This window comes from Enterobacter sp. MGH85 (assembly GCF_001037655.1).
GTDB lineage: Bacteria > Pseudomonadota > Gammaproteobacteria > Enterobacterales > Enterobacteriaceae > Enterobacter > Enterobacter intestinihominis.
Window position 1 is genome coordinate 3,364,452 of sequence record NZ_KQ089925.1, and the last position, 115,343, is coordinate 3,479,794.

97 protein-coding genes and 5 pseudogenes are annotated in these 115,343 nt (G+C 56.0%); 47 read left to right on the forward strand and 55 right to left on the reverse strand.

Annotation, left to right across the window (positions count from 1 at the left end; genetic code table 11):
• Nucleotides 1-10,436: Ig-like domain-containing protein (locus SK51_RS15810; protein ID WP_048206800.1), on the reverse strand; the 10,436-nt coding region annotated here is incomplete at its 3' end.
• A gap of 120 nt (nt 10,437-10,556) precedes the next feature.
• Nucleotides 10,557-11,870, reverse strand: coding sequence for a TolC family outer membrane protein (locus SK51_RS15815; protein ID WP_223861947.1), 1,314 nt, complete (start codon nt 11,868-11,870; stop codon nt 10,557-10,559).
• 756 nt (nt 11,871-12,626) lie between these two features.
• Between SK51_RS15815 and SK51_RS15820 the strand changes: the two genes are divergently transcribed.
• Both SK51_RS15820 and SK51_RS15825 read left to right on the forward strand, forming a co-directional pair.
• Complete coding sequence (locus SK51_RS15820; protein ID WP_022648061.1) at nt 12,627-13,370, forward strand: DeoR/GlpR family DNA-binding transcription regulator; 744 nt, start codon at nt 12,627-12,629, stop codon at nt 13,368-13,370.
• A gap of 13 nt (nt 13,371-13,383) precedes the next feature.
• On the forward strand, nt 13,384-14,451 hold the full coding sequence (locus SK51_RS15825; RefSeq protein WP_023306156.1) for an oxidoreductase: 1,068 nt from the start codon (nt 13,384-13,386) through the stop codon (nt 14,449-14,451).
• Nucleotides 14,452-14,493: 42 nt separating this feature from the next.
• Here the strand turns inward: SK51_RS15825 and cybB are convergent, their stop codons facing one another.
• The 3 genes from cybB to SK51_RS15840 form a co-directional block, all read right to left on the reverse strand.
• A complete protein-coding gene (gene cybB / locus SK51_RS15830) occupies nt 14,494-15,024 on the reverse strand; it encodes a cytochrome b561 (protein ID WP_023300059.1) in 531 nt (176 codons plus the stop codon).
• A gap of 508 nt (nt 15,025-15,532) precedes the next feature.
• On the reverse strand, nt 15,533-16,972 hold the full coding sequence (gene aldA, locus SK51_RS15835) for an aldehyde dehydrogenase (RefSeq protein ID WP_023306155.1): 1,440 nt from the start codon (nt 16,970-16,972) through the stop codon (nt 15,533-15,535).
• 199 nt (nt 16,973-17,171) lie between these two features.
• Nucleotides 17,172-17,966, reverse strand: coding sequence for a YdcF family protein (locus SK51_RS15840; RefSeq protein WP_022648057.1), 795 nt, complete (start codon nt 17,964-17,966; stop codon nt 17,172-17,174).
• Between the two features lie 391 nt (nt 17,967-18,357).
• Here SK51_RS15840 and SK51_RS15845 point away from each other — a divergent pair.
• The 5 genes and pseudogenes from SK51_RS15845 to SK51_RS15865 all read left to right on the forward strand — a co-directional run bounded on the left by SK51_RS15845 (nt 18,358) and on the right by SK51_RS15865 (nt 24,702).
• A pseudogene (locus tag SK51_RS15845) lies at nt 18,358-19,676 on the forward strand (MFS transporter).
• Nucleotides 19,677-19,834: 158 nt separating this feature from the next.
• A complete protein-coding gene (locus SK51_RS15850; RefSeq protein ID WP_032676242.1) occupies nt 19,835-21,487 on the forward strand; it encodes an MFS transporter in 1,653 nt (550 codons plus the stop codon).
• Nucleotides 21,488-21,509: 22 nt separating this feature from the next.
• A complete protein-coding gene (locus SK51_RS15855; RefSeq protein WP_032676243.1) occupies nt 21,510-22,592 on the forward strand; it encodes an HlyD family secretion protein in 1,083 nt (360 codons plus the stop codon).
• Nucleotides 22,589-23,968 carry an efflux transporter outer membrane subunit gene (locus SK51_RS15860; protein WP_023306152.1) on the forward strand — a complete coding sequence of 460 codons (1,380 nt, stop codon included), beginning with the start codon at nt 22,589-22,591 and terminating at the stop codon, nt 23,966-23,968. Before SK51_RS15855 ends, SK51_RS15860 begins: the two co-directional genes overlap by 4 nt.
• Nucleotides 23,969-24,042: 74 nt before the next feature.
• The gene (locus SK51_RS15865; RefSeq protein WP_023306151.1) at nt 24,043-24,702 is read left to right on the forward strand and encodes an O-methyltransferase; all 660 of its coding nucleotides are present in this window, start codon (nt 24,043-24,045) and stop codon (nt 24,700-24,702) included.
• A gap of 82 nt (nt 24,703-24,784) precedes the next feature.
• Here the strand turns inward: SK51_RS15865 and hrpA are convergent, their stop codons facing one another.
• On the reverse strand, nt 24,785-28,687 hold the full coding sequence (gene hrpA / locus SK51_RS15870; protein ID WP_048206801.1) for an ATP-dependent RNA helicase HrpA: 3,903 nt from the start codon (nt 28,685-28,687) through the stop codon (nt 24,785-24,787).
• A gap of 203 nt (nt 28,688-28,890) precedes the next feature.
• Between hrpA and azoR the strand changes: the two genes are divergently transcribed.
• Together azoR and SK51_RS15880 are read left to right on the forward strand one after the other, a co-directional pair.
• On the forward strand, nt 28,891-29,496 hold the full coding sequence (gene azoR, locus SK51_RS15875; RefSeq protein ID WP_022648050.1) for an FMN-dependent NADH-azoreductase: 606 nt from the start codon (nt 28,891-28,893) through the stop codon (nt 29,494-29,496).
• Nucleotides 29,497-29,585: 89 nt separating this feature from the next.
• Complete coding sequence (locus tag SK51_RS15880) at nt 29,586-30,272, forward strand: RluA family pseudouridine synthase (RefSeq protein WP_023300051.1); 687 nt, start codon at nt 29,586-29,588, stop codon at nt 30,270-30,272.
• Nucleotides 30,273-30,279: 7 nt separating this feature from the next.
• Here the strand turns inward: SK51_RS15880 and SK51_RS15885 are convergent, their stop codons facing one another.
• Entirely contained in the window at nt 30,280-30,819 is a 540-nt protein-coding gene (locus SK51_RS15885; RefSeq protein WP_023306149.1) for a DUF2058 domain-containing protein, read from the reverse strand.
• A 168-nt stretch (nt 30,820-30,987) separates the two neighbouring features.
• Here SK51_RS15885 and SK51_RS15890 point away from each other — a divergent pair, with 168 nt between their 5' ends.
• A complete protein-coding gene (locus SK51_RS15890) occupies nt 30,988-31,962 on the forward strand; it encodes a DUF1852 domain-containing protein (protein WP_032676431.1) in 975 nt (324 codons plus the stop codon).
• 26 nt (nt 31,963-31,988) lie between these two features.
• Entirely contained in the window at nt 31,989-33,017 is a 1,029-nt protein-coding gene (locus SK51_RS15895; RefSeq protein ID WP_003857302.1) for a methionine synthase, read from the forward strand.
• A gap of 3 nt (nt 33,018-33,020) precedes the next feature.
• Here SK51_RS15895 and SK51_RS15900 read toward each other — a convergent pair whose 3' ends face one another.
• Nucleotides 33,021-33,953, reverse strand: coding sequence for a LysR family transcriptional regulator (locus SK51_RS15900; RefSeq protein ID WP_023306147.1), 933 nt, complete (start codon nt 33,951-33,953; stop codon nt 33,021-33,023).
• A gap of 98 nt (nt 33,954-34,051) precedes the next feature.
• Between SK51_RS15900 and SK51_RS15905 the strand changes: the two genes are divergently transcribed.
• Nucleotides 34,052-34,486: a DMT family transporter gene (locus SK51_RS15905; protein ID WP_003857304.1), complete on the forward strand. Its 435-nt coding sequence runs from the start codon at nt 34,052-34,054 to the stop codon at nt 34,484-34,486.
• Between the two features lie 4 nt (nt 34,487-34,490).
• Nucleotides 34,491-34,949 carry a DMT family transporter gene (locus SK51_RS15910; RefSeq protein ID WP_023300046.1) on the forward strand — a complete coding sequence of 153 codons (459 nt, stop codon included), beginning with the start codon at nt 34,491-34,493 and terminating at the stop codon, nt 34,947-34,949.
• Here the strand turns inward: SK51_RS15910 and SK51_RS15915 are convergent.
• The 8 genes from SK51_RS15915 to SK51_RS15950 are packed head-to-tail and all read right to left on the reverse strand — an operon-like array spanning nt 34,946 to nt 40,826.
• A complete protein-coding gene (locus SK51_RS15915; RefSeq protein ID WP_023300045.1) occupies nt 34,946-35,479 on the reverse strand; it encodes a DUF3833 domain-containing protein in 534 nt (177 codons plus the stop codon). The two genes, SK51_RS15910 and SK51_RS15915, sit on opposite strands and share 4 nt — an antisense overlap.
• Nucleotides 35,476-36,000 carry a chalcone isomerase family protein gene (locus SK51_RS15920; protein ID WP_023306146.1) on the reverse strand — a complete coding sequence of 175 codons (525 nt, stop codon included), beginning with the start codon at nt 35,998-36,000 and terminating at the stop codon, nt 35,476-35,478. The genes SK51_RS15915 and SK51_RS15920 overlap by 4 nt, the downstream gene beginning before the upstream one ends.
• Complete coding sequence (locus SK51_RS15925; RefSeq protein WP_023300043.1) at nt 35,997-36,482, reverse strand: DUF2878 domain-containing protein; 486 nt, start codon at nt 36,480-36,482, stop codon at nt 35,997-35,999. Before SK51_RS15925 ends, SK51_RS15920 begins: the two co-directional genes overlap by 4 nt.
• A complete protein-coding gene (locus SK51_RS15930; RefSeq protein ID WP_023306145.1) occupies nt 36,479-37,699 on the reverse strand; it encodes an SAM-dependent methyltransferase in 1,221 nt (406 codons plus the stop codon). Before SK51_RS15930 ends, SK51_RS15925 begins: the two co-directional genes overlap by 4 nt.
• Complete coding sequence (locus SK51_RS15935) at nt 37,696-38,418, reverse strand: DUF1365 domain-containing protein (protein ID WP_023306144.1); 723 nt, start codon at nt 38,416-38,418, stop codon at nt 37,696-37,698. The genes SK51_RS15930 and SK51_RS15935 overlap by 4 nt, the downstream gene beginning before the upstream one ends.
• A 1-nt stretch (nt 38,419) precedes the next feature.
• Entirely contained in the window at nt 38,420-39,679 is a 1,260-nt protein-coding gene (locus tag SK51_RS15940) for an NAD(P)/FAD-dependent oxidoreductase (protein WP_023306143.1), read from the reverse strand.
• Nucleotides 39,676-40,395, reverse strand: coding sequence for an SDR family NAD(P)-dependent oxidoreductase (locus tag SK51_RS15945; protein WP_023300039.1), 720 nt, complete (start codon nt 40,393-40,395; stop codon nt 39,676-39,678). The genes SK51_RS15940 and SK51_RS15945 overlap by 4 nt, the downstream gene beginning before the upstream one ends.
• Nucleotides 40,392-40,826: a nuclear transport factor 2 family protein gene (locus SK51_RS15950; protein ID WP_048206802.1), complete on the reverse strand. Its 435-nt coding sequence runs from the start codon at nt 40,824-40,826 to the stop codon at nt 40,392-40,394. Before SK51_RS15950 ends, SK51_RS15945 begins: the two co-directional genes overlap by 4 nt.
• A 258-nt stretch (nt 40,827-41,084) precedes the next feature.
• Here SK51_RS15950 and SK51_RS15955 point away from each other — a divergent pair, with 258 nt between their 5' ends.
• Nucleotides 41,085-41,282 carry a hypothetical protein gene (locus tag SK51_RS15955; protein ID WP_022648035.1) on the forward strand — a complete coding sequence of 66 codons (198 nt, stop codon included), beginning with the start codon at nt 41,085-41,087 and terminating at the stop codon, nt 41,280-41,282.
• Between the two features lies 1 nt (nt 41,283).
• Entirely contained in the window at nt 41,284-42,036 is a 753-nt protein-coding gene (locus SK51_RS15960; RefSeq protein WP_022648034.1) for a hypothetical protein, read from the forward strand.
• Between the two features lie 53 nt (nt 42,037-42,089).
• On the opposite strand, the gene SK51_RS15965 is transcribed toward SK51_RS15960, so the two are convergent.
• Nucleotides 42,090-44,066 carry an alkyl/aryl-sulfatase gene (locus SK51_RS15965; protein WP_048206803.1) on the reverse strand — a complete coding sequence of 659 codons (1,977 nt, stop codon included), beginning with the start codon at nt 44,064-44,066 and terminating at the stop codon, nt 42,090-42,092.
• A gap of 203 nt (nt 44,067-44,269) precedes the next feature.
• On the opposite strand from SK51_RS15965, the gene SK51_RS15970 reads away from it, so the two are divergent.
• Nucleotides 44,270-44,905, forward strand: coding sequence for a helix-turn-helix domain-containing protein (locus tag SK51_RS15970; protein WP_023300038.1), 636 nt, complete (start codon nt 44,270-44,272; stop codon nt 44,903-44,905).
• 38 nt (nt 44,906-44,943) lie between these two features.
• Here the strand turns inward: SK51_RS15970 and SK51_RS15975 are convergent, their stop codons facing one another.
• From SK51_RS15975 to paaA, 14 genes are all read right to left on the reverse strand, one after another.
• Nucleotides 44,944-46,941, reverse strand: coding sequence for a BCCT family transporter (locus tag SK51_RS15975; RefSeq protein ID WP_023306141.1), 1,998 nt, complete (start codon nt 46,939-46,941; stop codon nt 44,944-44,946).
• Between the two features lie 179 nt (nt 46,942-47,120).
• Nucleotides 47,121-47,726, reverse strand: coding sequence for a phenylacetic acid degradation protein PaaY (gene paaY, locus SK51_RS15980; RefSeq protein WP_023300036.1), 606 nt, complete (start codon nt 47,724-47,726; stop codon nt 47,121-47,123).
• A gap of 9 nt (nt 47,727-47,735) precedes the next feature.
• Nucleotides 47,736-48,671, reverse strand: coding sequence for a phenylacetic acid degradation operon negative regulatory protein PaaX (gene paaX, locus SK51_RS15985; RefSeq protein WP_032622213.1), 936 nt, complete (start codon nt 48,669-48,671; stop codon nt 47,736-47,738).
• Nucleotides 48,672-49,242: 571 nt separating this feature from the next.
• The gene (gene paaK / locus SK51_RS15990) at nt 49,243-50,559 is read right to left on the reverse strand and encodes a phenylacetate--CoA ligase PaaK (protein ID WP_023306139.1); all 1,317 of its coding nucleotides are present in this window, start codon (nt 50,557-50,559) and stop codon (nt 49,243-49,245) included.
• Between the two features lie 26 nt (nt 50,560-50,585).
• Nucleotides 50,586-51,791 (reverse strand): 3-oxoadipyl-CoA thiolase, encoded by a 1,206-nt coding sequence (gene pcaF, locus SK51_RS15995; protein WP_023306138.1) that lies wholly within the window; start codon nt 51,789-51,791, stop codon nt 50,586-50,588.
• A complete protein-coding gene (gene paaI, locus SK51_RS16000; RefSeq protein ID WP_023300032.1) occupies nt 51,791-52,213 on the reverse strand; it encodes a hydroxyphenylacetyl-CoA thioesterase PaaI in 423 nt (140 codons plus the stop codon). Before paaI ends, pcaF begins: the two co-directional genes overlap by 1 nt.
• Entirely contained in the window at nt 52,203-53,627 is a 1,425-nt protein-coding gene (gene paaH, locus SK51_RS16005; RefSeq protein ID WP_023306137.1) for a 3-hydroxyacyl-CoA dehydrogenase PaaH, read from the reverse strand. Before paaH ends, paaI begins: the two co-directional genes overlap by 11 nt.
• Nucleotide 53,628: 1 nt before the next feature.
• Nucleotides 53,629-54,417, reverse strand: coding sequence for a 2-(1,2-epoxy-1,2-dihydrophenyl)acetyl-CoA isomerase PaaG (paaG, locus tag SK51_RS16010; RefSeq protein ID WP_096216773.1), 789 nt, complete (start codon nt 54,415-54,417; stop codon nt 53,629-53,631).
• Nucleotides 54,417-55,184: a 2,3-dehydroadipyl-CoA hydratase PaaF gene (paaF, locus tag SK51_RS16015; RefSeq protein ID WP_022648023.1), complete on the reverse strand. Its 768-nt coding sequence runs from the start codon at nt 55,182-55,184 to the stop codon at nt 54,417-54,419. The genes paaG and paaF overlap by 1 nt, the downstream gene beginning before the upstream one ends.
• Nucleotides 55,181-56,251, reverse strand: coding sequence for a 1,2-phenylacetyl-CoA epoxidase subunit PaaE (paaE, locus tag SK51_RS16020; protein WP_032676250.1), 1,071 nt, complete (start codon nt 56,249-56,251; stop codon nt 55,181-55,183). The genes paaF and paaE overlap by 4 nt, the downstream gene beginning before the upstream one ends.
• A gap of 7 nt (nt 56,252-56,258) precedes the next feature.
• The gene (gene paaD / locus SK51_RS16025; protein WP_003857347.1) at nt 56,259-56,756 is read right to left on the reverse strand and encodes a 1,2-phenylacetyl-CoA epoxidase subunit PaaD; all 498 of its coding nucleotides are present in this window, start codon (nt 56,754-56,756) and stop codon (nt 56,259-56,261) included.
• Between the two features lie 11 nt (nt 56,757-56,767).
• Entirely contained in the window at nt 56,768-57,514 is a 747-nt protein-coding gene (gene paaC, locus SK51_RS16030; protein WP_023306134.1) for a 1,2-phenylacetyl-CoA epoxidase subunit PaaC, read from the reverse strand.
• Nucleotides 57,515-57,522: 8 nt separating this feature from the next.
• Nucleotides 57,523-57,810, reverse strand: a complete 288-nt coding sequence (gene paaB / locus SK51_RS16035) for a 1,2-phenylacetyl-CoA epoxidase subunit PaaB (RefSeq protein WP_003857353.1) — start codon at nt 57,808-57,810, stop codon at nt 57,523-57,525.
• Between the two features lie 12 nt (nt 57,811-57,822).
• Entirely contained in the window at nt 57,823-58,752 is a 930-nt protein-coding gene (gene paaA / locus SK51_RS16040) for a 1,2-phenylacetyl-CoA epoxidase subunit PaaA (protein WP_022648019.1), read from the reverse strand.
• 285 nt (nt 58,753-59,037) lie between these two features.
• Here paaA and paaZ point away from each other — a divergent pair, with 285 nt between their 5' ends.
• The 4 genes from paaZ to SK51_RS16060 all read left to right on the forward strand — a co-directional run bounded on the left by paaZ (nt 59,038) and on the right by SK51_RS16060 (nt 66,846).
• The gene (gene paaZ, locus SK51_RS16045) at nt 59,038-61,077 is read left to right on the forward strand and encodes a phenylacetic acid degradation bifunctional protein PaaZ (protein ID WP_023306133.1); all 2,040 of its coding nucleotides are present in this window, start codon (nt 59,038-59,040) and stop codon (nt 61,075-61,077) included.
• Between the two features lie 196 nt (nt 61,078-61,273).
• Nucleotides 61,274-63,547: a primary-amine oxidase gene (tynA, locus tag SK51_RS16050; protein WP_023306132.1), complete on the forward strand. Its 2,274-nt coding sequence runs from the start codon at nt 61,274-61,276 to the stop codon at nt 63,545-63,547.
• 166 nt (nt 63,548-63,713) lie between these two features.
• Nucleotides 63,714-65,687, forward strand: coding sequence for an alkyl/aryl-sulfatase (locus SK51_RS16055; RefSeq protein ID WP_048206804.1), 1,974 nt, complete (start codon nt 63,714-63,716; stop codon nt 65,685-65,687).
• A gap of 52 nt (nt 65,688-65,739) precedes the next feature.
• Complete coding sequence (locus SK51_RS16060) at nt 65,740-66,846, forward strand: GGDEF domain-containing protein (protein ID WP_048206805.1); 1,107 nt, start codon at nt 65,740-65,742, stop codon at nt 66,844-66,846.
• Nucleotides 66,847-66,943: 97 nt separating this feature from the next.
• Here the strand turns inward: SK51_RS16060 and SK51_RS25885 are convergent.
• The 3 genes and pseudogenes from SK51_RS25885 to SK51_RS16065 all read right to left on the reverse strand — a co-directional run.
• A pseudogene (locus tag SK51_RS25885) lies at nt 66,944-67,018 on the reverse strand (hypothetical protein); the annotation flags it as partial.
• 151 nt (nt 67,019-67,169) lie between these two features.
• Nucleotides 67,170-67,244 (reverse strand): annotated as a pseudogene (locus tag SK51_RS25890) (hypothetical protein); the annotation flags it as partial.
• Nucleotides 67,245-67,396: 152 nt separating this feature from the next.
• Nucleotides 67,397-68,896, reverse strand: coding sequence for an aldehyde dehydrogenase family protein (locus SK51_RS16065; protein ID WP_022648012.1), 1,500 nt, complete (start codon nt 68,894-68,896; stop codon nt 67,397-67,399).
• 241 nt (nt 68,897-69,137) lie between these two features.
• Between SK51_RS16065 and feaR the strand changes: the two genes are divergently transcribed.
• The gene (gene feaR, locus SK51_RS16070) at nt 69,138-70,046 is read left to right on the forward strand and encodes a transcriptional regulator FeaR (RefSeq protein WP_023300024.1); all 909 of its coding nucleotides are present in this window, start codon (nt 69,138-69,140) and stop codon (nt 70,044-70,046) included.
• Here feaR and SK51_RS16075 read toward each other — a convergent pair whose 3' ends face one another.
• Genes SK51_RS16075 through SK51_RS16085 form a run of 3 tightly spaced genes read right to left on the reverse strand, consistent with a single transcriptional unit; the run spans nt 70,047 to nt 73,199 of the window.
• A complete protein-coding gene (locus SK51_RS16075) occupies nt 70,047-70,364 on the reverse strand; it encodes a YdbL family probable chaperone protein (protein WP_023306129.1) in 318 nt (105 codons plus the stop codon).
• Between the two features lie 7 nt (nt 70,365-70,371).
• Nucleotides 70,372-70,563 (reverse strand): YnbE family lipoprotein, encoded by a 192-nt coding sequence (locus SK51_RS16080; protein WP_003857369.1) that lies wholly within the window; start codon nt 70,561-70,563, stop codon nt 70,372-70,374.
• On the reverse strand, nt 70,560-73,199 hold the full coding sequence (locus SK51_RS16085; RefSeq protein ID WP_048206806.1) for a YdbH family protein: 2,640 nt from the start codon (nt 73,197-73,199) through the stop codon (nt 70,560-70,562). The genes SK51_RS16080 and SK51_RS16085 overlap by 4 nt, the downstream gene beginning before the upstream one ends.
• A gap of 210 nt (nt 73,200-73,409) precedes the next feature.
• Here SK51_RS16085 and SK51_RS16090 point away from each other — a divergent pair, with 210 nt between their 5' ends.
• A complete protein-coding gene (locus SK51_RS16090; protein ID WP_003857375.1) occupies nt 73,410-74,399 on the forward strand; it encodes a 2-hydroxyacid dehydrogenase in 990 nt (329 codons plus the stop codon).
• A 659-nt stretch (nt 74,400-75,058) separates the two neighbouring features.
• Entirely contained in the window at nt 75,059-75,895 is an 837-nt protein-coding gene (locus tag SK51_RS16095; RefSeq protein WP_022648007.1) for an alpha/beta fold hydrolase, read from the forward strand.
• An 87-nt stretch (nt 75,896-75,982) separates the two neighbouring features.
• On the opposite strand, the gene SK51_RS24375 is transcribed toward SK51_RS16095, so the two are convergent.
• Both SK51_RS24375 and SK51_RS16100 read right to left on the reverse strand, forming a co-directional pair.
• Nucleotides 75,983-76,156: a GnsA/GnsB family addiction module toxin gene (locus SK51_RS24375; RefSeq protein WP_022648006.1), complete on the reverse strand. Its 174-nt coding sequence runs from the start codon at nt 76,154-76,156 to the stop codon at nt 75,983-75,985.
• Nucleotides 76,157-76,463: 307 nt separating this feature from the next.
• Nucleotides 76,464-76,742, reverse strand: coding sequence for a YdgH/BhsA/McbA family protein (locus SK51_RS16100; protein WP_003857380.1), 279 nt, complete (start codon nt 76,740-76,742; stop codon nt 76,464-76,466).
• A 250-nt stretch (nt 76,743-76,992) separates the two neighbouring features.
• Here SK51_RS16100 and SK51_RS16105 point away from each other — a divergent pair, with 250 nt between their 5' ends.
• Nucleotides 76,993-77,583, forward strand: a complete 591-nt coding sequence (locus SK51_RS16105; protein ID WP_023306127.1) for a DUF4142 domain-containing protein — start codon at nt 76,993-76,995, stop codon at nt 77,581-77,583.
• 75 nt (nt 77,584-77,658) lie between these two features.
• Here SK51_RS16105 and SK51_RS16110 read toward each other — a convergent pair whose 3' ends face one another.
• Nucleotides 77,659-79,755 (reverse strand): pyrroloquinoline quinone-dependent dehydrogenase, encoded by a 2,097-nt coding sequence (locus tag SK51_RS16110; protein WP_023306126.1) that lies wholly within the window; start codon nt 79,753-79,755, stop codon nt 77,659-77,661.
• A 10-nt stretch (nt 79,756-79,765) separates the two neighbouring features.
• On the reverse strand, nt 79,766-80,131 hold the full coding sequence (locus tag SK51_RS16115; protein WP_023300020.1) for a hypothetical protein: 366 nt from the start codon (nt 80,129-80,131) through the stop codon (nt 79,766-79,768).
• Between the two features lie 368 nt (nt 80,132-80,499).
• On the opposite strand from SK51_RS16115, the gene SK51_RS16120 reads away from it, so the two are divergent.
• The 3 genes from SK51_RS16120 to SK51_RS16130 all read left to right on the forward strand — a co-directional run bounded on the left by SK51_RS16120 (nt 80,500) and on the right by SK51_RS16130 (nt 86,086).
• Entirely contained in the window at nt 80,500-81,357 is an 858-nt protein-coding gene (locus tag SK51_RS16120; protein WP_023306125.1) for an alpha/beta hydrolase family protein, read from the forward strand.
• A 121-nt stretch (nt 81,358-81,478) separates the two neighbouring features.
• Nucleotides 81,479-82,444, forward strand: coding sequence for a magnesium and cobalt transport protein CorA (locus SK51_RS16125; RefSeq protein ID WP_023306124.1), 966 nt, complete (start codon nt 81,479-81,481; stop codon nt 82,442-82,444).
• 333 nt (nt 82,445-82,777) lie between these two features.
• Nucleotides 82,778-86,086, forward strand: coding sequence for an autotransporter outer membrane beta-barrel domain-containing protein (locus SK51_RS16130; RefSeq protein WP_023306123.1), 3,309 nt, complete (start codon nt 82,778-82,780; stop codon nt 86,084-86,086).
• 74 nt (nt 86,087-86,160) lie between these two features.
• On the opposite strand, the gene SK51_RS16135 is transcribed toward SK51_RS16130, so the two are convergent.
• On the reverse strand, nt 86,161-86,922 hold the full coding sequence (locus SK51_RS16135; protein WP_022647998.1) for an OBAP family protein: 762 nt from the start codon (nt 86,920-86,922) through the stop codon (nt 86,161-86,163).
• 117 nt (nt 86,923-87,039) lie between these two features.
• On the opposite strand from SK51_RS16135, the pseudogene SK51_RS25310 reads away from it, so the two are divergent.
• Nucleotides 87,040-87,144, forward strand: a pseudogene (locus SK51_RS25310) (ASCH domain-containing protein); the annotation flags it as partial.
• 79 nt (nt 87,145-87,223) lie between these two features.
• Here the strand turns inward: SK51_RS25310 and SK51_RS16140 are convergent.
• Together SK51_RS16140 and SK51_RS16145 are read right to left on the reverse strand one after the other, a co-directional pair.
• Nucleotides 87,224-88,492, reverse strand: a complete 1,269-nt coding sequence (locus tag SK51_RS16140; protein WP_048206807.1) for a Y-family DNA polymerase — start codon at nt 88,490-88,492, stop codon at nt 87,224-87,226.
• A gap of 1 nt (nt 88,493) precedes the next feature.
• Nucleotides 88,494-88,913 (reverse strand): translesion error-prone DNA polymerase V autoproteolytic subunit, encoded by a 420-nt coding sequence (locus tag SK51_RS16145; RefSeq protein WP_022647996.1) that lies wholly within the window; start codon nt 88,911-88,913, stop codon nt 88,494-88,496.
• A 326-nt stretch (nt 88,914-89,239) separates the two neighbouring features.
• Here SK51_RS16145 and SK51_RS16150 point away from each other — a divergent pair, with 326 nt between their 5' ends.
• The 3 genes from SK51_RS16150 (at nt 89,240) to SK51_RS16160 (ending at nt 91,018) form a co-directional block, all read left to right on the forward strand.
• Entirely contained in the window at nt 89,240-89,479 is a 240-nt protein-coding gene (locus SK51_RS16150; protein ID WP_006808847.1) for a DinI family protein, read from the forward strand.
• Between the two features lie 263 nt (nt 89,480-89,742).
• Nucleotides 89,743-90,432, forward strand: coding sequence for an SOS response-associated peptidase (locus SK51_RS16155; RefSeq protein ID WP_023306122.1), 690 nt, complete (start codon nt 89,743-89,745; stop codon nt 90,430-90,432).
• 367 nt (nt 90,433-90,799) lie between these two features.
• Nucleotides 90,800-91,018 carry a cold shock domain-containing protein gene (locus tag SK51_RS16160; RefSeq protein WP_022647994.1) on the forward strand — a complete coding sequence of 73 codons (219 nt, stop codon included), beginning with the start codon at nt 90,800-90,802 and terminating at the stop codon, nt 91,016-91,018.
• A 248-nt stretch (nt 91,019-91,266) separates the two neighbouring features.
• On the opposite strand, the gene SK51_RS25655 is transcribed toward SK51_RS16160, so the two are convergent.
• Entirely contained in the window at nt 91,267-91,431 is a 165-nt protein-coding gene (locus SK51_RS25655) for a YnfU family zinc-binding protein (protein ID WP_213083702.1), read from the reverse strand.
• A 149-nt stretch (nt 91,432-91,580) separates the two neighbouring features.
• Here SK51_RS25655 and SK51_RS24385 point away from each other — a divergent pair, with 149 nt between their 5' ends.
• Nucleotides 91,581-91,808 (forward strand): hypothetical protein, encoded by a 228-nt coding sequence (locus tag SK51_RS24385; RefSeq protein WP_071788017.1) that lies wholly within the window; start codon nt 91,581-91,583, stop codon nt 91,806-91,808.
• Between the two features lie 208 nt (nt 91,809-92,016).
• The gene (locus SK51_RS25785; protein WP_022647993.1) at nt 92,017-92,124 is read left to right on the forward strand and encodes a YnaM/YnfT family protein; all 108 of its coding nucleotides are present in this window, start codon (nt 92,017-92,019) and stop codon (nt 92,122-92,124) included.
• 297 nt (nt 92,125-92,421) lie between these two features.
• Here the strand turns inward: SK51_RS25785 and dcp are convergent, their stop codons facing one another.
• Nucleotides 92,422-94,455 carry a peptidyl-dipeptidase Dcp gene (gene dcp / locus SK51_RS16165; protein ID WP_023306121.1) on the reverse strand — a complete coding sequence of 678 codons (2,034 nt, stop codon included), beginning with the start codon at nt 94,453-94,455 and terminating at the stop codon, nt 92,422-92,424.
• A 143-nt stretch (nt 94,456-94,598) separates the two neighbouring features.
• Here dcp and ydfG point away from each other — a divergent pair, with 143 nt between their 5' ends.
• Entirely contained in the window at nt 94,599-95,345 is a 747-nt protein-coding gene (ydfG, locus tag SK51_RS16170) for a bifunctional NADP-dependent 3-hydroxy acid dehydrogenase/3-hydroxypropionate dehydrogenase YdfG (protein WP_023306120.1), read from the forward strand.
• A gap of 90 nt (nt 95,346-95,435) precedes the next feature.
• Nucleotides 95,436-96,122 (forward strand): GntR family transcriptional regulator, encoded by a 687-nt coding sequence (locus tag SK51_RS16175; RefSeq protein WP_003857403.1) that lies wholly within the window; start codon nt 95,436-95,438, stop codon nt 96,120-96,122.
• A 34-nt stretch (nt 96,123-96,156) separates the two neighbouring features.
• On the opposite strand, the gene SK51_RS16180 is transcribed toward SK51_RS16175, so the two are convergent.
• Nucleotides 96,157-96,588, reverse strand: coding sequence for a universal stress protein (locus SK51_RS16180; protein WP_023300013.1), 432 nt, complete (start codon nt 96,586-96,588; stop codon nt 96,157-96,159).
• 287 nt (nt 96,589-96,875) lie between these two features.
• On the opposite strand from SK51_RS16180, the gene ydfZ reads away from it, so the two are divergent.
• The gene (gene ydfZ, locus SK51_RS16185; RefSeq protein WP_003857405.1) at nt 96,876-97,079 is read left to right on the forward strand and encodes a putative selenium delivery protein YdfZ; all 204 of its coding nucleotides are present in this window, start codon (nt 96,876-96,878) and stop codon (nt 97,077-97,079) included.
• A 44-nt stretch (nt 97,080-97,123) separates the two neighbouring features.
• On the opposite strand, the gene SK51_RS16190 is transcribed toward ydfZ, so the two are convergent.
• The 5 genes from SK51_RS16190 to SK51_RS16210 form a co-directional block, all read right to left on the reverse strand.
• The gene (locus SK51_RS16190; protein ID WP_023306119.1) at nt 97,124-98,587 is read right to left on the reverse strand and encodes a mannitol dehydrogenase family protein; all 1,464 of its coding nucleotides are present in this window, start codon (nt 98,585-98,587) and stop codon (nt 97,124-97,126) included.
• Nucleotides 98,588-98,810: 223 nt separating this feature from the next.
• Nucleotides 98,811-100,190, reverse strand: coding sequence for an MFS transporter (locus SK51_RS16195; RefSeq protein ID WP_023306118.1), 1,380 nt, complete (start codon nt 100,188-100,190; stop codon nt 98,811-98,813).
• Nucleotides 100,191-100,263: 73 nt separating this feature from the next.
• A complete protein-coding gene (locus tag SK51_RS16200; RefSeq protein WP_023306117.1) occupies nt 100,264-101,283 on the reverse strand; it encodes a Zn-dependent oxidoreductase in 1,020 nt (339 codons plus the stop codon).
• A 14-nt stretch (nt 101,284-101,297) separates the two neighbouring features.
• A complete protein-coding gene (manD, locus tag SK51_RS16205) occupies nt 101,298-102,512 on the reverse strand; it encodes a D-mannonate dehydratase ManD (protein ID WP_023300009.1) in 1,215 nt (404 codons plus the stop codon).
• Nucleotides 102,513-102,623: 111 nt separating this feature from the next.
• Complete coding sequence (locus SK51_RS16210) at nt 102,624-102,950, reverse strand: YnfA family protein (RefSeq protein WP_023306116.1); 327 nt, start codon at nt 102,948-102,950, stop codon at nt 102,624-102,626.
• Nucleotides 102,951-103,100: 150 nt separating this feature from the next.
• On the opposite strand from SK51_RS16210, the gene SK51_RS16215 reads away from it, so the two are divergent.
• Both SK51_RS16215 and speG read left to right on the forward strand, forming a co-directional pair.
• The gene (locus tag SK51_RS16215) at nt 103,101-103,439 is read left to right on the forward strand and encodes a DUF1283 family protein (RefSeq protein WP_022647984.1); all 339 of its coding nucleotides are present in this window, start codon (nt 103,101-103,103) and stop codon (nt 103,437-103,439) included.
• On the forward strand, nt 103,439-103,999 hold the full coding sequence (gene speG / locus SK51_RS16220) for a spermidine N1-acetyltransferase (RefSeq protein WP_023300006.1): 561 nt from the start codon (nt 103,439-103,441) through the stop codon (nt 103,997-103,999). The genes SK51_RS16215 and speG overlap by 1 nt, the downstream gene beginning before the upstream one ends.
• 17 nt (nt 104,000-104,016) lie before the next feature.
• Here speG and SK51_RS16225 read toward each other — a convergent pair whose 3' ends face one another.
• Nucleotides 104,017-104,727 (reverse strand): YnfC family lipoprotein, encoded by a 711-nt coding sequence (locus SK51_RS16225; protein ID WP_023306115.1) that lies wholly within the window; start codon nt 104,725-104,727, stop codon nt 104,017-104,019.
• A 192-nt stretch (nt 104,728-104,919) separates the two neighbouring features.
• Here SK51_RS16225 and SK51_RS16230 point away from each other — a divergent pair, with 192 nt between their 5' ends.
• The 7 genes and pseudogenes from SK51_RS16230 to SK51_RS16260 all read left to right on the forward strand — a co-directional run bounded on the left by SK51_RS16230 (nt 104,920) and on the right by SK51_RS16260 (nt 111,314).
• Nucleotides 104,920-105,774, forward strand: coding sequence for a glycosyltransferase family 17 protein (locus SK51_RS16230; protein ID WP_023306114.1), 855 nt, complete (start codon nt 104,920-104,922; stop codon nt 105,772-105,774).
• A 102-nt stretch (nt 105,775-105,876) separates the two neighbouring features.
• Nucleotides 105,877-106,182, forward strand: a complete 306-nt coding sequence (locus SK51_RS16235; protein WP_006808860.1) for a DUF1161 domain-containing protein — start codon at nt 105,877-105,879, stop codon at nt 106,180-106,182.
• A gap of 130 nt (nt 106,183-106,312) precedes the next feature.
• Nucleotides 106,313-108,750 (forward strand): annotated as a pseudogene (gene ynfE, locus SK51_RS16240) (selenate/tellurate reductase subunit YnfE).
• Nucleotides 108,751-108,760: 10 nt separating this feature from the next.
• Nucleotides 108,761-109,378, forward strand: a complete 618-nt coding sequence (locus tag SK51_RS16245; RefSeq protein ID WP_017384545.1) for a DMSO/selenate family reductase complex B subunit — start codon at nt 108,761-108,763, stop codon at nt 109,376-109,378.
• Nucleotide 109,379: 1 nt separating this feature from the next.
• Entirely contained in the window at nt 109,380-110,234 is an 855-nt protein-coding gene (locus tag SK51_RS16250) for a dimethyl sulfoxide reductase anchor subunit family protein (RefSeq protein ID WP_023306112.1), read from the forward strand.
• A 45-nt stretch (nt 110,235-110,279) separates the two neighbouring features.
• Nucleotides 110,280-110,894: a Tat proofreading chaperone DmsD gene (dmsD, locus tag SK51_RS16255; RefSeq protein WP_032624331.1), complete on the forward strand. Its 615-nt coding sequence runs from the start codon at nt 110,280-110,282 to the stop codon at nt 110,892-110,894.
• Nucleotides 110,895-111,002: 108 nt separating this feature from the next.
• The gene (locus SK51_RS16260; RefSeq protein WP_022647976.1) at nt 111,003-111,314 is read left to right on the forward strand and encodes a YebG family protein; all 312 of its coding nucleotides are present in this window, start codon (nt 111,003-111,005) and stop codon (nt 111,312-111,314) included.
• 56 nt (nt 111,315-111,370) lie between these two features.
• On the opposite strand, the gene catA is transcribed toward SK51_RS16260, so the two are convergent.
• Both catA and SK51_RS16270 read right to left on the reverse strand, forming a co-directional pair.
• The gene (gene catA, locus SK51_RS16265) at nt 111,371-112,030 is read right to left on the reverse strand and encodes a type A chloramphenicol O-acetyltransferase (RefSeq protein ID WP_023300000.1); all 660 of its coding nucleotides are present in this window, start codon (nt 112,028-112,030) and stop codon (nt 111,371-111,373) included.
• Between the two features lie 86 nt (nt 112,031-112,116).
• Nucleotides 112,117-113,001 (reverse strand): LysR family transcriptional regulator, encoded by an 885-nt coding sequence (locus SK51_RS16270; RefSeq protein ID WP_048206808.1) that lies wholly within the window; start codon nt 112,999-113,001, stop codon nt 112,117-112,119.
• Nucleotides 113,002-113,115: 114 nt separating this feature from the next.
• On the opposite strand from SK51_RS16270, the gene SK51_RS16275 reads away from it, so the two are divergent.
• Together SK51_RS16275 and SK51_RS16280 are read left to right on the forward strand one after the other, a co-directional pair.
• Nucleotides 113,116-114,243 carry an alpha/beta hydrolase gene (locus SK51_RS16275; RefSeq protein ID WP_071788016.1) on the forward strand — a complete coding sequence of 376 codons (1,128 nt, stop codon included), beginning with the start codon at nt 113,116-113,118 and terminating at the stop codon, nt 114,241-114,243.
• A 299-nt stretch (nt 114,244-114,542) separates the two neighbouring features.
• Nucleotides 114,543-115,286 carry a YoaK family protein gene (locus tag SK51_RS16280; RefSeq protein ID WP_023306108.1) on the forward strand — a complete coding sequence of 248 codons (744 nt, stop codon included), beginning with the start codon at nt 114,543-114,545 and terminating at the stop codon, nt 115,284-115,286.
• Nucleotides 115,287-115,343 lie beyond the last annotated feature (57 nt).

Genomic DNA, 115,343 nt, shown 5'->3' on the forward strand with positions numbered 1-115,343 from the left:
TTAATCACATCGTCACCTGCAACGGTGTGGATGGTCACCGCAGGAACGGTCACATCCACCGTCAGAGTGTGATCAACCGATGCCGGGTTACCCGCCTTGTCGCTGACTGAGGCAGTGACCGTCACGCTGCCGTCGGTTAATCCTGCCAGATCCGCCGCCGGAACGTTCAGCGTCCAGCTGCCGTTCGCGCTGACGGTTGTGGTGTAATCTTTGCCGTTCAGCGATACGGTCAGCGTCTGGCCTGCTTCGGCGGTGCTGGTGCCGGAAATTGCCAGGTCTGACTGCGCTTCTGAGGCGTTGAGGATATCATCTGTGGCAATCGTGTTGATGGTCACGGACGGCGCGGTAGCATCCACGCTGTACTCGTGGCCCGCAGACGCGCTGTTGCCGTTCACGTTGGTGACGCTCACCTGCACGCTGGCGTCGCCATCCTTCAGGCCAGCCAGATCCGCTGACGGCACGGTGTAAGTCCAGTTGCCGCTGTCGTCCACGGTGGTGGTGTAGATCCTGCCGTTCAGACTGATGGTCACGGTCTGCCCGGCTTCCACGTTGGTGGTCGCACCGGACAGCACCAGATCCGCGCCCTTCTCCGCCGCGTTAATCACGTCGTCGGTGGCAAGCACATTGATGCTGATGGCAACGGTAGCCAGATCCACGGTCACATCGTGGCTGATGGTGATCGGGTTACCCGCCGCGCTGTCGCCGGTAACGCTGATTTTCACGGTGCCTTCCGGCCACGCGCTCACGTCGGTGGACGGGATCGCCGCGCGCCAGGTGCCGTCTGCCAGTACCGTTGCCGCGTAATCTTTACCGTTGACGGTAACCGTCAGCGCCGTGCCCGGCGCCAGCCCGTCGCTGGAGCCTGAAACAATCAGGTTCTGCGCGTGCTCAATGGTGTTGATCACGTCATCACCTGCCACGGTATTCACGCGCAGGCCCGGCAGGTTAGCGTCGATAGCGATCTCGCGTTCGCCGGTGCCGGTGTTGCCGTGGCCGTTGGTGACGGTTGCCGTCACGCTCAGGCTGCCGTTGCCGAGTGCGGTCAGCACGTCAGACGGCACATTCACGGACCAGGACAGATTGTTCTGCACCGTTGCGGTGTAGCTGAGGCCGCCGATAGTCACGGTCACGGTGTTGCCCGCTTCGGCATTCGCCACGGTGCCGCTCAGGGTCTGACCTGCCGCCACTTCCGCCGCGTTGATGACGTTGTCGCCCGCCACGGTGTTGATGGTGACGGTTGGCAGCGCGGTGTCCACCAGCAGGTTCGCGGTGTTGCTCACGCTGTTGCCCACGCCGTTGGTGGCGGTCGCGTTCAGGGTGTAACTGGCCTGACCGAGACCGGCCAGATCCGCCGCCGGAACCGTCAGGCTCCAGGTGCCGTCTGCCGCAGTTGTCGCCGTGTAGTTTTTGCCGTTCAGAATTACGGTCACCACGGTGCCTTCCGTCAGGTTGGCGCTGGTGCCGCTGACGCTCAGGTCCTGCCCTTTTTCAACGGCGTTCAGGACGTTGTCATCACTGATGGCGTTGAAGCTGACCGACGGCAGACCGGTATCGACGGTCACATTATGCGTGCCGCTGCCAGTGTTGCCCGCCGCGTCGGTGACAGACGCAGTGACGGTCACGGTGCCGTCGCTGAGGCCTGAAATCACATTTGCCGGAACGCCCACGCTCCAGTTACCCGCCGCGTCCAGCACGGTGGTGTAAGTCTGGCCGCCGATCGTGACGGTGACCTTATCGCCCGCCGCCGCGCCGGTGGCGGAACCGCTGATAATCTGTGCCTGCTTGTGTTCAGCCACGTTAATCACATCGTCACCTGCCACGGTGTGAATGGTCACCGCAGGAACGGTCACATCCACCATCAGAGTGTGATCAACCGATGCCGGGTTACCCGCCTTGTCGCTGACGGAGGCGGTGACCGTCACGCTGCCGTCGGTTAATCCTGCCAGATCCGCCGCCGGAACGTTCAGCGTCCAGCTGCCGTTCGCGCTGACGGTTGTGGTGTAATCTTTGCCGTTCAGCGACACGGTCACCGTCTGGCCTGCTTCGGCGGTGCTGGTGCCGGAGATTGCCAGGTCAGACTGCGCTTCTGAGGCATTCAGGATATCGTCTGTGGCAATCGTGTTGATGGTCACGGACGGCGCGGTAGCATCCACGCTGTACTCGCGTCCCGCAGACGCACTGTTGCCGTTCACGTTGGTGACGCTGACCTGCACGCTGGCATCACCGTCTTTCAGACCGGTCAGGTCCGCAGACGGCACCGTGGCGGTCCATTTACCCTCAGCGTCCACCGTGGCGGTGTAGCTCTTGCCGCCGAAGGTGATGGTGACGGTTTGATTTTCCTCCACGTTCGAGGTGGTGCCGGAGAGCACCAGATCTTCGCCCTTCTCGGCGGCGTTGATCACGTCATCAGAAGCGATGGCGTCAATGCTGATGGCGACGTTTGCCAGATCCACCGTTACATCATGGTTGATAGTCACCGGATTGCCCGCGCTGCTCTGCCCTTCAACGGTCACGGTGACCGTGCCTGCGGCAAGGGCACTCACGTCCGCAGAAGGGATCGCCGCACTCCAGGTGCCGTCTGCCAGCACGGTAGCCGCATAGGTTTTACCGTTTACGGTGACGGTCAGCGCCGTACCCGCCGTCAGGCCGTCGCTTGAACCCGTGATAATCAGATTCTGCCCGTGTTCGATGCTGTTAATCACGTCATCGCCCGCCACGGTATCCACGCGCAGGCCCGGCAGATTCGCGTCTATCACGATTTCGCGCTCGCCCGTTCCGCTATTGCCCACGCCGTTGGTGACACTGGCTGACACGGTTAAATCGCCGTTGCCCAGTGCGGTCAGCACCGACTCCGGCACGCTCACGGACCAGGTGAGATCGCTCTGCACCGTTGCGGTGTAGCTGTTGCCGCCAATGGTCACGGTCACGGTGTTGCCTGCTTCGGCATTCACCACCTTACCGCTGATGGTCTGGCCGGTTGCCAGCTCCGCCGCGTTAATGACGTCGTCACCTGCCACGGTGTTGATAATCACGCCCGGCAGAACGGATTCCACGTTCACGGTGTGCGAGGTGCTGGTGCTGTTGCCGACGCTGTCCGTCGCGGAGGCCGACACGGTGTAAAGCGCTTCACCCAGTTGCCCCACCTCGCTCGCCGGAACGGTTGTAGTCCATTGGCCATTGGTAGCTACCGTGGCGCTGTACGCTTTGCCGTTGAGCATCACGGTCACCACCGCGCCCGCCGCCAGCCCGGAAGCCGTACCTGTGATGGTCAGATCCTGAGTTTTCTCGGTGTTGTTGATCACATCGTCACCGGACACGGTGTCGATGGTCAGCACCGGCGCGGTGAGGTTGACTTCAACCTCGTGCGTTGTGCTGTTGCTGTTTCCGGCTTTATCGGTCAGCGCCGCGGTGATGGTGTGATCCCCGGCAGTCAGAGCACTCACGTCCGCCGCAGGCACGCCCACGTTCCACTTGCCGGAAGCGTCCAGGGTCGCCGTGTAATCTTTGTTATTGATGGTGACTGTCACCACGTCACCCGCCGCCGCACCGGTCACGGAACCGGTGACAATCAGCGCCTGCGCATGCTCGGCGCTGTTGATCACGTCGTCGTCGGAAACGGCGTTAATGGTCAGCTGTGGCACCGTGGTATCCACCAGCACATCGCGATCCGCCGAGGCCGGGTTACCCGCTTTATCCTGGACGGCTGCCGTGATGGTGTAATCGCCGTCGGCAATCGCGCCGACATCCGCAGACGGTACGGTGACGCTCCAGCTGCCATTCGCCTGCATGGTGGTGGTGTAATTCTCGCCGTTCAGGGTCACGGTCACTGTCTGGCCCGCTTCCGCGTCAGAGACGCCGTTGATGACCAGATCCTGCTGCGCTTCGGCAGCATTGATGATGTTGTTGTCGCTGACGATTTCAATCGACACCGTCGGCGCGGTGGCATCCACGCTGTACTCGCGGCCCGCAGAGGCGCTGTTGCCGTTTACGTTGGTGACGCTGACCTGCACGCTGGTGTCGCCGTCTTTCAGTCCGCCCAAATCGGCAGACGGTACGGTCGCCGTCCAGTGGCCGCTGGCATCCACCGTCGCGCTATAGGTCTTACCGCCGAAAATGATATTAACGGTCTGGTTTTCTTCCACGTTGGTGGTCGAGCCGGACAGCACCAGATCCGCACCCTTCTCGGCTGCGTTAATCACGTCGTCGGTAGCTACGGCGTCGATGCTGATGGCGACCGGCGCCAGATCCACCTTCACGTCATGGCTGATGGAAACCGGGTTACCCGCCGCGCTCTGGCCGTCAACGGTCACGGTGACTGTACCTGCGCTCAGCGCGCCGACGTCAGCCGCCGGAATAGCCGCCGTCCAGGTGCCGTCCGCCAGCACGGTTGCCGCGTAGGTTTTGCCGTTGACGGTGACCGTCAGCGCCGATCCGCTCGCCAGCCCGTCGCTGGAGCCGGTGATAATCAGGTTTTGAGTATGCTCGATGCTGTTGATCACATCGTCGCCTGCCACGGTATCCACGCGCAGGCCCGGCAGGCTGGCATCAATCGTGATGTCGCGCTCGCCGGTGCCGGTGTTGCCGTGGCCGTTGGTCACGCTCGCTGTTACGGTGAGATCGCCGTTACCGATAGCGGTTAAGACGTCAGATGCCACGTTAACCGACCAGCTCAGATCGTCCTGAACCGTCGCGGTATAGGTGTTGCCCCCGATACCGATCGTGACAGTGTCACCGCTCGCCGCGCCGCTCACTTTCCCGCTCAGGGTTTGTCCGGAAGCCACTTCCGCTGCGTTAATCACGTCGTCGGTGGCAACTGCATTAATGGTGACCTGCGGCAGCGCGCTGTCGACCAGCACGCTATGGCTGGTGTTCGCGCTATTACCCGCGGTATCGGTCACGCTGGCCGTCACGCTGTAGCTCGCTTCGCCCAGTGCCGAGACGTTTGCCGCCGGAACGGTGACGCTCCAGTTACCGCTGGCATCGGTGGTGGCGGCGTAACTGATACCGTTCAGGGTTACGGTGATGCGGGTCCCGTCCGGCTGGTTGCTGGTGCCGGAGACCAGCAGATCCTGACCTCTCTCGGTCGCGTTGATCACGTCGTCAACCGCCAGGGTAGTGATGGCAATCACCGGCGCGGTCAGGGAGACGTCAAACGCGTGCGTCGTGCTGGTGCTGTTGCCCGCTTTATCGGTGAGCGTGGCGGAGATCGTTTGATCGCCGTTAGCCAGCGCGCCCACGTCCGCCGCCGGAACGCCCACGCTCCAGTTACCGGCACCGTCCAGCATGGCGGTGTAGTCTTTGCCGTTCAGGGTCAGGGTAATCACATCGCCCGCCTGCGCGCCCGTCACCTTGCCGGTGACAATCAGCGCCTGGCCGTGCTCGGCAATATTAACAATGTCGTCGCCCGCCACAATGTTGAAGGTAATCTGCGGCACGGTAGTGTCGACCAGCACGGACGCCCCCGCGCTGGCCGGGTTGCCCGCTTTATCGGACACGGTCGCCGTGACCGCCGCGCTACCGTCTGCGATCCCCGCCAGATCCGCCGCCGGTACATCCAGCGTCCAGCTGCCGTTTGCCTGCACCTGGGCGGTGTACTGATTGCCGTTGAAGGTCACGGTGACCGTCTGGCCTGCTTCGGCAGTAGACGTCCCGCTCAGGGTCAGATCCAGCGCCGCCTCTGCCGCATTTAGCATGTTGTCGCCGCTGATGGTGTTGATGGTGACCGCTGGCGCGGCGGTATCGACGCTGAATGCCTGCGAGGAAGAGGCCGCGTTGCCGTTCATGTTGGTTACGCTAACCTGTACGCTGGCGTCGCCATCCTTCAGGCCGCTCAGTTCGGCAGCCGGTACGGTGCAGGTCCAGTCGCCGTTGGCATCGACCATCGTGGCCCAGGTTTTACCCGCAAAGATAATGGTAACGGTCTGGCCCGCTTCAACGTTCGAGGAGGAGCCGGACAGCACCAGATCCTGGCCTTTTTCTGCCGCGTTCAGCACGTTGTCGTCCGTCACGCTGTTGATGCTTATCGCCACCGGGGCGAGATCGACATCCACCACGGTACCGATGTTCACCGGGTTGCCGGAGGTATCCTGCGCGCTGGCGCTGATGGTGAGCGCTCCATCCGCCCACCGGGAGACGTCTGCGACCGGAACCGCAGCCTGCCAGGTGCCGTCCGCCAGTACCGAGGCGGAATAACTCTTGCCGTTGATGCTCACGGTGACGGTACTACCCGCCGCCAGGTCGGTGCTGGTGCCGGAGATAACCAGGTTCTGCGCGTGTTCAATAACGTTAATGACGTCGTCACCAGCGACGGTATCAATGCGCAGGCCGGGCAACTGGGCGTCAATGGTGACATCCAGGGAAGACGATCCGGTATTACCGTGCGCGTTCGTCACGCTGGCCGAGACGGTCAGGTCGCCGTTGCCGAGCGCGGTTAACTGACTCTGGGTTAACGGCAGGCTCCAGGTGAGATCGTCCTGTACGGTAGCCGTGTATGTCTGCCCGCCGATGATAATGGTGACGGTATCGCCCGATGCCGCGTTCGATACTTTCCCGGTCAGGGTTTGACCTGCGGCCACTTCCGCCGCGTTAACGATATTGTCGCCCGCGACGTTGTTGAGGGTAACAACCGGCAGCGAGCTGTCCACCAGCACATCGTGCGTGGCAGAGGCGCTGTTGCCCACATTATCGGTGACGCTCGCCGTCACGGTGTAATTGGCTTCACCCAGCGCGCTCACCGCAGAGGCGGGTACGGAAACGCTCCAGTTGCCGCTGGCGTCGGTGGTGGCTGCATAGTTGATACCGTTCAGATTAACGGTGATGGTGGTTCCTTCCGGCTGGTTGCTGGTACCGGAAAGCAGCAGATCTTCGCCCTTCTCTGCCGTATTGATCACGTCATCCGCTGCCAGCGTATTAATACCGATTACAGGCGTGACTGTATTGACCACCACATCCACTGAACTGCTGCCGGTGTTGCCGGACCGATCGGTCACGGAGACGTTAATGGTCCAGGTGCCGTCCGTCAGCCCCTGAACGACGGACGCAGGCAGGCCGAGGCTCCAGTTGCCCGCCGCATCCACCACGGTGGTGTAGTCCACGTTATTGATGGTGATGATGACCAAATCACCCGCCGCCGCGCCGGTGACGGAGCCGCTCAGGATCTGCGCCTGTGAATGGGCCAGCTGGTTAACGGTGTTGGTGTCGGTGACGAAATCGTTGATGGTCACCTGCGGCACGGTGGCATCCACCAGCCCAACGCGGTCCGCGCTGCTGCTGTTGCCCGCCACGTCACTGACGGTGGCCGTGACGGTGACATTGCCATCGGTCAGCGCGCCAACGTCGGCGGCAGGCACGTTCAACTGCCAGCGACCGTCCGCCTGGACCGTGGTCTGGTAAGATTTACCGTTCAGCGTCACGGTGACCGTCTGGCCCGCTTCAGCGGTTGTGCTGCCGCTGAGCACCAGATCCTGCTGCGCTTCTGCCGCATTAATGATGTTGTCGTCGGTCAGGTTATCAAGCGTAATGGCTGGTGGCTGCGTATCGACGGTCACCACGCGTGAGGCGTCCGCGCTGTTGCCGTTGACGTTAGTCACGCTGACGCTCACCTGCGCCCGCCCGTCGATCAGCGTTTCCATCGCGCTCGCCGGAACGGTCAGGCGCCAGGAGCCGTCCTGCTGCACCTGTGCGGTAAAGGTTTGATCCGCGAATTTCACCACCACGGTCTGCCCGGCCTCTACGCCCTGCGTCTGACCGGAAAGCGTGACATCCGCGCCTTTTTCCGCCGCGTTGAGCATATCGTCAGTGGTTACGGTATCGATGGTGACGGCCACCGCGTTCAGGTCAAGCTCGATCGGGTGTTCAGCCGCCACGGTGTTGCCCCAGGCATCTTCCGCACTGACGCTGACGGTCATGCCTCCCGCCGTCCATGCCTGCAGGTCCGCTGACGGCACGCCAATCTGCCAGCTGCCGCTGGCGTTAACCGTGGTGACGTATTCAACATTATTGATGGTGACGGTGATCTGTGTGCCTTCGGCCAGATGAGTGCTGGAGCCGGTCACGGCCAGATCCTGCTGCTGCTCGATGGCGTTAATCACGTCATCGCCAGAGATCGTGTTCACGCGCAGGCCCGGCAGTTCGGCGTTGATGTTGATATCACGTTCGCCGGTGCCGGTGTTGCCGTGCGCATTGGTGACAGAGGCGCTGAAGGTTAACTCGCCGTCGCCAAACGCCTGAAGGTCGGCCGATGGGATGGTCACGCTCCATTTCAGGTCGCTGCCAACCGTCGCGGTGTAGCTCTTGCCGCCCACGGTGACAGAGACGGTATCGCCCGCCGCCGCGCCGGTGACGCGTCCGCTGAGGGTTTGGTCAACCGCCGCTTCGGCGTTATTGACCAGGTTATCCCCGGCAAAGGTGTTGAGGATCACCTGCGGCAGCGCGGTATCGACCAGCAGATTCGCCTCGGCGGAGCCGCTGTTACCCACGCTGTCGGTGCCGCTGACGCTCACGGTGTAAAGGGTATTCGCCAGATCCAGCACGTCGGAAACTGGCACCTGAACGGACCAGCTACCATTCTCAACGGTGGCCTGATAGTTAACGTTGTTCAACGTCACGGTGACAGCGCTGCCGTTCGGCAGATTACTGGTCCCGCTCAGGCTCAGAGGCTGCATGGCCTCCAGCGCATTCAGGACGTTATCCTGGCTGATGGGGTCAAGGGTAAATTCCGGCGGGTTGCCGCTGAGCGTAATGCCGTGCGTCGCGCTGCCGGTGTTGCCCGCCGCATCGGTCACGGAGACCGAAATGCTGTGGCTACCTTCCCCCAGCGCGCCAATGACAGAGGCAGGCACGCCGACGCTCCAGCTGCCGTCCGCCTGGACGACACCAGTAAAGGTCTTGCCGCCAACGGTCACGGTGACAACGTCGCCCGCCGCCGCGCCGTTCGCCTGGCCGGAAATAATCTGAGCCTGCCCCTGCTCGCTGGTGTTCAGAATGTCGTCGCCCGCGACAGTGTTGATAGTGACCACTGGCGCTGCGGTATCGACCGTGAAATCGGCGGTGGTGGAGGCCCCGTTACCCGCTTTGTCGCTGACGTTTGCCGTCAGGGTGTGCTCGCCGTTAGCCATCGCCTGTACTTCACTGGCCGAAAGCGTAACGGACCAGGTGCCGTCGCTGCCCACGGTCGCCGTGTGATTTTTGCCGTTCAGCGTGACCGTCACAATCTGGCCCGCTTCCGCATCGGTTTTTCCGGTCAGCGTCAGCGGCTGATTATGTTCAGCCGCGTTGATGATGTTGTCCTGGGCGATCGTGTCGACAGAAATCGCTGGCGCAGCGGTATCGACGCCAATCGTCTGGCTGCCGGTCACGGTGTTGCCCGCCGCGTCTTTGCCGCTGACGTTGACCGTCCAGGTACCATCGCCCAGCGCCTGCGCGTCAGCAGCAGGCACCTTCACGCTCCATGCGCCGTTTGCCCCCACTTCTGCGGAATAGGTTTTACCGTTCAGCGTGACGGTAAGCGCCGTGCCCTGCGCCAGGTTTTTGCTGGTGCCGGACAGCGTAAAGCCAGCGGCCTGCTCGCTGGCGTTGATCACGTTATCGCCCGCCGTGGTGGCGAGCGTCACGCTGGTATCCGCTGTAGAAACGGTTACGGTAATACTGCCCGCAGAGGTCGTTTTACTGCCGTCGATCTGAACGACGGACCAGGTATGTTCCCCGTCCGCCTGGGTCGGAAGTGTTACCGTCCAGGTGCCGTCCTTTGCGACCATGGTGCTGGCGATGGTGCTGCCGCTGCTGTCTTTAACCTGAATGGTCGCGCCCGGCTGCCCGGTACCGCTGAAGGTTGGGGTGTTATCATCCGTGACCTCTTTTGCACTCAGCACCCCCTGCTTGTCACCCGCGTTATCCGTCAGCAAAAATGTTGGCGTGGCGCTTTCGACTTCTTTCGTATTATCAATAACTTTTGTTTTGGTTTCGCCGTCACCGCCGTGAGCCAGCAGTGCGCCAATCGCACCGCCTCCCAACGCCGCTCCGGCAATCCAGCCCCACGGCGCATCGCTTAAGACGCTTCCCTGCTCCAGAAAAGGTTCAATGCTGCTAATGGGTGCAGCCTGGGCGGTTAATTCGGTGGCGGCAACGCCTGATGCTTCCCCGGCATTGGCAAATGAAATATGCGTCAACTCCTGGTTATCGTTAAATACCAGTTCGGAATGATTATGGGTTTCCGTGTCTTCGACAAAATAATTATTGCAGCGGATCACGCTGCCATCTTTCATATAAATGAGGAGGTCATTCCCCTGGCGGACATAACGCACCACGTCCTGAGCAGAACCCTGAATTTCAATCACGCTCGGCGATGAAATAGAGACCGAGAGATTCCCTTCACCGGTTAATTTCGTTTTTTCTGCCGTTTTTCGAATGATAACATCAACAACTTTTGCGTTACTCATATTCTTCTCCTTGCAGGTGCGCGTATTCCTGTGGTTATGTCCACCAGAGGGATGTAACTATCCCTGGGAAAAACCACCCATTATTGTCTGACTTATTTCGCGCAGAAAGGCGCGCCTTTTTTAACTCAAATCAGGTAATTTCGCGGCAGCGTTTTTCTCTATTCCGATAAGCGGCATGAGATTATCCACCGCGGAGGCGTAATTAATCGCCGCGCTCCAGCCATCGTATTCAGCCATTATTTTCGCTGAGGTGGCAGACCAGACATCCTGCTCCACGCTGAGCAGATCGTTAATGCTGCGCTTGCTCAGGGTATATTCATTTTTGTAGACGTCGCGGGCGCGCAACGCATTTTCCAGCTGACGTTTTCCGGCCTCCATACGTCCTTGCGCCCCGGTCCAGTCGGCCTGTGCGACGGAGGCTTTTTGCAGGACATCAAAACGGGCCTGATCGACCTGAGACGATGCCATTGCCCTTGCGCCCTCGGCCTGACGGACGCGCGCCGAGACCGCGCCGCCCTGATAAAGCGGTGCATCAATATTGAGCTGGATCTGATCATCCCAGTACGCGCGATTATCAGACTCGTACCGGGTGCGGCCCCCTTTCAGGCTTAAGGTTGGCCAGTGCTGTGACTTCGCGGTTTCTACGCCGTACTGGGCTGAACGCTCCATGTTCTGCGCGGCCATCACCGTTGGGATCAGTGAATAATCAATTCGATTGAGAGAATCCGACTCCACGGCCAGACCTCCCGGAACCGGTGAATAGCGTTCAGCCTGTATGCCAGTTAATACCGCCAGCCGCGCGCGGGCGCTGTTCAGTGACGCATTGTACTGCTCTACCGTCGCCTGCATTCCGGCAATACGGGTGCGGGTCTGAAGCTCATCAGAGGTGGAGCTTACGCCTGCATCGGCGCGGAGTTTTGCCAGCTGCTCAACGTTTTTAAGCGCCTGCACGTTCTCTGTTGCCGCCTGTAGCAGATCGCTGTAGCGTTTCACTTCCACATAGCTGAGGGCCGTTTTTTCAGCGACGGCAGACATCGTGCTCATCAGCTGGTAGCGATAGCTGTCACGCTGAGCTGAAGACTGGCTGATGCTGTTATTGGTCTTGCCAAAATCGTACACAAGCTGCGTCAGGCTCAGCCCCCAGGCTGCGGAATTTCGCAACGAGCCGCTCGAATCGGTGGTCTGGCTGTGACCCGTACTCCCGTTCAGGGCTATTTGTGGCATCCAGCCACTACGCGCTTCGTCTATTTGTGCCTGGCCAATCCCCAGCTGTGCAGCCTGCTGACTCACCGACGGGTCGCGGTCAAGAGCGAAAAGAATACTTTCTTTCATCGTCATTGCCGCAACGGGAGATATTCCTACCAGACCGTTAGTTGCATGAGCCGCTGTCACCACCAGTGAAATTAAGGTCAGGGAAGCAGATAATCTGAGCATCCTGTTATTGCATTTCATCTTTATAATACCCCCGGACTTCAGGTGATGGCTAAATAATTACCAGGAAGAGGTACAAATAATTCACCCTATTTGCCCCACTCCTGTTTGATAAATTCCGCCAATAGTCGACCACACCCATTTCAATTGAGATGAGAGCCGTTCAATCTCTTTTTTTCTTTTAAGAATTTACTTGAATATTTATTGATTCGCAGCATAACAAAATGTGATATGAGCGACCACATCTGTAATGTTAATGCGGTGTTACAAATAAGAAAAAAGATGGGGTTTCTGGACAAATGGCTATTAGATGCGTTTACGCTGAAACATATAAACCCTATGTAATTTAAGGAAAATTCTGAAACACCTTGATGTACATTTTTGCGTTTATTTCATCTCGAATCAGACACAAAGATTTTCAAAGAACTGTCAATTTAAGTCATTCGCTGATTAATATTAAATTATTTTACTTTAAAAAGAATATCTAATAGATATAAGCACCAATTTATATTTATAATCTGGTTTTATATTCTTATTCGAACTCCTTATTCGGTAGCTTTAACCAAATTTCTATGTAAAACATAGCGTTAACATCAGGTCTAAACGATACATACATGTTTTTGATGACTGATTAATGCTAATTCAATATTCACCTTATTAAACTGTTTTTGGACAACATCCCCCTCCTGTTACGATTCCCTTTCCTGTAAAATGCTGTAAACTGCATAGTATTGCGACATTTTGCAGGATACTGCACCCATGCATAAAACCGCCAGACAGAAATATGTACTTGAAATTATTACTGAACAAGGCCAGGCCAGCATCACTGAGCTGGCAGAAAAGTTGCAGGTTTCGGCGGATACCATCCGTCGCGATCTGACCGATCTGGAAAAACAGGGACTGGCGCAAAAAAACCATGGCGGCGCCATCGCGCTGAATCTCTCGACGATGAACCGAGTTAGCAGGAATACCTTACTGCCTGAAATCAAGCAGCGGCTGGGTAAACAGGTTGCGCAGTGCGTACCTGCGGGCTCGACGCTTTTTCTGGACGCCGGAAGCACACTTCTGGCCGTTGCCTCTTTCCTGCAGGGACCGCTGACCATCATCACCCCTTCTCTTGATATCGCCCAGCAGGTTAGCGATCGGGAAGATATCGATCTGATCCTGCTTGGTGGAAAGTGGGATCAGAAACAGCGCCTGTTTGCCGGAAGCGCCACCCTTTCGCTGCTCTCTCGCTACCGGGCGGATATCGCCATCCTTGGCGCATGCGCCATTCATGCCGAGCTCGGATTGAGCGCCAGTCAGGAGGCGGATGCCGAGGTGAAGCGTGCCATGCTGGCCGCAAGCCAGGCGCACTGGGTAGTCGCCGACCATCTTAAACTCAACCAGTGCGAACCTTATCTGGTTTCAGGGTTATCCCAGATTCATCAACTGTTTTTAGATCGTCCCTGGGCAGAGCTCGGGGACCATAGCGCCGTGCAGGTTACCGTTTGCGCGCATTAACGTGGAGAAGGTCATGAATAAAGTGAAGACAATGAATATTGCGCTGATCGGGTATGGTTTTGTGGGTAAGACGTTTCATGCCCCGCTGATCCAGTCCGTCGACGGCCTGAAGCTGGCGGTGGTCTCATCCCGGGATGAAGAAAAGGTCAAACGCGATCTGCCGAATGTCCTCGTTGTTGCCACCCCTGAAGAGGCTATTCAGCACCCGGATATCGACCTGGTGGTTATCGCCTCCCCTAACGCGACCCATGCGCCGCTGGCCACCCTGGCGCTCAACGCCGGCAAGCACGTAGTGGTGGATAAGCCGTTTACGCTCAATATGCAGGAAGCGCGAGACCTGATTGCGCTTGCGCAAGAAAAACAACGCCTGCTCTCTGTCTTCCATAACCGCCGCTGGGACAGCGATTTTCTCGGCATTAAGCAGGTGATTGAGCAAGGCAGTATCGGAAAGGTAAAACACTTTGAATCGCATATCGATCGTTTCCGCCCGGAGGTTCGCGTGCGCTGGAGAGAGCAAAATGTTCCCGGCAGTGGCCTGTGGTTCGACTTAGGCCCGCACATGATTGACCAGACGCTACAGCTTTTTGGTCTGCCGCTGTCGGTACAGGGCAACATCGCCACCCTGCGTGACGGTGCGGAAATTAACGACTGGGCGCACGTGGTGCTGAACTATCCTGAACACAAAGTGGTCCTCCATTGCAGCATGCTGGTGGCAGGCGGCGTTGCCCGCTTTACCGTCCACGGCGATAAGGCCAGCGTGGTGAAAGCGCGCATCGATCAGCAGGAAGCCCAGCTTCTGGCAGGCGTCATTCCGGGTAGCGAAAGCTGGGGGGAGGACAGCGACGCTATGGTGCTGTTTAATGCCCAGGGTGACGCCAGCGCTATCCCTGCGCCAAAAGGCGACCAGCGGCAGTACTATATAAACGTGCGCGATGCCCTGAACGGCAAGATTGACAATCCGGTCCATCCGGTGGAAGCCCTGGCGGTGATGGCGGTGCTGGAAGCGGCGGTAAAATCTTCAGAAACGGGTACAACTCAGGAACTGGATTTAACGGCGCAGGAGCGCGCGCAACTGCAATAAGCCGCAAAAAAAATGCCCTGCGGGTTGGCAGGGCATTATCGGTCACTGACGCTTTTTCGGCATCATGCGCAGCAGCGTATTGTCTTTCCAGAAATAGTGATGCATCAACGCGGCAAAGGCGTGCAAACCAATCACAAAATACCCCAGATTCGCCAGCGTTACGTGCCACGCTTTTAGCGTATCCACCAGGTCAAAATTCCCCTCCGCCGCATGCGGCATCGTCAGGCCAAACGCAAACCAGTCATTTCCCCGGTTATACATCATCACCATGCCGATCAGCGGCAGCGCAATAAACAGCAGGTAGATAACCAGATGCCCCAGATGGGACAGCCCGGTGATCATCGCTTTTGGTTTCGGTTGAATGGGCGGAGCCGGGAATTTCAGGCGGATAAGCAGGCGCGCCACCATCAGCACCAGGATGCTGATCCCGCAGGAAACGTGGATCATATTAATAAGCGGACGATCGGTTCGCGGGAACCAGCCTCTGAATTCCATGGCGCAATAGGCCATAATCACTAACAGAAAAACCAGCCAGTGAATGCTGATTTGCAGACCCGTATATTTTGTGCGCATGTTGTTTCCCGATAAATAACAGTTATCGCGCCAACATAACCACCTTTCCTGAAAATGTGAACCCCCTTTTACGGAGGGCCGAGTATTCCCAGTTATTTGAAATCAGAAGCATTAACGTGCCTTCAGAATAACGGAGGGATTACAGCGATGCCCAGGTCCGGCTGTAAATCGCTGAGGCGTTTGCCTTCCGGCCGGGGCGAGGCGCAGGGATGCGCCGAGAGGGCGGGCTTTGCAGGGATGTTACCTCCGCCCGTCCCCGATAAGCCGGAAGGAATAAGCCGAAGGGACCGCGAAGCGGCGATTTACCGCCGGGAGCCCGGGTCGCCAGGGTGGTGGCGACTGAGCCACCCTGGCACGTTCACCGGTCATTTTGTTACAGAGTAGCAAGGAACCTAAAGTGAACGGAATGACCACCAGAGCCGTATGTTCCCCTCACCCTAACCCTCTCCCCAAAGGGGCGAGGGAACTGCTCCGTGCACACATTATCTCGCATGGAGGGGGCTCCTGATTACGACTGTAAATAGACTACCTGCGTCTGCAAATACTCATTCAGACCGTGTTTGCCATCCGCCCCGCCGATCCCGGATTTCCGCCAGCCCGCATGGAAGCCCTGCATCGCTTCAAAGTTTTCACGGTTAATGTAGGTCTCGCCGAACTTAAGCCCTTTAATGGCTTTCATGGCGACATTCAGATCCTGCGTATATACAGACGAGGTTAAACCGTAGTCGCTGTCGTTGGCCATTTTCAGGGCCTCTTCCAGGGTGTCAAAAGCCACCACCGGCAGCACCGGGCCAAAGGTCTCTTCGTGCATGATGGCCATGTCCTGACGTACGTCCAGCAGCAGCGTTGGGGGATAAAAATACCCTTTACCCTCTGCCGCTTTACCGCCAAGGACCACTTTAGCCCCTTCCTGCACCGCGCGCGCCACCTTCTGCTCCACACGCTCCAGCGCGGCGGCGTTGATCAGCGGCCCCATGGCAATATCCGTTCGCTCAGCCGGATTGCCAAACTGGACGGCTTTCATTGCCTCGCCCAGACGATTCACAAAGCGGTCATAGATCCCCTTCTGAACATAGACACGTTCCGCGCAGTTACACACCTGTCCGGTATTGATGACGCGTGAATCCACAATGGCCTTCACGGCCAGCTCGAGGTCGGCATCGTCCATCACGATGGCCGGGGCTTTACCACCCAGCTCCAGCCCCACTTTGGTGATGTTTTTCGCAGCCGCAGCCATGATCTTTTCACCGGCCCCGACGCTGCCGGTCATGCTGACCATCGCCACTTTCGGGTTCCCGGCCAGCTCCTGTCCGACGGTTTCACCGCGGCCCAGCACCAGGTTGAAGACGCCTTTCGGCAGGCCAATCTCGTCGACGATTTTGGCAAACGCAATGGCGTTGTTTGGGGTAAATTCGCTCGGTTTGATAACGATGGTGTTGCCGGTGATTAGCGCAGGAGCGAGCTTACGGGCAATCAGGAAGAAGGGAAAGTTCCACGGCAGAATGCCGGTGGTGACGCCAAGGGCGCGCTTAAACACCAGAATATTCTCGCCCGGACGGTCGCTCTGAATGATTTCCCCTTCATAACGGCGCGCCCACTCGGCCATATAGTCGATATAGTCAGCTGTAAAGTTAACTTCCACTTCCGCCAGCTGCTGGATCTTGCCCCCTTCGGCCACAATCAGCGCGCTGATTTCGCTGACGCGCTCGCGGATCCCGGCGGAAATTTTGCGTAGCCAGCTGGCGCGTTCAATGGCCGGCAGCGCCTCCCAGCCAGCCTGCGCGCGCTCTGCCGCGTCAATGGCCTTGCGGGCGTCCTCGGCGGTGCCATCGGGAATACGGGAAATGACCTCTTCCGTGGCCGGATTGATCACGTCAATCCAGGCATCACCCTGCCAGGCAACAAACTGTCCATCAATATACATAGGATGTTGTACGGGTACTGTCATAACCTGCTCCTGTAATCACACTGTTTTTAACAAGTAAACTTAATGTTAAAAACTATAATTACCGGGGCAATTGCCTACTCTATGAGGCTGTTTTTGTGAGATATCTCATAAAAGCAACGGGTCAGCCCGTTTCAAAAATCACAAATCGGCAACAAAGGCTGCCCGTTTGCGTAAAAGATGGCGCAAACGGGCAAGAGCATTACAGCAGAGAACGGCTCACCAGCGCGTCGGTGAGAATGACGTCGTTTCGCAGGATCTGCCACGCGGCGTCCACGTCGGCAGGGATATCGACATGGGCAATGAAATCACGTCCCGCCGGACCGTAGCCGTTGATGTCGTCCCTGAGTCGCGGAAATTCACCCAGCACCAGCGACAGGTAACGTTCTACCGGCCATAACCCCTCGACCGGGCCGCTGAACGCCAGACCGTCGTCACTGTTTTGCAGCACGGGCGTCAGGCCGGGATGACTCATCCATGCGGGCGATGCAGCCTCGTCGCGGCAAACGCGGGCAAACGTAGCCATTGTGCGACGCTGCATCGTCGGGTCCTGCACTACCAGCACCCGGGCGGCATTCAGTCCGGACTGTTTCATCAACGCCCGGCTGAAGCGGGCGTTTTCGCCACAGTTGGTCGACTGATCCTCAACGTGAAGATGCTCAGCCGGAATGTTCCAGAATTCACGGGCGATGTCGGCCAGAATAGCCGCCTCTGCCCGCCCGGTGGTGGGTATCCTGTTATAGCGGGGGTGCTTAGCAATCGCGGCGTAGAGGAAGGTCGTCGAGTGACCGATCCCGCCGCTGATGATCAGAGGAACCCCCTGTTCAGCCGCGATTTTACAGGCAGCATCAATCGCGGGGATCACCGCGTTACCCGCCAGAATCACCAGATCAACGGGCTGGTTGTCCTGATAGTCGTCCTGAGCAAGCCACGCCCCAACGGTATTCACGGCGTCGAGTGTTGTGCCAGGCAGACAGGGGAAAAGTGCCATTGTCATCGTTACCTCCTTACAGCATTAATCTTTAGAGTACTTCACACAACGGGGGTGAAAAGGAGATCACTCTGAAAGCCGAGGTGATCATTACGCTGCATATTTGTCATTTTGATGAAATAACCAGAAACATCCAAAAACAATTGGGTTGCACCCTGAGTTTGTGCTTTTGATTATCTGCCCTTCAACACATCCTGCCACAACAGCGTGCTGAAAAAGCACCAGTTGCTGCTTAATCCATCGTGATCTGACCCGTTTTAGTTCTGGCTGACTTGCCAAACGTAACATCCAACCCTAAGTTGCTTAACAATTTCACAACCATTACACACCGACAGGTTGCACCTGAAGCGCGCCAGGTAACACCTCTATTATCATCCACGTGGCGGAGTTTTGAGTCATGACACAACATGAGAGCACGACAACGGTATTGCGGAAAAACAAAAAGGTATTAATTGCCAGTCTTACGGGAAGTTCTATTGAATGGTTTGATTATTTTCTCTATGGCACCGCTGCCGCGCTGGTGTTTAACAAGATTTTCTTTCCGATGGTCGACCCGGTAATCGGGCTGATCCTCTCCTATCTCTCCTTCTCGTTGACCTTTTTTATTCGCCCCATTGGCGGCGTTCTCTTTGCACATATCGGGGATCGTATCGGTCGCAAAAAAACGCTTGTCCTCACCCTTTCATTGATGGGAGGTGCAACCGTGATGATTGGCCTGCTGCCCACCTACGACATGATCGGGATGTGGGCGCCCGCGTTGCTGATCCTGATGCGTATTATTCAGGGGATGGGTATCGGCGGTGAATGGGGTGGCGCGCTGCTGCTGGCTTATGAGTATGCTCCAGAAAAACGCAAAGGCTTCTTCGGCAGTATTCCGCAGGCGGGCGTTACCATCGGCATGTTGATGGCGACATTTATCGTCTCGCTAATGACGCTGTTCAGCGAAGAGGATTTTCTCTCCTGGGGCTGGCGCATTCCGTTCCTGCCAGTTCCGTGCTGGTAATATTGGGGCTTTGGATCCGGAAAGATATTGACGAAACGCCTGATTTCCAGAAAGTGAAAAAATCCGGCCAGGTTGCGAAAGCTCCGCTGCGCGACACCATAAAACACCACTGGCGTGAAGTGCTAATTGCCGCCGGGCTTAAGGTTGTTGAGACAGCACCGTTCTATATTTTCTCCACGTTTGTGGTGAGCTACGCCACTACCACCCTGACCTATCAGAAATCCCAGGCGCTGGAGGCAGTAACTCTTGGCGCACTGGTCGCCACTATCATGATCCCGCTGATGGGGCTGCTCTCCGACAGGGTTGGCCGCCAGCGTATGTACGCCGTCAGTGTCTTCGTGCTCGGCCTGTTTATCGTGCCCTGGTTTATGCTGCTGAATACCGGTACCACCTGGGGAATTGTGCTCGCGACCGTTATCGCTTTTGGCGTACTGTGGGCACCGGTGACGGCAGTTCTCGGCACGCTCTGCTCTGAAATTTTCAGTGCCAACGTTCGCTACACCGGTATCACGCTGGGTTATCAACTTGGGGCCGCGCTGGCGGGCGGAACGGCACCGCTAATAGCTACCGGACTGCTGGCGAAATACGACGGCGACTGGGTACCCGTGGCCTGGTATCTGGGCGTGACGGTCGCTATCTCCCTCATTGCAATTTTTTGTGCCAGCCGCATCAACCGTGAACGCCACCTTCAGGCGCAGCCGGAACAGCGATAATATTATTGCGGCTCCGTTCGCGAGCCGCACTTTTTCTTCATCATTCCCTCTACATTTGATTAACATACAATATTCGTATTCACTTGAATTATGATTTGCGTCAGCCGTAGAATCATTAGCCCGCTCACAATTCAACATTTTTAAAGGTAAACCCCGTTATGCGCCTGCCCCAACGCGATCCTTATGCTCCTCGCGAGTGGCAGCCACACGAGAAACCCGCTCTGCTGGGTTCCCCTTCCACCCCGGAACATCCAACGTCGAAACGGATCGCCTATGGCGTGGTCGGCCTGCTGGTGTGCCTGACCGGGGCGCTGGGTAACGCGGTCGTCACCGCCAATCTGCAAAATCTGCAAGGCACCTTCGGCGCCTGGTCGACTGAAATCGCCTGGCTGCCTGCCGTCTATGTCATGACCAACGTCTCCATCAACCTGCTGCTGGTAAAATTTCGCCAGCAGTACGGTTTGCGCGCGTTTACGGAAGGCTTCCTGGTGCTGTATGTGCTGGTCACCTTTTTCCACCTGTTTGTGAACGATCTCAGCTCGGCGCTGATGGTACGGGCGGCACACGGGATGGTCGCCGCCGCGCTCAGCTCGCTCGGCATTTATTACCAGATACAGGCCTGGCCCGCGAAGCACCGACTGAAGGCGCTGACCATCGGCATTACCGGTTCGTCGCTGGCGATACCGCTGGCGCGGCTGTTCTCCACCGAGCTGTTGCAGCTTGATGAGTGGCGTGGGCTGTACTTCTTCGAGCTGGGTTTGGCCCTGATCTCACTGGCCTGCGTGATGGTGCTGAAACTGCCCCCGGGCGATCGACGCAAAGTTTTCGAGAAGAAAGATTTCATCACCTTCTTTTTGCTTGCGCCCGGTATGGCGCTGTTGTGCGCGGTTCTGTCGCTAGGGCGTCTGGAATGGTGGTTTGAAACACCGTGGATCGGCTGGGCGTTGGCTCTCTCGCTGGTGCTAATTGTCTGTGCAATCGTTTTTGAACATAACCGCAGCAACCCGCTGCTCAATACCCGCTGGCTGTCCAGCGGCAGCATCGTACGCCTGGGGTTGATTATGCTGCTGATCCGCATCGTACTGGCGGAACAGAACACCGGCGTCATCGGCTGGCTGCAATATGCGGGCCTACAGAATGAACAGATGACCCATCTGGCGTGGTCTATTTTCGCCGGAATCGTCTGCGGTATCGTCACCAGCTGTCTGACGATCAAACCCACTAAGCTGGCCTGGCCGATTATCACCTCGCTGGCGCTAATGATTGTTGCTTCGCTGCTGGACAGCCAGTCCAACAACCTGACCCGGCCGGATCAACTGATGTTCAGCCAGTTCCTGCTTGGTTTCGGCAGCGCTTTCTTCCTCGCCCATGCGATGCTGGCCGCCATTGGCGGGGTGATCGCCGATCCACGCAATCTGGTCAGCTTTTCCGTGATGTTTGGCATGAGTCAGAACCTTGGTGGCCTGCTGGGTTCTGCAATCCTTGGTACCTTCCAGACCTGGCGCGAGAAGTACCATTCCAGCCTGCTGGCTGACCAGCTCACCACCCTCAACCCGCTGGTGAACGAACGCATTCAGCTTTACACCCAGATGTATAAAAGCTTGGTTGGCGACAGTTCCCTGTTGGGAACCCAGGCCATTATTCAGCTACAGACGGTGACGACGCTTGAGGCAAACATTCTGGCTTACAACGATACTTATCTCCTGACGGCGAGCATTGCCACAGCCACGCTGGTCTGGATTTTATGGCGCTTGCTGCGCCTGCGCATCACCGCCCGTATGGCCCTTAAGAACGCCACTGGCAATAAGTAATGACTATTTTTCAGGAGAAGTTATGAGTCAGCAGGATGCCGCCAAAGAGCAGGCCAACACCCGCAAAAATGTACGCGTCGTTTCCATTTTCACCGCCGCGGCTATCGGCATTGTCGGGGGGCTGGTGATCCTTTATGCCTGGCAGTTGCCCCCGTTCACGCGTCATACCCAGTTTACTGATAACGCCTACGTGCGCGGCCAGACCACGTTCATCAGTCCGCAAGTCAACGGCTACATTACTGAGGTCCATGTTCAGGATTTTGTGCAGGTTAAAAAAGGCGACCTGCTGTTGCAGATTGATGACCGGATCTATCGCCAGCGCGTCCATCAGGCCGAGGCGCAGCTGGCAATGAAAATTGCTGCGCTGAACAACAACCTGCAACAGCGTAAAAGCGCGGAAGCGGTGATTGCCAAAAACGAAGCGGCACTGAAAAACGCCCGTGCCCAAAGTCTGAAAACCCAGGCGGATCTGAAACGCGTGAAGGATCTGACCGCAGACGGCTCCCTGTCCATTCGCGAGCGCGATGCGGCGCTGGCCAGTGCCGCCCAGGGGAGCGCCGATATCGACCAGGCGAAAGCAACGCTTGAGATGTCGCGCCAGGATCTACAAACGGTTATCGTCAATCGCGCTTCGCTGGAGGCGGACGTTCAAAATGCGAAAGCCGCGCTGGAGCTTGCGCAGATCGATCTGCAAAACACCCGCATTGTCGCGCCGCGTGACGGTCAGCTCGGGCAGATTGCGGTGCGTCTTGGAGCGTACGTCACCGCCGGGACGCACCTTACCACGCTGGTCCCGCCGCAGCACTGGGTGATCGCCAATATCAAAGAGACGCAGCTGGCGAATTTACGCGTCGGACAGCCAGTGAAATTCACCGTCGATGCCTTAAACGATAAAGCCTATCAGGGCCGCGTGGAGAGCATATCCCCGGCCACAGGCGTCGAGTTCAGCGCTATCACCCCGGATAACGCCACGGGCAACTTTGTTAAAATCGCCCAGCGCATCCCGGTACGCATTGAGGTACTCGGTGAGCCGGAGGCGTACCGGCTGCTGCGCCCTGGCATGTCGGTGCAGGTCACCATCGACACGCGGGAGGCGAAACAATGACGCTTCGCCCAATAGCCGGCCTGCTGATGATGGCTATCCTTGCGGGTTGCCAGTCGGTTGACGTTGAGCCCGCCAAATCGTCCCTGCACATCCCGGCCCAGTGGCGCGCGACGTCGGGGCCAACCAGCCCGACAGAGCAGCTCTGGTGGCGTAATTTCCACGACAGCAATCTGAATCACTATGTGGATCAGGCGCTGAAGAACAACAGCGACGTGCTGATTGCCCGCGAGCGGATTAACGAGTATCAGGCCCGGGTGTACGCTGCCGACGGCAGCCTGTTCCCGTCGCTTGACGCGGGCGTGACCGGGACGCGCGCGCGCTCGCAGTCCGCCGCCACAGGCCTTCCGGTATACGGTACGTTGTACAAAGGCAGCCTGACCGCCAGCTACGACGTGGATATCTGGGGGGTAAACCGCAGCACCTCCCGTGCCGCCGAAGCGTCGCTGGAGGCTCAAAAGGCGGCGGCCGCGGCGGCAGATCTCACGGTCGCATCGTCGGTGGCCTCCGGGTACGTCACCCTGCTGTCGCTGGATGAACAGCTTCGCGTTACCCAGTCCACGCTGAAATCGCGTGAAGAGGCGTTCAACCTTGCTAAACGACAGTTTGAGACGGGATACAGCTCTCGCCTTGAGCTGATGCAATCGGATTCTGAGCTGCGCGCCACCCGCGCTCAGGTTCCACTGCTTCAGCACCAGATTGCGCAGCAGGAGAATGCGCTTAGCCTGCTGCTGGGCAGCAACCCGGGTAACGTTGCGCGCGGTGAAAGCTTTGATGCCCTGACGCCGCTGAAACTGCCCTCCCAGTTGCCGTCGACGTTACTGAACCGGCGTCCGGATATCGTCCAGGCTGAACGTCAGCTGATTGCGGCGGACGCGACGCTGGCGGCATCGCGCGCCAGCCTGCTGCCGTCGATCAACCTCACGGCCACAGGATCGGTGCAGGATCGCACGCTGTCGGGATTGCTGGATAACCCCCTCCAGCTCTGGAGCGTGGGCGGCAGTATTCTTGCGCCGCTGCTGAACCGACAGACGCTGAATGCACAGGTGGATATCTCCCAGTCTCAGCGTAATCAGGCGTTGTACAGCTACGAAAAAACCGTACGTAATGCGTTTGCCGAGGTGAATGACAGCCTTGATGCCATCACCCGTTATCAGGAACAGCTTACCGAGCTGCTGGCTCAGCAGGCGGTCGCGCAGGAGACGCTGCGGATAGCGCAAAACCGCTACCGCAACGGGTACTCTTCTTATCTGGATGTGCTCGATGCACAGCGCACGCTGTTCTCGGTGCAGACCAGCGTGGTACAGGTGAAAAACAACCTGCTGCTGGCGCAAATTGATTTGTATAAAGCGCTGGGCGGCGGTTGGGTCAGTGCGTGAAAACATGCCGGGTGGCGGCTACGCCTTACCCGGCCTACATTTCGCCTCTGGCGATACCCCCAAGGAGTCAATCTATGCAACAGCAGTGGTGTTCAGTAGATAATTACATGATTTCGTCGCTTATTCCTGAAGATGAAGTTCTCCAGAACGTCCTTGAAAACAACAAACGCGCCGGTTTACCCGAGCACGACGTTGCCGCAAATCAGGGGCAACTGCTGGCTCTGTTTGTCCGCATGACGCAGGCGCGTCGAATACTGGAAATCGGTACGCTGGGCGCGTATAGCTCAATCTGGATGGCGCGCGCCCTGCCGCCGGATGGAAAGCTGATTACGCTTGAAGCGGACCCGAAACATGCCGCTGTTGCACGCCAGAACATTCACCTTGCGGGACTCAGCGATCGTATCGAACTGATTACAGGCCCGGCGCTAAAGTCGCTCGAGAATTTCGGTGACGTCCCGCCCTTTGACCTGATCTTTATTGATGCCGATAAGCCAAACAATCCCGGCTACCTGGAGTGGGCGCTGCACTACTCCCGTCCCGGCACGGTCATAATCGGCGATAACGTGGTGCGCGACGGCGAGGTGGTTAACGGGCAAAGCGACGATGCACGCGTGCAGGGGGTACGGAAGTTTATCGAGATGACTGGAGATAACCCACGCTTAACCGCCACCGCGCTGCAAACGGTGGGCGTTAAGGGGTGGGATGGGTTTACGCTAGCGATGGTGGAACGATAAAAAGCTGGGTGGCGGCTACGCCTTACCCGGCCTGCATGTTCTCCCGTAGGCCCGGTAAGCGCAGCGCCACCGGGCAATGGTTTTAGCCGGAGATCTGCTCCATCGCCTGCAAGATACGCTTATCCGAAATGGGATACGGCGTACCGAGCTGCTGGGCGAAGAAGCTGACGCGCAGTTCTTCGATCATCCAGCGGATCTCCCGCACGTCGTCGTCATCGCGACGCGCTGGCGGCAGTTTGTTGAGCCACTGCTGCCACGCCTGCTGCACGTTTTCGACTTTCAGCATCTGCGCTCGATCGCGATGCGGATCGACCGCCATTTTCTCCAGACGCTTCTCAATCGCCTGCAAATAACGCAGCGTATCACCCAGACGCTTAAAGCCGTTGCCGGTGACAAAGCCGCGATACACCAGCCCCGCCATCTGCGCCTTCACGTCCGACAGACCCAGGGCCATGGTCATATCCACCCGCCCCTTCAGGCGCTTGTTGATATTGAACACGGCGGTGAGGATCTGCTCGACCTGTTTCGCAATCTCTACCACGGTATCGTTCAGCTCCGCGCGCACCTTTTCATGAAGCTGAGCAAAGCCCTCTTCCGTCCAGACCGGACCGCCCGCCTCGTGGATCAGTTTGTCCACACCGCAGGAGATACAGTCGTCGATCAGATCCAGCACCTTACCGTACGGGTTAAAGTAGAGCCCCAGCTTGGCTTTGTTCGGCAGCTTCTCGTGCAGATACTTAATCGGCGACGGGATGTTAAGCAGCAGCAGGCGACGCAGCCCGCGCCACATCATCTGCTGTTGCTCCTGCGGATTGTCAAAGAGCTTAATCGCCACGCTGTCGCGCTCATCCACCAGCGCGGGCCAGGCTTTCACCTTGTAGTTCCCGCGCTTCTGCTCATAGCTTTCCGGAAGCTGACCAAAGCTCCAGATGTGCAGCCCGCTCTGCTCAATACCGTCATCGGCCACCGCAGAGAGCGTCTCCTGGACTTTACCTTTCAGCGCTTCTTTCAGCTCCGTCAGAGAACGGCCTTCGAGCAGCTTTTTGTTTTTATCGTCCACTACGCGGAATGTGATTTTCAGGTGATCGGGCACCTGATCCCAGTTCCAGTCGTCGCGGTCAATGGTGGTCCCGGTCATGCGTCGGAACTCACGCTCCAGTGCGTCCAGCAGCGGCAGTTCCAGCGGCGTGACGCGGCCTAAAAACGCTTCGGCGTAGTTCGGCGCCGGTACAAAGTTACGCCGCACTGGTTTAGGCAGGGATTTGATTAATGCAATGACCAGTTCGCGGCGCAGGCCGGGAATTTGCCACTCAAACCCGCTCTCATCCACCTGGTTTAACAGCGGCAGCGGAATGTGCACCGTCACGCCATCGGCATCCGCGCCCGGCTCAAACTGATAGGTCAGACGCAGCTTGAGGTTGCCCTGATGCCAGAAGTTCGGGTAGTCGAGCTTGCTGACCGACTCCGCGCCCTCTTTGATCAGCATGCTCTTTTCAAAGTTGAGCAGGTCCGGGGTCTCTTTGCTGGCTTTCTTCCACCAGCTGTCGAAATGGCGCGCCGAGATCACATCGTGGCTGATGCGCTGGTCGTAAAACTCAAACAGCGTCTCGTCGTCCACCAGAATGTCGCGGCGGCGGGACTTGTGCTCAAGCTCTTCCACCTCGGCGCGCAGCTTGAGGTTTTCGCGGAAGAACGCATGGCGCGTCTGCCAGTCGCCTTCCACCAGCGCATGGCGGATAAACAGCTCGCGACTCAGCGCCGGGTCAATCTGGCTGTAATTAACCTTACGCGCTGCAACCACCGGCAGGCCGTAAACGGTGACTTTTTCCGTCGCCATCACCGCGCCCTGCCCGCGCTCCCAGTGCGGCTCGCTGTATGAGCGTTTCAGCAGGTGCTGCGCCACCGGCTCAACCCACTCTGGATCGATACGCGCGGCGATACGCCCCCACAGACGGCTGGTTTCCACCAGCTCGGCGACCATGGTCCACTTCGGCGGCTTCTTGAACAAACCGGAGCCCGGGAAGATGGAGAAACGCGCGTTGCGTGCGCCGGTAAATTCCTGTTTATCCGCATCCTTCATCCCGATATGAGACAGCAGGCCGGTCAGCAGGGCGATATGAATTTCGCGGTACTCTGCCGGTTCACTGTTCACCGGGATGCCCAGCTCTTTCACCACCTGGCGCAGTTGGGTGTAGATATCCTGCCACTCGCGTACGCGCAGGTAGTTGAGGAAATCCACCCGGCACTGACGGCGGAACTGATTCGAAGAGAGCGCTTTTTGCTGCTCGCCGAGGTAGTCCCACAGGTTGACGAATGCGAGGAAATCGGACTCTTTATCGTGGAAGCGACGGTGTTTTTCATCCGACGCCTGCTGTTTGTCCATCGGACGCTCGCGCGGATCCTGAATGGAGAGCGCCGAGGTGATGATCATCGCCTCGCGCACGCAGCCGTGTTTTTGCGCCTCCAGCACCATGCGCGCCAGCCGCGGGTCGACCGGCAGCTGGCTAAGCTGGCGGCCCAACGGCGTTAGCTTGTAGGCCGTCGCCTGCTCGTCGGTAGTAATGGCCCCCAGCTCTTCCAGCAGCCGCACCCCGTCCTGAATATTGCGCTTATCCGGCGCTTCCACAAACGGGAAGGCGGCGATATCGCCCAGCCCCAGCGCGGTCATTTGCAGGATAACGGATGCCAGGTTGGTTCGCAGGATCTCCGGATCGGTAAACTCCGGGCGCGACAGGAAATCGTCTTCCGAATAGAGACGAATACAGATCCCTTCCGACACGCGGCCGCAGCGGCCCTTACGCTGATTAGCTGACGCCTGCGAAACCGGCTCGATCGGCAGACGCTGAACTTTGGTTCTGTAGCTGTAGCGGCTGATGCGCGCCGTACCCGGGTCGATCACGTATTTAATGCCCGGTACGGTCAGCGAGGTTTCGGCCACGTTGGTCGCCAGCACGATGCGGCGCCCGCTGTGCGGCTGGAACACGCGGTTCTGCTCGCTGTTGGACAGGCGCGCGTACAGCGGCAGGACCTCGGTATGGCGCAGATCGCGCTTGCTGAGCGCATCGGCGGTATCGCGGATCTCACGCTCGCCGCTCATGAAGATCAGAATGTCGCCAGAACTCTCGGTGCCCAGCTCGTCGACGGCATCGAAGATGGCCTGAAGCTGGTCGCGCTCGGTATCGTCCGCCTCTTCTACAATCGGGCGATAGCGCACTTCAACCGGGTAGGTTCGGCCTGAGACTTCAATGATCGGCGCATTATTGAAATGTTTTGAGAAGCGCTCCGGGTCGATGGTCGCGGAGGTGATGATGATTTTCAGATCCGGACGCCGGGGCAGCAGCTCTTTCAGGTAGCCGAGCAGGAAGTCGATGTTCAGGCTGCGCTCGTGCGCTTCATCGATGATGATGGTGTCGTACTGCATCAGCAGACGATCCTGCTGGATTTCCGCCAGCAGGATACCGTCGGTCATCAGCTTAACCATGGTGTTATCGCTGACGTGGTCGCTGAATCGCACCTTGTAGCCGATGCAGCCGCCCGGCTCCGTTTGCAGCTCGTCGGCAATACGGTTCGCCACAGTGCGCGCCGCCAGACGACGCGGCTGGGTGTGACCGATCAACCCTTTCACCCCGCGGCCTAATTCCATGCAGATCTTCGGCAGCTGAGTGGTTTTACCTGAACCGGTTTCCCCCGCGACGATCACCACCTGGTGGTCGCGCACGGCCTCAAGAATGTCCTGTTTTTTCTGGCTGACGGGCAGGTTTTCCGGATAGGTAATCTCCGGGCGTGCGGCTTCACGCAGCACAACTTTCCCTGCCGCCTGTTCAATCTCTTTGGCCATCTCCTGGTAGATGGCCTGTTGTGCATCAGGATTTTTAACCTTCTTAACGCCGTGCAGACGGCGCGCAAACCGCTGTTTATCGCGCAGCATCAGCGAATCAAGCTGTTGCATCAGCATCGGGAAGGATAATTTCTGTTGTTCTGTCATAGCGTTAACGGGCAGTGCACTGCCGGATAAAATCTCTTTTTAATGATTGCTATAGAGTACCACATCAGCGCTTTTCGCGCCTTATTCAAAAAATTCGAACATAGGCTTCGATATATTGCGCTATCCCTGTGGCAGGATTGTGAATAAAGTGTCAACAAGCAACGGGGCACCCCCCTCAATCAAATACAAAACAGGAAATTCCCATGAGCAAAGTATTAGTGTTGAAATCCAGTATTCTGGCAGGGTATTCACAGTCTGGTCAGCTGGCTGACTATTTCGTTGAACAGTGGCGTGAACAGCACAGCGCGGATGAAATCACCGTGCGTGACCTGGCGGCAAACCCGATTCCTGTGCTGGACGGCGAGCTGGTTGGCGCGCTGCGTCCGAGCGATGCGCCTCTCACCCCACGTCAGCAGGAAGCCCTGGCGCTCTCCGACGAGCTGATTGCTGAGTTGCAGGCCCACGACGTTATCGTGATCAACGCCCCAATGTATAACTTCAACATTCCTACGCAGCTGAAGAACTACTTCGACCTGGTGGCGCGCGCTGGCGTAACCTTCCGTTACACCGAGAACGGCCCGGAAGGTCTGGTGAAAGGTAAACGCGCTATCGTCCTGACCAGCCGCGGCGGTATTCACAAAGATACCCCTACCGATCTGGTCGCGCCGTACATGACGCTGTTCCTGGGCTTCATCGGCATTACCGACGTGAACTTCGTGTTCGCTGAAGGTATCGCTTACGGCCCGGAAGTAGCCACCAAAGCGCAGACCGACGCGAAAGCCGCTATCGACAGCCTGGTCGCAGCCTAAATTTTCCCCCTCTCACCGCCCGGTGGGAGGGTTTTTCTTTCCCCCGTATTTCGTTATCATCCGCACCCACTCTCCAGCCCGGCGGCCTGATGTCTGTCATAATCGATACGTTTATTGCACCACCCTGTCACGACGACATTGAGATCCTCTGGCAGGACGAGCATCTGCTGCTGATCAACAAACCCTCAGGTCTGCTCAGCCTGTCCGGGAAAAATCCGCAAAACCGCGATTCCGTCCACCACCGTCTGGTGCAAACCTTTCCCGGCTGCACGCTGGTGCATCGTCTTGATTTTGGCACTTCGGGTCTGATGGTGATTGCACGTAACAAAGCGATTAACGCCGCGCTTTGCCACCAGTTCAGCCAACGCGCCGTGACCAAGGTTTACACCGCCCTGTTGTGCGGACATGTGGAACAGGACGAAGGGACCGTGGATGCCCCGATTGCCAAAGATCCGGCGCTGTTTCCGCTGATGACGATCTGCGCGCGCACTGGTAAGCCCGCTCGCTCCCGCTATCGGGTGATGGAACGTATTTACCAGGATACGACAATGCCGTTGACGCGGGTTGAGCTTACCCCGGAGACCGGGCGCACCCACCAGCTGCGCATTCACTGCCAGCAGTTAGGCCACCCTATTTTGGGGTGCGATCTGTATGGGGGTCTGGAATGGCCGGGGGCGGAAGAAACGCCCCGGCTGATGCTGCATGCAAGCGTTCTGAGTTTTATTCATCCGCTGAGCGGCGAGACCATGAATGCCCGTCACGCCGCGCCATTCTGAACGAGGTTTACCACATTAAATCGTCAGGGATTTTGAAGTCTGCGTACGGATCGTCTTCGTCCTGCTCTTCCTGACTCAGCGCGCTGTTTAGCACAATGCTGTCCGCATCGCGCTGGGCAATTTTATCCGCCACCACCGCCGGGATAATCGCGTAATCACAGTCGCCATTCGCGTTAATCACCAGTCGGGCAATCGCCAGACGACCGTTGATCAGCTGGGTTTGCGTCTGCTTATCGACGTCGATTTTTTTGATCAGGCTGCCATCGGTAAAGTTAAAGGTAATGTTGCCCTTCGCCACGGTGATGCGGTTCATCTCAATCAGCTGCTTCACCTGCGCCCTGAACTCTTTTGCCAGCACCGCCTGTTTTTGCTGTTCGCTCAGCTGCTTATCACGCTCCAGCTGGGCTTTCTTAATCTCTTCAACAGCCTCTCTCGCCTCGCGAGCCTGGACGCGGGATTTTTTCGCCGTGCGCTGAACCTTCGCCATCTTTTTACTGCTGACTAAGCCCGCTTTCAGCATCTGCTCTTGTAGGGTGAGTTTTGTCATGATCGTTTAAACCGGTTGGAAATGTCGGGGGATTATACCTGAATCGCGCAGTTCATGAAGAACCCTCATGACGCAGTGAAATTAAGTCACTTCCCCTGCGCCAGTGGCTCAGGCATAAATTATGCATTGATAACGTTTAGGCAACATGAACTTAGGATGCATAACCAAATGAGTCAGGCTTTCACATTTACCCTTAAGCGCAGTTGCTTTGATGAAAATTATAACCCGTCAGAAAACACGCGTACCACCACCAACTTCGCCAACCTGGCGCGTGGCGAGAAGCGTCAGGAGAACCTGCGCAATACGCTGATGATGATCAACAACCGCTTTAACGCGCTGGCGAGCTGGGATAACCCAAAATCCGACCGCTATGCCGTCGAGCTGGAGATTATTTCAGTCGATATGAATATCGGCGGCGATTTTACTTTCCCGGCCATCGAAATTCTGCAAACGACGATCGTGGATAAAAAGACCCACGAGCGCATCGAAGGCATCGTCGGGAATAACTTCTCATCCTATGTTCGTGACTATGATTTCAGCGTCCTGCTGCTGGAGCATAATAAAGATCAGCCCCGTTTTACCCTCCCCGAGAATTTTGGCGAGCTGCACGGCAATATCTTTAAAAGCTTCATTCATTCTGCGGAATATCAGGCGAACTTTAAAAAAGCGCCGGTGATCTGCCTGAGCGTCTCCAGCAAAGAGACCTATCGTCGTACCGGTAACCACCACCCGGTGCTGGGGTATGAGTACCAGCCGGACGGCGAGTCGCTAACGGAACAGTACTTCGCGAAGATGGGCCTCAAGGTTCGCTATTTCATGCCGGAAAACAGCGTCGCGCCATTTGCCTTCTTCTTCTCCGGCGATTTACTCCGTGATTACACCAATCTGGAACTGATCGGCACCATCAGCACCATGGAGACGTTCCAGAAGATCTATCGACCAGAAATTTACAATGCCAATTCCGCTGCGGGACAGTGCTATCAGCCCGACCTGAATCAGCAGGATCACTCATTAACAAAAATCGTCTATGACCGTGAAGAGCGCAGCCGGCTGGCCATTGAACAGGGTAAATATACCGAAGAGCGGTTCATCAAACCCTATAAAACCCTTCTTGAGCAGTGGTCTCATCACTTCACGCTTTAATTTAATACGAATAAAAGGTTCTTCTTATGAAAACATTGCTCCCGACATCGACGGCTGGCAGCCTGCCGAAACCCACCTGGCTTGCGCAGCCGGAAACGCTCTGGTCGCCGTGGAAACTCCAGGATGAGGAATTACTGGCAGGGAAACAGGATGCGCTGCGTTTGTCTCTGGATGAACAGATTCGCGCCGGGATTGATATCGTCAGCGACGGGGAACAAACCCGCCAGCATTTCGTCACCACCTTTATTGAACATCTCAGCGGCGTGGATTTTGAAAATCGTCAGACGGTGCGGATCCGTAACCGTTACGATGCGAGCGTGCCGACCGTGGTAGACGCGGTGGCGCGCCAGAAACCGGTGTTTGTAGACGATGCGAAATACCTTCGCCAGCTGACGGATAAGCCGATCAAGTGGGCGCTGCCCGGCCCGATGACCATGATCGACACGCTATACGATGCTCACTATAAAAGCCGCGAAAAGCTGGCCTGGGAGTTCGCTAAAATTCTCAATCAGGAAGCCCGCGAGCTGGAAGCGGCCGGCGTTGACATTATTCAGTTCGACGAACCTGCTTTTAACGTCTTTTTCGACGAAGTGAATGACTGGGGCATCGCCGCGCTGGAGCGCGCCATTGAAGGGCTGAAATGCGAAACCGCAGTACATATCTGCTACGGGTACGGCATCAAAGCCAATACGGACTGGAAAAAAACGCTCGGCTCCGAGTGGCGCCAGTATGAAGAGGCGTTTCCTAAGTTGCAGACCTCAAAGATCGATATCATCTCGCTGGAGTGCCACAACTCGCGCGTGCCGATGGATCTGCTGGAGCTTATCCGCGGTAAAAAAGTGATGGTCGGGGCAATTGACGTCGCCACCCAGACCATCGAAACGCCGGAAGAGGTGGCCGATACGCTGCGCAAGGCGTTGCAGTTTGTTGATGCAGACAAGCTCTATCCGTCCACCAACTGCGGCATGGCTCCCCTTTCCCGCCAGGTCGCCAACGGTAAGCTGAAGGCATTAAGCGCCGGGGCTGACATTATCCGTCGCGAGCTTGCCCGCTAACCTTCAGGTTTGCCAGTACAGTGGCGTACCGAACCGCTCAATATAGTAGTCAATCACCGCCCTGACGTTCAGGGGCGGATGACGCGCGTTCGGGTAAATCGCCGCAATCGTCAGTGGCTCCGTATTAATAGAACACTCCATTTCCGGCAGCAGTGCCACCAGCTCACCGCTTTTGAGCCGTTCGCTCACCATCCAGTCCGGGAATAGCACAACGCCCATGCCGCCCAGCGCCGCAATCAGGAGCGTTTCCGCGTTATTGGAAGTCATCAGCGGTACGATGGGATAGTGAACCCACGCCTCGCCCGGCTGCCGGATCAGCCAGCGGTTAGGCCCGGACGAACCGCGGTAAACCAGACAGTGGTGACGACTGAGATCGTCCGGCCCCTCGGGTGCGCCATGTTTTTGCAGATAGTCCGGCGAGGCCGCCAGATGGTAGAACTGCTGACCGAACACCCGGGCGTGAAACGAGGAGTCCGTCAGCGCGCCGATGCGGAAGATAACGTCCGCGGCGTCGCGGTGCGGATCGATAAAATCGTCGGTGAGGGTCAGTTCAATGGAGAGACGAGGATAACGCGCCAGAAGCCCCGGCAGGCCCGGCGCGATGTGCCGTTGTCCGAAAAAGACCGGGCCATTGATACGCAGCGTGCCCGACGGCTCGCGGGCGCGTTCATCCAGCTCGCGTCGCGCATCCTCCAGATTTCCGGCCATCGCCCGGGCATAGCGCACAAAAAGATGCCCGCTCTCTGTGGGCATAATCGCCCGCGTGTTGCGGTAGAAAAGCTGTTGCCCGAGGGCATCCTCAAGCTGGTGGATCATGCGGGAAACCTGCGACGCAGAAATCCCTTCCCGCCTCGCCACCACGGAAAAATTCTGCGTTTCATAAACGTCGATGAAGATCAGCAGCGCGCGAACGCTGATATGTCCGGCATCCATCATTAATGCATTTCCTGCACAGGTGTTTCCTGCATTATGGCATTTTTCTCAATGATGTTCAGACGTAATCTTCTCCGCCTGGAAAAAGGAGAAAAAGTGTTATGCACATTATTTTAATTTTACTGGTGATTGCCGGCGGCATGGGGTTGTCCGTGGAAGCCGGGCTGCTGGGGCCGCTGGGCGCGGAGGTGGGCGACCTGTGGGCGGCGTTCAGCATATTTAGCGTGGGAACCGGGCTGACGTTTCTGCTGATGCTGTTTTTCAGCCCCCGCAACAGTCCCTCATTTTTTGCGCAGCCGTCATGGCACCTGCTGGGCGGCGTGCTCGGCCCGGTCTACGTCATCATTCTCACCATTGCCACGCCAGCGATCGGTATTGCTATGACGATGATCGGCATTCTGGCAGGCCAGGTCTTTAAAAGCCTGATTATTGACCACTATGGCCTGCTGGGTACGCCGCACCGCAGGATCGATACAAAACGCATTATTGCGCTGGGATTTATCATCGCCGCGCTCATTCTCGTGGCGCAGGGGTAACGTTATGACAGTGATTATGATTATTCTGGCGGTGATTGGCGGCGCGACACTGAGCATTCAGGCTGCCATTAACGGGCAATTAGGCAGCAGCGTGGGGGTATTCAAAAGCGCGTTTCTGACCTTTTCCGTCGGCGCGCTGGTAACCGCCCTGCTCATCTTCTTTTTTGAGCCGAAACAGGCGGTCAGCCTGATGGATGTGCCCAAGTGGCAGCTTCTGGGCGCCCTGTGCGGCGTGCCCTATATAGTGATTATGGTACTCGCGGTGCAACGTATCGGCACCGCCGTTGCCACGGTAGCGGTGATCCTGGGTCAGCTGGCCATGAGCATGCTGATTGATAACTTTGGCTGGCTGAACAATGAAGCCATTCCGTTTTCAGCGAGCCGTTTCGGGGCCGTGGTCTGCCTGAGTATCGCGCTCGTCTTCATCTACTCAAGCAGTAAACCTCAGCCCGAAGAGGATTAACCGCCCTCTTTGCGGGTAAAGAACAGCGTCACCGTGGCGACGGTGACGCCAAATTTCTTCATCTCGGTTTTATTGAATAGGCGGGTGCTGTCCTGCAAATACATCCAGTCATCAAAGTGCAGCAGCCAGGTTTTGCCGTCCGCCTTCACGTTCATGCTGTAGCGCCAGTTAAGGGCGTTGCCCGAAACCTGACCTGTCGCGACACCTTCTATGTCACCCGCCGTGCCTTCGTAACGATCGTGGCCAATGCGGCGGATATGCCAGACGCGCTTTTGCTTCTCGCCGTCGTCATAGACAAAATGCTCGTTCAGCGTCAGCGTATCGCCGATAACATCTCCGGCGATCTCGACGTGAAAACGGCGGATCTGCTTACCGCTGCGGTCCTGCACCATCCCCCACGCCTCGGTTTTGCCCTGGAAGTAGTGGAAAATATCAAGCCTTGGCTGCTGCTGACGATACTCGGTCACTTCTGTGCTGCACCCGGCCACCAGCATTGTCAGTGTAAGCGCCATTAACAGGAATCGTTTCATTGTGGTCCTCCGATTAACTGCTGACGCAGTTCAGGATACTCGGTGCGGGGATCGAGCCAGATCGCCAGAAAGCGCGAGCTAAACGCTGCCGACTGGCGCGGCCCGAGGGGCGTAAATTTTTTCTGCGACGCCGTGGGGCGATACCAGAATTGCCCCTGACCGTTATTAACCACAAACGCGAGCTGCGTGCCGGGCGTGACGTCGGGCCAGAGCGCTTTTAGCATCCGCAGCCAGGCTTCACTCTGCGGCTCCTGCTGCAAAATGCCCTGCGCCTGCCACTGGTCGCGGGTCGCCTCGACCAGGTCGTCGCCATCGATATCCCGGGCATAGGTGATAATCAGCGCGTTATCGCTGTTTGTTCCTGTATATCTGCCGTCGGGCGTCAGCAGCTGAGAGGTATAAACGGTAAACAGCCCCCAGGTGAGGGTGGCATCGCCTACCTTGCGCCAGCTCAGCCAGTCAGTCGCCTGCGCGTTACAGGCCATAACGGTTAGCGCGAGCGCGAGTAACAGATGTCTCATTGTTGTCTCCCCATCAGCAGGTGGAAAAACAGCATCAGCACCAGCCAGCCCGGGATCATCCAGCTGACGACGATAAAAGTCGGCTCCAGGAACGTGATGGCCCCCAAACGCTCGCCAAACAGGTAGGCCAGCGGCCCGCCCAGGGTCGCCAGCGCCGTCAGCAGCCAGCCCGGCAAGGTGGTCGTGCGGGTCAGTTGCGTCCAGACGGTGGCAAACATCAGCCACAGCGCCACCATCCATAGCGGCATCAGAGACGTGCCAGTGAATGAAATCAACCCCGTCAGCGCCCAGAGGGCGTCCAGCATCGCGCCCGACGCCGCCAGCACAAGGGCGTATACCCGGTGTGATGGCGGTAACAACAGCCAGGCAATCAGCGCCAGCGCGATCCAGATGACCAGCCCCTGCTCGCGAAACAGCACCACCAGCGTCCAGTAGAGATCAAACCCGATGGCCAGCAGAAAGACCTGCCCGTAGCGCTTCATACGCGTTCCGCAGTCAGTTGCACCACGCTGATGGTGCGGGCGTTAAACCCTGCCTCACAGTAGCCGAGGTAGTACAGCCACATCCGGCGGAAACGGTCATCAAATCCGAGCTTTTCAATCTCCTGCCAGGCGTGAACGAAGCGCTGACGCCAGTGCGCCAGCGTGCGGGCGTAGTCCGGCCCCATATCGAAGAGGTTACGCACGACAAAATCGGTATGGCGGGTCATCAGTTCATTCATGGCGGTGATGCTGGGCAAAAAGCCGCCGGGGAAGATGTAGCGCTGAATAAAATCGACGCTTTTGCTGTAGTCGCGATAGCGCTGATCCTGAATGGTGATGGCCTGAATCGCCATCCGCCCGCCCGGACGCAGACGCGCCTGGCAGGTGCGGAAAAACGTTGGCAGATAGCGTTGGCCGACGGCTTCAATCATCTCAACCGACACCAGCTTATCGTACACTCCGGTCAGATCGCGGTAGTCGCAGAGCAGCACCTCAACGCGATCCTGTAAACCTGCCCGCGCGATCCGCGCGGTGGCCCAATGGTACTGCTCCTGCGATAGCGTGGTAGTTGTGACCCGGCAGCCATAATGACGGGCGGCATATTCCGCCATCGCCCCCCAGCCGGTACCAATCTCCAGCAGATGATCGTTTGCGGTGAGCGCCAGTTGGTCGCACAGCCTGGCCATTTTTGCCTGCTGAGCCGCTGCCAGATCCTGCTCTTCCCCGGTAAACAGCGCGCTGGAGTAAAGGAGTTGTTCATCAAGGAAATGGGCGTAAAAGGTGTTGCCCAAATCGTAATGGGCGGCAATATTTTCCCGTGCCTGCGCGCGGGAGTTGCGCCGCATCCAGTGCCGTAGCCGCTCTACCGGTTTCCCGAGCAGGCGAAACCCTTTTTCCAGTTGCCCGAGGATTTGGCTATTACGTGCAATCAGCTCCAGCAGCGGCGTCAGGTGGGGCGTCTCCCAGTCGCCATCCATCCACGCTTGTGCCGCGGCGAGGCTGCCCCCGGTTAAAATGCGCCAGTAGACGCCCGGAGCAAGTACCTGCACCTCAGCATGAAGCGCGGCGGAGGCGTCGCCGAACTGGAACGTCTGCGCGCCTTCACGCAGCGTCAGCGAGCCGCCGCGCAGCCCGTTCAGCAGGCGGAAGAGCAACCATCGCGCGACGCGGACGTTTCGCGGGATATCGGGTTCAAGCGCAAAGACGGGATCGGTCATGAGCGTTCACTCCTGCTGAGGGGATGGTTATGCAGCGGCACGCGCTTCAGCCACAGCCTGAGCGCCTGCCAGTAAATGGCGAAAACGGTTTTGAGGGTCATCAACGGGATCCGCGCCAGCAGCGACCGCAGCGCTGCGCGCGTCAGCGGCTCCCGGCGCAGCGTCAGAGTGGCATCAAACACCTTCGTCTCCTGATGGTTTTCGATATGCATGCGCAGCGTGCTGGCCGGACTGTTGAAGCGCCAGTGGTAGACCATGTCCATCGGATTAAAGGGCGAGACGTGAAACGCTTTTTCCGTCGGCGGGGCGTCCCGCCCCGCTACCGCGTAGTAGTGTCGTTCATTCCACGGCGTGTTGCGGACTTCGGCGAGAACCCAGCGCAGGGTGTCTTCCCCGTCATAGCAGTAGTAAAAATTGACTGGGTTAAAATGAAAGCCGAAATAACGCAGTTGGGTTAGAAGCATGACCCGCCCCGCCGGGCGTTCGCCGGTCAGATTTTCCAGACGCTCAAGGACGCACTCTTTGAGCGGGGTGCCCAGCGGGTAGTCCGCATCATAAAATGCCGCGGGCGCAACGCGGTTACGGCGCACACCGACGGAGGGCAGCGCGTCCAGCTCATCGAGATCGAGCCAGGCCATAAAGACGCTGTAGGTAAAGTGGTGCGCTTTTGGCGAAAGACGGCGATGGCGCAATGTGCCGTGGTAAAGGCAGCTGTTCATCTCAGTTGCCCTCCCCGGCCGCGATAGCGTTTACCACATCCAGCGCACTGCGTACCCCATCTTCGTGGAAGCCGTTGTACCAGTACGCGCCGCAGAACCAGCTCCGCTGGCGACCGTTTATTTCGCCACGCCGGGCCTGGGCTTGCCAGCTTTGCGGGTTAAAAAGCGGATGCTCATAGACAAAGCGGCGCAGCACATAGCGTTCTTCCACCGGCGTTTCCGGGTTGAGGGTGACGCAAAACAGCGGGCTACCCGGCGGCAGTCCCTGCAAGATATTCATGTTGTAGGTGACGCAGGCGCTGGCCCGATCCTGCTCGCTGAGGCGGTAGTTCCAGCTCGCCCACGCGCGCTTGCGCACCGGCAGCCAGCGCGGATCGCTGTGAAGCACCACCTCGTTACGCTGCCAGCCGATATCACCCAGCACCTCACGTTCAGCCTGCGTTGGGCTGGCGAGCATCGCCAGCGCCTGAGCGGAGTGGCAGGCGAAGATCACCTGATCAAAGTTGTCTGTTACGCCCTCACGCGTAATATCAACCCCGCGATCGTGGCGAATAATCTGCTGCACCGGCGCATTGAGGTGCAGCGTCAGGCGATCGCCAAGCTTGTCCAGCATCGCGCGAATGTACTCCCGGGAGCCACCCGGCACCACGTACCACTGCGGACGATGGGTAATGTCCAGCAGACCGTGGTTCTCGAAAAAGCGTAAAAAGAGCGGCAGCGGGAAGCGTTTCATCTCCTGTAGCGAGGATGACCAGATAGCCGCCCCCATTGGCAGAATGTAGTGACGGGCAAAAAAAGGCGTGAAGCGGTGCTGGTGCAGGAACGTCTCCAGCGTGGCGGACTCGCTGACGTCACCCCGGAGCGTCTGTTTCGCCAGTCGGTTAAAGCGCACGATCTCCTTCAGCAGCGTCCAGAAGGCAGGGTTTAACAGATTACGACGCTGGGCGAACAGCGACGTCAGCGTGTGGCCGTTGTACTCCAGCCCGCTCTGCGGGTTATGTACCGAAAAACTCATCTGCGTTTTTTGCCCACTGATGCCCAGTTCGCTCAGCAGCCCCATGAAGCGCGGATAGGTGCGGTCGTTGTAGACAATAAAACCGGTGTCGATGGCAAAGTTGCCCTGCGGCGTGTCGACATCCACCGTTGCGGTATGACCGCCCGGCGTGGCCTGCGCTTCAAACAGCGTGACCTGATGATGTCCGGCGAGCCGCCAGGCACAGGTTAACCCGGCGATACCGCTGCCGATAATCGCGATCTTCATGGTCGCACCATCCTGCGCAGCAGTGCGCGCTGAAGTTTATCGGGCAGACCGGAGAGCAGGCGCAGCGCCAGGCTAAACCCGGCGGGAAACGCGATATGATCCTTCCCTTTTGCCAGACCGCGACGAATGGCATGGACGGCGTCCTCCACACTGACCCGGCCCGGCATCGGGAAATCATTTTTTCGGGTCAGCGGCGTGTCGACAAAACCAGGTGAAACGACCGTGACGGCGATCCCTTTCGGCTCCCAGTCGAGGCGCAGCGTCTCAGCAAACCAGGTTAACGCCGCTTTAGAGGCGCCATAGGCTTCGGCTCGCGGGAAGTGAAGCCAGTGCGCCATTGAACTGACCAGCACCACGCGGTTGCCGGATATCAGCTGCGGCTGCAACGCCGCAAGGCAGTTTACCGGCCCCATGAAATTGGTGGTCATGACGCGCGCCACCAACGCGGCATCCACCTCGCCGCGATCGAGATACTCGCAGGTTCCGGCGCAAAGAATCACCGTGTCGGCAGCACAGTCCGCCAGCGCCTGGCGACAGGCGTCCCTGTCTGTCATATCGAACAGGCGCACCGTAATGTTGGGGCTGTGCTGATGCACGGCTGCCAGACGTTGCGCATCGCGCCCGCAGGCAATCACCCGGTAGCCATCGTCGGCAAAAGATTTCGCCAGCCCGGCCCCTATGCCCGAGCTTGCGCCGGTGATCAGAACCGTTTTCATGATTTCACTCTCCGCTTCACGCCGCGTACGGCCCAGCCGAGCACCGGAAGATGTTCGTAAATCATCTCTCCGGCATCGTAGTAATCCCGCTGGCGAACAATGCGATCGTCGCGCATGTGTACCACAGAGCAGCCCGGCAGCTGGCGCATTGCCCCCCGGGCAATACGCGGGTGCGACCAGTGCATCATCCAGGTAACAACAAAGCGATCGCCCTGCTGCAAGGGTGCATCGACGGTAAAGCGGCACCGCTGGACGTTAGCCAGCAGGTGAGTGAAATAGCGCTGAATCGCGAACAACCCGCTGTGTTCGCCAAAGGGATCGATAAGCGTGGCATCGGCGCGATAAATCTTTGCCAGAGCCGAAGGTGGCTGGGTATCCAGCGTGGCGTAATAATCAACGAATCGACTGATGACGGACGGCAACGTGCTCATGGGTCACATCCTGGCTGTAAACAACGTAGCGAAATCGCATAATTAAAACTTACACAATTAGTGTTATTTGTCCAAGTTTGTGCAGATATATTTTTTATACCTCTTTTAATTCAGTATTTTAAAAACTTTCCCTGAGGTGCCAATTTGAGTCAAAAGCAGATTCTCACCGCCGTGCCGTTATTTTTTAGGGATAACCTTAAGGCAAAGGTGCCATTTATCTTCCAGACTTATCCTTTTAATTCATAAGGATGTCACGCGATGAAAAATTTACTGATGGCGCTCTTTTCCAGCCCGGAATCCTTGTTGCAGGTTATGAGTCACCAGGAAATTATCGAAGCCGTAGAGGATGGCGACCGCATCATCATCGATCAGGATGGAAACGCCTCGGTTAACTACAAAAGTAACGAGGTTCGGCAGGACTTTCTGCGCCATGTCAACGCGCTGAAGAGGGCCTGAAATGGGAACGGCAATATTCATGGTATTGATGGTATGCGGCTACTGGTACACCAGCCGCGATCTCTCAACCCGGTTCAAAATTAAGCGTTCATTCGGCTGGGATGTCTATTTCCTTGTGGCGCTGTATGGCTGCATTTTCGTTTTACAGGGCGTGATCGCCACCGGCCTGCTCTGGCTGCTGTTGTTCGCCCTCTCCGCCGCCGACAACACGTTCCATTTCACGTCCGCAAAATACGCCGACTGGCAAATTGATTTTATGAACTGGAGCTTTTTAGGGATTCAGGCTCCGGTCGTGGTGATGCTGGCCTTTGCGATCCTGTTTTGTCTCTATCGTTCTAACTGGGCCGGCAGCGCGCGGCTGGACGGCGAAGGCCGGAAAAAGCTCTACAAGCGGCTGGCGCAATCGAGCGGGATTGAACAACTGCTCTATCAGTGCATGGAGGAAGGTGAACTTGCGCACGTCACGCTGAAGTCGCGGCGGATTTATATTGGCATGATCCATACCGCCACGCTGGAGTATGAAAAAACCGCCAATATCGTGCTTATCCCGATGCTGAGCGGCTACCGCGACGGGGAGAACATGCAGCTGTGTATTGAGCACAACTACAGCAAATGGTACGCCGAGCATGAGGTTACGCTCGACTCAGAGCCAAAAAGCGCTATGGATTTCCGTAAGGTGATCATGCTTGATCAGATCGAGAGTATTTCGCTGTTCGATCCGGCAAGTGCCAGCGCGCTGGCGATGCGTGAATAAAAAAATGGCGCCTTATTTCTAAGGCGCCAGGATTATGTGGATGAAACCTGAACTTATGGCGTTACGATATTGAACCAGAAGTCAAATTTGTCCATGTAGCTCAGCATCTCTTCCAGCTTCGCCCCGTTTCCACTCACCTTCACGTCACCTTTATCCATCGCCTGCTTCAGCGTCTCTTTCTTAAGGATGATGTTGTTCAGCGTGGTGCGGTCAAGCGCGATAGTTGCGTCGGCATCCTTCGCCTGCGCGTTGGCGGTATGGTTCAGCACGCCGTTTTCCAGCTCCAGCTTGTATTTGCCGCCATCCTTACCGAGATCGACATTGAAGACCGCCTTCGCGTTACCGGCCCGCACCCCGTTGATGTGCACACCCAGGTAGTCGAAGAACATTTCCGGGGTCATCGCTCGCACGGTATCCGGACTGGCGGTGTTCGGCGTCGGCAGCTTCTTCACGCCATTACGCAGTTCTTGCGCGCCGGTCAGGTAGAAGTTACGCCAGGTGCCCGCTTCCGCCTGGTAACCTAACTGCTCAAGCGCGTCGGCTTCCAGATTACGGGCAGCCTGGTTGTTAGGATCGGCAAAGACCACTTTGCTGACCACCTGAGCAACCCAACGGTAATTACCCTGCTGATAATCCGCTTTGGCTTTCTGCATGATGGCATCAGCGCCGCCCATGTACTGCACGAACTTCTTCGCAGCCTGTTCAGGCGGCAGCTCGTCGAGGGTTGCCGGGTTGCCGTCGAACCAGCCGAGATAAAACACGTAAGTGGCTTTGACGTCGTGGCTAACGGAGCCGTAGTAACCGCGGCTTGCCCACTGTTTCTCGAGCGATTCCGGCAGCTTAAATTCTGCGGCGATCTCATCGCGAGTCAGGCCTTTGTTGGCCATACGCAGGGTCTGGTCGTTGATGTAGCGGTACATATCGCGCTGGCCTTTCATCAGCTTGACGATATTCTCGTTACCCCAGGTCGGCCAGTGGTGCTGCGCAATAATCACTTCCGCGTCCGCGCCCCAGCGCTCAATGGCGGCGTTAATGTACTTCGACCAGGCCAGCGGGTCGCGGATTTTCGCGCCGCGCAAGGAGTAGGTGTTGTGCAGAGTATGGGTCACGTCCTCTGCGGCCTCGATCATTTTCTTCTCTTTGACGTACCACAGCATCTCCGACGGAGCTTCTGAACCCGGCGCCATCATAAAGTCGTAGGTCAAGCCGTCGATCACTTCTTCCTGACCGGTATGGGTAATGTAGTCGGTCGGCGGGATGAGGGTGACAGTACCCGCAGAGGTGGTGGTGCCAAGGCCTGCACCCACCTGGCCTTTTGCATCCGGCTTCAGCAGGTTGCCGTACATATAGCTCGCACGGCGGCTCATCGCGTTTCCGGCCATAATGTTTTCGGAAACCGCCTCTTTCATAAAGCCATCCGGCGCGAAGATTTTCACTTTGCCAGACTTGACGTCAGCTTCGTCAACCACGCCGCGCAGGCCGCCATAGTGGTCAACGTGGCTGTGGGTGATCACCACAGCGACGACCGGTTTCTTGCCGCGGTTTGCATAGTAGAGATCCAGCGCTTCTTTCGCCGGTTCAGCGCTTAACAGCGGGTCGATAACGGTAATGCCCTTCTCGCCCTCAATGATGGTCATGTTGGAGAGATCGAGATTACGGATCTGATACACGCCGTCGGTGACCTTAAACAGCCCGCCAATGTTGATCAACTGTGACTGACGCCACAGACTCGGGTTTACCGTATCCGGGGCTTTTTCACCCTCTTTGACGAAATCATATTTCGCCGGGTTCCAGATAACGTTCCCCTGCTCGCCTTTGATCATGTTTTGCGGCAGCGGGGCGATAAAGCCTTTATGGGCATTTTCAAAGTCGGTTTTATCGGCAAACGGTAATTTGTTATACAGGGCGTTATTAGCCTGCTGGGTTGTAGGAGTGGCATCCTGCGGCTGTACTTCCGCAAACGCGGAAAGCGACAGCGACGTCAACACACCGGCCAGCGCCAGATGTTTAGCGATTATCGTTAATTTCATTAAATGGCCTCATAGATTAATTGCGCCGCCAGCGATATTTAATTGTGGCGGATAATTTTAATGCGAACTCATTGAGGACCATTCTAATCAGAATACCTTCCCTTCATAGTCCCATATGGGACTGGTTATTTATCGATTCGTAATCCGTTGGCTATTGCTGCTATACTCGCTACCATAGCAGACGTTGCGGGGAGAGGCTTAGCGTGAATTTTCAGGATATCCATACCTATTATCAGCAACTCAATATTGGGCAATTTTTTCCGCAAATGCTTTGTAAAGGCGAGGTCTTAACCGTTGCCGCAAATAAAAAACTCACCGTTGAACCTGGCTATATTTATTTTTGTACTGAAGGGTCACTGACGATATTAATGCCTGATGATGGGCTGAATATTGGCAATACTATTGAGTATATGCCGATCGGGTTAATGGAAAGGTATTGTCCACTGGCGAAGTATGAATATCGCAGCAGTGCCAGGGTGAAACTGGTGAGAATATCCTGGGCCGACTTCGACCAGATATTTTTCCAGGGTGGGCCTGAGCGCATGCAGGCGCTGGCCACCATACTGACCTATATGTCGATATTCACCATCGACCTGCATAACGAACGCAGGCAGGTCACCAGCTACCAGACCATTAAACCTATGCTCTATCGCTATCTTTATCGGCAGGAAACCCACACGGGAGAGAATGAGGGTCTGGCGCTGTTTATCATCAAGCGCACTAACCTGTCGCGAACGCATGTCTTTCGCGTGCTGGCGGATCTTAAAGCCGGGGGCTATATCACCATGAAGCGCGGAAAGCTGGTGTCGATAGACCGTCCGCTGCCGGAGGCGTATTAAATTACGCCCCTGAAGCGAATGCTTCAGGGGCTGGCTGATTAACGCACCAGGTGCAGGAAGTGCAGATGTTTTTCATACTGGTCCAGGATATCGTTAATTAACTGCTCCTGGTTCCAGCCCATCACATCGTAATTTTGCCCACCTTCCTTGAGGTAGATTTCTGCCCGATAGTACCGGTGCTGTTCTGCCTGATTCTCATCATTCTCCATGGCCGCTAGCGCGAAGGTCGGCGAGTTATAGCCACGCAGCCTGACTTCATAAATGAAATTCAGCTCATTGCCTAAATCCACCTCAAGGCGAATACGATCGTCCGACGCGTCGCTGATATGGCTCTGCGTTCCCTGCTTATTCAGTTCATCCTGCACCAGCACCATGGCCGGTTTGATCACCTCTTCCATAAAGCGTTTCACCAGGGAGCGTTTAGGTAAGTATGCGATGTTACGCAGTCTGCGCTGCCACGGAATGGGGTTACGGGCCGCTGTCGGCGCGATCGTGGCCATACTCAGGCTCTCGCGTTTGGTCAAATCGCGTCGGAGCGCCTTCAGCAACCCATAGATTGAGACCAGCAGGATCATCGAGAACGGTAGCGCGCTGGCGATGGTCACGGTTTGCAGCGCACTCAGTCCGCCCGCGAGCAGCAGCGCGATAGCGACTACGCCCATCAGCGCGGCCCAGAAGATGCGCTGCCAGACGGGGGTATTGGCTTCGCCGCCGGACGCGAGGGTATCCACCACCATCGCCCCGGAGTCGGCTGAGGTCACAAAGAAGACGATGACCATCGCCATGGCAATAAATGACAGCACGGAAGAGAACGGAAAATGCTCAAGGAAATTAAACAGCGCCAGCGCCACGTCCTGCTGGACGGTATTCGCCAGATCGGACGCTCCCTTGTTCATGATGAGGTAAATGGCGCTATTGCCGAACACCGTCATCCACATCAGGGTAAAGCCCGCCGGGACAAACAGCACGCCGGTCACGAACTCGCGGATGGTTCTGCCGCGGGACACACGGGCAATGAACATCCCGACAAACGGCGACCAGGACAGCCACCAGCCCCAGTACAGCAGCGTCCAGCCTCCCAGCCAGTTGCTGGATTTCGGTTCATAAGCGTACAGGTTAAACGTCTTGCTCACCAGCTCGGACAGGTATCCGCCGGTATTTTCCACAAAGGATTTCAGCAGGAGTACGGTTGGCCCCAGGCACAACACCAGCACCAGCAGCAGTACCGCCAGCCCCAGATTGAGCTCTGATAAAATGCGAATGCCTTTATCCAGACCGGACACCACAGAAATGGTCGCCAGCCCGGTAATCAGGACGATAAGGATCACCTGCACGGTATCGTTGATGGGCACGCCAAAAAGGTGGTTCAGCCCGGCATTGACCTGTAAAACGCCGTAACCTAACGAGGTCGCCACGCCAAATACGGTGCCGATTACCGCGAAGATATCCACCGCATGACCTATCGGGCCGTAAATACGGTCGCCGATAATCGGATAAAGCGCCGAACGAAGCGTCAAAGGCAGGCCGTGGCGGTAGCTGAAGAATGCCAGAATCAACGCAACGATGGCGTAGATAGCCCAGGCGTGCAGCCCCCAGTGGAAGAATGTCAGCCGCATGGCCTCTTTGGCCGCAGCGACCGTTTCAGGTGTCCCCACCGGCGGGGAAAGGTAGTGCATGACCGGCTCCGCCACGCCGAAGAACATCAGTCCGATCCCCATCCCCGCCGAGAACAGCATGGCGAACCAGGAGTGGTAGCTGAAGTCAGGCTGGGAGTGGTCGGGCCCGAGTTTAATATCGCCGTAGCGGGACAAGCCGAGGAACGTCACGCTCATTAAAATCAGCGCGACGGCAAGAATGTAAAACCAGCTGGCGTTGGTGAATATTTGCTGTTGCAGTAGCTTAAAGTTTTTATCGGCAACGTCAGGGAAAATCGCGGCAAAGGCGACAAGAAGGAAAATTAACAAAGCAGATGTGTAAAATACCGCTTTGTTAATCTGGCTTTTGGACTGCTTTGGGATAGTGTCGTTTTCACTCATATAGTGTCTTCCATAAACGCATTGACCGCTCTGAATGAGAGGCGTGATCTGCGTCAGGGTAACAAAATCCCTTTATGAATGCAGGTCTGAAACGTTCAATTATACACTATCCCCAAAGGGTATTTGTTGCGCGTTAACGCATCCCTATGCCATTGCATTATTTCGCAGGCAAGAAATGGTTAATTATCCCGGCCAGCCGACTTGGGCCGTAAGTTCTCATCGAATACCAGCCGTTTGCGTCCGGGCTCCTCTTCCCGCAGCGGCTCTACCTGATGCAGCGTCTGCTTACAGCGATCCACCAGCACCTGATACTCCCGCGTGCCCTGCTTTTTCCACTCTATTTCCTGCGCGCTTAGCTCACGAATCGCTTTCGCCGGACTGCCAAGAATTAAGTGATTCGCAGGCATTTCCGCTTTGGCCTTCACAAACGCCGCCGCCCCGACGATGCTGTTTTCGCCGATCGTCGCTCCGTCCATCACCACCGCATTCATCCCCACCAGCGCATTACGGCGGATAATGCAGCCGTGCAGGATCGCGCTGTGGCCGATATGCCCGTCCTCTTCCACCACCGTGTCCTGCTCCGGAAAACCGTGCATCACGCAGTTATCCTGAATGTTCGCGCCGTCTTTCACCACGATCCGGCCAAAATCACCGCGCAGGCTGGCGTTGGGGCCTACGTAAACACCTTTGCCGAGGATCACGTCGCCAATCAGCACCGCGGTCGGGTGAACATAGCTCTCTTCAGGCACGACCGGCGTCAGACCATCAATTTGATAAACAGGCATACCCTCTCCTTATGTGATATTCAGACCACCAAAACGCTGGTGATAAAGCGTGCCGGGCGCGGGCAGCTCGCCGACGGAGGTTTCCCCCTTCTCACTGACAAACGCCAGGGCTCCCGCTGCCACGCGCTGGTAGATGTTAATGCACAGCTGTCGCGCGCTCTGTCCCGCCCAGTGCGCCGGGAGTAACTCCTCCGGCAACAGCGGATCTTTCAGCACCACGCGACGATAAAAATGAATGAGTAACAGCTGGATCTGAAAGCAGCGTTCCGGGGTTAAATCCTCGGGCGACGCCTCTTTCAGCAGCGGCAGCAGCGGACGGAACGAGTTGATAAACGTTTCGTACATCGCGTTTTGTTCGGTCAGCTGCCAGCACTCTTCCACGCGGGATCGTAATGCCGCGCGTGACAAAGCCAGCGGCGAATGAGCTTCAAAGAAAATGACGTTTTCCGCCACGCCAGCGTCATGCAACAGCGACTGCACGTCCGCGAGGTTCTGCGACGGCGAGGCCATCAGGCTCGGCGCCAGCGTGCCGAACCCTTGCCAGATGAGCTGTTTTTTCACGTCCGCGAGCGTGGTTTTATCCAGCCCCTCGGAAAGCAGTAGCAGCCATTTACCATCCCACGCCGGCAATTCTGCACGGTAGATTTTATTTTCCGCGCGTCGGGTCAAACGCAGCCCCTTGTCGCTGAGACGGTAAAAGCTGCGGCGGCCAATGCGGGACACGTCCAGCCAGCCCTCTTTGTTGAGGCGAAACAGCGCGGTGCGCACAAAGCGCTCCCCGAATCCCATCCCTTCCAGCAGGGCCGCCAGACTGCCGAGCCAGATCTCTCCGCCGCGATGGGAAAGCGCGTCGCCATACAGCGAAGAGATAAGCGACGTTCCGCTGACGGGAACAGAGCTGACTGCGTGCTGGATAAAGGCATCAAGTTTATTCATGTGATTCATTCTGTTGTTATTTTTTTCCTGAATGAATCATAGCATACGAATCTGGGGTGTACCCTCACCCTAACCCTCTCCCAAAGGGAGAGGGAACTTAATACACCCTCTCCCTTTGGGCTGAGGGATCCCCAGTAATTTTTTTATGCAGAAGCAATAAAGTTGCTTTCTAAATGACTGAGGGCTGTCAGCGATGCCCTGGTCCGGCTGTAAATCGCTGAGGCGTTTGCCTTCCGGCCGGGGCGAGGCGCAGGGATGCGCCGAGAGGGCGGCTTTACAGGGACGTTGCCTCCGCCCGTACCCGATAAGCCGGAAGGAATAAGCCGAGGGCACCGCGAAGCGGCGATTTACCGCCGGGAGCCCGGGTCGCCAGGGTGGTGGCGACTGAGCCACCCTGGCACGTTCACCGGTCATGTCGTTACAGAGTAGCAAGGAACATAAAGTGAACGGAATGACCACCACCGCCGTATATTCCCCTCACCCTAACCCTCTCCCCGGAGGGGCGAGGGGATTGCTCAGTGCTCGCATTAATTTGTGGGGAACCCTCAGCCCTTTGGGAGAGGGCTGGAGTAAGGGAAATTCAACCGTTGGCTGCTACTTTACGCAAATCAAACACCCGGCAGGCTTTACCCTCGGATCGCGGTATGCTTCCGCAGTTAACGATCATCACATCGGTTGAAATCCCCACCATCGATTTAATCCGATGACGCAGCTGATGGCAGACCTGACAACGCTGTTCATGCGTCAGCGTTAAGCTACTCTGTTTCAGCTCGACTTTCACCGAAAGTGAATCAAGATGCCCGCGGCGGTTCACCTCCAGCTGATAGTGCGGCGAAAGATGTTCGAACTTGACGATCTCCTCTTCCAGCTGTGACGGGAAGACGTTAACGCCGCGAATGATGAGCATGTCGTCGCTGCGCCCGCTGATGCGATCCATCCGGCGCATGGTGCGTGCGGTGCCCGGCAGCAGGCGCGTCAGGTCGCGGGTGCGGTAGCGGATCACCGGCAGCGCCTCTTTGGTCAGCGTGGTGAACAGCAGTTCGCCCTGCTCGCCGTCGGCCAGCGGCGTGCCATCATTCGGGTTGACGATCTCCGGGAAGAAGTGATCTTCCCAGATGGTCGGACCGTCAGCGGTTTCAAGACACTCCATCGCCACGCCCGGCCCCATCACCTCGGAGAGACCATAGATATCCAGCGCGGTAATGCCCAGCCGTTTCTCGATTTCGCGGCGCATCGCCTGCGTCCACGGCTCGGCGCCAAACACGCCGACGCGCAGGGAACAGGCGCTGGCATCACCGCCCATCTGACGCTCCAGCTCTTCGATCAAGTTCAGGCAGTAAGAGGGCGTCACCATGATCATATCCGGCTGGAAATCGCGGATCAGCTGCGCCTGCTTCTCCGTCTGGCCGCCGGACATCGGGATCACCGTCGCCCCCAGACGCTCTGCACCGTAGTGCGCCCCCAGCCCGCCGGTGAAGAGCCCGTAACCGTAGGCGACGTGAATTTTATCCTTCGCGCTGCCCCCGGCGGCGCGCAGGGAACGGGCGACGATATTGGCCCAGTTGTCGATATCATTCTGGGTATACCCCACCACGGTCGGCTTTCCGGTGGTGCCCGACGAAGCGTGGATGCGCACCACCTGCTCCATCGGCACCGCAAAGGTATCGAACGGGTAGTTGTCGCGCAGATCCTGCTTGGTGGTGCACGGGAATTTTTGCAGGTCCGCCAGCTCGTTGAAATCGTCAGGGTGAACGCCCGCGGCATCAAACTTACGTTTGTACATCGGAACGTTGTTGTAGGCGTGGTTCAGCGTCCACTTCAGGCGCGCGGTCTGCAACGCCTGCAATTCATCAATGGACGCGGTTTCGATCGGATCAAGCTTTGTTGTATTTATCATCGCAGGGTACTCACATTATTGTTCGCTCAAACACGCTCAAGGATCATGGCAATGCCCTGACCCACACCGATGCACATCGTACACAGCGCGTAGCGCCCGCCGCGTCGGTGCAATTCATTGCTCGCGGCCAGCGCCAGTCTGGCACCGCTCATTCCCAGCGGATGACCTAACGCGATCGCCCCGCCGTTCGGGTTGACATGCTCCGCGTCATCCGGCAAGCCCAGCTGACGCAGCACCCCCAGCGCCTGTGCGGCGAAGGCTTCGTTAAGCTCAATAACGTCCATATCGGTGATACTGAGTCCGGCACGTTCCAGCACCTTACGGGTGGCGGGAACCGGGCCTAATCCCATCAGACGCGGCTCGACGCCCGCGGTCGACATGGCCACAATGCGGGTGCGCGGGATTAACCCCTGGGCAAGCGCCATCGGCTCGCTGGCGATAATCAGCGCCGCCGCCCCGTCGTTGACGCCAGAGGCGTTCCCCGCCGTCACCACACCGTTCTTGCGAAACGGGGCTTTCAGCGCGGCAAGCTGTTCAAGGGTGGTTTCGGCGCGCGGATGCTCGTCTACGCTCACTTCCGTTACCGCGCCTTTTTTCCCCGTTACCTGTACCGGGATTATCTCCTGCGCCAGAACGCCATTCTGCTGCGCCAGCGCGGTGCGCTGCTGGCTGCGCAAGGCAAATGCGTCCTGATCGGCACGGCTTATATTTAACAATTCCGCTACATTCTCTGCCGTTTCCGGCATGCTGTCAGTTCCGTATTGCTGATGCATGAGCGGATTCACAAATCGCCAGCCGATGGTGGTATCGAAGATCTCCGCCTGACGCTGAAACGCCGCGGTGGCTTTACCCATCACGAACGGCGCACGGGACATGGATTCGACGCCACCGGCGATCAGCAGATCGCCATCCCCGGCCTTAATGGCGCGCGCCGCAAAGCCAAGGGCATCCAGACCGGAGCCGCACAGGCGGTTAATGGTGGTACCGGAAACGGTCTGCGGCAGCCCGGCCAGCAGCGACGACATGCGCGCCACGTTGCGGTTATCCTCTCCGGCCTGATTTGCGCAGCCGAAGATCACGTCATCTATGCGCTCCAGATCGAGCTGCGGGTAACGCGCCAGCAGCGCACGCAGCGGAACGGCCCCTAAGTCATCGGCACGCAGGCTGGATAATCCTCCACCGTAGCGACCGACCGGGGTACGCACACCCTCACAAATAAATGCGTTACGCATCAGGCTTCTCCTGTCACACTGCCGCCGGTGCGGTGGGATTTCCCGCGAAAAAGAGCGACGGTTTTCTGTTGTTGATTCTGAATTTCGATGTCGTAGACGCCGGTCAGTTTGCCCTGATGCTTCACCCGCGCGGTAGCGGTCAGCTTATCGCCAGCAAAGCCCGGACGCAGAAAATCGATGGCGCAGCCTGAGGCCACCGCCGCCAGCCCCTGACTGTTGCAGGCGTAGGCAAAGGCGGTATCGGCCAGCGAGAATAGCTGTCCGCCGTGGCAGGTTTTATGCCCGTTAAGCATCTGCGGGGTGATGGTCATGGTCACCACCGCGTAGCCCTCGCCCATCTCGATAATGTCCATCCCCATCGCCTGCGCGCAGGCGTCCCGTTCGTACATCGCGCGGGCGTTATGCCAGGCGTTATGACTCATAACTACTCTCCAGAAGCGCACGCTGGCGCAGCAGTGAACAGGGGCGATAACGTTCCTCGCCGTAGTGACGTTGCAGGTTCTCCAGCAGCGTTAACAGACGCTGCCAGCCAAGGCGCTCGCCCCAGGCGATGGGGCCGCAGGGATAGTTGACCCCTAAGCGCATGGCGGTATCGATGTCTTGCTCACTGGCGACCCCTTTTTGCAGGGCATCCAGCGCTTCGTTGGCAATCATCGCCACCGTGCGCCAGATCAGCAGGCCGGGGTAATCCGCAATCTGGACCACACGTTTCTCCTGGTGCTGCAACCAGTAAATGGCTTTCTGCGTGGCGGCGTGCGGGTTGCCGGGCGCGGCGGCTATAACGGCCACATCCCGCTCGATGCGGTCGACCACCACCACCGGACAGCCGTGGCGCAGCGCCAGCGACTGCGCGGTTTCACCCTGCGTTTCGATCAGCAACATATCGTCAATTTCCGTGACACCGTCACTTCTTCGCTGTGCGCGCATCGGGCTGAAGCTGTGGCTGACCGGGGCGAGCCAGCTGACGGCGGGTTTGTCCTCCTGCCAGCGGTAAACGCCCTGCCCGCTTTTCTTACCCAGACGCCCCGCCAGCACCAGCTCCTGCTGCACCAGCGACGGCAAAAAACGACGCTCCTGCCAGAAGGCGTTAAATACGGAGCAGGTCACGGCAAAGTTGACGTCCTGACCAATCATGTCCGTCAGCTCAAGCGGCCCCATCGGGAAACCCCCGCCGTCTCGCAGGGCGGCGTCGATCACCTCGGGCGCTGCCACCTGCTCTTCCAGCGCGCGCCAGGCTTCCGAGTAGAAAGGACGCGCTACGCGGTTGACGATAAACCCCGGCGTGGACTGGCAGCGTACCGGCTGCTTTCCCCAGCTCAGCGCCAGCTCGCACAGCGCATCGGCCACTTCGGGTGAGGTCGCCAGCCCGCTGACCACCTCCACCAGCTTCATCACCGGGGCAGGATTGAAGAAGTGCAGCCCGGCGACGCGTTCAGGGTGGTTTATCTCCGCCGCAATCGCGGTAACGGAAATGGACGAGGTATTGCTGGCGAGTAGCGTCTGCGGCGGACAAACCTCTGCCAGCTGGGTAAACAGCGCCTTTTTCACTTCAAGCCGCTCGGAGGCCGCCTCGATCACCAGTTCGGCTTTCGCCAGAGCACCGATATTCGTCACCGGCGTCAGGCGGGCGAGGATCTGTTCCCCGGCGTCGGCAGAGAGTTTTCCGCGCGCAACGCGAGAGGACAGCCGCTGGCGAATGCCGTCGACGGCGCGGGAAATCGCCGCAGCGTCAATGTCGTACACCAGAACCGGATGACCGTGGCTGGCTGCCACTTCGGCAATCCCGGCGCCCATGGTGCCGCTGCCAATGACGGCGACCGTATGGATATTCACCATCTTATTTCCCCGTAAAGTTCGGCGCGCGTTTTGCCAGGAACGCGCTGACGCCTTCCCGGTAGTCGTCGCTGCGTCCGGCCAGACGTTGATAGTCGCGCTCCAGATCAAGCTGGGCGTCGAGGGTGTTGGTTTCGGCGGCGTTGATTGCCTGCTTGATCAAGCCCAGGCCATAGGTCGGCTGCGAGGCAAAATGCAGCGCCATCTGCTGTGCGGTGGCGGAGAGCTGCTCGTCGTCCACCACCTGCCAGATCATTCCCCAGGCCTGTGCCTGCTCGGCGCTGAGCTTGTCGCCCAGCAATGCCAGCCCCATGGCGCGGGCGCGTCCGGTCACGCGCGGCAGCAGCCAGGTTCCGCCGCAGTCCGGTACCAGCCCGAGCTTGCTGAAGGCCATCACAAAGCTGGCTGAACGGCCCGCAATCACCATGTCGCAGCCGAGGGCCAGCGTGGCTCCTGCCCCCGCCGCCACGCCGTTAACCGCGCAAATCACCGGCTTCGGCAGTTTTGCCAGGCGGCGCACCAGCGGGTTGTAAAAAGTCTCAACGGACATGCCCAGATCCGGCGCAGGGCCGTTCGGGTCCACGTTACGGTCGTTGAGATCCTGCCCGGCGCAGAAACCGCGTCCTGCCCCGGTGATCAGCAGGCAGCGGATAGCGTCATCGCGCTCGGCCTGCTTCAGGCATTCGGAAAGCTGCTGGTGCATGACATCGTTAAAGCTGTTCAGGCGCTCCGGGCGGTTCAGCGTAATGGTCATTACGCCCTGCTCAACATGGCTCAGAATAAATTCCACAATTAGCGTCCTTTAAAGTCTGGGGTGCGTTTTTGTAAAAAGGCGTTGATACCTTCCCGGCGATCGTCTGTGGCCGCGAGCAGCGCAAACAGCTGACGCTCCTGCGCCAGCCCGGCCTGAAGCGGCACTTCCTGCGACTGGCGAAGCGCCTGCTTCGCCGCCTGTAACGCCAGCGGCGAGTGGCGCGCCATCAGCCCCGCCTGCTTCAGGGCGTACTCCAGCGTCAGCGAGGCCGGGTAGACGTCGCTGACCAGCCCGGCGCTGTGCGCCTGAACCGCCGTGATGCTTTCGCCCGTCAGCACCATTTTGCTGGCCAGCGATTTGCCCACGCTACGGATTAGCCGCTGTGTGCCGCCTGCGCCCGGCATGATCCCGAGGGTGATTTCCGGCAGGCCAAAGCGGGCGTTATCACCGGCAATCACCACGTCGCAGAGCAGCGCCAGCTCACAGCCTGCCCCCAGCGCGTAGCCGTTCACGGCGGCAATCAGCGGTTTGGTGAAGGCGTTTATTCGCGCCCACAGCTGCGGGCGGATATCGTTCAGGGTTGCGGGCAGGTCTTTCTCCGCCATTTCGTTGAGATCGGCCCCGGCGGCAAAGCAGCGTTCGTTGCCGTAAATCACACAGACGGCGATCTCCGCATCCGCGGCGGCGGCTTCAAGCTGCTCCGCAATTTGCGTGAGCAGGGCATTGTTGAGCGCGTTGCGCGCCGCCGGACGGTTAAGCGTCAGCTGCAACACGCGGCCATGACGGGTGACAATCAGTTCGCTCATGCCATCCCCTTCGCATCAAAATCGACGATAACGTCAGCGGTTAACGGCAGCGCCTGACAGCTCAGCACATAGCCTGCGGCCAGCTCGTCCGGCTCCAGGCTGTAGTTGGTCGCCATGTCCACCTCCCCGCGAAGCACTTTGCATTTGCAGGTGGCGCACACGCCGCCCTTGCAGGCGTAAGGCAGATCTGCCCCCTGACGCAGGGCCGCGTCAAGAATGCTCTCGTCGTCCGCCGTCAGGGTGATCTCCCTGTCGCGCCCGTCCTGACGGACGGTGACCTTCTGCCCGTCGGCCTGCACGCTGACTGTCCGCTTAACGGGGGTTCCCGGCGTGTTAAAGCGTTCAAGATGGATCGCTTTTTCCGGCATACCCAGCGCTTTCAGCGCCGCCTCAGCCTCGTCCATCATCGCCGACGGGCCGCAGATGAAGGCTTCATCGTACTGGCGGAAATTCACCAGCGTTTTTGCCAGCGCATGGAGCTTTTCCCCGTCAATACGGCCATGGAGCAGATCGCTGTCGAGCGTCTCCTGGCTGAAGATAGAGATCAGCTGCAAACGCTGCGGGTATTTATCTTTCAGGTCCGCCAGCGCCCGGCGGAACATCATGCTCTGGCTGCTGCGGTTACCGTAAATCAGGGTGAAGTGGCTGTGGGCTTCAGTGGCCAGCGTAGCGGACATAATCGCCAGCATCGGGGTGATCCCGGACCCGGCGGCAATCGCCAGATAGTGGCCTTCGCGTTCGGCCTGCGGCTGGTAGCCAAAATGCCCCTGGGGAACCATCACCTCCAGCGCCATGCCAGGTTTGATCTCGTCCCGGGCATAGCGGGAAAAACGTCCGCCCTCGATGGCTTTGACCGCCACGCTGATCTCACCGCACGCGGTGCTCCGGCAGATGGAGTAGCAGCGGCGCAGTTCATCCCCGCCAGGACTGGCTTTCAGGGTCAAATGCTGACCGGGACGGAAGCGGTACGCCTCCTGTAACGCCTGCGGCACCGCGAAGGTAATGGTCACCGCGTCGCGGGTTTCGGGTTCCACTTTTGCCACTGTTAATGAATGAAACGTTGTCATGGCAGCCTCAAATACATTTGAAATAGTCGAAGGGCTCACGGCAGGTATTGCAGCGGTAGAGCGCTTTGCAGGCCGTGGAACCAAATTCACTGATGAGCGAGGTATCGGTGCTCGCACAGCGCGGGCAGCTCACCTCCGCAGGAACGTGGGCATGGCAGCTATGGCCGACAGGCGGGCTGATGCCATATTCCCGCAGGCGCCTGCGGGCATCGTCGGTCATCCAGTCGGTGGTCCAGGCGGGCTCCAGTTGCAGCACAATATGTACCGGGGAAAAGCCGTTCCCGGTCAGAGTTTCGCGGATCGCCCCCAGCAGATGCTCCGTTGCCGGACAGCCCGAATAGGTTGGCGTGAAGCCTATAACCCAGCCTTCCCCCTGCGCCTTCACGCTGCGCACCATGCCTAAGTCGGTGATGGTCAGCACCGGCACTTCCGGGTCGGGGATCTGGCTTAACAGCGCCCAAATCTGCGGGATTTGGGCAGGCGCAATGTCGACGAGGCGTTGCATAGTGTTCTCCTTTACCACTGCTGGTCGGGGTAAACGCGCTGGAGATACTGCATCTCAGCCAGCATCGGTCCGAGGTGTTCAGTATGTAGCCCCTTCTTGCCGCCCGTGCGATACGCCACTTCCTCGGGCACGCGGAGGGTAGCTTCCGCCAGCCCCGCAAACACTTCGCGCTCCCACGGTTCCCGCAGGGCGCGCGGATCAACCGCCACGTCGGTGTCAACCAGCTCCAGCTCGACGTCGTCGGCGTCAAACAATTCAGCCGTAAAGCGCCACAGGCTATCCACCGCCTGCTGCATTTTCTGTGAGGAGGTTTCTGTCCCGTCCCCCAGCCGCACCAGCCAGCCGCGGCTGAAGCGCAGGTGATAGCGCGCCTCTTTAATGGCTTTTGCCGCGATGGCGGCAAGCTGACTGTCGCTGCTGTGGATCAACCGTTCGTACAGCGCTACGTTCCACGCATCCATCAGATACTGACGGGCAATGGTGTCGGCGAAGCTGCCGTTTGGCTGTTCCACCAGCAGCAGATTGCGGAACTGACGCTCATCGCGGCCATAGGCCAGGGTGTCTTCATCACCCTTACCCTCCCGTTCAGCGGCGTAGGTCAGGAAATTGCGCGCCTGCCCGAGCAGATCAAGGCCGATATTGGCGAGCGCCAGGTCAATTTCCAGCTCCGGCGCATGGCCGCACCAGGCGCCCAGACGCTGTGAGAGCACCAGACCGTTGTCGCCCAGACGCAGGGCATAAGCAGATACGTTGTTCATCCCCAACCTCACATATGCTCAATGCCATCAGGGATGGTGTAAAACGTCGGATGGCGGTAGACCTTGCTTTCCGCCGGATCGAAAAACTCCCCGCTCTCTTCCGGCTGGGAAGCGACGATTTCACTCGCCTTCACCACCCAGATAGAACAGCCTTCGCTGCGGCGGGTATAGGCATCGCGCGCGTTTTCCAGCGCCATGCGGTCGTCGGCAGCGTGAAGGCTGCCCACATGGCGGTGCGACAGCCCCTGCTTCGAACGGACAAAAACTTCGTATAACGGCCAGTAAACATTGCTCATGGTTGATTCCTCTTATGCGGCCTGGCGGGCGCGTTGTTTTTCCGCGTGGGCCAGAGCGGCTTCACGCACCCATGCGCCGTCATCCCAGGCTTTACGTTTTGCGGCCAGACGTTCGTGGTTGCAGATCCCGCGCCCGTTGATCACCTCGTCAAATTCGTGCCAGTCGATTTCGCCGAAGCGGTAGTGGCCGCTCTCTTCATCGAAACGCAGGTCGGGATCCGGCACGGTCATGCCGAGCATCTCCACCTGAGGCACCGTGTTGTCCACGAAGCGCTGGCGAAGCTCATCGTTGCCAAAGCGTTTGATCTTCCAGGCGAGACTGCGGGCGCTGTTTGGGGAGTTGTCGTCGTTGGGTCCGAACATCATCAGCGCGGGCCACCAGAAACGGTTGATGGCGTCCTGCAACATCTGCCGCTGTGCTTCGCTGCCCTGCGCCAGCGCCATACAGGCCTCAAAACCCTGACGCTGGTGGAAGCTCTCTTCTTTACAGATTTTCACCATCGCCCGGGCGTACGGGCCGTAAGACGTACGGCACAGCGCCACCTGGTTCACAATGGCCGCCCCGTCCACCAGCCAGCCAATGACGCCGATATCGGCCCAGCTCAGGGTCGGATAGTTGAAGATGGAGGAGTATTTCATCTTGCCGTCGAGCATCTTTTGATAGATGTCCTCCCGGGCGCAGCCCAGCGTTTCCGCCGCGCTGTAGAGGTACAGGCCGTGTCCGGCTTCGTCCTGAACCTTCGCCAGCAGAATGGCTTTCCGGCGCAGCGTCGGCGCGCGGGTGATCCAGTTTCCTTCCGGCAGCATGCCGACAATCTCAGAGTGGGCGTGCTGTCCAATCTGGCGGATCAGCGTCTTGCGATAGGCATCCGGCATCCAGTCCTGCGGCTCGATGGCCGTCTCCTGTGCGATGCGTTGCTCAAAGCGTTGTTCTTGCGTCACATAACCACCTTTGTGATTCGTTAAATCACCACAAACAGCAAAATGGTGAATCATTTGGTTTCTTAAAAGTTACACAAAGGTTAAATATAACCCCAAGAAGTGTTTGATTATTTTGTGACGACGCTCGCAAGCCTTTTCATTAAAGGCCGATGACACAAGGCTTTCGGGTGGTCAGGCTAAGCAATAGAGATCACAACGTTAACAATTCATTAAAACTCAGCTTGATTTTTATGATTCGCGATCAAACTATTTATAGTGAAATCACGAAACACCTGGAGAGAAGAAATGCAGCAGTTAGCCAGCTTCTTGTCCGGCACCTGGCAATCAGGCCGGGGCCGCGAGCGCACCATCACCCACGCCATCAGCGGGGAAACGCTATTTGAAGTCACCAGCGAAGGGCTGGATATGGCGGCCGCGCGCCGTTACGCCATTGAACAAGGCGGAGAAGCGCTCCGCGCAATGAGCTTTATCGAGCGCGCCGCCATGCTGAAGGCGGTGGCCAAACATCTGCTGAGCCAGAAGGATCGGTTTTATGCCCTGTCAGCCCAGACCGGCGCGACGAAGGCCGACAGCTGGGTGGATATTGAAGGCGGTATCGGCACCCTCTTCACCTACGCAAGCCTCGGCAGCCGTGAGCTGCCGGACGATACCCTGTGGCCGGAGGATGAGCTGATCCCGCTGTCGAAGGAAGGCGGCTTTGCGGCACGTCACGTGTTAACGTCGAAATCCGGCGTGGCGGTGCATATCAACGCGTTCAACTTCCCGTGCTGGGGGATGCTGGAAAAGCTCGCGCCCAACTGGCTTGCCGGGATGCCCGCCATCATCAAGCCCGCCACCGCCACCGCGCAGGTGACTCAGGCGATGGTGAAAGCGATCGTCGAGAGCGGACTGGTGCCGGACGGCGCCATCAGCCTGATCTGTGGTGGCGCGGGCGATCTGCTGAACCAGCTCGACAGCCAGGACGTGGTGACGTTTACCGGGTCGGCCAGCACCGGGCAGAGCCTGCGCGTACATCCGAATATCGTCGCGCATTCCATTCCGTTTACCATGGAAGCAGATTCCCTTAACTGCTGCGTACTGGGTGAGGACGTGACGCCGGAGCAGCCGGAGTTTGCGCTGTTTATTCGCGAAGTAGTGCGCGAGATGACCGCCAAAGCCGGGCAAAAATGTACCGCCATCCGCCGCATCATCGTGCCGGAAGCGCAGGTTGAAGCCGTCAGCCAGGCGCTGATTGCGCGGCTGGAGAACGTGGTCGTCGGCGATCCGGCCCAGGAAGGGGTGAAGATGGGGGCTCTCGTCAACAGTGAGCAACGTGCTGACGTGCAGGAAAAAGTCGATCATCTGCTTGCCTCGGGCTGCCAGATCCGTCTGGGTGGTAAAGCCGATTTGCAGGCGGCTGGCGCATTCTTCCCGCCCACCCTGCTGTTCTGCCCGCAGCCGGACGAAACTCCGGCCGTTCACGCCACCGAAGCCTTTGGCCCCGTCGCCACCCTGATGCCGTACCGCAACAGTGAACACGCCATGCAGCTGGCGCGGGCGGGCGGCGGCAGCCTGGCGGGAACGCTGGTCACGGCAGATTCAAACGTGGCGCGCCAATTTATTGCCGGTGCCGCGCGCGCCCACGGACGCATTCAGATCCTCAACCAGAAATCTTCGAAAGAATCCACCGGCCACGGTTCACCGCTACCGCAGCTGGTGCACGGCGGCCCGGGACGTGCGGGCGGCGGCGAGGAGCTGGGCGGCCTGCGTGCGGTGAAGCACTATCTCCAGCGCACGGCAATTCAGGGCAGCCCATCCATGCTCGCCGCCATCGGCAAACAGTGGGTCCGTGGCGCGGAGGTGCAGGAAGATCGCGTTCATCCTTTCCGTAAATACTTCGAGGAGTTACAGCCGGGCGACAGCCTGCTGACCCCGCGTCGTACCCTGACGGAAGCGGATATCGTGAATTTTGCCTGCCTGAGCGGGGATCATTTCTATGCCCATATGGACAAAATTGGCGCGGCGGAGTCGATTTTTGGCGAGCGCGTGGTACACGGTTATTTCCTGATTTCCGCCGCGGCGGGGCTGTTTGTCGATGCCGGGGTTGGGCCGGTCATTGCCAACTACGGCATGGAAAACCTGCGCTTTATCGAGCCGGTCAAGCCGGGCGATACCATTCAGGTGCGCCTGACCTGTAAACGTAAAACGCTGAAGAAACAGCGCACTGCCGAGGAAAAACCGACTGGCGTGGTGGAATGGGCGGTGGAGATCTTCAACCAGCATCAGCAGGCCGTGGCGCTTTACTCCATTCTGACGCTGGTGGCGCGCCAGCAGGGTGACTTCTGACGCACCTCTTTCTTGCCGGGTGTCGCTCCGCTTACCCGGCCTACAACTACCTGACCGGGGTGTGATGCACCCCCGCTCTTTTTTTAACCTGGCAAGACTGACAAACAACCTGGCAGATGCAGGCAAACGCTTTTCGTGCGCGCCTGTCAGGATAAGGCTGACACAACACAATAAACACAACAAGATGAGGTCTGCGATGGGAAGCAATTCTTCTTTTTTTGCCCGTAGAACGGCACTGGCCATGGCCGTTGCGCTCTGTTGCGCCTGGCAATCCCCTGTTTACGCTCACGGCAGCGAGGCGCATATGGTCCCGATGGACAAAACGCTTCAGGCGTTTGGCGCGGACGTGCAGTGGGATGATTACGCCCAGATGTTCACCATCGCTAAAGACGGTGCCTTTGTGAAGGTCAAACCCGGCGCCAACACCGCCATCGTTAACGGCAAACCGCTGACGCTCCAGGTGCCCGTGGTGATGAAGAACAATAAGGCCTATATCCCGGAGACTTTTATCAACGATGTCTTTCAGTCCGGTCTTGATCAGACATTCCAGGTTGAAAAAAGCCCCCACCCGTTAAACGCGCTGACGGCTGATGAAATCAACCAGGCCGTAGCCATTGTGAAAGCCTCTGCGGATTTTAAACCCAATACCCGCTTTACCCAGATTGCGCTGGCGGAGCCAGAAAAAGCCAAAGTCTGGGACTTCGTGCTTAACGGCACGGCGGTGGATGCGCCCCGCCAGGCCAATATCATTATGCTTGACGGCAAACGCATCATCGAAAGCCGGGTGGATCTGAAGGACAAAAAGATCCTCCGCTGGGAGCCGATCAAAGACGCGCACGGCATGGTGCTGCTGGATGACTTCAATACCGTGCAGCAGATCATCAATGAAAGCCCGGAGTTTGCCGCCGTGCTGAAAAAGCGCGGTATTACCGATCCGAAGAAAGTGATCACCACCCCGCTTACCGTCGGCTTTTTTGACGGCAAGGATGGGCTGAAACAGGAAGACCGCCTGCTGAAAGTGATCAGCTATCTCGACGTGGGCGACGGTAACTACTGGGCGCACCCGATCGAAAACCTGGTTGCGGTGGTGGATCTCGAGCAGAAGAAAATCCAGAAGATTGAGGAAGGCCCGGTCGTGCCGGTGCCGCTCACCCCGCGTCCTTATGATGGCCGTGACCGCGTTGAAACGGTGAAAAAACCGCTGGAGATTATCGAGCCGGAAGGCAAGAACTACACCATTACCGGGGATATGGTGCACTGGCAGAACTGGGATTTTCATCTGAGCCTGGACTCGCGCGTCGGCCCGATGATCTCCACCGTGACCTATAACGACAACGGCAAAAAGCGACAGGTGATGTATCAGGGATCGCTCGGGGGCATGATTGTGCCGTACGGCGACCCGGATATCGGCTGGTACTTTAAGGCCTACCTGGACTCCGGCGACTACGGCATGGGTACCCTGACCTCCCCGCTGGTGCGCGGCAAGGATGTTCCGTCTAACGCCGTGATGCTCAACGAAACCATCCCGGACTATACCGGTGCGCCAATGGAGATCCCCCGGGCGATCGCCATTTTCGAGCGTTACGCCGGGCCGGAATATAAGCATCAGGAGTTAGGTAAACCCAACGTCAGCACCGAGCGCCGCGAGCTGGTGGTGCGCTGGGTCAGCACCGTGGGTAACTACGATTATATCTTCGACTGGGTATTCCACGAAAACGGCACCATCGGCATTGATGCAGGGGCCACGGGCATTGAAGCGGTGAAAGGCGTGCAGACGAAAACCATGCATGATGCCACCGCGAAGGATGACACCCGATACGGTACGCTGATCGACCATAATATTGTCGGCACCACCCACCAGCACATCTACAACTTCCGTCTGGATATGGACGTGGACGGCATCAACAACAAGCTGGTGGCCATGGATCCGGACGTCAAACCGAACACCGCTGGCGGACCGCGCACCAGCACCATGCAGGTTAATCAGTATGATATTGATACCGAACAGCAGGCGGCGCAGAAGTTTGATCCGGGCACCATCCGCCTGTTGAGCAACACCAGCAAAGAGAACCGCATGGGCAACCCGGTCTCGTATCAGATCATCCCTTACGCGGGGGGCACACACCCGGTGGCGACGGGCGCGAAGTTTGCCCCGGACGAGTGGATATATCACCGCCTGAGCTTTATGGATAAACAGCTGTGGGTGACGCGTTACCATCCCGACGAGATGTACCCGGAGGGAAAATACCCGAACCGTTCCACGCATGATACGGGCCTCGGCCAGTACAGCAAAGATAACGAGTCGCTGAACGACCAGGATAACGTCATCTGGATGACCACCGGCACCACCCATGTCGCCCGCGCCGAGGAGTGGCCTATAATGCCGACGGAATGGGTGCACACGTTACTCAAGCCGTGGAACTTCTTTGACGAGACGCCAACGCTCGGTAAGAAAAAAGAGCAGAAATAACACGTTGACCGGGCACGATGCCCGGTTTTTCATTCGCTTTCTTGCTGAATACCACTCCCCGATTATAGTTAATGTTACTTCGCTTAATGCTTTTGCAACATCTGAAACATTTTGTAGATATCGAAGTGTCCATGAACAACGCTATACATAACCGAGAGGTTTTAGGATGAAAGTCACTGAGATAGTAAGAAGCCTTGCGCTGGCCGGTTTTTTCATTTCCGCCAGTTCAGCCTGGGCCGCAGAAGCCTCTAAGGATGCAACCGCAGCAACTCAGCAGGCCAACAACGCACTCTTCAACCAGCTTCCTTTCTCCGATAACACCGATTTTACCAATGCCCACAAAGGGTTTATCGCCCCGCTACCTCAGGAAATTATCAAAGGGGAGCAAGGCAACACCGTCTGGGATCCACAGCAGTACGCCTTTATCAAGGAAGGCGATAAAGCGCCCGATTCGGTTAACCCGAGCTTATGGCGTCAGTCCCAGCTGATTAACATCAGCGGCCTGTTTGAAGTCACCGAGGGCGTGTACCAGATCCGTAACCTCGACCTGTCAAACATGACCATTATTGAAGGTAAAGAAGGCATTACCGTGGTCGACCTGCTGGTGTCGGCGGAGACGGCCAAAGTCGGTATGGATCTTTACTATAAAAATCGCGGCAAGAAACCTGTCGTCGCTGTTATTTACACCCACAGCCACGTTGACCACTATGGCGGCGTGCGCGGCGTGGTGGACGAAGCCGACGTGAAGTCCGGCAAGGTTAAAGTCTACGCGCCAGCCGGATTTATGGAGGCCGCCGTCGCGGAAAATATCATGGCGGGTAACGTCATGAGCCGCCGCGCCAGCTATATGTACGGCAACCTGCTGAAGCCGGATGCGAAAGGCCAGGTGGGTGCGGGTCTCGGCACCACCACCTCCGCCGGGACGGTGACCCTGATTGCCCCGACCAATATCATCGAGAAAGATGGTCAGAAAGAGGTGATCGATGGCCTGACCTATGATTTTATGCTCGCGCCGGGCTCCGAAGCGCCTTCTGAGATGCTCTGGTATATCGAAGAGAAAAAGCTGATCGAATCTGCGGAAGATGTTACCCATACCCTGCACAACACCTACTCCCTGCGCGGTGCGAAAATTCGTGAACCGCTGCCATGGTCGAAATACATCAATCAGGCAATTGTACGCTGGGGTGATAAGGCCGAAGTTATCATGGCGCAGCACCACTGGCCGACCTGGGGCAACGAGAATGTGGTTAACCTGCTGAAAAGCCAGCGCGACCTCTACCGCTACATCAACGACCAGACCCTGCGCATGGCGAATGAAGGGCTGGCGCGTGACGAGATCGCCGCCAACTTCAAGCTGCCGAACTCCCTGGCCAATACCTGGGCCAACCGAGGCTATTACGGTTCAGTCAGTCATGACGTCAAAGCCACCTACGTGCTCTATTTAGGCTGGTTTGACGGCAACCCCGCGACCCTGGATGAACTGCCGCCTGAAGAAGCCGCGAAGAAATTTGTGGAGTATATGGGAGGCGCGGATGCCATCCTGAGTAAAGCTAAAACCGATTTTGACCAGGGCAACTATCGCTGGGTGGCTCAGGTGGTCAGCAAAGTGGTATTCGCCGATCCAAACAACCAGGCCGCACGTAACCTTGAAGCGGATGCCCTGGAGCAGTTGGGTTATCAGGCTGAATCCGGCCCATGGCGTAACTTCTACCTGACCGGCGCGCAGGAGTTGCGTAACGGCGTGGTGAAAGGTCCCACCCCGAATACCGCCAGCCCGGATACCGTGCGCGCAATGACGCCAGAAATGTTCTTTGACTATCTGGCGGTGCATATCAACGGTGAAAAAGCAGCAGATGCAAAATCGGTGTTTAACATCGACCTCGGCAGCGACGGCGGCAAATACAAGCTGGAGCTGGAAAATGGCGTGCTGAACCACACGGCGAACGCCGAAGCGAAGGATGCTGACGCGACCGTGACCCTCAACCGCGATACGCTGAATAAAATCATCCTGAAAGAAGTGACGCTTAAACAGGCTCAGGATAATGGCGATATCAAAGTGACGGGCGATGCCGCAAAACTCGATGCCATGCTCGGTTACATGGATAAATTTGAATTCTGGTTTAACATTGTGACCCCGTAAAGGCATGCACTCGCGGGCGGTCTTTCCGCCCGCCACAGGGACATTCTCTCTCATGGAAAAAAGACACAACGCCACTCCGGAGCCCGCGACCTGGCCGACCCGTAACGCCATGGTTGTCCACGGGCTGGCCATGAACCTGCCGTGGCTCGCCTTCGTCAACGCGAGCTTTGCGCTAATGATCCTGCTGCGCAATTCCCTGTTCGGCCAAATTGATACCCTCTTACACGTCAGCCCACCTCTCACACAGATGATTGACGCTTCCATGCTGGGGGTAGTCATCCTTTCCGTGGCGCTGGTAATAATGGCCTGGCGCCACATCCGCGGCGTCAGCGCCGTGCTGTTAATGTGTAGCCTGCTATGGTCGATAAGTTGTTACTGGTTTATCAACGTGATACAGCTTCCTCATCCCTGGCCGATATTCGTTACCCTGCTGATGGCCGGTATGACCGCGCTCTATTTTCATCCGGTGGGGCTGGTGTGCTTTATCGCGCCGCTGTGGATCACCATGCCCGTTGCCAGCCTGCTGCTGAATCAGGAGATGAACCTTCGCTTTGCCGGGCTGTGGGTGGTGTTCACGTTCATTCTCGTTTGCGGACGCTACATCCTCTTAAGCTGGTTTGAAGAGGCCTGGCGTCGCAACCAGCAGAATCAGCGTTTAACTTCGCGGCTGGATGCGCTGGCCCATCAGGATCCGCTGACGAAAACGGCCAACCGCCGGGCGATGGAGCTGGTGCTGGAAAACGCGGTGGACCAAGGCAAACGCTTCGCGGTCCTGATGCTGGATGTCGACTACTTCAAACTGTATAACGACACCTATGGTCACCAGGCAGGAGACGCATGTCTCGCGCGGGTCGCGGAGGTGCTGAACTCCTCGGTGCGCACGCCAGAGGATGTGGTTTCGCGCTACGGTGGTGAGGAGTTCGTCGTGATCCTCTTTGACTGTGAAGAAAGCGTTGCTGAGAGAGTCGCCGCGCGGATCCAGGCTGGCCTGCGCACCGCAGCCATTGCGCACAGCGCGTCGAAGGTGAGTGAATGTGTGACGGTGAGTATGGGCATTGCAGGCTATACCCCAGGACTGGCCGGCCCGGAAATCATCGCCCGCGCCGATGCGGCGTTGTATCGGGCGAAGGAGTCCGGGCGGGATAGGTGGTCGCTGTAAGTTACGCCGGGTGGCGCTGCGCTTACCCGGCCTACAAAACCAACCTTTTCCTTGCTCCCGTAGGCCGGGTAAGGCGTAGCCGCCACCCGGCGTTTTTTTAATACCGCACACACACCGACTTAGTTTCGCACCAGCCGTCCAGCCAGTCGGGGCGGAAATCATTGCCCGCGCCGATGCGGCGCTGTACAGGGCGAAGGAGGCCGGGCGGAATCGGTGGTCGCTGTAAGTTACGCCGGGTGGCGCTGCGCTTACCCGGCCTACAAAACCAACCTTTTCCTCGATCCCGTAGGCCGGGTAAGGCGTAGCCGCCACCCGGCGTTTTTTTAATACCGCACACACACCGACTTGGTTTCACACCAGCCGTCCAGCCAGTCGGGGCGGAAATCATCGCCCGCGCCGATGCGGCGCTGTACAGGGCGAAGGAGGCCGGGCGGAATCGGTGGTCGCTGTAAGTTACGCCGGGTGGCGCTGCGCTTACCCTGCCTACAAAACCAACCTTTTTCCTCGATCCCGTAGGCCGGGTAAGGCGTAGCCGCCACCCGGCGTTTTTTTAATACCGCACACACACCGACTTGGTTTCACACCAGCCATCCAGCCAGTCGGGGCCGAAATCGCGCCCGGTGCCAGACTGCTTCATGCCGCCGAACGGCAGGTTGGCATCTATCAGCGTGTGGCTGTTCACCCACACGGTTCCGGCCTGTAGCCTGTCGGTGTACTCCAGCGCTTTACTGATGTTCTGCGTCCAGACGCTGGCCGTTAAGCCGTATTCAGTGTCGTTCGCCAGCTGAAGCGCCTCTTCCCCGTCAGCTACACGGACCAGATTCACCACCGGCCCGAAGACCTCTTCACGCGTCAGTCGCAGATGATTATCCGGGTTGACCACCAGCGTTGGCGAAACGTAATAGCCTTTGCCGTCTGGCCCCCGGTTCCCGGCGATCAGCTCCGCATTGTGCGCCTTCGCCTCATCCAGAAACGCCTGGACCTTATCGCAGTGGGCGCGCGACACCAGCGGGTTGATAAACGCATCCGGCGACATGCCCGGCCCGACGCTCAGGGATTTCACGGCCTGTTCAAAGCCGCTGACCAGCGTGTCGAACAGCGGAGCTTCAATATATATACGTGAACTGGCCGCGCAGACCTGCCCCTGATTCAGGAAGCTGCCGGTCATCAGCCCTTCAATCACCCACGCCGGATCGGCATCTTTCAGCACGATGGCCGGGTTTTTGCCGCCCAGTTCCAGCGTCACGCCCGTTAGCGTATCCGCCGCCGCGCGGGCAATCTGCTTGCCCGTCGCCGTCGATCCGGTAAAGCTCACTTTGGCAATGCGCGGGTGCGAGGTCAGTGCCGCGCCACAGACGGCGCCACTGCCGGTCACCACGTTGAATACGCCATCCGGGATCCCCGCCTCGCTCGCCAGTTCCGCCACCCGTAACAGGGTGAGCGGCGTGGTTTCCGAGGGTTTGATCACGATGGAGCAACCTGCCGCCAGCGCGGGCATCACTTTCCACATGCCAATCATCAGCGGGAAGTTCCATGGCACAATCCCCGCCACGACCCCAACCGGCTCTTTACGCGTCCACGCCTGATAACGCGCGCCCTGCGGCAGTGGAATCGAGAGATCGAGGGTTTTACCGGCAATTTTGGTGGTCAGCCCTGCCGTGTAGCGCATCCAGTTCAGGGTGCAGCCCACCTCGAAGGCGCGGGAAATGTTAATCGATTTCCCCTGCTCCAGGGTTTCGAGCTGTGCCAGCTCTTCGCCATGCTGTTCCACCAGATCCGCAAACCGCAGCAGGATGCGTTCCCGCTCTGCCGGAAGCCGCCCGGCCCAGCTTCGGGCGACAAAGGCGCGCCAGCCAGACATCACCGCACGATCGACATCATCAACGCTGGCATCGGCGGTGGAGGCAATGACCTCTCCGGTCGCCGGGTTGTAGACGTTCAGACGCTTTTCGCTATCGGATGCCGCCTGACGCCCTTCGATCCACAGGCCGTGCTGGCGATCTAAAAACTGCTGCACGCCAGGCAGGACGGCGACGTGTGATTCGGACATAGGATACTCCTTCGTTATGCTTCGCAGGGTGTGTATGCAGTCTAAGAGGGGATTCGCATTCCTGCTTTTGTCTGTGTGACATTCGCTTTGCCAGCTGTGACAGGCTCCGCAAATCGTGATAATTCCCGCTTATATCGCTGTAACCGTTGAGTGTTCTTTCCTATAGTCAGCCTCGTAGCCCTGACAAAATGCAACATAAATGCAACAATGCGAAAACAGTGACGGTTCAGCGAGAAAATCAATGGCATGTGCAAGCGAACAGGACAATTTTCAGCAGTGGCTGGCGCAAATTAACCAGGTTTGTGGGCGCTTTGCGGCACGTCCGTTAGAGGGGGCGTTTCTCGGCGAACTGGAAACCAGCTACACCCAAAGTCTGAAGCTGAGCACGGTGACCGCCGCAGGCGTTAACCTGTTTCGCACCCGTCAGGAGATCAAAAACGGCAACGATGCCTGGTTCTACACCGTGTTTCAGCTGGAAGGCAGCGCCGGAATCGAACAGGACGACCAGCGCGCGCTGCTGAAAGCCGGGGATATCACGCTGATTGACGCCTCCCGCCCGTGCTCAATTTACTGGCAGGAGCGTTCCCGCCAGATTTCGCTGCTGCTCCCGCGACAAATCATTGAGCAACACGCGCGTTTTCAGGAAGTGAGGTGCGCGTTGCCCCTCTCCCGCAGTCTGCCTACCGTACAGCTGAGCTACCGACTGTTACAGGAGAGCATGGGCAATGCCGATCTCAGCGCCAGTGAAAGCGAAGCGGCGCTGGAGGCGATGGTGTGTCTGCTGCGTCCGGCCTTCCAGCAGCATGACGAGGTGCTGCCGCGCAAGGAGCGTCAGTTCCGCCACGTTCTGTCCCTGATTGACGATCATATTCAGTCGGAGGCGTTAAGACCGGAGTGGATAGCCTCAGAGAGCGGCATGTCCGTGCGTAGCTTGTACCGCATGTTTGCCGGGAAAGGGCTGGTGGTGGCGCAGTATATTAAGAACCGTCGCCTCGATTTATGCGCTCAGGCGCTGCGTTCCATCGGCGATGACGAAAAGCTGGCGGGCATTGGCTACAGCTGGGGCTTTACCGACCATAGCCATTTTTCCACCGCCTTTAAGCAGCGTTTCGGGGTTTCGCCGGGCGAATACCGTAAGCGTTACCGCTAGTTACTTTTTCAGCCATTTGCCGTTAATCCCCTTCACGTACTCACCCGGCTGCGCGCGGGCCACCAGCTTTTGCCCCGCCATTTTCGCCACCTCGTCGACGGGCAAATTATTGCTGTCAGCAAGCAGCTGGTAACTTTCCGTGCGTGCGGCGTTGATACGGTTCACCAGCGCCAGGGTTTCAGCGTCGTGCTGAACGGGCGCAAGATAGCCGCTCAGGGTTTCCCCTACGCGCCCCTGGGTGCGCGCATCGTTGAGCGTAAGCGTGGCGGCGTGAACGTTCATCCCCAGCGCCAGTAACATCAGAGCTAATCGTTTCATGGCATCCTCAGAACAGATCGCTGCGGGATTTCAGCAGGGCTTCGACGTCTTTATCCACCTTGATATGGATTTCATGCTCGATTTTCACGTTCATGTTGATGGTGATCGGCTCTTTGGGCGCCGCCACTTCAATGCGCGGCGTGCAGCCTGACAGCAGCGCGACGACGGCCACGGTGAGTACACCTGCCCTCTTTTTCATTGTTGTTCCTCACTTTCCTTGCCTGTCGAACTGCGGAGAAGGGGTATCGCCGCATGTTGCTCAAACCATGTTTGCAGATTGTCCCCAAAGCGCAGGCTGCGCCAGAGGGTAAAAATGTTCTCTTCATGGGTGTAATTCAGGTTAACGAAGCTGCTTTTGCCCTCGACGCGGCTGGTGCCTTTAATGGCCGCCTGCATGGTTAACACACCCAGATTATCCACATTGAGTTTTGTCCACGACTGCGAAATTTCCATATAGCGGAGCCAGTTGATCGCCGCCCCGGCAACCACGTTGTCTTTCACAATGGCATCCGCCGTGTCCTGGTCGATGCGCAGCGTCATCGGCCCCGGGTTGGTCAGCCAGCCATCTTTAATGATCCATTTCTCATTGTCCAGCCAGAACGGCAGCGCGCCGCTCACCGGGCCGGACATGGCAAACTGCTTCGGATTTACCGCGCTTATCAGTTCGCTGGAGGAAATATTATCCACGCGCAGTAAAGCCGGATCGTGCTGCGGCATTCTCAACTGCTGCATGGTGATTTTCCCGCCGAGCGCTTCCACCTTCACGTTGGTGAGCAGGAGCGGGTTCGCTTCGGTCCAGGGATAATCGCCCTGGAGATCCGCGGTGATAGTTCGGGCTGTGACCAGGTTTTTCACCTCGTCGATTCGTAGCGTTACCGGTCCGCGCGTACCCAGTGACCAGGTGCCCTGGCTTAAGCGGAACGGCAGAACAAAATCAACGCCGTTGATTTCGTTATCCGGCATCCACGCGCTGCCCGCTTTCAGCACGCCGTGCCCCCCGGCCTCAAACCCCTGGTCGGGGGCCGCCGAGAAAGCCACCTGCGCGTACATTTCGCCGCCGCGCAGGGTCATTTTCCAGTCTGGCGGGATCAGCGGCTGGAACACTGTAAGAGACTGTTTTGGCCACCAGGCCTGACCGCGGAGGCGTTCGCCGTCCCAGCGTCCATTCACCTGGACCGGGCCGATGTCGTCCGCATGCAGGTTCCCTTTAAACTGGAACACCGTCGGATCTGTCCCGTCAACGCTGAAGGTCAAAACGGACGGCGGCAGCACGCTTCCGCCTGAAAAGCTTGTTTGCCCGGCATTGAGCGCGAGCGCGCCGCTAAAGGAGGGGTTATCCGGGTCCCGCGACCAGCGCACCGGGTGATCCAGCACCAGGCGCGGTTTGCTGACCAGCATCGTGCCGTACTGCAATTTGTCGAACCCCGTGGAAAGATCGGTCAGTTCGATAACGTTGTCGCGCCACTCCCCGGTTCCCCGGACATCCCAGCGCGCGTTCATCGGCGTGAAGTTCCCTTTACCCCAGTAGCGCCACTGCCACAAACCGTTGTCCGGTAAAAAGTCGTTAGCCTGGCCGTCCAGATGCAGCTCAAAATTGCCCATCTCGTTTTCATGCGCCCGCAGAATGGCTTGCAGGCGGCCGTCCACGCCCTTTTGCGTGAGCTTCACGCCCGCCAGCGGCCAGCGGATCTCATCGATATCCAGCGAGTCAATGATGCGTCCGCGCGAGCGCAATAGTGCGCCGGGTTCAAACGTAAGCTGCGGATCGTAAAGGCTGCCGGTCAGCTTCGCCGGGAGTCTGGCATACAGGATCAGATCGTTTTGCTTGGCTTCCCCGCTCAGGTGCAGCGGCATAGCGCTGTTTTCCATACTGAGCGAGCCGGGACCGATATTCAGCACCGCGTTGCCCTTACCCGCGTCCCCCTGGGTCAGCACGTTTAGCCGCCCCGTGAAGGTGGCTTTCTCCAGCCCCTGCTGCCAGTTATCCACCTTCAGGCCGATGCGACCGCTCATCGGCATACCGGAGGCTGACCAGTTCCAGCGCCCGTCGCTGATGGTCAACTGCTGAGCGGTGATCTGCCACGGTAAATCGAGCAGCGGATCGGGGTTGTCCCGCGCCATAACCACCAGCTGGCCCTGATTATCCTCCCAGTCCAGATCGGCATCGACCAGCGAGGATAACTGTGGCACGTTAAAGGTCGCGACCGTATGCCCTTTCACCGGTACGCCGTCCGGCACCAGCGGCAGGGTAAATTCACCGACCAGCTTCACGGGCTGCGACTGGTCCGGAAGCTGCACATCGAACTGGCTGAAGGAGAGCGTCTGGCCGCGCAACTGCCCCTTAATGCTCACCTGCTCGCCTTTATAGGTGATGTCCTGGCGGGCTGGCGTGAGTGAGGCATGTAGCTCACCCTCCCACTGCTGCCAGGGAGAAAGGGTAAAACGGTGGATGGTCAGCCAGGTGTTGGGCAGGATGGCCTGCCACTGCGCCAGCGTTTTCGGCGCCACCGTAGACGGCGCCGATTGCGGTAATTTGCTCAGGCAGACAGAGTTAAGTTCAAGTGCGCCAATATCCAGATCCCAGCGGCTGGGGTGTGACAGGGTCACGTTTTCCACGCGGGCAATTTCGCACTCTTCTACCAGATAACGGAGATCGGGGATGATCAGGGCGTGGCGCGTGAGCCGTGGGCTTTTTTCAAACGCGATGCGTGTTCCAACGGGAAGCCAGATCCCGGCGAGCGTGGGCACCCACTGGGCGAGCGTCATCAGCAGCGTCAGCGGCACAAGAAATAGCAGCAGTAAAAGCGCGATTGCGGCTTTGTATTTACCCTTCATGGGCAGTTAATATCCTGATTTTGCGAAATAAATAAGCCGTTCTTGCCGCTCATTGTCGCATGTTTAGCCAGGCAATTGAAGGTAATGCCATTTTTAAGAGTAGATGCTCTACAATAATTCATAGAACTTATTGATTTCAATGAATTTTGAAAAATTGTAAGATAATTTTAAACATGCTAACGTGGTTCCAAAATCACTGGAGAAAGTCTTATGAAACTCGCGGTATATAGCACAAAGCAGTACGACAAAAAGTATCTGCAACATGTTAACGAGACGTACGGTTTCGATCTTGAATTTTTCGACTTTCTGCTGACTGAAAAGACGGCTAAAACCGCCCACGGCTGCGAAGGCGTGTGTATCTTCGTTAACGATGACGGTAGCCGACCGGTACTGGAAGAGTTGAAAAAACAGGGCGTGAAATACATTGCCCTGCGCTGCGCGGGCTTTAACAACGTCGATCTCGATGCCGCCAAAGAGCTGGGTCTGAAGGTTGTTCGCGTTCCGGCCTATTCTCCGGAAGCCGTGGCAGAACATGCGGTCGGGATGATGATGTCGCTCAACCGTCGTATTCACCGTGCCTATCAGCGTACCCGTGATGCCAACTTCTCTCTGGAAGGGCTGACCGGCTTTACTATGTACGGTAAAACCGCAGGCGTGATCGGTACCGGCAAAATTGGTGTGGCCGCCCTACGCATCCTGAAAGGATTTGGCATGCGCCTGCTGGCGTTTGATCCGTACCCAAGCGCCGCTGCGCTGGAGCTGGGCGTGGAGTATGTCGATCTGAAAACGCTCTTCTCGCAGTCTGATGTTATCTCCCTGCACTGCCCGCTGACTCCTGAAAACTATCACCTGCTTAACCAGTCGGCGTTCGACCAGATGAAAGACGGCGTGATGATCATCAATACCAGCCGCGGCGGACTGATCGACTCTCAGGCCGCTATCGAAGCGTTGAAAACGCAAAAAATCGGCGCGTTGGGTATGGACGTGTATGAGAACGAACGCGATCTGTTCTTTGAAGATAAATCTAACGACGTGATTCAGGACGACGTGTTCCGTCGCCTGTCGGCCTGCCACAACGTGTTGTTCACCGGCCACCAGGCATTTCTGACCGCCGAAGCGCTGATCAGTATTTCGGAAACCACGCTGGGGAATTTACAGCAGCTTGATAAGGGCGAAGCGTGCCCTAACGCGATCGTTTAAGACCGTCAGGCCGGGTGGCGGTAACCTCTGCCCGGCCAATAATAAGCCCATCAGAAAAATAAGCACAGGTTAACTATTAAGATGGCTAACGTTCATCGTAAATATAACAATCAAGGATATGACTGTTCCGGTGTGACCATATCAGAATGAGGCTCTGCTGAAGGCTGCGTGATTTGCTGCACTATCGTAACCAGTTGTTCAAAAACAGCTCTCATTTGCGTCGGGTAGGTTAAAGACAACCAGGTTGCCAGCACTGCTCCAGCCAAAAAGCCCAACTTCATACACCATCCCTAATAAATTCAGCGAGATACAAGCTTTAACGTATGTGTGGTGCCGGGTGCCTCCCGGTGAGTCGTTGGTCAGCCACCTTGACCCGCTACTGATTGCCTAAGCTACACGTGCTGTTTAGCCCCTCCGCACAGGGGGATTCACCACGCGAGAAAAATAACACAGTGCCCCGGCTGGTTTAGGGGATATTTCGTTTAAAAATAAATAATGACCATACAAAATTAATCTATAACTGTTTTCAGGAACCCTTCTACACTTTAAGCGGATATATCAGTAATAAGATTAATATAAGTCAGTTTTATTACGTCCCTAAATGCTGGGCTATTTACTTAGCCTTCACACATGTTGCCATTAGCAGAGGAGTCTGAAATATGGCATTCGTAACAACGAAAGATGGTGTCAGTATTTATTACAAAGACTGGGGTCCGAAGGATGCGCAGCCGATCGTTTTCCATCACGGCTGGCCGCTGAGCGCCGATGACTGGGATAACCAGATGCTCTTTTTCCTTGCAGAAGGCTTCCGCGTCATCGCCCTCGACCGTCGTGGTCATGGTCGTTCCGATCAGGTAAGTGAAGGTCATGATATGGATCATTATGCCTCCGACGCATCAGCCGTGGTCGAAAGCCTTGATTTGCGTAATGCAGTGCACGTCGGCCACTCCACCGGCGGAGGCCAGGTCGCCAGATACGTTGCGAAGTACGGCCAGCCTCAGGGGCGGGTGGCCAAAGCGGTACTGGTCAGCGCCGTTCCTCCGCTGATGGTAAAATCAGACACGAACCCCGGCGGTACGCCCATTGAGGTGTTCGACGGCTTCCGCCAGGCGCTGGCCGCTAACCGCGCCCAGTTTTACCTCGACGTCGCCAGCGGTCCTTTCTATGGATTTAACCGAGACGGAGCAGAGGTTTCGCAGGGAACAATCCAGAACTGGTGGCGTCAGGGTATGATCGGTAGCGCCAAAGCCCACTATGATGGCATTAAGGCATTTTCAGAAACCGACCAGACGGACGATCTCAAAGCCATCACGGTTCCCGTCCTGGTGTTGCAGGGTGATGACGATCAGGTCGTCCCGTATAAAAATGCCTCCCTTCTTCAGGATAAGCTGCTCGCAAACAGCGAGCTTAAAATCTATCCAGGCTTCCCGCATGGGATGCATACCACGCATGCAGATACCATAAATGCCGATATCCTGACGTTTATTCGCTCATAAAGACGTTGATTATCCATAAAACAACCGGGCACCACGCCCGGTTCTCTTTTGCGGCAAGAATTGAGCGACCATTTCAGGAAGAAACGCTTACAGGAGTTTGATTTTTACTTCATACCCCTCCAAGCCTGTCATGGCCTCACGAGCGATAAACTCAATTTCAGATACTTCCTGCCCTGTTTTTTTTCGTAATTCTGCAATTTTTTTGGCTATAAGCGCTGAAATTTCTTCCTCTGCCTTTTGCGTCATTGCGTCAACTTTCATATTTACCTCTTGCGGCCGTTTACTGTTTCCAGTATCTAACTGGTTTTAACCATAACCCTATGTAAAGCGTAGACTATCTGCGTTACGTATGCTGCCTTCACCTTGAGATGAGGGGCAGATGGGGCCATTGCATTTAAATATGCATTTAGATTGCATTATTTGAATAAGCTGTTATTGTGCCAACGCCTTAGAGCACATAAACATAAGAAAAGATTTGACTCAAACTCGCCCCGCACCAGGGGCATTTTTTTTGCTCCCTATAAGCAAAAAACCCGCCATGAGCGGGTTTCTGCGTTATTCGGAAAGATTATTTGAAGACTTCTGCTACGGCCTGGAAGTTAGGGCCATGCTCTCGAGCGGCGATGATGACATAGTATTTCCCGCCCTTCTCATCTGCCAGTTTCGAGAGTTTTTGATGAAGATCTGAAGGTGAAGAAATTTGTCCACCTGAAGCCCCTACAGATACATTGCCCAGGTATTCAAGTTTGAAGTGGTGCGCTTCATCTTTGGAAATCATATCTGCCGCAGATGCGCCAAAGCTTGCAACTGTTAAAGCCAATACACTCCCTAATAGTGCTTTTTTCATATCATTCCTCCTGTTAATAAATCTATCTATTTAACATTAGCATTAAATATGGGAATGATCCGTGCCAATGTCGTAGAGAGACTGAGCGATAAGCGTCGCCTTATTGAGCATTATTACCTGCCCTCTCTGACGCAACCTGCGATTACAGCAGGTTCATCTACTATACTGACCTGTGCAGTTAGCATTTATCTGCCCGGTTGCGCGTTAGGTAACCGAAACTTACCTGTACCATGACCATCAGGAGAACAATATGCACACGAGTAAAACCCTGAAAAGGCTGCTAGCCGTATCAGCAGTTGCAGCAATGTTCAGCACTGTTGGCGTACAAGCCCAGACGACAAGCGCCGCGCAAACTAACGCTGCGGGCCAGGCTCAACCGGACGCCAGACTCAGCTCCGGCGACGAGAAAGCGTTAAAGGACATGGCGCAGGCCAATATCAACGAAGTCGCCGCCGCCAGGCTCGCCCTGGACAAGGCCCAGACCAGTGAAGTGAAAACATTCGCCCAGAAAATGGTCGACGACCACGGTGCCGCCCTGACCAAAGTGCAGGCCGTTGCCCAGAAAAAGGGCGTAGAGCTGCCGACCGAGCCAGACGCCGCCCATAAAGCCCTGAACTCAAGGCTTGAAAACCAGCGCGGTGACGCTTTTGACAAAATGTATATGGAATATGCTGGCGTGAAGGACCACGAGAAGGTGCTGTCGAAGCTTAAGAGCGACGCCAGTAAAATCGACGATTCGGATGTGAAGGCTCTGGCCAACGAGCACACGCCAGTCGTTGAGCAGCATCTGAAGTCCGCCGAGCAGATGTCAACGCGTGCTGGCGCATCAGCCGATAAATAAGTGCGTCGGTGAAACGACTACTGCAAAATAAAGGGGGGCCCGCAGGCCCCACGCTTATTTCACCTTCCTGATGAATTATTCCGGCAACGCGTAGACAACCACCTGATCGCCTACCTGATCCTTCAGGATCGTGTTCCCGCCAGCCACGAAGGCCACATACTGCCGACCCTTATATTCATACACGGACGGGTTCGCTACCGCTGGAGCTTCTGCCTGATCGGACCACAGCTCTTCACCGCTCTCTACCGAGTAGGCACGCACTTTGGCATCCATTGAAGCACCGATGAAGATCACGCCACCCGCCGTCACTGCCGGGCCACCAATGGTAGGCGAACCCCAGCTTTCCGGCATGAAGAAGCCATACTGCTGTGAGGCGCCAACCGGACGACGCCATTTCACATCGCCCGTGTGCATGTCTATCGCCACGATTTCGCCAAATGGCGGCTGCCAGCACGGCATGCCCAGCCAGTTGCTCGCCACCAGCAGACGCATACCGTACGGGGCGCCTTCCTGTGGGGCAAAGCCGCTTTCGTTGCCGGAGTCTTTGTCCGCGTTATCGTAATCCTCACGGCTGTAGAGCTTCACGTACTGAACGATATGCGAGGTGTTGACGATGGCGATCTGTTTTTGCGGATCGAACGCCACCCCGCCCCACTGCACGCCGCCGGCGCTATCGGGATAGGTGAGCGTGCCTTCGCCTTTGGTGGTAGGCGGAGTATACATTCCCTCATAGGTCAGGTTATCCCACAGGCGAGAGCACTGGCCGCCACCGACGATATCCGCCAGCTTCCAGATTTCCGGCTTTTTCGACTGGTCGAGCAGCGGCGCAGGTTTGGTCGGGAACGGCTGTGTAGGCGAGAGAACTTCGCCCTGGACCGAACCATCACCCTGCGGAACCGGACGCTCTTCAATTGGCCAGACGTCCTCCCCGGTCAGGCGGTTAACCACAAACAGGAAGCCCTGCTTGGTGGCCTGAACCAGCGCCGGGATCTGCTTGCCGTCTACGGTGATATCCATCAGCGTCGGGGCAGAGTTGATGTCGTAATCCCAGACGTCGTGGTGTACCCACTGACGGGACCAGACCACTTTACCGGTGTTGATGTCCAGCGCGGTGGTGGAGGTGCCAAGCGGAATTGCGTCGACGCGGTTGCCGCCCCAATAGTTGGGAGACGGCGATGAGACCGGGAGATAGACCAGCCCATTGGCCTCATCGGCGGACATGTGCGTCCAGACGTTGGCGGTACCGGTACGCTTGCGGATCTCTGCCGGTATCGCCTCAAAGGTCCATTCAAGCTTGCCGGTCTGGGCGTTGACAGAAAATACGGTACCCGGAGGCGCTTCGGCATAGGCCCAGTCTTTCCCGGCCCAACCCACCAGCAGATGGTTGCCGACGACGGTTGGCGGTTGCAGGACAGAGAGCGGATACTTGGCGTTAACGGTGTTCCACTGGTTCAGATCCAGCACCCCGTTGTCCGCAAAGCCGCTGCACGGTTTGCCTGAATCGGCGTCCAGCGCAAAGAGCTTGCCGTCAACGGTGCCCATATAGACCATCTTCTGGCACGCCTCTCCCTTCACCGGATTTTTGGCCTGCCAATAGGAAACGCCGCGGTTTTTCAGCACCGGCTGGGTCAGTGCCTTGCGCGACGATTTGGTGTCATAGTGCCACTTCTCTTTACCCGTGCCCGGATCCAGCGCAATCAGGCGATCGAAAGGGGTACCGATGTAGAGCGTGTCGTTAGCGAAAATGGGCGTTGCGGACCACACGGTCGCTGGCGTATCACCTTTACCATCTGAGACGTCGCCGGTATGGAACTCCCAGACTTTCGTTAATTTATTGACGTTATCCGCCGTGATCTGGGTAAGCGGGCTGTATTTCTGCGCGTTAAGCTGGCCGTGGAAGCTGTCCCAGGTTGGCGTGCCGGGCACCAGCGGCGTCGCTGGCTGGCTGGCCGAGGCGACTTTCTTTCCGTCACCGCTACCGGTTGAGGCATCGTCTGTGGTTTTTGTGGTTCCAGGCGCCTGCTGATCGGCCGCATCAATATTCAGTGATTCCTGGGTCCCCTGAGAGGCCTCAGCGGCTTTATCCTGCGCCTGCAGCGCGAACGGGGTGACCAGCAGCGCCAGCGCCGTCATGCTGACTTTTATGAAGGGATAATGCTTATCGTTATGCACGGGCGGCTCCTCAGGTTCTGACGGAATGGTTGTAACGGGCGGAATGGCTGCTCAGCATAATCAGACCAATCAGGCCGACCACCATGGCTGCCGTTATGATGTACTGGTGCAGCAGCGCGGCGGCAAAACCAATACCCGCCAACACCACCAGGGTGACAATAATCAGGAAAACACGCGCCCCGCGCCCCGATGCCGCACGTAACACAAAGATCAGTATCGCCAGCACCGCGCTGGCAATGGCCACGCCCAGTGCGCCAATGGTGCCTGTGACGCCGGTAAGCGGCGTCCACCAGGCGTATAGCGCCACCGCGAAGCCTATAACCGCGGCCAACAGCAGCAAAATAGTGCCGACGCGCGAAGATTGAGAATGCAACATACCAGGAATCCCCCTCTAAAAAATGCAAAATGGACCAACATTAAGGCGTTTTCGTGGATATATGTCCCTGCTGTTCGCGCGTGCAATGGCTATTAAAACAACGCGACGTGAAAAACGGCGGCATATTTCCCTAAACGTAACTGAGTATAGAAGAGGATTTTTTAAAGGGGCGTTTATCCGGCGAGTCCCCTTCCTCACGTTGAGCCCATAAGGCAGTGTGTTTCGCTAAAAACGCTCGGGCGAGGTTTATTGTCTGCTTTGAGCGAGGGACGAACGCTGGGGTGTAAAAAAAAATCGCCAGATGGGGTAGTAAAGGCTAGATTTAATTCAGGCATAACTGGTATGACCACATAAATAAGGCTCTATGAATGCGTTCAGTCATAATACCCGTCAATGAAGGTGGATTTCTGGCAGCCACAATTTGGGAAAGAAGCGATGCCAAAGCGATAGTGCTCCTTCATCCGGCAACGGCGGTTGTACAGGGATTTTATAAGGGATTCGCAGAATATCTTTTTAACAGAGGATTCAACGTCCTCACATACGATTATCGCGGCACCGGCCTCTCTAAATCCGGGCTGGTCCGTACTTACCGCGTTTCGATGTCTGACTGGATCGACCAGGACGTCGGATGTATAACCGCCTGGGCTAAAGCACATTTTCCAGAGCTTAGCCTGTTGGCGGTAGGACACAGTGTGGGCGGGCATGCCGTTCTGCTTTCAACAGCCACCCACGCCCTGCAAGCTGCGGTCATTGTAGCCTCACATGCCGGGGTGACGAGCACCATCAAACGCACCACAGAAAAGGTGCGTGTCTGGTGCGTATTACGTGTTCTGGCTCCGATTCTGTGCCGTATCTTCGGTTACATGCCTGCCAGGCGCCTGGGGCTGGGTGAAGATTTACCGGCGCCAGTCATGCTTCAATGGGGGCGCTGGAGCGCAATGCCTGGATATTTCTACGATGATCCACACTGGAATGCACGCCAACGGGCAAGTGAGATCACCCTACCCGTGCTGGTAATGGGATTTGATGACGATCCCTGGGCTAACCGTGAAGCTATTGCGCGGCTGATGGAGCCAGTGCAACAAGCAAAAATAGAACGCTGCGAGATACGGCACGCAGAGTTTGGTCTTTCGTCCATTGGGCATATGGGATTTTTTCGTACACGATGTGCGGAGAAATTATGGCCCGTCGTCGGTCAATGGCTGGAGAGTCAGTGCCCGGATTGAACGACGCGTGAACATGACCTTTCTGAGTATTCAACATATTAAAACCTGCCGGCATAAAAATTTGGAAATTTAACGGAAATGGTTAAGCTTCTTAGACACATGCTTAAGGGATAGTCAGGAAATGATTGTTAACTGTATGGTCTACCGTTCAGGCCACCCCGCCGAAACCGTAGATATTGAGGATATCAGTGAAGTCATCCAGGATACCGATGCGTTTATCTGGCTGGGGCTTTGGCAGCCTGAACCTGCGTTTATGTACAAAGTCCAGGAGGAGTTCGGTCTGCACGATCTGGCCGTTGAGGATGCGCTTAATGCACATCAGCGGCCTAAAATAGAGCGTTATGGCAGCTCGGCATTTATCGTTGTAAAAACCGTCAGTGGACAGGACGACAATATTGAGTTTGGCGAAACGCATTTGTTTGTGGGCCGAAACTTCCTTATTACGGTGCGCCATGGTGCTTCAGTGAGCTATGCACCTATACGCGCCCGTGCTGCTGAGGCCCCGGACATGCTTTCGTACGGTCCGGCTTATCCTCTTTACTGTATTCTGGATTTTATTGTTGACAGTTATGCAGAGCTGACTGCGCGCCTCAACACCAAAATTGGTGATATAGAAGCGACACTTTTTCACAGTGAATTTGACCGTGAAGCTATTCAGGACGTGTATTCCCTCCGCCGTAATCTACTCGGGCTTCGCAACGCCGCTCAGCCAGTAGAAGAAATCTGTACAGAGCTTATCCGCATTCATGAAGAACTTATTCCAAAACCCCTCAGGGCGTATTTCAGAGATATTCAGGATCACGCAAGCCATGTAGTAACGGATGTAAATGACATGCGTGAGCTGCTAAGCAGCGCGATGCACGTTAACCTGGCACTGGTTTCAGTGCAGCAAAACGAAGTCGTGAAGAAACTGGCCGGTTGGGGGGCCATCCTCGTGATCCCGACGGTAGTCTTTAGCATGTATGGTATGAACTTCGACCATATGCCGGAACTGAAGACGCTCTTTGGTTATCCGGCTACGGTCGCTGTCACGCTGGGAGCCTGTGTATTACTGTGGCTTCGGCTCAAACGCTCTCGCTGGCTTTGATTGATAAGCGATCTGATAGTTTTTGGTGTCGTGAAGTACAGTAAAGCCTCACGCTTATGTCGATTATGCCACGACACCATACCCTATCCGTTATTTCCCCTGCATATGTCGGTACATTCCTGTTCACCGGGACCCGGTTTCTCAATCCGGGATCGCCCGCTCCACCGTTTATAAAATCCTGAAAAACGAGGCTATCACAGGGCAAGGTCACTCGTTATTCTAAATTATCAAACCACATCGATAATTATTATATTTGTTTATGATTCATTGAGCTCAGGTGTGAATTTATATTGACGGACGTAAACATTATTTTTTCACACAAGGATGGTTAATATGAAAAGGGTTTTTATGACGGCTGCATTAACGGGTTTATTTGTCAGTAATAATCCGTATGCAGGAGAAAGCTATCTGGTCTATAACCCACATAATATTGCGGTATTTGAAGTGCGTTTCTTTAATGTTGGCGACGGCCCCTTTATGCCGGACTGGCCGAATGCGTCTGAGTCAACCTGGGATCTTGGCCAGCAACAAAAAGAAAAAATACTCGATGCTATGCGTTACTGGGCTGAGGTTATTACCCCCAGCCCAGGGCAACTGCCTGCCATTATCAATGTGGGGACGTTTAACGACGAGAATGCCGCAGGTTCCAGCGATTCAGTTACCGACGGCATTATAAGTCTGACGCAGTTGCAAGGCGCATTGAACGGTATTGATACCGGAGAGCTGACCTTTGGCTCCCACGCCCAGTTCATCATGGGCAAACTGGATTTTGATAACGTTCCCTATGTGCCCGCGCAATTGCCGCGCACTGGAAAGGCCGATCTGGTCAGCGTCGCTGTTCATGAGCTGGCCCATGGACTGGGAATATCCAATATGGTTACCGATCTGCAAGGAAGTGGCACATTCACGCCCGCTTTCGATACCGTGCCTTTTGGCTCCTGGACCAGCCATCTGCGCGATGACCGTGGCAATCCTGCCCGGCCAGGGCAAGTAATATTGTGTAATGGATGCAATAACAGATGGGATCCACAAGGCTTTGATGTACGGCTTGATAAAGGCTATTTCACCGGCAGGCATGTGGATGAAGTCCTTGCAGGCGCCATGCCTGGCGTGCCGGTGAAAATGTTAGCAGACGACGGCTCGGTCGATGATAACTACATGAGCCATATCGAGCTGAAAAACAGCATGATGAGCCATCAGAACTACCGCAATTACACCACGTTTATGGAAGCGGAACTGGCGTTGCTGCAGGATATGGGATATCAGATTGACCGGCGTAACTTTTTCGGTTTTTCGCTATATGGCAACGGGCAATCGCTCGTTAACCGCAATGGCTATTTTCAGCGTAATCAGCAGGCGGATGGCTATCTGGCTGGTCAATACAATACCGCTAATCTGGGAGTTGGCCTGCATGTGTATGGCAGTAATAACCATATCTTTCAACAAGCGGACCTGTTGACGTCAGGGGCTGGCGGCGCGGGCATCCGTATAGATGGGCAAAATAACACCCTGAGCATCGATCCCGGTGTACGGATATACGCCGATGGCGTTAATGGCCGTGGGGTGATGTTTGCCTACGGTAAACAGCACAGCCTTATTCAACGTGGCGACGTTCAGGCACTGGGAGCCAGTGGCGTCGGTATCAGTTTTGATTTTGGCAATAACCTCCTGGGTAACGAGGTGGACTATCGTGGATCCTGGCTTCATATCGTGGACGGCTATTACGATGCGTTATTACCCGAGTTGCAGGGAGCGCTGGTAGACAATGCCGACATCAGCGGACGGGTTGCCGGTAAAGGCGCGGCGATTTATATATCACCGAACGCGCTGGTCGGTAATATAAATATATTAACGGGTGCCCGGCTGGAGGGTGATATTTATTCGGACTACGCCCAGCGGGATGACTATGGCCAACAGCGGTTAACGCTGCTTACCTTCGGTCGGAAGGCCAATGCGTACGGGCAAGCGACGGAAGCTGCCGATGCTGATTTCAGCTTTACGTACCGCGGAAACATTGAAGGTATCAATAATCTGGCACTGGACGCGCACGGAGGGAAAACCTCGCTTAATGGCGATTTCCAGATTTACAGCATGACTATCGCGCCAGGTGCCAGCCTGTCCGGCAACGCCAGCTATACGCTTAATGAGGAAGGCCGCTTTGTAAATAACGGGATCCTTGCGCCGGGTAATTCACTTGGGCAAATCAATATATCCGGTGCTTATCAACAGGGGAATACCGGGCAGTTGTTGTTGGAAGTCGACGGGCGCGGCAGGCATGATACTCTGCGAGTGGACGGTCACGCACAATTTGACGGTCAACTGACATTTGCGCCGCAGCCGGACTGGTACGCAACAAACTGGCGTCTGAATACGCAAGATTTGCTAAAAACGGACGCTTCCGACGGCAATTTCAGTGCGGTGAACAGCGTGCTCCGTTCACCCACGCTAACGCTGCAAACAACGCCACAGGGAAAGAATAGCTGGCAGCTCTCAATGCTGCGCGCTTCAAACGCATACAGCCGGTATGCGCAGGACGCTAATGCGCGTCATGTAGGGCAAGCGCTGGATAAAATTGTGGCGGAAGCTAAGTCGGATATACAACCGCTGTACCGTACTCTGGATTTCTCAGCCACTGATGGCGGGAGTATCAGCAATGCCTTGCCGCAACTTTCTGCGGGCGCCTACAGCGCCATGTTCGCAAGTTCCCTTCAGCGTGAACAGCAGATAGCGCGGATCGTGGGCGGGCCAAATCCTGTGGTTATGCCGAAGCAACTGACGGAAGGCGAATGGCGCAGCTTTGCCATACCCTTTGGCGGCGGCTTCTGGCAACAGCGTCAGGGTGACAGTGTAGGGTACGACGCCAGCAGTTATGGCATTGTATTCGGTGCTGAAAAACAAAACGATGAGAATCACAACTGGATGTATGGCTTTCATGGTGCGGTCAGCGGTCAGTCGGTGACGGTGAAATCACCAGAAACCGCAACCGGGAAAACCACTGCTTTCGATCTGGGTGTTCATGCTCGTTACGGCGCTGAAAGGTCCGAAGGAATGTATTTATTCGGCACTGGCCGATTGGGTATTGAAAACAGCTGGCTGGACAGAAACATTAATGTAGAAACTTACGGAGCAAGCCACCATGCCACCTGGACCGGATTGTCAGGTTCTGTTACGGCCGGCGGAGGCTATCGATGGGCGCTGAATAATAATGTGAACGCCGGACCGGTAACGTCATTGAATTACACCACATTACATCGTCCCGGCGTGAAGGAAAGCGGCAATGACGGCAGCCGACTGATGCTGGGTTCGCAGACCTTCGATTCTCTGAGATCAAGTATCGGGGTGAATGGTAACTGGAATGTACCCCTCGCTTCAGGGGCATCGTTCGCAGCTGAGCTGCAGCTCAGCTGGGATCATGAACTGCTTGATGGCAACGTAGTGCAACAAGCCTCTTTCGCCAACTATCGAAGCACAGGGTTTAGTTCCAGGAATCAGGTGACTGGTCGTGACACTCTGGGTGTTAAGGCAGGTATGAGCTATAAAATCAACGCTGATGTCGAATTGGGCATCGGGGTTGAAAGCGAAATGTTTCGTTCTGGCTATGACTCGATTGCAGGTAATCTTTCAGCCACATGGCGTTTCTGATGCCTGAGGACGAGAAAATAATAGGACTGGCCCTATCCCCGGCGTTGCCGGGGTATTCCTGAAGGCTTTTGATATCAAAAATGGCTTGTGTCGCCCTGGCCATGCTCACCTGAACCTCTAACCCGCTTAAGCTGGATCTCTTCACCACGTTGCCAGGCATCCGCTCCCTTAGCAACTGGGTGCGCCACAATATCCTTACGTTCTTCTTTGATGGCTTGCGTGCTCACGTCAAAGCGTCGATCTCTGTCCGCCAGGAGTTTAGGGTCTAACTGCCCTTCCCCGGTAAAGCCCATCATCAGTGCCGGAATGCCGAGCGGCAGCTTTTTATCGCGGTCGGTGTGCCAGGTATGCCAGGTCTTGCCGTAGGTATTCACAATTTTGCTCATCAATGCTTTGTCAGCCACTGCAGGTAAACCTGGAGCAATCAGGCTGCCGGATTTCACTTCATATTGATGGCTGTGCCACAATTTTTTTTCTTCCGGCGGCAGAGTGTTAAACAAACGCTCACTAATGATGTACTCAACGCCCATTAAACGGGCATCTTTGGTGTTACCGTCGTAGATCACCGCCTGCATCACGTCTTCATTCAACACGGTTACATAATGATGGGCTTCCATCTGGCCATTTTTATCCCCGCTATAAAAATGGAAACCGTCAAGGTAGGCACTCATTGCATCAATGGGCGGACGGGACTGGATAAGCTGAGCACCGGCTTCAAGCGTGCTCGTCCCGACGGAGGTTTTTACACCCGGAAGAGGCGTATTTGAAGGGGTATTGTTCGCGCCACAACCCACTAACGTCAGGCTCGACAATAATAAAAGCGATAATGGTTTCATTGACCCTCCCTGTAAAAGTCACTTTACTGAAAGTAGTACATTCGCGCAGACACGCCAGGAGAGTTTTTATTAAACCATCCGGCAAACTGGCGTACGTTCCGTTTAAGAACACCATTTAAATACTGGCAGAAAGAGCATCAGAGATTTTTCAGCCGCGAAGGCCATTTTTCTGAAGATATGGAGTTGATCGCAGAAGAGTTTGAAGTGGTTGAGATCCTGTAGGACAAAGTAAAGGGGCTGGCGTTTGATCAATTGCCATTTATATCAATGTCCGCTTCTGGCACAAAACAGCCATTAACATTCATCGAATTCTCAGTAAATCTGAATACCGGGTCGTATACCGCGGCGAAAGCATTTCACGCTTCATCTGCCATTGCTGCTGTATGCCCTGCCCGGCAAAATAAAGCGTACCCTTTCCATCTTTCGCGTTCAGACGATCCAGCACTTCCATCAGCTTTTCACTTCCGGCACGCGGCGCGCTATTGTCAAACAAATTGAGCTGGGCAACGCCCTGGCTGAAGAAGTCCCCGAGCATAATGCCGGCTTTCTGGTAGCGGTGGCCCTCCTTCCAGATTTTGTCGAGGCACTTTACCGCGGCGTTGATAATGTAGCGGGAGTCCTGAGTGGGTGTGAGAAGCGTCATTGAGGCACTGTTGCCGTAATAGGGTTCGTTCAGAGCGAACGGAGAGGTCTTTACAAACGCCGAGATAAAGCGGCAATACTGGTGCTCGCCACGTAACTTCTCAGCGCCACGGGCCGCATAGCTGCATATAGCCTGGCGCACCTGCTCGTATTCTGTCACGCGCTCACCGAATGACCGACTACAGACGATCTCCTGCTTTGTCGGTGCAAACTCTTCCAGATCGAGGCACGGCTCGCCGCGCAACTCCCGGACCGTTCGCTCCAGCACTACATTGAAGTGCTTGCGGATAATCCACGTGCTCTGCTCTGAGAGATCCAGCGCCGTTTTGATACCCATCGCATTGAGCTTCTTGCTGATGCGCCTGCCCACGCCCCATACGTCCTCTACAGGCACGATAGCCAACAACCGGCGCTGGCGGTCGATATTGGATAAATCAACCACCCCACCCGTCTGCTGCTGCCATTTCTTCGCCGCGTGATTTGCCAGCTTCGCCAGCGTCTTCGTCTGGGCTATGCCAACGCCGACCCTCAGGTGCGTACGCTTCAAAACCGTTTCGCGGATCTCCTTGCCAAAATCAGTCAGGTCCCGGCAATTACGAACCCCGGTGAGATCACAAAAGGCCTCATCAATGGAATATATTTCGACGCGAGGGCTTATTTCTTCCAGCGTGGTCATTACCCGGCTGGACATGTCAGCGTAAAGTTCGTAGTTACTGCTGAAGCAAACCACGCCGGCGCGCCGGAACAGGTCTTTCTGCTTAAAGTATGGCGCCCCCATGGTAACGCCAGCGGCTTTGGCCTCTGCGCTGCGCGCTATCACGCAACCGTCGTTATTTGAGAGGACAACCACCGGTCGGCCTCTCAAATCTGGCCTGAATACCGTCTCGCATGATGCATAGAATGAATTCACATCACAGAGCGCAAACATATCAGCTGGCCGATTTAACAATAAAAGTGACCACACCAAAAACGTCCAGCGTGTCTTCACTGCCAACGATAATCGGTGAATAAGCGCTGTTCATCGGATTGAGTTGAACATTAGGCCGCAGTTGCAGGCGCTTAACGGTGAATTCCCCTTCCACCGCGGCGATGACGATATCGCCGTGCTCAGCCGTTCGGGAACTATCGACCACCAGTAAATCGCCGTCGCTTATTCCCCCTTCAATCATTGAATCACCCGCGGCTTTAACGAAATACGTCGAGCTGGGGTGGGCAACCAGAAGTTCATTAAGATCAATGCGCTGCTCCACATAATCGGCAGCCGGGCTTGGGAATCCGCACTGAACTAAATCGCTGAAAAGTGGAAGCGCGATAATCTCACGCAGTTCTGTAGGTCTGATAAATTCCATTACGCATACCTCTAATACTGTTTTTATATACAGTAGTTTTGTTTTAAAGCACGCGCAAGGCAGCTGAACCGTAGCGACTGTTTAAACCTTCACCGTTTCGTTTGTAAGTTTCTCTCTGGCTTCAAATTATGGTTTTTGTAAATTTTACGATTAAACGCTTCGACTGCTCGTTTTAAAGGCTAAATGAATAGATTGTCATCAACATAAACAAGGTGAAGAGCGGCATGGCATTTCTTTAGCCGGAATGCCGTTTGACTGTACCCATATACAGTAGTATTTTTACGTGCAGACAGAATCGCACAATTAATATTCATAGGGAAAAAATAATGTTTGTTGAACTGGTTTATGACAAGCGAAACGTACAGGGGCTGGAGGGAGCCAGGGAGATAATTCTGGCTGAACTGACAAAACGTGTGCACCGGATTTTTCCTGATGCCAGCGTGACGGTTAAGCCAATGCAGGCGAATGGCCTGAATAGCGATGCCAGCAAAAGCGACCGGGAAAAGCTGAACCGTATGCTTGAGGAAATGTTTGAAGAGTCGGACATGTGGCTGACGCAAGAGTAACAAGGTTAACAAATACCAGCCCACCGGGGAAAAACCGGGCGCAATGCCCGGTTCTGTTTTCAGCCAGTAATGCCTTTAATCACTCACCCGCGGTTCTCCAGCATCGGTTCATTTCTCGGATCGTGCCCGCAAGATAAAAACGCCTCCCGGAATTTCTGCCCATTTTCTCGCGTTATCTTGCACAAAATACAGCTTTTGCATGTCGATCAAATCATCTTATCCCTGCCCTATACTTTGAGTATGACATCCGACTGGAGGTTTCTATGTGTGGACGCTTTGCACAAGCCCAAACCCGTGAAGAATACCTGGCCTACCTTGCCGACGAAGGCGATCGCGACATCGCGTATGACCCGGCCCCCATTGGCCGGTACAACGTCGCGCCCGGTACCAAAGTCCTGCTGCTGAGCGAACGCGACGAACTACTGCACCTCGATCCGGTGTTCTGGGGCTACGCACCTGGATGGTGGGACAAAGCACCACTGATTAACGCACGTGTAGAAACCGCGGCCACCAGCAGAATGTTTAAACCTCTGTGGCAACATGGCCGGGCGATCTGTTTTGCCGATGGATGGTTCGAATGGAAGAAGTCAGGTGACAAGAAACAACCCTACTTCATCCACCGGGCCGACGGTCAGCCAATCTTTATGGCGGCGATCGGAAGCACACCGTTTGAGCGCGGCGATGAAGCCGAGGGATTTCTGATTGTGACGTCTGCGGCTGATAAAGGCCTCGTCGACATTCATGACCGCAGGCCATTAGTTTTGTCACCAGAAGCGGCACGCGAGTGGATGCGACAGCATGTTGGCGGGAAAGAAGCTGAAGAGATAGCTTCAGATGGTGCAGTGCCCACCGATAAGTTCGTCTGGCATGCGGTAACGCGTACAGTAGGAAATGTAAAAAACCAGGGGAGGAATTTGATAGAGCAAATAGAAATCAAATCTGATCTTAGTTAGACCTGCACTTTTTAGATGGGATAATAAAACTCTTCCCTCTATTGAAGTCAAAACCTTTGACAACTCCTGTCATTTTACGAGACAAATTATTTCCTTGCTATAAATCAAATTTGACGACACAGGAAAAATTTGGATTGGCTAATCTAATCTGTATGGCCTCCCAGATGGCTAAAATAAGATTTGCTTAAAAGATCTACACGTGCCTTAATGATGCGGTTGGTTCGATGCAATGTGAATCTGACTTTTCCAAAGTAGTCCTCATAACCAGGTGCTATCTCTGATATCCCCTCCTCTTGAGTCCATACGTATGCCATCATGCGTTTCTTTTCATGAACTTGTAACTTTTAAGTGTTCACGTGGATTTTTTATGTCATCAAAAATGATAGGTCTTGTTAAGTGGTTTAACGATGATAAGGGCTTTGGCTTCATCTCCCCACTCGATGGAAGTAAAGATATCCTTGTTCACTCTTCTTCTCTACAGGGAGAGACATTCAAAACTCTTTTTGAAGGCCAAAAAGTTAAATTTGCTGTCATTGCCGGTACCAAAGGTCCGACAGCTGCAAATGTTACGCTTTGCGATAAATAACCCCCCTCAATGACCGCTTAAGCTTCTGTGAATTAAATAACCAGAAGCGTCATTTATCGTTTGCGAATATCATTACAACAGGCCAGCATATTTACAGCACCGTCAAATTTGCTGACCGATGTGATGAAATGCAGGACTGCTGCATGAATAGTCTCAAAGCAGAAGCTAACTGCTTATAAAATATTAAAGTGCGTAAGAGGTTAGGCAGCCTCCAAAAGCATCACTTCTTAGTTATTATATGAGATTTTTTAGTAATGTTGAGGGGATTTGAACAACGCGTTGCAGTAAGGGCAAACCAGTTGAGCTCCCTTTTGTACACGATTGTAACTATGCTCCGAGTCTCTTGTGCAGTTTGGACAAGGGCATTTGACTAAATAATTTCGGCGGAATTGCGTGTTTTTACGTGCAGACATAAGCTTCTCCAGTACAAATGGACTGCTACAGTACACGTTAAGGCAGAATATTGCTTGTTTTAATTTCGAAAGAGGTAACTAAACGTCAATAAATCAACCCCTTTCGAACAACCCCGGGCCATAAAACCCCCTGAAATACATGGTGATACATGAAAAAAGTAATTATTTTCTTTAATGGTAAACCAGGTAAAGTAATCACCGTACTTAAGGGCGTGACATCAATACGCGAACAATACCCTAATGGAGAAGGGATAAACCTTCCGATAATGTCAGCCGGTTTTCCCTCTTTAACAGGTGACCATGAAGTTGTCTATGTTGCATCAGATCGAGAGCTTACATCTCAGGAAATATTAGATGCAGCCAGGAAGTATCTATAAGCTTCAATATCTTCTACCAACACTGCGGATAACCTTCAGTAACAAGCATTATTAAAACAATTAGGAATTATCAGTATTGCCTACCTGGCGTAGGCTTTTTTTTCATTTAGCAGACAATACATTCCTGTCTAATGTCATATATTTTTTAGGACTCGGAACATTTTTTGATTCAAACAGTCTAAAAGATATACTCACAAAGGGGGCCTTTATGACAACGCTTATCATCTCTACTATCGTGGCAATGGTACTGGCATTGATGATTTTAAGTCTGATCAAGATCGGGATCAGCGTATCGAACAATCCTGATGAACTGTAATGTATTCAAGTTTCCATAACCTCTTTATTTACTGGGCAGCCTATTCACCTTTCCTCGCAGGCAGCGCCACTCCAGCCCCGGGTACGTTCCACAATTAATTCCCTCTCCATTGGCGCAGCAGGAAGCTGCCCAGTCGTTCGCCCTGATATATAGGGTCAGCCATAAGAAAGTTATCCTGCAAATTTCGCAGAATTTAAGGATTCACTTTGGGGAGGAATTTGGAGGAGTTTCGGGGAAGAAAAAATCGAACAAAAAACCGGGCATCGCGCCCGGTTCTGTTTCCACACTAAAAAGCCCTTAAACACTCAATCCACGATTCTCCAGCATCGGTTCGATCCTCGGATCGTGCCCGCGCCAGTTCCGGTAAAGTTCAGCTAAATCAGTGCTGTTGCCGCGCGACAAAATCGCCTCGCGGAATGTCTGTCCGTTTTCGCGCGTTAAACCACCCTGCTCGACAAACCACTGATAGCCATCGTCCGCCAGCATCTGCGTCCAGAGATAGGCGTAATAGCCCGCCGCGTAGCCGCCGCCGAAGATATGGGCAAAATAGCTGCTGCGATAGCGCGGCGGTACGGCTGGAAGATCCAGCCCTTCTTTTTTCAACGCGGCGGCTTCAAAGGCTTCCACGTCTTCAATGGGCTCATGAATGCCGTGCCAGTTCATATCCAGCAGCGCGGCGCTCAGCAGTTCCGTCATGTCATAACCCTTATTAAACTGGGTCGCATTGAGCATTTTTTCCCGCAGCGCATCCGGCATCGGCTCGCCGGTTTGATAATGGCGGGCAAAGTGCGCAAACACCTGCGGATGGCTGGCCCAGTGTTCATTGATCTGCGACGGGAATTCAACGAAATCACGCGGCGTGTTGGTGCCTGAAAGCGTGGCATAGCGCTGGCTGGCAAACAGGCCATGTAGCGTATGGCCAAACTCGTGGAACAGGGTAATCACATCATCCCAGGAGATCAGCGCGGTCTGCCCGTTCGCTGGTTTTTGATAGTTGCAGACGTTATAAATCACCGGACGCGCGGCAAACTCGTAAGACTGCTCAACAAAATTCCCCATCCACGCCCCGCCCGCTTTGGAATCACGCGCGAAAAAGTCGCCGTAGAACAACGCCATGCCTTCACCCGTGTGGTCGAAAATCTCCCACACGCGAACGTCCGGGTGATAAACCGGAATATCGAAACGCTCGACAAAGCGGATACCGAACAGCTGCGTGGCGGTCCAGAATACGCCATCTTCAAGCACGGTATTGAGCGCGAAATAGGGTTTGATCTGCGACTCATCCAGCGCATATTTCGCTGAACGCACGCGTTCGGCATAAAACGCCCAGTCCCAGGCCTGCACCGTAAAACCGCCCTGCTCGTCGTCAATGACCTTCTGAATATCCGCCTGCTCCAGCGCGGCTCTGCTGCGCGCCGCAGGAACTATCCCGCGCATGAATTCGAGCGCGGCATCCGGCGTTTTCGCCATTTGATCGGCAATGCTCCAGCTGGCATAGTTGTCAAAGCCGAGCAGCTGCGCCTGTCTTGCCCGCAACGCGGTAAGCCGACGGATCAGGTCGCGCGTATCGTTTTCGTCGCCTTTTTGAGTGCGTTCCCAGCCCGCGCTAAACAGCTTTTTACGGGTCTCGCGCAGAGACAGCGCCGCCAGCGCGGGCTGTTGCGTGGTATTCAGAAGCGGGATCAGCCAGCGATCCGTCAGCCCTTTTTCTGCGGCAGCATGAGCCGCGGCAGCCATCTCCTCCGCACTGAGTCCGTCAAGCTGGTGAACATCATCCACCACCAGCCCTCCCGCCTTATTCGCCGCCAGCAGGCGCTGGTTGAACTGGCTGGTCAGGGTGGCGGCTTCGGTATTCAGAGATTTCAGCTCGGCTTTTTCATCGGCGTTCAGACGCGCGCCCGCAAGAACAAAGTGCTGATACGTCACCTCCGTCAGTCGGCGGGATTCGGCATCCAGCGTGTCGCGATCCTGCCAGACGGCTTCCACGCGGGCGAAAAGCGTATCGTTTAGCCAGATATCGTTCGCCAGCCCGGCCAGTTCGGTGGAGAACTGCTCGTCCAGTGCCTGAAGATAATCGTTGGTGTGTGCGGACGTCATGGCGAAGAACACGCTGCTGACGCGCGACAGCATGGCCCCGCTCATTTCCAGCGCCAGCACGGTGTTGTTGAAGTCCGGCGCGGCGCTCTGCGCGATAATCGCGTCAATGTCTGCACGCTTGAGGCGCATTGCTTCATCAAACGCCGGGCGATAGTGGCTGTCTTCTATCACATCAAAACGCGGAGCCTGATAAGGCAGCAGGCTAACGTCAAAGAAAGGGTTGTTGACCGACATCGTTTACTCCTGAGCACGGTATTTCTCACCAGAGTAGGCCAGCCTGCTCCGGCCTGCAATGGCGTCATACAAATGTTGCCTTAACGATGTGCCCGAGTGCGTGCTATGGTAGTACAACACAAAAAGCGTTGAGGAACAGTGAGATGATTATATTAGTTACCGGGGCGACAGCAGGTTTTGGTGAAAGCATCACGCGTCGCTTCGTCGCCAACGGACATAAGGTGATTGCAACGGGTCGTCGTCAGGAGCGTCTCCAGGAGTTGAAAGACGAGCTGGGCGACAGCATCCTGACCACACAGCTGGACGTACGCAACCGCGCCGCCATTGAAGAGATGATTGCCAACCTGCCTGCCGAATGGCGTGAAATCGACGTGCTGGTCAATAACGCTGGCCTGGCGCTGGGCATGGAGCCTGCCCACAAAGCCAGCGTGGAAGACTGGGAGAACATGATCGACACCAACAACAAAGGCCTGGTGTACATGACCCGCGCCGTGCTGCCGGGCATGGTTGAACGTAACCGTGGTCATATCATTAATATCGGTTCCACCGCAGGCAGCTGGCCTTACGCGGGCGGCAACGTCTATGGCGCAACCAAGGCCTTTGTACGCCAGTTCAGCCTGAACCTGCGCACCGACCTGCACGGTACCGCGATTCGCGTGACCGATGTTGAGCCGGGCCTGGTCGGTGGAACGGAATTCTCCAACGTGCGCTTCAAGGGTGACGACGCGAAAGCGGATAAAACCTATGAAAATGCGAATGCGCTGACGCCGGAAGATATCACCGAAACCGTCTGGTGGGTCGCGACGCTGCCGAAGCATGTCAACATCAACACGGTTGAGATGATGCCCGTCAGCCAGACCTATGCCGGACTCAGCGTTCATCGCGGGTAATTCACCCTTCCCGGCCTGCGGGCCGGGTATGTGATGACGGGTAAAAGAATGGTAGTATGTTCAGGTTAACTCTCTGAGAAATCACAACCCATGGCCGCTGAATCGCAACTTAATCCTACCCAGCCTGTAAATCAGCAAATTTATCGCATCTTACGCCGTGATATCGTTCGCTGCCTGATCCCACCGGGAACGCCACTCTCAGAAAAAGAGGTTTCGGTACGTTTTGACGTTTCCCGTCAGCCCGTGCGCGAGGCGTTTATTAAGCTCGCAGAAAACGGCCTTATCCAGATCCGCCCTCAGCGCGGCAGCTATGTAAATAAAATTTCGCTTTCGCAGGTACGGAATGGCTGTTTTGTTCGCCAGGCCATTGAGTGCGCCGTTGTGCGTCGCGCCGCGTCGCTCATCAACGATAACCAGTGCTACCTGCTGGAGCAAAACCTGCATCAGCAACGCATTGCCATCGACCGCAAACAGTTAAACGACTTTTTCCAGCTGGACGACGAATTTCACCAGAAACTGGCGCAGATCGCCGAGTGCCAGCTCGCGTGGGATACCGTCGAAAACATCAAAGCTACCATCGACCGCGTGCGCTACATGAGCCTCGACCATGTTTCTCCGCCAGAGATGTTGCTGCGCCAGCATCACGATATTTTCAGCGCACTGGAAAAACGCGACGTGGAAGCCGTAGATAAAGCGATGACGCTTCACCTCCAGGAAATTAGCGAGTCAGTTCAGTTAATTCGTCAGGAAAACCGCGAGTGGTTCAGCGAAGAATAAAACCTCGCCGCCCCTTTCGGTTGCGGCGAAGTAATTAGCGGACCACTAATACCGGAATAGTGGCGTAGCGCAGGATAGTTTCAGCATTCGAGCCCAGCAGATGTGTTGTCATGCTCGGGTTTCTTGATCCAATAACAATAACGTCATATTTCCCCTCTTTGCTGAGCTGGATGATTTCATCGCGTACGTTGCCGAAACGTACTTCACAATCAATATTTTCTGGGGACATATCAAAGAGCCGTTTCAGTGCCTTCATCTTCTTATCCGACTCGGCGGTCATATACTCTTCGAACTTCTTAATATCGGCATTGAACCCCCGCAGTAACGAACGGCTGCTGTTAGGGAGAATGTTGACCAGGGTGATCGTCGCGCCTTCCGATTTCGCGAGGTTGACCGCGTGGCGTACCGCTTTATCGCTTAGATCCATTTCAAACACGTCAACAGGCATCAAAATTTTCTTATACATAAGCCTGACTCCTTTTCCGATGAAGGGTTATTTTCTGCCTCCAGAATGGCATTGTGGATATAAACAAAGCCTAAACACTTGCGTCTAGAAACTATCAATTAAGGAAAATAACTGTCCGCTTTGTAAAGCGGTGTCCTGAACCGTCAACGCCATCAGGAAATAAGAAAAAAGTGTGAGCTTGATCAAAAGCAAATAATTTCGTTTAAGAGAGGCGTATTAATAGTGCCCCGTGAACGGCAGCCGTTGAATTAGCGCCGTAACGGATAAGTGCGAGAGGAGAAAATACCATGATGACATACGACCGTAACCGAAATGCAATCACCACTGGCAGCCGCGTCATGATTAGCGGCACAGGTCAGTTTGGCGTGATTAAAGCGATCCACAGCGACGGCCTTAATGCCGAGCAGGTGCGTCGTGGTAAAACGGTTGAAGTGGAAGGATGCGAAGGTAAGTTCGAACCGATTGAGCTGATTCGCCTGGGGATGCACTAAGCTGTGCCCCGACATGCCGCCGCGAACGGCGGCATGTCAAAGCGTTAAAGCCGGGCTGCGTACTCAGCAACCGCGGCCTTCGCGCCTTTTTGCAGCAACGTTTGATAGGCCTGCATGACGGCAGCCACGAATACCGTGTCCTTCGGCAGCTCGTTACCGAAAATAGCCTCAATGCCCAACAGCGCGCTAACGCGGCTTTCACCTTCAGCGCTACCGTTTACCGCCGCCTGAATCACCGCCAGCTGCGGATCGCTCACCTCAATCGCGTTACCCTGCTCATCCACACCGCCGACATAACGCATCCAGCCCGCCACGCCGAGGGCCAGCAGCGGGAAGGGTTTCTGGTGGACAAGGTGCCAGCGCACGGAATCGAGCATGCGCTGCGGCAATTTCTGGCTACCGTCCATGGCGATTTGCCAGGTGCGGTGACGCAGGGCCGGATTGCTGTAACGCGCAATCAGCTGGTCGGCATAACGACCCAAATCCACGCCCCGCACTTTCAACGTCGGCGCCTGCTCTATCAGCATCAGCGCATGCGCGGCTGCGCGATAATGTTCATCTTCCATGCAGTCGTTAATGTGCTGATAACCGGCAAGATAGCCGAGATAGGCCAGGAACGAGTGGCTGCCGTTAAGCATTCGCAGCTTCATCTCTTCAAACGGAATGACATCAGAAACCAGCTCCGCACCGGCCTTTTCCCACTGGGGACGTCCGGCAACAAAATTATCTTCCACCACCCACTGGCGGAACGGCTCGCAGGCGACACCTGCCGGATCGCGTACGCCAGTCAGCTGTTCGATTTTATCCAGCGTATCAGCCGTGACGGCGGGCACAATGCGGTCCACCATGGTTGACGGGAAGGTGACGTTCGCTTCGATCCAGTCGGCCAGATCGCCGTCTACGGCGCGCGCGTAGGCACAGGTCACATTGCGCATCACGTGGCCGTTCTCCGGCATGTTATCGCATGACATCACGCTGAATGCCGGTAGCCCCGCCGCCTTGCGACGCGCCAGCGCCTCAACCACCACGCCCGGCGCAGATTTAGGCTGATGCGGGTTTTGCAGGTCTGCAACGATTAACGGATGATCGAACATCAGTTGTCCGGTTGCCGGGGAGTGGCAATATCCTTTCTCGGTGATGGTCAGGGAAACAATGGCGACCTGCGGCTCACACAGCGCCGCCAGCACGATTTCCAGCCCGTCGATCTGCGCATGCAGCGCGTTTTTGACGACGCCGACCACGCGCGCCGTCCACGCATCGGCAGACATCTCTGCCACGGTATAAAGGTTATCCTGTGCCTTCAGATCGGCGATCTGCTGTTCGCCGCCAATCAGGTTAACTTCGCAGTAACCCCAGTCGCTGCCCTGTTCTGCGGCGAGTATATCGGTGTACACCGCCTGGTGCGCACGGTGAAACGCGCCAAACCCTAAATGAACAATGCGTGCCTTGAGGCTGTCGCGATCGTATTGAGGATGCGTTGCCTTCGCCTGTAATAACCGGTTTTCCATGATTGAGACTCGTTAATTAATGAAAGCTGTGATCCACTGCCGCTTCCTTTTAAGAACGGCAGCGCCTGCTGACTACACCAACTAGAATGGCAGTCGGAGTCAAAAAACGCTGCCATTAACCATACTGATACATCGTTTTCAGATCTTGATTTACATTAACTTTTCGCCATGTGGTGTGACATCAGTAAAAAGTTGTGTGACAGGTAGCGCAAGATGTAAACCACTAGCGGCGTGAAGAGAGCGCGCCGTAGGCTACCGATTCCTTATGAGGAGCCTCCGCAGCATCTTCGGCTTCACTCAAATCGCGGTCGCGCACTTCCGGCATCAGCAACGCGGAGACCAGCCCAATCAGCGAGTACGCCACCAGCATCACCACAATCGGCCACCAGGACCCGGTCATGTTGCAGAAGATCCCCGCCAGCACCGGACCAAAGCCTACGGCTACCAGCCCGCCCGCCTCTTTCGAAATGGCCATGCGGGTAAAGCGGTTCCGCGAACCAAACATCTCTGCCATGGTGATATTTTCCAGCGCGAACAGCCCGAGCACCGCAAAGTTATGAATAACGATGATAGAGAGCATAATCACGCCCGGCGCGTAACTCTTATCGACGATAATCGACAGCATCGGGTAAGCCAGAATAATGGCTGAAATGTTAAGGAGGATATACGGCAGACGGCGCCCCACTTTATCGGACAGCCAGCCCAGCAGCGGGATGGAGAGGAAGCCGAGAATCGAACTGATCATCAGCGCATCGGTTGGGATCGCCTTATCAAACAACAGCGTCTGCACCAGATATCCGGCAAGGAAAGTCTGAATCAAACCTGAGTTGCCGGCCTGACCAAAGCGCAGCCCCGTCGCCAGCCAGAACGATTTGCTCTTAAACATCGCGCCTAATGAGGTATCCTGCGCAGCAACCGGCGCAATGGTTTCAGCGTCGTTAACCTTCTCAAACACCGGGCTCTCTTTAAGGTTCATACGCAGCCAGATGGCGAAGATCATCACCACCACGCTGGCGAGGAACGGCACGCGCCAGCCCCAGGCAATAAGTTCTTCACGATCGAGGGCAAAGAACATCACGGCCCAGATCGCCGTGGCGCTCAGCGTCCCGCAGTTGGTTCCCATGGCCACCAGCGAGGAGATGATGCCGCGTTTACCCTTCGGCGCGTACTCCGCCAGCATGGTACCTGCGCCTGAGATTTCTGCCCCCGCGCCCAGCCCCTGAATAATACGCAGCGTCACCAGCAGCACCGGTGCGAAAATCCCGATCTGCGCGTAGGTTGGCAGGACGCCGATTAAGGTGGTGCAGATCCCCATCATGGTGATGGTGATAAACAGCACCTTTTTGCGGCCAATTCTGTCGCCCATTCTGCCGAAGATAAATGCCCCGACGATACGCGCGATGTAGCCTGCCCCATAGGTCCCCATCGCCAGGATCAGCGCCATGGCCGCGGATTGTTCAGGGAAGAAAATTTCATGGAATACCAGCGCGGCGCCAAGGGAGTAAAGCTGAAAATCCATAAACTCCAGGGCGGTGCCCAGCCAGCCGGATACGGCGGCTTTCACCAGGTCTGACGTACTTCTTTGAGGTTGTGCTTGAGTCATAATGGCTATCTCTGCAAGGTAAGATGCGTACCACTGAGAGCCTGTCTTCGCAGGCTCTTAACCGCGTGAATTATTATTGGTCGAACGTGAGCAAGACTTTGCAGCACTGCCGCTGGTCTTTTTCAAACAGTTCGATGGCGTCTGTAACGTGGTGATAGTCAAATGTATGGGTGACCAGTTTTTCAGGGTCGATCAGCCCTTTTTCCAGCCAGTCAATGACCACCGGGAATTTGTTGGCATTCAGGCGCGAAGAGAAGATCGACAGCTCTTTGCCGGTGATCCCCTGCTGCACGATCTGACTCGGGTCGCTGGAGAAGCCCATCAGCACGATGCGCGCCGCCGGAGACGCCAGCGTAATCGCTTCCTGCAAAATGGATGGATGACAGGCAGCATCGATGATTAACGTCGGCTTGATGCCTTTTTCTTCCAGCGCGGCCTGTAATGAGTGCTCGCTGTTGTTGAAGACCCAGTCTGCGCCGCTGCGTTGCGCCATCCCCAGCCGCTCATCAATCCGATCCACCACGATGACCTGCTTCACCTTGTAAACGCCCTTTAGCGCCTGCACGGTGACCAGCCCCATCGGGCCTGCGCCGTAGATCAGCGCCACGTCCTGTTCGGTGGGTTTCGCCTGCCCCGTCACGTTGGCGGCAATGGTGAAAGGCTCAACCATCACCGCGTGTTTGTCAGGGATCGCATCCGGAATGTGCCAGGCATTTTTCGCCGGCACGACGGCGTATTCGCTGAAGCCGCCGTCACGGTGGACGCCCAGCACCACCAGCGAGGTACAAACGTTCGGTTTTCCGACGGAACACGGGTAGCAGTGCCCGCAGCTGATCACCGGATCCACAGACACGCGCTGGCCCAGTCGGGTACTCTCCACACCTTCGCCAACCGCGTCTATTTCGCCAAAGAACTCGTGACCGATTACCCGCGGGTATTTCGCAAACGGGTTATGCCCGCGATAGATATGGCTGTCTGAACCGCAGATACCGGCGAGTTTAATTCTGACGCGGACGTCGCCTGCGTCCGGCAACGGGAGAGGACGCTCCTCAATCACCAGCGCATTCGGCTGTTGGATCACTACGCTTTTCATTATTCGCTCCTCGTTTACCAGTTCCAGAGGGTGCCGTCTTCCAGACGGGCCACCGGCAGACAGGCCGGTTCGTACGGGTATTTCGCTGCCAGCTTCTCATCAAACTCAATGCCCAGCCCTGGCTTATCGCCCGGGTGCATATAGCCGTTATCGAAGCGCCAGCTGTGCGGGAACACTTCCAGCATCTGCTCTGAATAACCCATATACTCCTGCACACCAAAGTTCGGTACCCACAGGTCAAAATGCAGCGCCGCGGCGTGGCAAATCGGCGACAGATCCGACGGGCCGTGTGAGCCGGTACGCACCTGGTAGAGTGAGGCAAAGTCCGCAATGCGACGCATCCCGGTGATGCCGCCCGCATGGGTTATGGTGGCGCGGATATAGTCAATGAGCTGCTCTTCAATCAGCTGCTTGCAGTCCCAGATGCTGTTGAACACTTCCCCCACCGCAATTGGCGTGACGGTGTGCTGGCGGATCAGGCGGAAACACTCCTGGTTTTCAGCGGGAGTCGGATCTTCCATCCAGAACAGGCGGTACTCTTCAATACTTTTGCCGAATCGCGCCGCTTCGATGGGCGTCAGACGGTGGTGCATGTCGTGAAGGAGATGTTCGTTGAAGCCGAACTGACTGCGCACTGCGTCGAACAGTTTCGGCGTGAAGTCGAGGTATTTCTCGGTGGACCAAAGCTGCTCGTCCGGCCAGTCGCCCTTGGTTGCAGGCTCATACGCCAGCCCTTTTCCTTTAGACATACCATAGGTGGTTTTCATCCCCGGCACGCCGCACTGCACGCGAATAGCCTTGAAGCCCATCTCTTTATGACGGGCATAATCTTCCAGTACGTCGTCAATGGTGTGCCCGGTGGTATGACAATAAACCATCACCCCTTCCCGGGAGGCTCCGCCAAGAAGTTGATAGAGCGGCATGTTCGCGGCTTTCGCTTTGATGTCCCACAGCGCCATATCCACGGCAGAAATCGCTGACATGGTGACCGGGCCACGACGCCAGTACGCGCCTTTATAGAAGAACTGCCAGATATCTTCGATGCGGTGCGCATCGCGGCCAATCAGCTGAGGGCACAGGTGATCTTTCAGGTAGGAGGCAACGGAAAGTTCACGTCCGTTAAGCGTGGCATCACCCAGGCCGACAATGCCCTCATCGGTGGTGATTTTAAGGGTGACAAAGTTACGCCCCGGGCAGGTGACAAATACTTCAGCCCCGACAATCTTCATAATCCATTTCCTTACATCGCTCGTTGTGATGCAGGAAATTTACGCAACTACACTACTACCATACAAGTATAACGATCGAAAAATCAGTGGGCGATCACACTATGAGGACGACTATGCGCGTCCCCAGCCGGCCACGATGATCAACATGCCGCACAGGGCAACCAGCGCGCCTGCCCAGTCATACAGGCTTAGCCTGACGCCATCGACAACGCGCAGCCACAGCAGCGCAGTACAGACGTACACCCCCCCGTAGGCCGCATAAACCCGCCCGCTGGCGGCCGGATGCAGGGTGAGCAGCCAGACGAAAAGGACCAGGGACACACCCGCCGGGATCAGCAGCAGCGCGGAAGCGCCCCGCTTTAGCCAGAGCCACGGCAAAAAGCATCCGATGATTTCACACAGCGCGGTCGCGAAAAAAAGCAGCGTCGTTTTGAACATTTTTCTCGTTTCGTGAGGATTGATTTAGACATCATACGCGATAATGCTCTCATCGTTCCCATACCTGCCGCGCGGGTATGACACCCTTTCGGATTGGTGTAGAATCCAACGGGGTAATCCGATTGTCTGCACCCGTTTAAAGGAAACGCTATGACTACATTAAGCAAACGCCTTTGTCTGACAGCCGCACTGGCGCTGTCCTCGTTCGCCTTCACCGCAACGGCATCAGCCGAAACCAGCAAACTCATCATTGAGTCTGGTGACAGCGCGCAAAGCCGCCAGAATGCTGCCATGGACAAAGAACAATGGAATGACACCCGCAGCCTGCGTCAGAAAGTGAATAAGCGCGTGGAAAAAGAGTGGGATAAAGAAGACGTCGCGTTTGATGCCCGCGACAAATGCCAGCAAAGTGCCAACGTCAACGCTTACTGGGAGCCTAACACCCTGCGCTGTCTGGATCGTCGCACTGGCCGCACGGTAGCACCGTAATGTCGATGCCGTGTGACGTAAAGCTCCGTCCGCTGGAGCGCGAAGATTTACGCTTTGTCCACCAGCTCGACAACAATGCCAGCGTGATGCGCTACTGGTTTGAAGAGCCTTACGAGGCCTTCGTCGAGCTGTCCGATCTCTACGATAAGCATATCCACGATCAAAGTGAACGCCGGTTTGTGGTGGAGTGCGAAGGTGAGAAAGCCGGGCTGGTTGAGCTGGTTGAGATCAACCATGTTCACCGTCGGGCGGAATTTCAGATCATTATTTCACCGGAGCACCAGGGGAAAGGTCTTGCGTCGCGGGCGGCAAAGCTGGCGATGGATTATGGGTTTAACGTCCTGAATCTCTACAAGCTTTACCTCATCGTCGATAAAGAGAACGAAAAAGCAATTCATATCTACCGTAAGCTCGGCTTTATGGTGGAAGGTGAACTGATCCATGAGTTCTTTATTAATGGCGAATACCGTAACACCATCCGCATGTGCATTTTCCAGCATCAGCATCTGGCCGGGCATAAATCCTCCTCCGCCAACCTGCTTAAACCCACCGCGCAGTAACCTGCGCGGTTTTATTCTTAATAATATTCAATGCTGTTTTTGATGGTGTACTTGCGCTCAATGGCAGGTTTAACGCTGTCATCGACGATAACCAGCTCACAGCTCACCGGGTTGTTGTGGCGATCGTAATCGCAACTCTGCTTTACATTGCCCATCGGTTTATCGTTCAACAGGCTTACCGCCGTATAATCCATGCGCTTACGCAGATCTTTCGACGGCATCGATTTGACCGATAAACGCTGGTCGCCGGAGACCGTGGTTTTACCGAGCGGGTAGCCGTCGGTATCATACTGGTACTTCACTTCCATCTCTTTGCTGTGCGCGGCAACCACAAACCCGTTATCGTCGGTGTCCCACGTCAGGCCGGCAGACGGCAGTTCCGCCAGCTGACATTTTCCCTGCAACTTCACCTTCTGCTGCTGGGTTTCCGCATCGACGTAGTAGTTAGCATCCAGCACCAGCGCAACGCCCGTATTAGCGTCGAGATCGTGCAGTTCAAGCGTATCGAAACATCCTTCCGTTGACATCGTGCCGGTCACACGTTTAGAGACTTCACCCTTATCGTTGAACAGCGTCTGGGTAAAATCCTTCACCGGCCCGCGCAGAGGATCAAAGTCAAACTCGTTCGAAAAACTCGCCATCTCCGGCGTAAATGACAGCGGCGCGGTGTTGTTGTCGCATCCCACCAGTACCGTTGCCAGTAGCGTTATCGCTGCGTATTTATTCACATCATTTACCGTTCAGAGAGAGATACAATCATATTAGCAAATACAGCAACTTACATAACAGCACTTCATTTGACTCTTTACGCTGTATAAATCCGTCATTTGCATTGACGAGACCTGCCAAAGTGGCTACTTTGGGCGCGGAAAATTCCACATTATTATAAAATTAGATTCTTAAATTTTCGGGTTAACATCATGATTTACGACTGTTTTTTGTACTATGACGAAGATATGTTGCTCGACATCAGATTACATACGCTCGCTGATGTCGTTGACCGTTTTGTCATTGTAGAAGCAACACACTCTTTTACGGGCATACCGCGAGAATTACATTTCGATATTACGAAGTTTGCCAAATTCAGAGACAAAATTATTTACGTGCCTTTTGACGCGCAGCCTATTTTAAACAGTGCTGACAATAACCAGGTTGATGCCTGGGCAAATGAAGCAGCGCTTCGCAACTCCATTATGAATGGGTTAAAAGACGCGGCAGACGACGATCTGATTCTGGTGTCAGACGTTGATGAAATTTTCTCTCCCGAGACGGTCAGGGCCATTAATCCACGCGCGCTCTGCACGACTATTCATCAAAACGTGTTCAACTATCAGTTTAATCTTCAGGTTCACAACATGGATGGTACGCCGAGAAAATGTACCTTGCCCCGCGCGACGTCCTATTACAACCTTAAGCATTTCTTCCACGGTGAGCCTGAATCTTTCAGAAACTGGAAGCGTGCACGCAAAGATAAAAACTGGTCATGGTTTAAATGGAACTGGCTAAAAATCAATAATAAGGTTGTGAAAGATGGCGGCTGGCATTTCTCCTGGGTAATGACCCCAGAAAGAATTTCCGAAAAAATGTCTACCATTTCTCATACCGAATACGATCTGCCGGAATTTAATAACCCGGAACATATTATGAAGGTTATCACCAACGCCGAAGATATCTGGGGACGAGACCGAAAACTGGTCAGGCAAGAGGTATCAAAACGCACCCTGCCTTCTTATCTGGTAGACAATCAGCACCATTATTCGCAATTTATTTTATGACGCAGGCGGGGCTCCAGGACAATTCAGAAAGAGAGACACAAAAACAAAAGCTTACCCTAACCCTGCTATGCTTACAGTCTACACAGTGAAAAGGAGCTACAGATGAAACGGTTACCCTGGATTACCGCCCTGCTGTTAATGAGTGCTTCACCTGCTATTCTTGCGGCCCCGGACTCCTGCGAGCGCGTGAAAAGCGACATTCAGCAGAAGATTATCAACAACGGCGTACCGGAGTCTGGCTTTACCCTGAACATCGTGCCGAACGATCAGGCCGACCAGCCGGATGCGCAGGTCGTTGGGCATTGCGCCAACGATACTTTCAAAATTTTGTACACTCGCACCAGTAGCGGCAACTACCCGGTAAGCGGTGCAGGTACGCAGGAGAATGCACCCGCTGAGCCGCAATGATTTTCCCACTCAATTCCCCTGAGTTGACGAGGATTAATATTTAATACCTCTAAATAAGTAACACTCCCCCCATCATTAGCCCGGTTGTAGTCACGGGTGAAAATAAATATTAACAATGATGGGGTGAGTTATGTCCGAAGTTGAACATCACGACGGGATAAGCCGTCGAACTCTGGTTAAATCTACTGCCATAGGATCTCTGGCGCTTGCCGCCGGTGGGATCGCATTGCCTTTTGGTCTGAAAAGCGCCGCCGCCGCAGTGCAGACCGCTAATCAGCCAGCGGAAGATAAAGTCGTCTGGGGCGCCTGCTCGGTAAACTGCGGTAGCCGCTGCGCGCTGCGTCTGCACGTTCGCGATGACGAAGTCTATTGGGTTGAAACGGATAATACCGGCGAGGATGTTTACGGCAACCATCAGGTTCGCGCCTGCCTGCGAGGCCGTTCAATTCGCCGTCGCATTAATCATCCAGACCGTCTGAACTATCCGATGAAACGCGTGGGCAAACGCGGAGAAGGCAAGTTTGAACGTATCACCTGGGAAGAAGCGCTGGACACCATCGCCGCGAGCCTGAAAAGCGTGGTCGAAAAATACGGCAACGAAGCGGTCTACATTAACTACTCCTCCGGAATTGTCGGCGGCAATATCACCCGCTCCTCCCCTTACGCCTCGCTGGTGGCACGCCTGATGAACTGCTACGGCGGCTTCCTCAGCCACTACGGCACCTACAGCACCGCGCAGATCGCCTGCGCAATGCCCTACACCTACGGCAGCAACGACGGCAACAGTACATCGGATATCGAAAACACCAAACTGGTGGTGATGTTCGGCAATAATCCGGCAGAAACGCGCATGAGCGGCGGCGGGATCACTTACTACCTTGAACAGGCACGTGAACGGTCTAACGCACGAATGATCGTTATCGATCCGCGCTACACCGACACCGCCGCAGGCCGCGAAGACGAGTGGATCCCGATTCGTCCGGGCACCGATGCCGCACTGGTGGCAGGTATTGCGTGGGTGCTGATTAATGAAAACCTCGTCGATCAGCCCTTCCTCGATAAATACTGCGTAGGTTATGACGAAAAAACCCTGCCGGAAGGCGCACCTGTTAACGGTCATTACAAAGCCTATATTCTCGGCCAGGGTGATGACAAAACCGCGAAACCCCGGAATGGGCGTCGCGCATTACAGGCATTCCTGCCGATCGCATCATTAAGCTGGCCCGTGAAATCGGTTCGGCAAAACCGGCCTACATTTGCCAGGGCTGGGGCCCGCAGCGTCAGGCCAACGGCGAGCAGACATCCCGCGCCATCGCCATGCTGCCGATCCTGACCGGCAACGTCGGCATTAACGGCGGCAACAGCGGCGCGCGCGAATCGACCTACACCATCACCATCGAACGTATGCCGCTGCCGGAAAATCCTGTGAAAACGCAAATCTCCTGCTTCAGCTGGACGGGTGCCATCGTGCGTGGACCGGAGATGACCGCCCTGCGCGACGGCGTACGCGGTAAGGATAAGCTGGATGTGCCGATCAAGTTCATCTGGAACTATGCGGGTAATACCATCATCAACCAGCACTCTGATATCAACAAAACTCACGACATTTTGCAGGATGAGAGTAAGTGCGAAACGATCGTCGTTATCGACAACTTCATGACCTCGTCCGCGAAGTATGCCGATATTGTCCTGCCGGACCTGATGACCGTTGAGCAGGAAGATATCATCCCCAACGATTACGCCGGCAACATGGGATACCTGATTTTCCTCCAGCCGGTAACCGCCCCGAAGTTCGAGCGCAAGCCCATCTACTGGATCATGAGCGAAGTAGCGAAACGTCTCGGACCGGATGTCTATCAGAAATTCACCGAAGGCCGTACGCAGGAGCAGTGGCTGCGCTACCTTTACGCCAAAATGGTTGCCAAAGATCCGCTGCTGCCGTCCTACGACGCGCTGAAAAAAATGGGTATTTATAAGCGCAAAGATCCAAATGGACATTTTGTGGCCTATAAAAAATTCCGTGACGATCCGGATGCCAATCCGCTGAAAACCCCGTCGGGGAAAATCGAGATCTACTCCAGCAAGCTGGCGGATATTGCGGCAACCTGGGAACTGCAAAAAGACGAAACCATCACCCCGCTACCGGTCTATACCTCAACCTTTGAAGGCTGGGACGCGCCCGAGCGCAGCAAATTCCCGCTGCAACTGTTCGGTTTCCACTTTAAAGCCCGTACCCACTCCAGCTACGGCAACGTGGATGTGCTCCAGGCCGCCTGTCGCCAGGAGGTGTGGCTTAACCCTGTAGACGCCGAGAAGCGCGGCATTAAAAACGGTGACACGGTGCGCGTGTTTAACGATCGCGGCGAAGTGCGCATTGCCGCCAAAGTCACCCCGCGCATTATGCCTGGTGTGAGCGCGATGGGCCAGGGCGCCTGGCATGACGCCAACATGAACGGCGATCGTGTCGATCACGGCTCCTGCATCAATACCCTGACCACACACCGCCCGTCACCGCTGGCGAAAGGCAATCCGCAGCACACGAACCTGGTGCAGATCGAGAAGGCATAAGGATTAACCGATGACAACCCAGTATGGATTTTTTATTGATTCCAGCCGCTGCACCGGATGTAAAACCTGCGAGCTGGCCTGCAAGGATTATAAAGACCTGACCCCGGACGTCAGCTTCCGTCGTATTTATGAATACGCGGGCGGCGACTGGCAGGAGGATAACGGCGTCTGGCATCAGAACGTCTTCGCCTATTACCTGTCGATTGCCTGCAACCACTGCGAAGATCCGGCCTGCACTAAGGTCTGCCCGAGCGGGGCAATGCACAAGCGCGACGACGGTTTTGTGGTGGTGGACGAGGATGTCTGCATCGGCTGTCGCTACTGCCACATGGCCTGCCCGTACGGCGCGCCGCAGTATAACGCGGCTAAAGGCCACATGACCAAGTGCGACGGCTGCCACAGCCGCGTGGCGGACGGCAAAAAGCCCATCTGCGTCGAGTCCTGCCCGCTGCGCGCGCTGGACTTTGGCCCGATTGAAGAGCTGCGTAAAAAACACGGTCAGCTTGCTGCGGTCGCGCCGCTGCCGTCTGCGCACTTCACGAAGCCGAGTATTGTGATTAAACCTAACGCCAACAGCCGTCCGACGGGTGATACCACCGGCTACCTGGCAAACCCGAAGGAGGTGTGAGATGGGAAGTGGATGGCATGAATGGCCGCTGGTGATCTTCACCGTTTTCGGGCAGTGCGTGGCTGGCGCATTAATCGTGATGGGCTTCGCCTGGCTGAATGAACGTGATGACAAGGCCAGAATACGCATCGTGCGCAGCCTGTTTTTTCTCTGGCTGGTAATGGGTATTGGGTTTATGGCCTCGGTACTGCATCTTGGCTCCCCGCTGCGCGCCTTCAACTCGCTTAACCGCGTGGGAGCGTCAGCGCTGAGTAATGAGATCGCGGCGGGTTCGATCTTCTTTGCCGTGGGCGGTTTCTGGTGGCTGGTGTCGGTTATCGGTAAAATGCCCCCAGCTTTAGGCAAAATCTGGATGGTTGTCAGCCAGCTCCTGGGTGTCGTTTTTGTCTGGGCGATGACCCGGGTCTATCAGATCGATACCGTTCCGACCTGGTATACGGGCTACACCACGTTGGCCTTCTTCCTGACGATGGCTCTTACTGGCCCGATGCTGGCCGCGCTGCTTCTGCGGGTCGCAAACGTGACATACAAAGGTACCCTTGCCGCGTCTGTCAGCGTACTGGCACTCATCGCATGCGTGGCGGTCGTCGTATTGCAAAGCAATACGCTGGGGACGATCCAGAGTTCTATCCAGCAGGCTAACGCCCTGCTGCCGGATTATGGTTCGCTTCAGGTATGGCGCATCGCGCTGCTGGCGGCGGGTTTAGGCTGCTGGATCTGTCCACTTATTCGTCGTCAGGAACCGAAAACGCTCGGCCTGTTTGCAGGTTTCGTGCTGGTGGCTGTGGGTGAACTGATTGGCCGTGGGCTATTTTATGGTTTGCATATGACCGCAGGGTTAGCAATTGCAGGTTAACACAGGTGCGCGGGCTACCCCCGCGCACAAGTAAGGAAAGTTGTAATGAATGACGTCTCACACCGCGAATCGTTCGCGTTCAGCGCCCGGGTACTGGGCGCGCTGTTTTATTTTGCCCCTGACAGCGAGCAGACCGCACCGCTGGTGAGTGCCCTGACCGCAGGTGACTGGGTGCAGGACTGGCCGCTGGCGCAGGAAAGCCTGCAGCCCGTGGCCAGTATGTTTAAGAACCCGTCGGACGAAGCGTTGAAAGACGCCTGGCAGCGTCTGTTTATTGGCCCGTATGCCCTGCCCGCCCCCCCGTGGGGCTCCGTCTGGCTCGATCGCGAGTCCGTGCTGTTTGGCGATTCGACCCTTGCATTGCGCCAGTGGATGCGTGAAAACCATATCGCCTTTGAGATGCAGCAGAATGAGCCGGAAGATCACTTCGGAACGTTGCTGATGCTGGCGGCATGGCTTGCCGAGAACGGTCGCGACACAGAACGCGACCAGCTTATGGCCTGGCATCTGCTGCCGTGGAGCACGCGTTTCCTTAGCGTATTCGTTGAAAACGCGGCCCATCCGTTCTATACGGCGCTGGGTAAACTTGCCCAGCTGACGCTGGCAGAATGGCAGTCCACTTTGCTGATCCCGATTGCAGAAAAAACGCTGTACCGATAGCAGCTCCTGGCTTGTACATCCGTTGTGTAAGCCAGGTTCGGACATTTTTGCTGCAACGCAGATCCGGAACTGCTATACTGTATATAATTACAGTGCTGGAGGTGCAAAATGGCTGTTGAAACAAAATTCGTGGTCGTAAGAAAAGGTGAAGAGAAAATGACTTTTGCCAGTAAGAAAGAGGCTGACGCTCACGACAAACTGCTCGACATGGCAGAAGCGTTCACCGACTGGCTGCTGCAAAGCGGAATGCAGATGGATGAAACGCAGGCGGAAAACCTTGGTCTGTATCTTGCCGAGCAGAAAGAGTCCGTGCAGCATATCCTGCGTACCAGCAAGCTTCCCGAGCTCAATGCTGCAACGGATAAAACAGCGCCAGAGGCGGATAGCAGCAAAAAAATCCGGGCCGTCAAAGCCGCCTGATCGTCAGAACGACTCATCACCTGTCCTGCTGCCGCGGGCCGGAAACGGCTCGCGGCTTAATAGTGCGGTAAATTATCACACAACTCTTGCAACTCGTTGATTAGTCTGGCCACATGGAAACCATCACAGACAGAATGATGAACCTGAACGGCGAAAGGCAACAAGACTTTTCCATCCTGGTTAAAGTATTTTCCAAACGTGAACATGGGCGCAAAAAAGTTCTGCATGTTAGCCACGTTGATATTAAAACTGGTAAAACTGACCCACGGAATATCCGATATGAAGAATATATTTTCCCGGTACTCTTCTTTGGGCCAGTAGGCAAGATTATCACCATAGCGAGAAACGTCTTCTGCATAAACGTTTTGAAAGTGATGAATATTCCCGTCGAAGTGACTCCATAATGATGAAAACGTCTCCGTCTCTTTATGGAAAAGGGTATAGCTGGGATGCACCTCATTCCATATTACAAGCTCATTATCCTTCATAGCCATACGGAACTCAGAATGGCGGTTAACGACTGTCGAAATAAGGGAAATAATCGAAGGATAAAATTTCCAGCCAACCTGTTTGATATGTTTCAGCAGCGCAGTGATATCCAGCTGAACCGTTTGGTTAATCGTGCATTGAGCAAAGCTCTGAAAGACTTCAAAATGTTCTTTCCTTGCCCAACTCGATAAGTCTACAGCCGTATATTCTGGCGTAATTTTTGTCATTTCTTTGCCTTAATTAAGCAGCGCTATATAAAATAGTAGCGTACCATAAACCCAGGAGCTGTATAGACCATCGAGCAGAGGCTGCCTTAAATTTTCAACGTATCAATAACCGCTCTCAGCGCCGGGGACACGTTGCGGTGCGGATAATAGAGGTAAAGCCCGTCCATCCGCAGGCTGTAGCGCTGTAAGACGCGTATAAGCGTGCCACGGTCCAGATCGTCAGCCACCAGCTCAACCGGGACATAGGCCAGCCCGAGTTCCAGCCGGGCCGCTTCGGCCTCCATGTAGCTGTCGGAAAAGGCCCATTGCCCCTCAGGCCGGTGCGTAACTCGCTTCCCGTCCTGAACAAGCTCCCATTGATAGTGGTTACCGTCGGCAAACTGGTAGGCAATGCAGGGATGAGCATCCAGATCGGCGGGCGTCTGCGGGAAACCATAGCGCCGAAAATGCGCCGGGGCGGCAACCACAGCCATCTCCATATCGGGCGTGATGCGCACCGCAATCATTCCTTGTCCCACCTCCGGCCCCAGCCGGACGCCCGCGTCGAATCGCTCGGCAATGATATCCACGAACCGGCTCTCATTCATCAATTCCAGACGGATATCCGGGTAACGCTGTTTGAAGATAGCGAGCTTTGGCAGCAGACATTTCTCGATGGCGTGCTGGCTGGCATTAATGCGCACCGTGCCGGACGGCGTCTGGCGGTAATGCGCCAGTCTGGTCAACCCGGTATCAAGCGCATCAAAGGCGGAGCCGGCGGTCTGGTAAAGCTGTTCCCCAGCGTGTGTCAGCGACAGCTTGCGCGTAGTGCGCACCAGAAGCTGAACGCCCAGCCGCTCCTCCAGCTCGCGAACCGATCGGCTGATCCCGGATTGCGCCAGCCCGAGCCGCTGTGCGGCTGCCGTGAAGCTTCCCTCCCGCACCACCTGGATAAAGAGATACAGCTCATTATAGTTTTCCCGCTTCGCCATCATGCCTCGTCAATTCATAACAAAATGATATTAATCCTAGCAGCTTTTGGCCTCTAATCAGCACTATTTCTGCTAACTATAATGGCCTCATTACAACAACACACGGTACCTCTTATGAAAACATTCACCCAAAAACTGTCCGTTGCGCTGCTGTTATGCGCATCATTAAGTGGAGTGACAACAATGAGTTATGCAGAAACGCTAAATCCTAACGCCCCCGTTTCGATGGTGACAACCTGGGATAAAACCTTCGCCGAGAGCAATAAAGTCAACCACCGCAAAGTGACGTTCCAGAACCGGTACGGGATCACTCTGGTGGGCGATCTGTACATTCCCAGGAACCACGGCGACCAGAAACTGGCGGCGATAGCCGTCAGTGGGCCGTTCGGTGCGGTTAAAGAACAATCTAGCGGTCTGTACGCCCAGACTCTGGCTGAGCAGGGGTTCGTGGCCCTGGCCTTCGACCCATCCTACACGGGGGAAAGTGGCGGCCAGCCGCGTAACGTTGCCTCCCCTGACATCAACACCGAAGACTTTAGCGCCGCTGTGGATTTCCTGGGGTTACAGAAAGAAGTCGACCGTAACCGTATCGGCATTCTTGGTATCTGCGGCTGGGGCGGTATGGCGCTGAACGCGGCATCCATGGATACCCGCGTGAAGGCGGTCGCCACCAGCGTAATGTACGATATGAGCCGCGCGATGGGTCACGGCGTGGGCAACGGGAAAGATCGCTATTCAGCGGCCGATCGTCGGGCCGTATTGCAGTATCTGAACGCGCAGCGCTGGAAAGATGCTGAAAGCGGCACTTTCGCCCATGGCGGCCACGATATTAATGTCGATGAGAATGGCAAGGTGACGGCGGCCGAGCGCATTCTGCCGGAAGCACTGCCCACCGATCCGCATCCGGTACTGAAAGAGTTCTATGATTACTACCGTATGCCGCGCGGTTTCCATGCCCGTTCCGTAAACTCCACCGGCGCGTGGACTGCGACCATGCCGTTATCCTTTATGAATATGCCGCTGCTGAGCTATGCCGGGGAGATCACTATCCCAACGCTGATTGTGACCGGTGAAAACGCACACTCTCGTTATTTTGCGGAGGATGCGTTCAAGGCCGTCGGCAGCAAAGAGAAAGAGCTGGTGATTGTTCCCGGTGCAAACCATGTTGATCTCTACGATAACGTCGAAGGAAAAATCCCGTTCGCGCAGTTTGAGCAGTTCTTCAAAACCAGTCTGAAATAACACTCTAAGCCCCCGGAAATCACGGGGGCATCTCTTCTCATCGTCGTGAATGACACCTATGTCTACACTGAATCAAATCCCATCCCGCTACAGCGTGCATGCACACTGGGACAGTATTTTTGCCCGTCAGTCTGCTCGTGGCATCTGCAATAAGGCATTATATTAACAGGGTTATTTTATTTAATTACAAAACCTCGCACTCCTCCCGTTGAAATAATAATTAAGCAATATCCTGGTCAGTCGGCGACATCGCTTTGTTAGCTTGAGCATTCAGGCAAAGCTCAAACTGGAGGTATTCTTTGCTGATTAAATTAAAGAAAGAACGAACGCATCAGGAGGATCGTCGTCTTGCCCTCTGGCTGGCGACCTCCGCGGGACTGCTGAATGCCATTGCGCTGGGCGCGTTCGGCTTTTTTCCCTCGCATATGACGGGCAATACCTCGCAGTTATCCAGCGAAGTTTCCTCCACCGATCTCAGCGATATTATTTTCTTTGGCGCCATTATTCTGTCGTTTGTCTCAGGCGCCATTGTTGCGCGGATTATTGTTATCTGGGGGATTATCCATAACGTCAGGCTGGTATTCAGCCAGGTTCTGTTTGTTGAAGGGTTATTACTGGCCGGGGTATCCCTGTACGAAATGTATTTTCATTCCTTCGCCACGAATCAGGAGATTATTCTTTTCCTGTGCGGGTTGATGGGAATTCATAACTCCACCTCAACTCAGCTTTCCGGCGGTCGGGTGAGATCCACGCACATCACCGGCACGCTGACCGATGCGGGCATTTCGCTGGCCTCCGTTATGGTCGCCATGCTGCGCCGGGATTACTCCAAAGATACGGCCGCGCAAAAGAGCCAGCTCAAAACCCATTTAACCACCCTTTTCTCGTTTATTACCGGCGGGATTGCGGGGCTGATCCTCTTCAGAGAGTTTGGATTCCACGCGATGCTGGCACTGGGCCTGATGCTGGTGTTTATCGCCGCCTTTTCAATCGTTCGTATCTCGTGGCGCGTTCGAAAGGTACGCGCCGCGCTTAGTCGATAGGGTGATCAGCACGCCTCAAGTGACGTTGTCACTTGAGGCGTGCTTCTTTAAGACTAT

Excerpts from the sequence above, each read along its gene's own strand:
- SK51_RS15815 (WP_223861947.1), bottom strand. The coding sequence starts at position 11,870 with ATGCTCAGATTATCTGCTTCCCTGACCTTAATTTCACTGGTGGTGACA.
- SK51_RS15820 (WP_022648061.1), top strand. The coding sequence starts at position 12,627 with ATGCATAAAACCGCCAGACAGAAATATGTACTTGAAATTATTACTGAA.
- SK51_RS15825 (WP_023306156.1), top strand. The coding sequence starts at position 13,384 with ATGAATAAAGTGAAGACAATGAATATTGCGCTGATCGGGTATGGTTTT.
- cybB (WP_023300059.1), bottom strand. The coding sequence starts at position 15,024 with ATGCGCACAAAATATACGGGTCTGCAAATCAGCATTCACTGGCTGGTT.
- aldA (WP_023306155.1), bottom strand. The coding sequence starts at position 16,972 with ATGACAGTACCCGTACAACATCCTATGTATATTGATGGACAGTTTGTT.
- SK51_RS15840 (WP_022648057.1), bottom strand. The coding sequence starts at position 17,966 with ATGACAATGGCACTTTTCCCCTGTCTGCCTGGCACAACACTCGACGCC.
- SK51_RS15850 (WP_032676242.1), top strand. The coding sequence starts at position 19,835 with ATGCGCCTGCCCCAACGCGATCCTTATGCTCCTCGCGAGTGGCAGCCA.
- SK51_RS15855 (WP_032676243.1), top strand. The coding sequence starts at position 21,510 with ATGAGTCAGCAGGATGCCGCCAAAGAGCAGGCCAACACCCGCAAAAAT.
- SK51_RS15860 (WP_023306152.1), top strand. The coding sequence starts at position 22,589 with ATGACGCTTCGCCCAATAGCCGGCCTGCTGATGATGGCTATCCTTGCG.
- SK51_RS15865 (WP_023306151.1), top strand. The coding sequence starts at position 24,043 with ATGCAACAGCAGTGGTGTTCAGTAGATAATTACATGATTTCGTCGCTT.
- hrpA (WP_048206801.1), bottom strand. The coding sequence starts at position 28,687 with ATGACAGAACAACAGAAATTATCCTTCCCGATGCTGATGCAACAGCTT.
- azoR (WP_022648050.1), top strand. The coding sequence starts at position 28,891 with ATGAGCAAAGTATTAGTGTTGAAATCCAGTATTCTGGCAGGGTATTCA.
- SK51_RS15880 (WP_023300051.1), top strand. The coding sequence starts at position 29,586 with ATGTCTGTCATAATCGATACGTTTATTGCACCACCCTGTCACGACGAC.
- SK51_RS15885 (WP_023306149.1), bottom strand. The coding sequence starts at position 30,819 with ATGACAAAACTCACCCTACAAGAGCAGATGCTGAAAGCGGGCTTAGTC.
- SK51_RS15890 (WP_032676431.1), top strand. The coding sequence starts at position 30,988 with ATGAGTCAGGCTTTCACATTTACCCTTAAGCGCAGTTGCTTTGATGAA.
- SK51_RS15895 (WP_003857302.1), top strand. The coding sequence starts at position 31,989 with ATGAAAACATTGCTCCCGACATCGACGGCTGGCAGCCTGCCGAAACCC.
- SK51_RS15900 (WP_023306147.1), bottom strand. The coding sequence starts at position 33,953 with ATGATGGATGCCGGACATATCAGCGTTCGCGCGCTGCTGATCTTCATC.
- SK51_RS15905 (WP_003857304.1), top strand. The coding sequence starts at position 34,052 with ATGCACATTATTTTAATTTTACTGGTGATTGCCGGCGGCATGGGGTTG.
- SK51_RS15910 (WP_023300046.1), top strand. The coding sequence starts at position 34,491 with ATGACAGTGATTATGATTATTCTGGCGGTGATTGGCGGCGCGACACTG.
- SK51_RS15915 (WP_023300045.1), bottom strand. The coding sequence starts at position 35,479 with ATGAAACGATTCCTGTTAATGGCGCTTACACTGACAATGCTGGTGGCC.
- SK51_RS15920 (WP_023306146.1), bottom strand. The coding sequence starts at position 36,000 with ATGAGACATCTGTTACTCGCGCTCGCGCTAACCGTTATGGCCTGTAAC.
- SK51_RS15925 (WP_023300043.1), bottom strand. The coding sequence starts at position 36,482 with ATGAAGCGCTACGGGCAGGTCTTTCTGCTGGCCATCGGGTTTGATCTC.
- SK51_RS15930 (WP_023306145.1), bottom strand. The coding sequence starts at position 37,699 with ATGACCGATCCCGTCTTTGCGCTTGAACCCGATATCCCGCGAAACGTC.
- SK51_RS15935 (WP_023306144.1), bottom strand. The coding sequence starts at position 38,418 with ATGAACAGCTGCCTTTACCACGGCACATTGCGCCATCGCCGTCTTTCG.
- SK51_RS15940 (WP_023306143.1), bottom strand. The coding sequence starts at position 39,679 with ATGAAGATCGCGATTATCGGCAGCGGTATCGCCGGGTTAACCTGTGCC.
- SK51_RS15945 (WP_023300039.1), bottom strand. The coding sequence starts at position 40,395 with ATGAAAACGGTTCTGATCACCGGCGCAAGCTCGGGCATAGGGGCCGGG.
- SK51_RS15950 (WP_048206802.1), bottom strand. The coding sequence starts at position 40,826 with ATGAGCACGTTGCCGTCCGTCATCAGTCGATTCGTTGATTATTACGCC.
- SK51_RS15955 (WP_022648035.1), top strand. The coding sequence starts at position 41,085 with ATGAAAAATTTACTGATGGCGCTCTTTTCCAGCCCGGAATCCTTGTTG.
- SK51_RS15960 (WP_022648034.1), top strand. The coding sequence starts at position 41,284 with ATGGGAACGGCAATATTCATGGTATTGATGGTATGCGGCTACTGGTAC.
- SK51_RS15965 (WP_048206803.1), bottom strand. The coding sequence starts at position 44,066 with ATGAAATTAACGATAATCGCTAAACATCTGGCGCTGGCCGGTGTGTTG.
- SK51_RS15975 (WP_023306141.1), bottom strand. The coding sequence starts at position 46,941 with ATGAGTGAAAACGACACTATCCCAAAGCAGTCCAAAAGCCAGATTAAC.
- paaY (WP_023300036.1), bottom strand. The coding sequence starts at position 47,726 with ATGCCTGTTTATCAAATTGATGGTCTGACGCCGGTCGTGCCTGAAGAG.
- paaX (WP_032622213.1), bottom strand. The coding sequence starts at position 48,671 with ATGAATCACATGAATAAACTTGATGCCTTTATCCAGCACGCAGTCAGC.
- paaK (WP_023306139.1), bottom strand. The coding sequence starts at position 50,559 with ATGATAAATACAACAAAGCTTGATCCGATCGAAACCGCGTCCATTGAT.
- pcaF (WP_023306138.1), bottom strand. The coding sequence starts at position 51,791 with ATGCGTAACGCATTTATTTGTGAGGGTGTGCGTACCCCGGTCGGTCGC.
- paaI (WP_023300032.1), bottom strand. The coding sequence starts at position 52,213 with ATGAGTCATAACGCCTGGCATAACGCCCGCGCGATGTACGAACGGGAC.
- paaH (WP_023306137.1), bottom strand. The coding sequence starts at position 53,627 with ATGGTGAATATCCATACGGTCGCCGTCATTGGCAGCGGCACCATGGGC.
- paaF (WP_022648023.1), bottom strand. The coding sequence starts at position 55,184 with ATGAGCGAACTGATTGTCACCCGTCATGGCCGCGTGTTGCAGCTGACG.
- paaE (WP_032676250.1), bottom strand. The coding sequence starts at position 56,251 with ATGACAACGTTTCATTCATTAACAGTGGCAAAAGTGGAACCCGAAACC.
- paaD (WP_003857347.1), bottom strand. The coding sequence starts at position 56,756 with ATGCAACGCCTCGTCGACATTGCGCCTGCCCAAATCCCGCAGATTTGG.
- paaC (WP_023306134.1), bottom strand. The coding sequence starts at position 57,514 with ATGAACAACGTATCTGCTTATGCCCTGCGTCTGGGCGACAACGGTCTG.
- paaB (WP_003857353.1), bottom strand. The coding sequence starts at position 57,810 with ATGAGCAATGTTTACTGGCCGTTATACGAAGTTTTTGTCCGTTCGAAG.
- paaZ (WP_023306133.1), top strand. The coding sequence starts at position 59,038 with ATGCAGCAGTTAGCCAGCTTCTTGTCCGGCACCTGGCAATCAGGCCGG.
- tynA (WP_023306132.1), top strand. The coding sequence starts at position 61,274 with ATGGGAAGCAATTCTTCTTTTTTTGCCCGTAGAACGGCACTGGCCATG.
- SK51_RS16055 (WP_048206804.1), top strand. The coding sequence starts at position 63,714 with ATGAAAGTCACTGAGATAGTAAGAAGCCTTGCGCTGGCCGGTTTTTTC.
- SK51_RS16060 (WP_048206805.1), top strand. The coding sequence starts at position 65,740 with ATGGAAAAAAGACACAACGCCACTCCGGAGCCCGCGACCTGGCCGACC.
- SK51_RS16065 (WP_022648012.1), bottom strand. The coding sequence starts at position 68,896 with ATGTCCGAATCACACGTCGCCGTCCTGCCTGGCGTGCAGCAGTTTTTA.
- feaR (WP_023300024.1), top strand. The coding sequence starts at position 69,138 with ATGGCATGTGCAAGCGAACAGGACAATTTTCAGCAGTGGCTGGCGCAA.
- SK51_RS16075 (WP_023306129.1), bottom strand. The coding sequence starts at position 70,364 with ATGAAACGATTAGCTCTGATGTTACTGGCGCTGGGGATGAACGTTCAC.
- SK51_RS16080 (WP_003857369.1), bottom strand. The coding sequence starts at position 70,563 with ATGAAAAAGAGGGCAGGTGTACTCACCGTGGCCGTCGTCGCGCTGCTG.
- SK51_RS16085 (WP_048206806.1), bottom strand. The coding sequence starts at position 73,199 with ATGAAGGGTAAATACAAAGCCGCAATCGCGCTTTTACTGCTGCTATTT.
- SK51_RS16090 (WP_003857375.1), top strand. The coding sequence starts at position 73,410 with ATGAAACTCGCGGTATATAGCACAAAGCAGTACGACAAAAAGTATCTG.
- SK51_RS16095 (WP_022648007.1), top strand. The coding sequence starts at position 75,059 with ATGGCATTCGTAACAACGAAAGATGGTGTCAGTATTTATTACAAAGAC.
- SK51_RS24375 (WP_022648006.1), bottom strand. The coding sequence starts at position 76,156 with ATGAAAGTTGACGCAATGACGCAAAAGGCAGAGGAAGAAATTTCAGCG.
- SK51_RS16100 (WP_003857380.1), bottom strand. The coding sequence starts at position 76,742 with ATGAAAAAAGCACTATTAGGGAGTGTATTGGCTTTAACAGTTGCAAGC.
- SK51_RS16105 (WP_023306127.1), top strand. The coding sequence starts at position 76,993 with ATGCACACGAGTAAAACCCTGAAAAGGCTGCTAGCCGTATCAGCAGTT.
- SK51_RS16115 (WP_023300020.1), bottom strand. The coding sequence starts at position 80,131 with ATGTTGCATTCTCAATCTTCGCGCGTCGGCACTATTTTGCTGCTGTTG.
- SK51_RS16120 (WP_023306125.1), top strand. The coding sequence starts at position 80,500 with ATGCGTTCAGTCATAATACCCGTCAATGAAGGTGGATTTCTGGCAGCC.
- SK51_RS16125 (WP_023306124.1), top strand. The coding sequence starts at position 81,479 with ATGATTGTTAACTGTATGGTCTACCGTTCAGGCCACCCCGCCGAAACC.
- SK51_RS16130 (WP_023306123.1), top strand. The coding sequence starts at position 82,778 with ATGAAAAGGGTTTTTATGACGGCTGCATTAACGGGTTTATTTGTCAGT.
- SK51_RS16135 (WP_022647998.1), bottom strand. The coding sequence starts at position 86,922 with ATGAAACCATTATCGCTTTTATTATTGTCGAGCCTGACGTTAGTGGGT.
- SK51_RS16140 (WP_048206807.1), bottom strand. The coding sequence starts at position 88,492 with ATGTTTGCGCTCTGTGATGTGAATTCATTCTATGCATCATGCGAGACG.
- SK51_RS16145 (WP_022647996.1), bottom strand. The coding sequence starts at position 88,913 with ATGGAATTTATCAGACCTACAGAACTGCGTGAGATTATCGCGCTTCCA.
- SK51_RS16150 (WP_006808847.1), top strand. The coding sequence starts at position 89,240 with ATGTTTGTTGAACTGGTTTATGACAAGCGAAACGTACAGGGGCTGGAG.
- SK51_RS16155 (WP_023306122.1), top strand. The coding sequence starts at position 89,743 with ATGTGTGGACGCTTTGCACAAGCCCAAACCCGTGAAGAATACCTGGCC.
- SK51_RS16160 (WP_022647994.1), top strand. The coding sequence starts at position 90,800 with ATGTCATCAAAAATGATAGGTCTTGTTAAGTGGTTTAACGATGATAAG.
- SK51_RS25655 (WP_213083702.1), bottom strand. The coding sequence starts at position 91,431 with ATGTCTGCACGTAAAAACACGCAATTCCGCCGAAATTATTTAGTCAAA.
- SK51_RS24385 (WP_071788017.1), top strand. The coding sequence starts at position 91,581 with ATGAAAAAAGTAATTATTTTCTTTAATGGTAAACCAGGTAAAGTAATC.
- SK51_RS25785 (WP_022647993.1), top strand. The coding sequence starts at position 92,017 with ATGACAACGCTTATCATCTCTACTATCGTGGCAATGGTACTGGCATTG.
- dcp (WP_023306121.1), bottom strand. The coding sequence starts at position 94,455 with ATGTCGGTCAACAACCCTTTCTTTGACGTTAGCCTGCTGCCTTATCAG.
- ydfG (WP_023306120.1), top strand. The coding sequence starts at position 94,599 with ATGATTATATTAGTTACCGGGGCGACAGCAGGTTTTGGTGAAAGCATC.
- SK51_RS16175 (WP_003857403.1), top strand. The coding sequence starts at position 95,436 with ATGGCCGCTGAATCGCAACTTAATCCTACCCAGCCTGTAAATCAGCAA.
- SK51_RS16180 (WP_023300013.1), bottom strand. The coding sequence starts at position 96,588 with ATGTATAAGAAAATTTTGATGCCTGTTGACGTGTTTGAAATGGATCTA.
- ydfZ (WP_003857405.1), top strand. The coding sequence starts at position 96,876 with ATGATGACATACGACCGTAACCGAAATGCAATCACCACTGGCAGCCGC.
- SK51_RS16190 (WP_023306119.1), bottom strand. The coding sequence starts at position 98,587 with ATGGAAAACCGGTTATTACAGGCGAAGGCAACGCATCCTCAATACGAT.
- SK51_RS16195 (WP_023306118.1), bottom strand. The coding sequence starts at position 100,190 with ATGACTCAAGCACAACCTCAAAGAAGTACGTCAGACCTGGTGAAAGCC.
- SK51_RS16200 (WP_023306117.1), bottom strand. The coding sequence starts at position 101,283 with ATGAAAAGCGTAGTGATCCAACAGCCGAATGCGCTGGTGATTGAGGAG.
- manD (WP_023300009.1), bottom strand. The coding sequence starts at position 102,512 with ATGAAGATTGTCGGGGCTGAAGTATTTGTCACCTGCCCGGGGCGTAAC.
- SK51_RS16210 (WP_023306116.1), bottom strand. The coding sequence starts at position 102,950 with ATGTTCAAAACGACGCTGCTTTTTTTCGCGACCGCGCTGTGTGAAATC.
- SK51_RS16215 (WP_022647984.1), top strand. The coding sequence starts at position 103,101 with ATGACTACATTAAGCAAACGCCTTTGTCTGACAGCCGCACTGGCGCTG.
- speG (WP_023300006.1), top strand. The coding sequence starts at position 103,439 with ATGTCGATGCCGTGTGACGTAAAGCTCCGTCCGCTGGAGCGCGAAGAT.
- SK51_RS16230 (WP_023306114.1), top strand. The coding sequence starts at position 104,920 with ATGATTTACGACTGTTTTTTGTACTATGACGAAGATATGTTGCTCGAC.
- SK51_RS16235 (WP_006808860.1), top strand. The coding sequence starts at position 105,877 with ATGAAACGGTTACCCTGGATTACCGCCCTGCTGTTAATGAGTGCTTCA.
- SK51_RS16245 (WP_017384545.1), top strand. The coding sequence starts at position 108,761 with ATGACAACCCAGTATGGATTTTTTATTGATTCCAGCCGCTGCACCGGA.
- SK51_RS16250 (WP_023306112.1), top strand. The coding sequence starts at position 109,380 with ATGGGAAGTGGATGGCATGAATGGCCGCTGGTGATCTTCACCGTTTTC.
- dmsD (WP_032624331.1), top strand. The coding sequence starts at position 110,280 with ATGAATGACGTCTCACACCGCGAATCGTTCGCGTTCAGCGCCCGGGTA.
- SK51_RS16260 (WP_022647976.1), top strand. The coding sequence starts at position 111,003 with ATGGCTGTTGAAACAAAATTCGTGGTCGTAAGAAAAGGTGAAGAGAAA.
- catA (WP_023300000.1), bottom strand. The coding sequence starts at position 112,030 with ATGACAAAAATTACGCCAGAATATACGGCTGTAGACTTATCGAGTTGG.
- SK51_RS16270 (WP_048206808.1), bottom strand. The coding sequence starts at position 113,001 with ATGGCGAAGCGGGAAAACTATAATGAGCTGTATCTCTTTATCCAGGTG.
- SK51_RS16275 (WP_071788016.1), top strand. The coding sequence starts at position 113,116 with ATGAAAACATTCACCCAAAAACTGTCCGTTGCGCTGCTGTTATGCGCA.